Origin of the sequence: Microbacterium jepli, assembly GCF_047237905.1 — a bacterium.
Taxonomy (GTDB): domain Bacteria; phylum Actinomycetota; class Actinomycetes; order Actinomycetales; family Microbacteriaceae; genus Microbacterium.
The window spans coordinates 1,705,590-1,816,274 of the sequence record NZ_JBDFLW010000005.1; the positions used below are offsets into that span (position 1 = coordinate 1,705,590).

Annotated in this window: 114 protein-coding genes, 3 tRNA genes and 1 pseudogene (2 of these 118 running past the window's edge); 79 read left to right on the top strand and 39 right to left on the bottom strand. The window is 71.4% G+C overall.

Annotated features, from left to right (window positions below):
- Positions 1–20, top strand: partial view of a PTS fructose transporter subunit IIABC gene (locus ABC304_RS12290; RefSeq protein WP_412931020.1) — the 3' end only. Its footprint begins 2,083 nt before the window's first position; 20 of the gene's 2,103 nt are visible here — the last part of the coding sequence; its start codon lies beyond the left edge, outside the window; the stop codon is at positions 18–20.
- A 27-nt stretch (positions 21–47) separates the two neighbouring features.
- A complete protein-coding gene (locus ABC304_RS12295) occupies positions 48–317 on the top strand; it encodes an HPr family phosphocarrier protein (RefSeq protein WP_412931021.1) in 270 nt (89 codons plus the stop codon).
- Positions 318–381: 64 nt separating this feature from the next.
- On the opposite strand, the gene ABC304_RS12300 is transcribed toward ABC304_RS12295, so the two are convergent.
- Positions 382–1,020 (bottom strand): MBL fold metallo-hydrolase, encoded by a 639-nt coding sequence (locus tag ABC304_RS12300; protein ID WP_412931023.1) that lies wholly within the window; start codon positions 1,018–1,020, stop codon positions 382–384.
- A 109-nt stretch (positions 1,021–1,129) separates the two neighbouring features.
- On the opposite strand from ABC304_RS12300, the gene ABC304_RS12305 reads away from it, so the two are divergent.
- The 4 genes from ABC304_RS12305 to ABC304_RS12320 all read left to right on the top strand — a co-directional run bounded on the left by ABC304_RS12305 (position 1,130) and on the right by ABC304_RS12320 (position 4,442).
- Positions 1,130–1,205 (top strand) — tRNA-Glu (locus ABC304_RS12305).
- A 77-nt stretch (positions 1,206–1,282) separates the two neighbouring features.
- The gene (locus ABC304_RS12310; RefSeq protein WP_412931025.1) at positions 1,283–2,023 is read left to right on the top strand and encodes a sulfurtransferase; all 741 of its coding nucleotides are present in this window, start codon (positions 1,283–1,285) and stop codon (positions 2,021–2,023) included.
- An 87-nt stretch (positions 2,024–2,110) separates the two neighbouring features.
- On the top strand, positions 2,111–2,704 hold the full coding sequence (locus ABC304_RS12315; protein ID WP_412931026.1) for a PadR family transcriptional regulator: 594 nt from the start codon (positions 2,111–2,113) through the stop codon (positions 2,702–2,704).
- Positions 2,705–2,741: 37 nt separating this feature from the next.
- Positions 2,742–4,442 (top strand): ABC1 kinase family protein, encoded by a 1,701-nt coding sequence (locus tag ABC304_RS12320; RefSeq protein WP_412931027.1) that lies wholly within the window; start codon positions 2,742–2,744, stop codon positions 4,440–4,442.
- Here ABC304_RS12320 and ABC304_RS12325 read toward each other — a convergent pair.
- From ABC304_RS12325 to ABC304_RS12335, 3 genes are read right to left on the bottom strand one after another with little or no spacing between them, the layout of a single operon-like run.
- The gene (locus ABC304_RS12325; RefSeq protein WP_412931028.1) at positions 4,426–5,046 is read right to left on the bottom strand and encodes a DUF2238 domain-containing protein; all 621 of its coding nucleotides are present in this window, start codon (positions 5,044–5,046) and stop codon (positions 4,426–4,428) included. The two genes, ABC304_RS12320 and ABC304_RS12325, sit on opposite strands and share 17 nt — an antisense overlap.
- Positions 5,043–5,870: an endonuclease/exonuclease/phosphatase family protein gene (locus ABC304_RS12330; RefSeq protein WP_412931030.1), complete on the bottom strand. Its 828-nt coding sequence runs from the start codon at positions 5,868–5,870 to the stop codon at positions 5,043–5,045. Before ABC304_RS12330 ends, ABC304_RS12325 begins: the two co-directional genes overlap by 4 nt.
- Positions 5,867–6,646: a glycosyltransferase family 2 protein gene (locus ABC304_RS12335; protein WP_412931032.1), complete on the bottom strand. Its 780-nt coding sequence runs from the start codon at positions 6,644–6,646 to the stop codon at positions 5,867–5,869. The genes ABC304_RS12330 and ABC304_RS12335 overlap by 4 nt, the downstream gene beginning before the upstream one ends.
- Before the next feature lie 126 nt (positions 6,647–6,772).
- On the opposite strand from ABC304_RS12335, the gene ABC304_RS12340 reads away from it, so the two are divergent.
- From ABC304_RS12340 to ABC304_RS12355, 4 genes are all read left to right on the top strand, one after another.
- Positions 6,773–7,492, top strand: coding sequence for an NUDIX hydrolase (locus ABC304_RS12340; RefSeq protein ID WP_412931034.1), 720 nt, complete (start codon positions 6,773–6,775; stop codon positions 7,490–7,492).
- A 362-nt stretch (positions 7,493–7,854) separates the two neighbouring features.
- Entirely contained in the window at positions 7,855–9,690 is a 1,836-nt protein-coding gene (locus tag ABC304_RS12345) for a hypothetical protein (protein ID WP_412931035.1), read from the top strand.
- A 28-nt stretch (positions 9,691–9,718) separates the two neighbouring features.
- Entirely contained in the window at positions 9,719–10,549 is an 831-nt protein-coding gene (locus ABC304_RS12350) for a DUF4397 domain-containing protein (protein ID WP_412931037.1), read from the top strand.
- Complete coding sequence (locus tag ABC304_RS12355) at positions 10,549–11,196, top strand: class F sortase (protein WP_412931039.1); 648 nt, start codon at positions 10,549–10,551, stop codon at positions 11,194–11,196. Before ABC304_RS12350 ends, ABC304_RS12355 begins: the two co-directional genes overlap by 1 nt.
- On the opposite strand, the gene ABC304_RS12360 is transcribed toward ABC304_RS12355, so the two are convergent.
- The 3 genes from ABC304_RS12360 to ABC304_RS12370 are packed head-to-tail and all read right to left on the bottom strand — an operon-like array spanning position 11,182 to position 12,965.
- Positions 11,182–12,402 carry a DUF4349 domain-containing protein gene (locus tag ABC304_RS12360; protein ID WP_412931040.1) on the bottom strand — a complete coding sequence of 407 codons (1,221 nt, stop codon included), beginning with the start codon at positions 12,400–12,402 and terminating at the stop codon, positions 11,182–11,184. The two genes, ABC304_RS12355 and ABC304_RS12360, sit on opposite strands and share 15 nt — an antisense overlap.
- On the bottom strand, positions 12,399–12,611 hold the full coding sequence (locus ABC304_RS12365) for an RNA polymerase sigma factor (protein ID WP_412931042.1): 213 nt from the start codon (positions 12,609–12,611) through the stop codon (positions 12,399–12,401). The genes ABC304_RS12360 and ABC304_RS12365 overlap by 4 nt, the downstream gene beginning before the upstream one ends.
- A gap of 3 nt (positions 12,612–12,614) precedes the next feature.
- Complete coding sequence (locus ABC304_RS12370; protein ID WP_412931043.1) at positions 12,615–12,965, bottom strand: RNA polymerase sigma factor; 351 nt, start codon at positions 12,963–12,965, stop codon at positions 12,615–12,617.
- 272 nt (positions 12,966–13,237) lie between these two features.
- Between ABC304_RS12370 and ABC304_RS12375 the strand changes: the two genes are divergently transcribed.
- The 7 genes from ABC304_RS12375 to ABC304_RS12405 all read left to right on the top strand — a co-directional run bounded on the left by ABC304_RS12375 (position 13,238) and on the right by ABC304_RS12405 (position 20,852).
- Entirely contained in the window at positions 13,238–14,281 is a 1,044-nt protein-coding gene (locus ABC304_RS12375) for a TerC family protein (protein WP_412931045.1), read from the top strand.
- 172 nt (positions 14,282–14,453) lie between these two features.
- On the top strand, positions 14,454–15,914 hold the full coding sequence (gene leuC, locus ABC304_RS12380; RefSeq protein ID WP_412931047.1) for a 3-isopropylmalate dehydratase large subunit: 1,461 nt from the start codon (positions 14,454–14,456) through the stop codon (positions 15,912–15,914).
- Positions 15,915–15,916: 2 nt separating this feature from the next.
- Positions 15,917–16,513 carry a 3-isopropylmalate dehydratase small subunit gene (gene leuD / locus ABC304_RS12385; RefSeq protein ID WP_412931049.1) on the top strand — a complete coding sequence of 199 codons (597 nt, stop codon included), beginning with the start codon at positions 15,917–15,919 and terminating at the stop codon, positions 16,511–16,513.
- Positions 16,514–16,584: 71 nt separating this feature from the next.
- The gene (gene murA, locus ABC304_RS12390; protein ID WP_412931051.1) at positions 16,585–17,955 is read left to right on the top strand and encodes a UDP-N-acetylglucosamine 1-carboxyvinyltransferase; all 1,371 of its coding nucleotides are present in this window, start codon (positions 16,585–16,587) and stop codon (positions 17,953–17,955) included.
- 3 nt (positions 17,956–17,958) lie between these two features.
- The gene (locus tag ABC304_RS12395) at positions 17,959–18,723 is read left to right on the top strand and encodes a lysophospholipid acyltransferase family protein (RefSeq protein ID WP_412931053.1); all 765 of its coding nucleotides are present in this window, start codon (positions 17,959–17,961) and stop codon (positions 18,721–18,723) included.
- Complete coding sequence (locus ABC304_RS12400; protein ID WP_412931055.1) at positions 18,713–19,852, top strand: NAD(P)H-dependent glycerol-3-phosphate dehydrogenase; 1,140 nt, start codon at positions 18,713–18,715, stop codon at positions 19,850–19,852. The genes ABC304_RS12395 and ABC304_RS12400 overlap by 11 nt, the downstream gene beginning before the upstream one ends.
- Positions 19,752–20,852 (top strand): D-alanine--D-alanine ligase family protein, encoded by a 1,101-nt coding sequence (locus ABC304_RS12405; RefSeq protein WP_412931057.1) that lies wholly within the window; start codon positions 19,752–19,754, stop codon positions 20,850–20,852. Before ABC304_RS12400 ends, ABC304_RS12405 begins: the two co-directional genes overlap by 101 nt.
- Before the next feature lie 4 nt (positions 20,853–20,856).
- Here ABC304_RS12405 and ABC304_RS12410 read toward each other — a convergent pair whose 3' ends face one another.
- Positions 20,857–21,414 carry a DUF3515 family protein gene (locus tag ABC304_RS12410; protein WP_412931059.1) on the bottom strand — a complete coding sequence of 186 codons (558 nt, stop codon included), beginning with the start codon at positions 21,412–21,414 and terminating at the stop codon, positions 20,857–20,859.
- Positions 21,415–21,486: 72 nt separating this feature from the next.
- On the opposite strand from ABC304_RS12410, the gene thiL reads away from it, so the two are divergent.
- On the top strand, positions 21,487–22,485 hold the full coding sequence (gene thiL / locus ABC304_RS12415; RefSeq protein WP_412931060.1) for a thiamine-phosphate kinase: 999 nt from the start codon (positions 21,487–21,489) through the stop codon (positions 22,483–22,485).
- A 13-nt stretch (positions 22,486–22,498) separates the two neighbouring features.
- On the opposite strand, the gene rsmD is transcribed toward thiL, so the two are convergent.
- On the bottom strand, positions 22,499–23,062 hold the full coding sequence (gene rsmD / locus ABC304_RS12420) for a 16S rRNA (guanine(966)-N(2))-methyltransferase RsmD (protein ID WP_412931062.1): 564 nt from the start codon (positions 23,060–23,062) through the stop codon (positions 22,499–22,501).
- Positions 23,063–23,161: 99 nt separating this feature from the next.
- On the opposite strand from rsmD, the gene ABC304_RS12425 reads away from it, so the two are divergent.
- The 7 genes from ABC304_RS12425 to mutM all read left to right on the top strand — a co-directional run bounded on the left by ABC304_RS12425 (position 23,162) and on the right by mutM (position 29,006).
- Positions 23,162–23,767, top strand: coding sequence for a hypothetical protein (locus tag ABC304_RS12425; protein WP_412931064.1), 606 nt, complete (start codon positions 23,162–23,164; stop codon positions 23,765–23,767).
- Positions 23,768–23,842: 75 nt separating this feature from the next.
- Positions 23,843–26,017 (top strand): ATP-dependent DNA helicase RecG, encoded by a 2,175-nt coding sequence (locus ABC304_RS12430; RefSeq protein ID WP_412931066.1) that lies wholly within the window; start codon positions 23,843–23,845, stop codon positions 26,015–26,017.
- A 25-nt stretch (positions 26,018–26,042) separates the two neighbouring features.
- A complete protein-coding gene (coaD, locus tag ABC304_RS12435) occupies positions 26,043–26,540 on the top strand; it encodes a pantetheine-phosphate adenylyltransferase (RefSeq protein WP_412931068.1) in 498 nt (165 codons plus the stop codon).
- 102 nt (positions 26,541–26,642) lie between these two features.
- Positions 26,643–27,158 carry a YceD family protein gene (locus ABC304_RS12440; RefSeq protein WP_412932935.1) on the top strand — a complete coding sequence of 172 codons (516 nt, stop codon included), beginning with the start codon at positions 26,643–26,645 and terminating at the stop codon, positions 27,156–27,158.
- Between the two features lie 2 nt (positions 27,159–27,160).
- Positions 27,161–27,370 (top strand): 50S ribosomal protein L32, encoded by a 210-nt coding sequence (gene rpmF / locus ABC304_RS12445; protein WP_127095660.1) that lies wholly within the window; start codon positions 27,161–27,163, stop codon positions 27,368–27,370.
- 19 nt (positions 27,371–27,389) lie between these two features.
- On the top strand, positions 27,390–28,082 hold the full coding sequence (gene rnc, locus ABC304_RS12450) for a ribonuclease III (RefSeq protein ID WP_412931070.1): 693 nt from the start codon (positions 27,390–27,392) through the stop codon (positions 28,080–28,082).
- A gap of 6 nt (positions 28,083–28,088) precedes the next feature.
- Positions 28,089–29,006, top strand: coding sequence for a bifunctional DNA-formamidopyrimidine glycosylase/DNA-(apurinic or apyrimidinic site) lyase (gene mutM / locus ABC304_RS12455; protein WP_412931072.1), 918 nt, complete (start codon positions 28,089–28,091; stop codon positions 29,004–29,006).
- A 21-nt stretch (positions 29,007–29,027) separates the two neighbouring features.
- Here mutM and ABC304_RS12460 read toward each other — a convergent pair whose 3' ends face one another.
- The 3 genes from ABC304_RS12460 to ABC304_RS12470 all read right to left on the bottom strand — a co-directional run bounded on the left by ABC304_RS12460 (position 29,028) and on the right by ABC304_RS12470 (position 31,629).
- Positions 29,028–30,119 (bottom strand): GNAT family N-acetyltransferase, encoded by a 1,092-nt coding sequence (locus tag ABC304_RS12460; protein WP_412931073.1) that lies wholly within the window; start codon positions 30,117–30,119, stop codon positions 29,028–29,030.
- On the bottom strand, positions 30,116–31,213 hold the full coding sequence (locus ABC304_RS12465) for a GNAT family N-acetyltransferase (protein ID WP_412931075.1): 1,098 nt from the start codon (positions 31,211–31,213) through the stop codon (positions 30,116–30,118). The genes ABC304_RS12460 and ABC304_RS12465 overlap by 4 nt, the downstream gene beginning before the upstream one ends.
- Positions 31,214–31,353: 140 nt before the next feature.
- Entirely contained in the window at positions 31,354–31,629 is a 276-nt protein-coding gene (locus ABC304_RS12470; protein ID WP_412931077.1) for a hypothetical protein, read from the bottom strand.
- Positions 31,630–32,195: 566 nt separating this feature from the next.
- Here ABC304_RS12470 and smc point away from each other — a divergent pair.
- The 4 genes from smc to ABC304_RS12490 all read left to right on the top strand — a co-directional run bounded on the left by smc (position 32,196) and on the right by ABC304_RS12490 (position 37,609).
- Positions 32,196–35,669: a chromosome segregation protein SMC gene (gene smc, locus ABC304_RS12475; RefSeq protein ID WP_412931078.1), complete on the top strand. Its 3,474-nt coding sequence runs from the start codon at positions 32,196–32,198 to the stop codon at positions 35,667–35,669.
- A 42-nt stretch (positions 35,670–35,711) separates the two neighbouring features.
- A complete protein-coding gene (ftsY, locus tag ABC304_RS12480) occupies positions 35,712–36,584 on the top strand; it encodes a signal recognition particle-docking protein FtsY (protein WP_412931080.1) in 873 nt (290 codons plus the stop codon).
- A 67-nt stretch (positions 36,585–36,651) separates the two neighbouring features.
- Positions 36,652–37,152, top strand: coding sequence for a DUF2004 domain-containing protein (locus ABC304_RS12485; protein WP_412931082.1), 501 nt, complete (start codon positions 36,652–36,654; stop codon positions 37,150–37,152).
- Between the two features lie 13 nt (positions 37,153–37,165).
- Positions 37,166–37,609 (top strand): MSMEG_6728 family protein, encoded by a 444-nt coding sequence (locus ABC304_RS12490; RefSeq protein ID WP_412931083.1) that lies wholly within the window; start codon positions 37,166–37,168, stop codon positions 37,607–37,609.
- A gap of 53 nt (positions 37,610–37,662) precedes the next feature.
- Here ABC304_RS12490 and lipA read toward each other — a convergent pair whose 3' ends face one another.
- Positions 37,663–38,661 (bottom strand): lipoyl synthase, encoded by a 999-nt coding sequence (gene lipA / locus ABC304_RS12495; RefSeq protein ID WP_412931085.1) that lies wholly within the window; start codon positions 38,659–38,661, stop codon positions 37,663–37,665.
- Complete coding sequence (gene lipB, locus ABC304_RS12500; RefSeq protein WP_412932937.1) at positions 38,658–39,296, bottom strand: lipoyl(octanoyl) transferase LipB; 639 nt, start codon at positions 39,294–39,296, stop codon at positions 38,658–38,660. The genes lipA and lipB overlap by 4 nt, the downstream gene beginning before the upstream one ends.
- Positions 39,297–39,377: 81 nt before the next feature.
- On the opposite strand from lipB, the gene ABC304_RS12505 reads away from it, so the two are divergent.
- Positions 39,378–39,962 carry a TetR/AcrR family transcriptional regulator gene (locus tag ABC304_RS12505; protein ID WP_412931086.1) on the top strand — a complete coding sequence of 195 codons (585 nt, stop codon included), beginning with the start codon at positions 39,378–39,380 and terminating at the stop codon, positions 39,960–39,962.
- 47 nt (positions 39,963–40,009) lie between these two features.
- Positions 40,010–41,569 carry a signal recognition particle protein gene (ffh, locus tag ABC304_RS12510; protein WP_412931087.1) on the top strand — a complete coding sequence of 520 codons (1,560 nt, stop codon included), beginning with the start codon at positions 40,010–40,012 and terminating at the stop codon, positions 41,567–41,569.
- A gap of 9 nt (positions 41,570–41,578) precedes the next feature.
- Here ffh and ABC304_RS12515 read toward each other — a convergent pair whose 3' ends face one another.
- Positions 41,579–42,364: an SGNH/GDSL hydrolase family protein gene (locus tag ABC304_RS12515; protein ID WP_412931089.1), complete on the bottom strand. Its 786-nt coding sequence runs from the start codon at positions 42,362–42,364 to the stop codon at positions 41,579–41,581.
- Positions 42,365–42,455: 91 nt separating this feature from the next.
- A complete protein-coding gene (locus tag ABC304_RS12520) occupies positions 42,456–43,619 on the bottom strand; it encodes a glutamate--cysteine ligase (RefSeq protein ID WP_412931091.1) in 1,164 nt (387 codons plus the stop codon).
- 219 nt (positions 43,620–43,838) lie between these two features.
- On the opposite strand from ABC304_RS12520, the gene rpsP reads away from it, so the two are divergent.
- From rpsP to trmD, 4 genes are read left to right on the top strand one after another with little or no spacing between them, the layout of a single operon-like run.
- Positions 43,839–44,249 carry a 30S ribosomal protein S16 gene (rpsP, locus tag ABC304_RS12525; protein WP_412931093.1) on the top strand — a complete coding sequence of 137 codons (411 nt, stop codon included), beginning with the start codon at positions 43,839–43,841 and terminating at the stop codon, positions 44,247–44,249.
- A gap of 4 nt (positions 44,250–44,253) precedes the next feature.
- The gene (locus tag ABC304_RS12530; RefSeq protein WP_127095645.1) at positions 44,254–44,484 is read left to right on the top strand and encodes an RNA-binding protein; all 231 of its coding nucleotides are present in this window, start codon (positions 44,254–44,256) and stop codon (positions 44,482–44,484) included.
- Positions 44,477–45,178, top strand: a complete 702-nt coding sequence (gene rimM / locus ABC304_RS12535) for a ribosome maturation factor RimM (protein WP_412931095.1) — start codon at positions 44,477–44,479, stop codon at positions 45,176–45,178. The genes ABC304_RS12530 and rimM overlap by 8 nt, the downstream gene beginning before the upstream one ends.
- A 1-nt stretch (position 45,179) precedes the next feature.
- A complete protein-coding gene (gene trmD / locus ABC304_RS12540; protein ID WP_412931096.1) occupies positions 45,180–45,902 on the top strand; it encodes a tRNA (guanosine(37)-N1)-methyltransferase TrmD in 723 nt (240 codons plus the stop codon).
- Positions 45,903–45,932: 30 nt separating this feature from the next.
- Here trmD and map read toward each other — a convergent pair whose 3' ends face one another.
- Positions 45,933–46,715: a type I methionyl aminopeptidase gene (gene map, locus ABC304_RS12545; protein WP_412931098.1), complete on the bottom strand. Its 783-nt coding sequence runs from the start codon at positions 46,713–46,715 to the stop codon at positions 45,933–45,935.
- A 125-nt stretch (positions 46,716–46,840) separates the two neighbouring features.
- Here map and ABC304_RS12550 point away from each other — a divergent pair, with 125 nt between their 5' ends.
- The 10 genes from ABC304_RS12550 (at position 46,841) to ABC304_RS12595 (ending at position 54,911) form a co-directional block, all read left to right on the top strand.
- Positions 46,841–47,374, top strand: coding sequence for an MFS transporter permease (locus ABC304_RS12550; protein ID WP_412931100.1), 534 nt, complete (start codon positions 46,841–46,843; stop codon positions 47,372–47,374).
- Between the two features lie 177 nt (positions 47,375–47,551).
- Complete coding sequence (gene rplS / locus ABC304_RS12555; RefSeq protein ID WP_412931102.1) at positions 47,552–47,899, top strand: 50S ribosomal protein L19; 348 nt, start codon at positions 47,552–47,554, stop codon at positions 47,897–47,899.
- Between the two features lie 205 nt (positions 47,900–48,104).
- Complete coding sequence (gene lepB / locus ABC304_RS12560; RefSeq protein ID WP_412931104.1) at positions 48,105–48,878, top strand: signal peptidase I; 774 nt, start codon at positions 48,105–48,107, stop codon at positions 48,876–48,878.
- On the top strand, positions 48,875–49,534 hold the full coding sequence (locus ABC304_RS12565) for a ribonuclease HII (RefSeq protein ID WP_412931105.1): 660 nt from the start codon (positions 48,875–48,877) through the stop codon (positions 49,532–49,534). The genes lepB and ABC304_RS12565 overlap by 4 nt, the downstream gene beginning before the upstream one ends.
- 42 nt (positions 49,535–49,576) lie before the next feature.
- Positions 49,577–49,900, top strand: a complete 324-nt coding sequence (locus ABC304_RS12570) for a DUF2469 family protein (RefSeq protein WP_412931107.1) — start codon at positions 49,577–49,579, stop codon at positions 49,898–49,900.
- Between the two features lie 89 nt (positions 49,901–49,989).
- Entirely contained in the window at positions 49,990–50,352 is a 363-nt protein-coding gene (locus ABC304_RS12575; RefSeq protein ID WP_412931109.1) for a YraN family protein, read from the top strand.
- Positions 50,349–51,875 carry a YifB family Mg chelatase-like AAA ATPase gene (locus ABC304_RS12580; RefSeq protein ID WP_412931111.1) on the top strand — a complete coding sequence of 509 codons (1,527 nt, stop codon included), beginning with the start codon at positions 50,349–50,351 and terminating at the stop codon, positions 51,873–51,875. The genes ABC304_RS12575 and ABC304_RS12580 overlap by 4 nt, the downstream gene beginning before the upstream one ends.
- Entirely contained in the window at positions 51,872–53,152 is a 1,281-nt protein-coding gene (gene dprA, locus ABC304_RS12585; protein WP_412931113.1) for a DNA-processing protein DprA, read from the top strand. The genes ABC304_RS12580 and dprA overlap by 4 nt, the downstream gene beginning before the upstream one ends.
- A 16-nt stretch (positions 53,153–53,168) precedes the next feature.
- A complete protein-coding gene (locus ABC304_RS12590) occupies positions 53,169–54,152 on the top strand; it encodes a tyrosine-type recombinase/integrase (protein ID WP_412931114.1) in 984 nt (327 codons plus the stop codon).
- Positions 54,153–54,335: 183 nt separating this feature from the next.
- Positions 54,336–54,911 (top strand): DUF3060 domain-containing protein, encoded by a 576-nt coding sequence (locus ABC304_RS12595; protein ID WP_412931116.1) that lies wholly within the window; start codon positions 54,336–54,338, stop codon positions 54,909–54,911.
- A gap of 106 nt (positions 54,912–55,017) precedes the next feature.
- On the opposite strand, the gene ABC304_RS12600 is transcribed toward ABC304_RS12595, so the two are convergent.
- Positions 55,018–55,494, bottom strand: a complete 477-nt coding sequence (locus ABC304_RS12600; RefSeq protein WP_412931118.1) for a murein hydrolase activator EnvC family protein — start codon at positions 55,492–55,494, stop codon at positions 55,018–55,020.
- Between the two features lie 476 nt (positions 55,495–55,970).
- On the opposite strand from ABC304_RS12600, the gene rpsB reads away from it, so the two are divergent.
- The 9 genes from rpsB to ABC304_RS12645 all read left to right on the top strand — a co-directional run bounded on the left by rpsB (position 55,971) and on the right by ABC304_RS12645 (position 62,876).
- Entirely contained in the window at positions 55,971–56,933 is a 963-nt protein-coding gene (rpsB, locus tag ABC304_RS12605; protein WP_412931120.1) for a 30S ribosomal protein S2, read from the top strand.
- 157 nt (positions 56,934–57,090) lie between these two features.
- Positions 57,091–57,918, top strand: coding sequence for a translation elongation factor Ts (gene tsf / locus ABC304_RS12610; RefSeq protein ID WP_412931122.1), 828 nt, complete (start codon positions 57,091–57,093; stop codon positions 57,916–57,918).
- 110 nt (positions 57,919–58,028) lie between these two features.
- Positions 58,029–58,748, top strand: a complete 720-nt coding sequence (gene pyrH, locus ABC304_RS12615) for a UMP kinase (protein WP_127095628.1) — start codon at positions 58,029–58,031, stop codon at positions 58,746–58,748.
- A 51-nt stretch (positions 58,749–58,799) separates the two neighbouring features.
- Entirely contained in the window at positions 58,800–59,354 is a 555-nt protein-coding gene (gene frr, locus ABC304_RS12620; protein ID WP_127095627.1) for a ribosome recycling factor, read from the top strand.
- A 9-nt stretch (positions 59,355–59,363) separates the two neighbouring features.
- Positions 59,364–60,428 (top strand): phosphatidate cytidylyltransferase, encoded by a 1,065-nt coding sequence (locus ABC304_RS12625; protein WP_412931124.1) that lies wholly within the window; start codon positions 59,364–59,366, stop codon positions 60,426–60,428.
- Positions 60,425–61,018, top strand: coding sequence for a DivIVA domain-containing protein (locus ABC304_RS12630; RefSeq protein WP_412931125.1), 594 nt, complete (start codon positions 60,425–60,427; stop codon positions 61,016–61,018). Before ABC304_RS12625 ends, ABC304_RS12630 begins: the two co-directional genes overlap by 4 nt.
- A 41-nt stretch (positions 61,019–61,059) precedes the next feature.
- A complete protein-coding gene (locus ABC304_RS12635) occupies positions 61,060–61,860 on the top strand; it encodes an aggregation-promoting factor C-terminal-like domain-containing protein (RefSeq protein ID WP_412931127.1) in 801 nt (266 codons plus the stop codon).
- Between the two features lie 10 nt (positions 61,861–61,870).
- Positions 61,871–62,155: a hypothetical protein gene (locus tag ABC304_RS12640; protein WP_412931129.1), complete on the top strand. Its 285-nt coding sequence runs from the start codon at positions 61,871–61,873 to the stop codon at positions 62,153–62,155.
- 1 nt (position 62,156) lies between these two features.
- Positions 62,157–62,876 (top strand): alpha/beta hydrolase, encoded by a 720-nt coding sequence (locus ABC304_RS12645; protein WP_412931130.1) that lies wholly within the window; start codon positions 62,157–62,159, stop codon positions 62,874–62,876.
- A 76-nt stretch (positions 62,877–62,952) separates the two neighbouring features.
- Here ABC304_RS12645 and ABC304_RS12650 read toward each other — a convergent pair whose 3' ends face one another.
- Complete coding sequence (locus tag ABC304_RS12650) at positions 62,953–64,020, bottom strand: AI-2E family transporter (protein ID WP_412931132.1); 1,068 nt, start codon at positions 64,018–64,020, stop codon at positions 62,953–62,955.
- Positions 64,021–64,195: 175 nt separating this feature from the next.
- Here ABC304_RS12650 and ABC304_RS12655 point away from each other — a divergent pair, with 175 nt between their 5' ends.
- The gene (locus tag ABC304_RS12655; RefSeq protein ID WP_412931134.1) at positions 64,196–66,022 is read left to right on the top strand and encodes a DUF8094 domain-containing protein; all 1,827 of its coding nucleotides are present in this window, start codon (positions 64,196–64,198) and stop codon (positions 66,020–66,022) included.
- Positions 66,019–66,972, top strand: a complete 954-nt coding sequence (locus ABC304_RS12660; RefSeq protein WP_412931136.1) for a tetratricopeptide repeat protein — start codon at positions 66,019–66,021, stop codon at positions 66,970–66,972. The genes ABC304_RS12655 and ABC304_RS12660 overlap by 4 nt, the downstream gene beginning before the upstream one ends.
- Positions 66,973–67,044: 72 nt before the next feature.
- On the opposite strand, the gene glgB is transcribed toward ABC304_RS12660, so the two are convergent.
- From glgB to glgX, 3 genes are all read right to left on the bottom strand, one after another.
- Positions 67,045–69,228 (bottom strand): 1,4-alpha-glucan branching protein GlgB, encoded by a 2,184-nt coding sequence (gene glgB, locus ABC304_RS12665; protein WP_412931138.1) that lies wholly within the window; start codon positions 69,226–69,228, stop codon positions 67,045–67,047.
- Positions 69,225–71,309, bottom strand: a complete 2,085-nt coding sequence (locus ABC304_RS12670; RefSeq protein WP_412931140.1) for a maltotransferase domain-containing protein — start codon at positions 71,307–71,309, stop codon at positions 69,225–69,227. The genes glgB and ABC304_RS12670 overlap by 4 nt, the downstream gene beginning before the upstream one ends.
- 73 nt (positions 71,310–71,382) lie before the next feature.
- Positions 71,383–73,482, bottom strand: coding sequence for a glycogen debranching protein GlgX (gene glgX, locus ABC304_RS12675; protein WP_412931141.1), 2,100 nt, complete (start codon positions 73,480–73,482; stop codon positions 71,383–71,385).
- Between the two features lie 59 nt (positions 73,483–73,541).
- Between glgX and ABC304_RS12680 the strand changes: the two genes are divergently transcribed.
- The 4 genes from ABC304_RS12680 to ABC304_RS12695 all read left to right on the top strand — a co-directional run bounded on the left by ABC304_RS12680 (position 73,542) and on the right by ABC304_RS12695 (position 78,624).
- Positions 73,542–74,753 (top strand): cysteine desulfurase family protein, encoded by a 1,212-nt coding sequence (locus ABC304_RS12680; protein WP_412931142.1) that lies wholly within the window; start codon positions 73,542–73,544, stop codon positions 74,751–74,753.
- A gap of 9 nt (positions 74,754–74,762) precedes the next feature.
- On the top strand, positions 74,763–75,866 hold the full coding sequence (gene mnmA, locus ABC304_RS12685) for a tRNA 2-thiouridine(34) synthase MnmA (RefSeq protein ID WP_412931144.1): 1,104 nt from the start codon (positions 74,763–74,765) through the stop codon (positions 75,864–75,866).
- 61 nt (positions 75,867–75,927) lie between these two features.
- The gene (gene ligA / locus ABC304_RS12690) at positions 75,928–78,321 is read left to right on the top strand and encodes an NAD-dependent DNA ligase LigA (protein ID WP_412931146.1); all 2,394 of its coding nucleotides are present in this window, start codon (positions 75,928–75,930) and stop codon (positions 78,319–78,321) included.
- 6 nt (positions 78,322–78,327) lie between these two features.
- The gene (locus tag ABC304_RS12695) at positions 78,328–78,624 is read left to right on the top strand and encodes a YciI family protein (protein WP_412931148.1); all 297 of its coding nucleotides are present in this window, start codon (positions 78,328–78,330) and stop codon (positions 78,622–78,624) included.
- A 77-nt stretch (positions 78,625–78,701) separates the two neighbouring features.
- Here the strand turns inward: ABC304_RS12695 and ABC304_RS12700 are convergent, their stop codons facing one another.
- The gene (locus ABC304_RS12700) at positions 78,702–80,402 is read right to left on the bottom strand and encodes a long-chain-fatty-acid--CoA ligase (RefSeq protein WP_412931149.1); all 1,701 of its coding nucleotides are present in this window, start codon (positions 80,400–80,402) and stop codon (positions 78,702–78,704) included.
- A gap of 67 nt (positions 80,403–80,469) precedes the next feature.
- Between ABC304_RS12700 and gatC the strand changes: the two genes are divergently transcribed.
- The 6 genes from gatC to ABC304_RS12730 are packed head-to-tail and all read left to right on the top strand — an operon-like array spanning position 80,470 to position 86,037.
- Entirely contained in the window at positions 80,470–80,769 is a 300-nt protein-coding gene (gene gatC, locus ABC304_RS12705; RefSeq protein WP_412931151.1) for an Asp-tRNA(Asn)/Glu-tRNA(Gln) amidotransferase subunit GatC, read from the top strand.
- Positions 80,766–82,292 (top strand): Asp-tRNA(Asn)/Glu-tRNA(Gln) amidotransferase subunit GatA, encoded by a 1,527-nt coding sequence (gene gatA, locus ABC304_RS12710; protein WP_412931153.1) that lies wholly within the window; start codon positions 80,766–80,768, stop codon positions 82,290–82,292. The genes gatC and gatA overlap by 4 nt, the downstream gene beginning before the upstream one ends.
- On the top strand, positions 82,292–83,791 hold the full coding sequence (gene gatB / locus ABC304_RS12715) for an Asp-tRNA(Asn)/Glu-tRNA(Gln) amidotransferase subunit GatB (RefSeq protein WP_412931155.1): 1,500 nt from the start codon (positions 82,292–82,294) through the stop codon (positions 83,789–83,791). The genes gatA and gatB overlap by 1 nt, the downstream gene beginning before the upstream one ends.
- 44 nt (positions 83,792–83,835) lie before the next feature.
- The gene (locus ABC304_RS12720) at positions 83,836–85,095 is read left to right on the top strand and encodes a DNA polymerase IV (RefSeq protein WP_412931156.1); all 1,260 of its coding nucleotides are present in this window, start codon (positions 83,836–83,838) and stop codon (positions 85,093–85,095) included.
- Between the two features lie 53 nt (positions 85,096–85,148).
- On the top strand, positions 85,149–85,469 hold the full coding sequence (locus ABC304_RS12725; protein ID WP_127095606.1) for a hypothetical protein: 321 nt from the start codon (positions 85,149–85,151) through the stop codon (positions 85,467–85,469).
- A complete protein-coding gene (locus tag ABC304_RS12730) occupies positions 85,444–86,037 on the top strand; it encodes a nucleoside/nucleotide kinase family protein (RefSeq protein WP_412931158.1) in 594 nt (197 codons plus the stop codon). Before ABC304_RS12725 ends, ABC304_RS12730 begins: the two co-directional genes overlap by 26 nt.
- Positions 86,038–86,056: 19 nt before the next feature.
- Here ABC304_RS12730 and ABC304_RS12735 read toward each other — a convergent pair whose 3' ends face one another.
- From ABC304_RS12735 to orn, 5 genes are all read right to left on the bottom strand, one after another.
- Positions 86,057–86,563, bottom strand: a complete 507-nt coding sequence (locus ABC304_RS12735) for a DUF2017 family protein (RefSeq protein ID WP_412931160.1) — start codon at positions 86,561–86,563, stop codon at positions 86,057–86,059.
- On the bottom strand, positions 86,560–86,865 hold the full coding sequence (gene clpS / locus ABC304_RS12740; protein ID WP_412931162.1) for an ATP-dependent Clp protease adapter ClpS: 306 nt from the start codon (positions 86,863–86,865) through the stop codon (positions 86,560–86,562). Before clpS ends, ABC304_RS12735 begins: the two co-directional genes overlap by 4 nt.
- Complete coding sequence (locus ABC304_RS12745; protein ID WP_412931163.1) at positions 86,856–87,203, bottom strand: metallopeptidase family protein; 348 nt, start codon at positions 87,201–87,203, stop codon at positions 86,856–86,858. The genes clpS and ABC304_RS12745 overlap by 10 nt, the downstream gene beginning before the upstream one ends.
- A 112-nt stretch (positions 87,204–87,315) precedes the next feature.
- Positions 87,316–87,391 (bottom strand) — tRNA-His (locus tag ABC304_RS12750).
- Between the two features lie 39 nt (positions 87,392–87,430).
- Positions 87,431–88,057: an oligoribonuclease gene (orn, locus tag ABC304_RS12755; protein WP_127095602.1), complete on the bottom strand. Its 627-nt coding sequence runs from the start codon at positions 88,055–88,057 to the stop codon at positions 87,431–87,433.
- A gap of 97 nt (positions 88,058–88,154) precedes the next feature.
- Between orn and ABC304_RS12760 the strand changes: the two genes are divergently transcribed.
- Together ABC304_RS12760 and ABC304_RS12765 are read left to right on the top strand one after the other, a co-directional pair.
- Positions 88,155–88,227, top strand: a tRNA-Arg gene (locus ABC304_RS12760).
- Positions 88,228–88,305: 78 nt separating this feature from the next.
- Entirely contained in the window at positions 88,306–88,518 is a 213-nt protein-coding gene (locus ABC304_RS12765; protein WP_127095601.1) for a methyltransferase, read from the top strand.
- Between the two features lie 15 nt (positions 88,519–88,533).
- Here ABC304_RS12765 and yczE read toward each other — a convergent pair whose 3' ends face one another.
- Entirely contained in the window at positions 88,534–89,142 is a 609-nt protein-coding gene (yczE, locus tag ABC304_RS12770) for a membrane protein YczE (RefSeq protein WP_412931166.1), read from the bottom strand.
- 61 nt (positions 89,143–89,203) lie between these two features.
- Between yczE and yczR the strand changes: the two genes are divergently transcribed.
- Complete coding sequence (gene yczR, locus ABC304_RS12775) at positions 89,204–90,628, top strand: MocR-like transcription factor YczR (protein ID WP_412931168.1); 1,425 nt, start codon at positions 89,204–89,206, stop codon at positions 90,626–90,628.
- Positions 90,629–90,861: 233 nt separating this feature from the next.
- Here yczR and ABC304_RS12780 read toward each other — a convergent pair whose 3' ends face one another.
- A complete protein-coding gene (locus ABC304_RS12780) occupies positions 90,862–91,176 on the bottom strand; it encodes a hypothetical protein (protein WP_412931169.1) in 315 nt (104 codons plus the stop codon).
- Between the two features lie 264 nt (positions 91,177–91,440).
- Here ABC304_RS12780 and ssb point away from each other — a divergent pair, with 264 nt between their 5' ends.
- From ssb to ABC304_RS12800, 4 genes are all read left to right on the top strand, one after another.
- On the top strand, positions 91,441–91,950 hold the full coding sequence (gene ssb, locus ABC304_RS12785) for a single-stranded DNA-binding protein (RefSeq protein ID WP_412931170.1): 510 nt from the start codon (positions 91,441–91,443) through the stop codon (positions 91,948–91,950).
- Positions 91,951–92,021: 71 nt separating this feature from the next.
- Positions 92,022–92,597 carry a DUF6993 domain-containing protein gene (locus ABC304_RS12790; RefSeq protein WP_412931172.1) on the top strand — a complete coding sequence of 192 codons (576 nt, stop codon included), beginning with the start codon at positions 92,022–92,024 and terminating at the stop codon, positions 92,595–92,597.
- A 102-nt stretch (positions 92,598–92,699) separates the two neighbouring features.
- A complete protein-coding gene (gene ettA, locus ABC304_RS12795) occupies positions 92,700–94,382 on the top strand; it encodes an energy-dependent translational throttle protein EttA (protein WP_412931174.1) in 1,683 nt (560 codons plus the stop codon).
- Positions 94,375–94,890 (top strand): acyl-CoA thioesterase, encoded by a 516-nt coding sequence (locus tag ABC304_RS12800; protein ID WP_412931176.1) that lies wholly within the window; start codon positions 94,375–94,377, stop codon positions 94,888–94,890. Before ettA ends, ABC304_RS12800 begins: the two co-directional genes overlap by 8 nt.
- A 7-nt stretch (positions 94,891–94,897) precedes the next feature.
- Here the strand turns inward: ABC304_RS12800 and ABC304_RS12805 are convergent, their stop codons facing one another.
- Entirely contained in the window at positions 94,898–95,791 is an 894-nt protein-coding gene (locus tag ABC304_RS12805) for an acyl-CoA thioesterase (protein WP_412931178.1), read from the bottom strand.
- Between the two features lie 57 nt (positions 95,792–95,848).
- Here ABC304_RS12805 and ABC304_RS12810 point away from each other — a divergent pair, with 57 nt between their 5' ends.
- Positions 95,849–96,529: a DUF8185 domain-containing protein gene (locus ABC304_RS12810; RefSeq protein ID WP_412931180.1), complete on the top strand. Its 681-nt coding sequence runs from the start codon at positions 95,849–95,851 to the stop codon at positions 96,527–96,529.
- Between the two features lie 52 nt (positions 96,530–96,581).
- On the opposite strand, the pseudogene ABC304_RS12815 reads toward ABC304_RS12810, so the two are convergent.
- The 8 genes and pseudogenes from ABC304_RS12815 to pepN all read right to left on the bottom strand — a co-directional run bounded on the left by ABC304_RS12815 (position 96,582) and on the right by pepN (position 106,285).
- Positions 96,582–98,255, bottom strand: a pseudogene (locus ABC304_RS12815) (FAD-binding dehydrogenase).
- 42 nt (positions 98,256–98,297) lie between these two features.
- Entirely contained in the window at positions 98,298–98,756 is a 459-nt protein-coding gene (locus tag ABC304_RS12820; protein ID WP_412932939.1) for a globin, read from the bottom strand.
- 29 nt (positions 98,757–98,785) lie between these two features.
- The gene (locus ABC304_RS12825; RefSeq protein WP_412931182.1) at positions 98,786–99,847 is read right to left on the bottom strand and encodes a mechanosensitive ion channel family protein; all 1,062 of its coding nucleotides are present in this window, start codon (positions 99,845–99,847) and stop codon (positions 98,786–98,788) included.
- A gap of 45 nt (positions 99,848–99,892) precedes the next feature.
- On the bottom strand, positions 99,893–100,573 hold the full coding sequence (locus ABC304_RS12830) for a response regulator (RefSeq protein ID WP_412931184.1): 681 nt from the start codon (positions 100,571–100,573) through the stop codon (positions 99,893–99,895).
- Positions 100,570–101,853 carry a sensor histidine kinase gene (locus tag ABC304_RS12835; protein WP_412931185.1) on the bottom strand — a complete coding sequence of 428 codons (1,284 nt, stop codon included), beginning with the start codon at positions 101,851–101,853 and terminating at the stop codon, positions 100,570–100,572. Before ABC304_RS12835 ends, ABC304_RS12830 begins: the two co-directional genes overlap by 4 nt.
- A 10-nt stretch (positions 101,854–101,863) precedes the next feature.
- Positions 101,864–102,691, bottom strand: coding sequence for an ABC transporter permease (locus ABC304_RS12840; protein WP_412931186.1), 828 nt, complete (start codon positions 102,689–102,691; stop codon positions 101,864–101,866).
- Positions 102,688–103,599, bottom strand: a complete 912-nt coding sequence (locus ABC304_RS12845) for an ABC transporter ATP-binding protein (RefSeq protein ID WP_412931187.1) — start codon at positions 103,597–103,599, stop codon at positions 102,688–102,690. The genes ABC304_RS12840 and ABC304_RS12845 overlap by 4 nt, the downstream gene beginning before the upstream one ends.
- A 142-nt stretch (positions 103,600–103,741) precedes the next feature.
- Entirely contained in the window at positions 103,742–106,285 is a 2,544-nt protein-coding gene (gene pepN / locus ABC304_RS12850; RefSeq protein ID WP_412931188.1) for an aminopeptidase N, read from the bottom strand.
- A 149-nt stretch (positions 106,286–106,434) separates the two neighbouring features.
- Between pepN and ABC304_RS12855 the strand changes: the two genes are divergently transcribed.
- The 5 genes in view from ABC304_RS12855 to ABC304_RS12875 are tightly spaced (at most 50 nt apart) and all read left to right on the top strand, a layout consistent with a single transcriptional unit that may run on beyond the window.
- Positions 106,435–107,664, top strand: a complete 1,230-nt coding sequence (locus ABC304_RS12855; RefSeq protein ID WP_412931189.1) for a ferrochelatase — start codon at positions 106,435–106,437, stop codon at positions 107,662–107,664.
- Positions 107,665–107,714: 50 nt separating this feature from the next.
- Positions 107,715–108,263, top strand: coding sequence for a ribose-5-phosphate isomerase (locus tag ABC304_RS12860; protein ID WP_412931191.1), 549 nt, complete (start codon positions 107,715–107,717; stop codon positions 108,261–108,263).
- Positions 108,263–109,261 carry an Fpg/Nei family DNA glycosylase gene (locus ABC304_RS12865; RefSeq protein WP_412931192.1) on the top strand — a complete coding sequence of 333 codons (999 nt, stop codon included), beginning with the start codon at positions 108,263–108,265 and terminating at the stop codon, positions 109,259–109,261. The genes ABC304_RS12860 and ABC304_RS12865 overlap by 1 nt, the downstream gene beginning before the upstream one ends.
- Positions 109,262–109,277: 16 nt before the next feature.
- A complete protein-coding gene (locus ABC304_RS12870; RefSeq protein ID WP_412931194.1) occupies positions 109,278–109,913 on the top strand; it encodes an FMN-binding negative transcriptional regulator in 636 nt (211 codons plus the stop codon).
- On the top strand, positions 109,910–110,685 hold the 5' portion of the coding sequence (locus ABC304_RS12875; protein WP_412931195.1) for an amidohydrolase. It continues 733 nt past the right edge of the window; 776 of the gene's 1,509 nt are visible here — the first part of the coding sequence; it begins with the start codon at positions 109,910–109,912; the stop codon falls past the right edge of the window. The genes ABC304_RS12870 and ABC304_RS12875 overlap by 4 nt, the downstream gene beginning before the upstream one ends.

Consider the following 110,685-nt stretch of genomic DNA (forward strand, 5'->3'; position numbering starts at 1 on the left):
CGCAGCCCGCGATGGCCTGACACACCGTACCGATCGAGGAGAACGACATGGCAGAACGCCAGGCCACCATCGCCAGCAGCTCGGGGCTGCACGCCCGCCCCGCGAAGCTCTTCGTGCAGGCGGTGCAGGAGAAGAAGATCCCCGTGACGATCGCCGTCGAGGGCGGTCCCGACCTCAACGCCGGCAGCATCCTGTCGCTGATGGGTCTGGGCGCCGCGCACGGCACGGTCGTCACCCTGAAGGCGGACGGCGAGGGTGCCGACCAGGCTCTCGACGAGCTCGTCACCCTCCTGGAGACCGACCTCGACGCCGAGTAGGACACCCGGAACAGACAACAGGATGCCGCGACCCGAGGTCGCGGCATCCTGTTCCCGTTCGTGCTCAGATGTCGTCGGAGTCGCCCGGCTCCAGCGCGAGGAACGTGCCGCCGTTCTGCTCCGTCGCCCACGACAGGCGCGCGCGGTGCATGTCGCGACCGGCCACCGACAGGGTCATGTCGTGCGTCCCGAAGGCGCGCTTCGGCTTCACGGCCAGCACGAAGTCCATCGCCTCGCCGATCTTCAGCCACGGGGCGCCCAGGGGAGCGGCCAGCAGCGTCACGTCGACGCCCTTGGGCACGCTGTAGGAGTCGCCCGGGTAGTAGAACGCGTCGTTGACGAGCACGCCCACGTTGTCGATGACGGGCATCGAGGAGTGGATGATCTCGTGCGCGCCGCCGAAGAAGCGCAGAGTGAACGGCTCGACGGTGACCGTGTCGCCGGGCTTGACGACGGTGATGTCGTAGCCGGCCGCCGCGGCCGCGACACCCGGGGGTCCGTAGATGGGCGTGCCGGGCGCGGCCTTCAGGATGCGATCCAGCTGGTCGGGGGTCCAGTGGTCGGGGTGCTCGTGCGTGAGCACGATCGCGACGAGGCCGCCGAGGTCGTCCAGCGGGCTGGTGAAGACGCCCGGATCGATGAGGAGGGTCTTGCCGGCTTCATCTGCACGCAGGGTGGCGTGCTCGTATTTGGTGACTCGCATGAGGGGAGTCAACCCTCGGGCGGCTCGAGGAGCAAGGCCTCGGCCCCACGACCGCCCGATTTGGCCGTGGCGTCGCGGGCATGGCATAATCGAACGGTTGTCGCGATACGGCCCCATCGTATAGCGGCCTAGTACGCCGCCCTCTCACGGCGGTAACGCGGGTTCGAATCCCGCTGGGGTCACCAGCGAAAACCCCCGGTCATGCCGGGGGTTTTCTGGTATCCGGACGCGGACGGCTGCGCCCTCTCCGTAGGCTGGAGGCGTGGCATCCGTCCTGAACGTCTCGGCGTACCTCTTCACGGCGATCGACGACCCGGCGTCGCTCCGCGAGCGACTTCAGCGCGATGCGGATGCCGCGGGCGTGAAGGGAACGATCATCGTCGCGGGGGAGGGCGTGAACGTCTTCCTCGCCGGCGCGGAGGGCGCCGTGCGCGGGCTGCTTGCCCTGATGACCGCCGACCCCCGCCTGGCGGGCCTCCGCGCGAAGGAGAGCTGGTCGCAGGAGCAGCCGTTCGGGCGGATGCGGGTGCGGGTCAAGCGCGAGATCATCCGCATGGACCGCCCCGAGGTGTCGCCCGCGTCCCGCCGCGCCCCGGCGGTCGATCCGGAGACGCTGCGCACCTGGCTCGATCGCGGCACGGACGACGCCGGCCGCGACGTCGTCATGCTCGACACGCGCAACGCCTTCGAGGTCGACTACGGCGCATTCCGCGGTGCGCTGGACTGGCGCATCGAGAGGTTCACCCAGTTCCCGGATGCCGCGGCCGCCGGTCTCGCGGACCTCGCCGGCAAGACGGTGGTGAGCTACTGCACGGGCGGGATCCGGTGCGAGAAGGCCGCCCTGCACCTGCGCGACCTGGGCGTCGAGGCCTACCAGCTCGACGGCGGCATCCTCGGCTGGTTCGAGAAGGTCGGCGGCGCGCACTGGGACGGGGACTGCTTCGTCTTCGACGGTCGTGAAGCCGTGTCGCCCGATCTGTCGCCACGACCCCGTCAGGACTGACGAGTCCCGGATTCCCCGCCCTGTCACAGCCTGGACGATATATCGTTAGGTATCGCTGACCACCAGGCCGGCACAGAAGGAGATGACATGAGCAACTCATTCCTCGGCGACGGATTCCCCGGACGCGGCGGCAACGCAGGGTCCCCGGGCTGGCCGATGAACAACATCCTCGAGGCGGTCGAGCAGCTGCGCGGCCAGTTCGAGCAGAAGGTCGGCGGTGGTGCCGGCGGCGGCAGCACACGCGTCAATCGCGGCGACGTGCGCACCTCGGTGCTCGCCCTCCTCGCCGAGAAGCCGATGCACGGCTACCAGATCATCCGTGAGATCGAGGAGCGCAGCGGCGGTTCGTGGAAGCCCAGCCCCGGCTCGGTGTACCCGACCCTCCAGCTCCTCACCGACGAGGGCCTCGTCAGCGCGACCGAGTCCGACGGCCGCAAGACGTACTCGCTGACCGACGAGGGACGCGCCGTGGCGGGTGCGGAGAGCGACCGCTCCGCCCCGTGGACGCAGACCGGCGGACGCGACGGCGGACGCACCGGGGGACTCCCCAAGGCGGGCATCGACCTCGCGCAGGCCGTGGCCCAGGTGAGCCGCTCGGGCAACCCCGAGCAGGTCAAGAAGGCCGTCGACGTGCTGGATGAGGCCCGTCGTAAGATCTTCTCGATCCTCGCCCAGGATTGACCGCGACCCCGCCGGTCGCCGGCGATCTGGAGAACCGATGACCGACGGCGAGATGCGCGCGCGCTACCGCAGGATCCTGCGCTTCGCGGCGCGCTACCTCGTCGAGGCGTGGTGGTTCGAGCTCACGCTTCCCCGATTCGGTCTGGCCCGACTGTCGGCGCGCAACCGCACCGCGCGGCTGCAGCGGATCGCCCGCAACTTCCACGGGCTCGCCGTCGAACTCGGCGGACTGATGATCAAGGTGGGGCAGTACATGTCCTCGCGGCTGGATGTGCTGCCCCCCGAGATCACCAAGGAACTCGAGGGGCTGCAGGACGAGGTGCCCGCGGTGGAGTTCTCCGCCATCCGCGCACTGGCGTCGCGCGAGCTCGGCGTGCCGCTCGAGGTGGCTTTCTCCTCCGTCGACGAGGTGCCCCTCGCCGCGGCATCCCTGGGTCAGGCGCATCGCGCCCGTCTCTCCGATGCCGATGCCGCGCAATCCGGTCTCCGCGACGTCGTGCTGAAGGTGCAGCGGCCCGGGATCGATCAGATCGTCGAGGTCGACCTGCGCGCGTTGAGGAAGGTGGCGGGCTGGCTGAGCCGCGTGCGGCTCGTGTCGGACCGCGTCGACATGTTCTCGCTGGTCGAGGAGTTCGCCGTCACGAGCCTCGAGGAGATCGACTACCTGCAGGAGGCGGCCAACTCCGAGCGCTTCGCGGCGATGTTCGGCGACGACGGCCGGGTCGCCGTGCCGGAGGTCGTGTGGGAGCGCACGACGCGCCGCGTCCTCACCCTCCAGGACGTCACTGCGATCAAGATCAGCGACACCGACGGGCTGCGCGCGGCGGGCATCGACCCCGCGGTCGTGGCCCAGGAGTTCGCCGCCGTGATGTTCGACCAGCTCTTCGCGGACGGCTTCTTCCACGCCGACCCGCACCCGGGCAACGTCTTCATCACGCCGATCGCCGTCGACGAGCGGACGGAGACGGATGCCGCGGCTCGCTCCTGGCGGTTCACCTTCATCGACTTCGGGATGATGGGCGAAGTGCCGGAGGGTCTCCGGCGCGGTCTCCGACGCCTGCTCATCGCCGCGGCATCCCGTGACGGCAAGGGCCTCGTCGACGGCATCCGCGACGTCGGCGTGCTGCTTCCCAACGCCGACACGGCCGAGCTGGAGCGCGCGATGACGCAGCTGTTCGCCCGGTTCGGCGGGATGGGGTTCGCGGAGCTGCAGGAGGTCGATCCCCGCGAGTTCCGCGCGTTCGCGATCGAATTCGGCGACATCGTGCGATCGCTGCCGTTCCAGCTCCCGGAGAACTTCCTGCTGATCATCCGCGCCATGTCGCTGACGTCGGGCATGTCGAGCACGCTGGATCCGAAGTTCAACATCTGGGATGCCGTCGAGCCGTATGCGAACCGCCTCATCCGCGAGGAGAGCGGCAACGTCGTGCAGGCCTTCGCGAAGGAGGCTCTGTCGACGCTCCAGGTGGCCGCCCGGCTGCCGAAACGGGTAGACGCCTTCATGGTCCGCGTGGAGGACGGCCGCATCGCCGTGCAGACGCCGGGGCTCGACCGCCGGGTGGCAGCTCTGGACCGGCTCGGTCGCCGCATCCTTTCGGGCGTGATCTTCGCGGCGCTCCTCATCAGCGGCGCGGTGCTGCGACCCGACGACGTCGTCTTCGGCTCGGTGCTGATGGGCGTCTCCGCGCTGCCCCTGCTCCACGTGCTGTTCGGCGGAATCCTCAGCGGTCGCCGCTGAGTGCCTTCCGCGGTGAGTCGGCATCGCCGGCGCGCCGCCGTTCGAGGCGGACGCGCGCGACGATCAAGCCGGCGATGGTGGCACCCAGCCCGCCGACGACCATGTCTCCGATCGTGTCGTCGTACGTGACGTAGATCTGATCGCTGATCCAGGTGAACCCGGCCCACTCGACCATCTCCCACACCGCGCTGAGCGCGAGACCGATGACCGGTACCAGGACGCGGGCCGACTGCGGGCGCCGTGAGGGGTCCGTCGAGCGCGGAAGCACGCCCCACCAGCCGAAGAGGACGAACACCATCGCGGCGATGACCCCGGTAGCCACGAAATGGACGGCGATGTCCCACCACCAGATCGAGGTGTAGAGGTCGAGGACGTTGCTCCAGGCCGCGATGAGCACGCACACGCTGTAGACGATGTCGAAGGCGGGCCGCGCGCCGACGAAACGCGGGATCAGCAGGGCCGGAAGCGCGAAGGCCAGGACCCCGGCATCCGTCCAGGTGAATCCGATCGCGGCCACGATGACGCTCACGAGTCCGAGCAGCCGCAGGGCGTCGGCGCTCCACTCCGCGGGACCGTGCGGCCGACGTAGGAATTCGTCGATCATGCGGGCTCCTCCGTCAGTCTCACGACGGCCTGGACGGGGAGGTGATCGGACGGCCAGAGGCCTCCGATCGAGGCCGCGTTCACGCCGACGCGCTCGACGTCGACGTCGCGGGTGATGGCGATCCAGTCGATGCGGCGTCCCCGCGCACGCGGCGGGCGATACCCGCCGAAGGTGTCCCAGGGCGGGGTGACACGCTCGTGCGCCGCCCCCCAGGCGTCGCGCAGCACACCCTCCGCATAGAGCTCTGCGGCGACCTCGGACGCGGGCAGGCTGTTCATGTCGCCGAGCACGACGACCGCCCCGGCGGTCTCGGCTGCCAGGAGTCGCAGTCGCTCGGCCGACCGCATGCGGGAGCGCGCCGAGAACGGGTCGAGGTGGGTGTTCAGCACGCGGAGGCCGCGACCCGTCGCGCGATCTCGCAGCCGGACGTCGACGACCGTCCTCGGCATGAGGTTGCCCCACGACATCGATCCCGGCTGGTCGGGCGTGTCCGACAGGGCCGACTGCGTCCACGACAGGAGCTCGAGGCGACCGGTGTCGAAGAAGACGGGGCAGCCTTCGCCGCGGCCGTCCCGGCCTCGCCCCCGGCCGACGCGGCGGTAGCCGTCGCCGAGCGCGTCGCCGAGCGCTGACGCCTGGTCGGGGAGCGCCTCCTGCACGCCGATGACGGCGGGGCGCTCGTGCCGCAGCAGCCGCCCGAGGAGCGGCGCACGCCGAGCCCAGTCGTCCACGCGCCGGGTGGGCGCCATGCGCCGCCGGACGTTGAGCGTCATGAGGTGCAGCGCGGGTGCGGGAACGGCTCCGACGAGAGGGCCTCCGGTCATCGTCGCGGCCGCCTCGCGGGGGCCGGTCGGGCGAGACGCACGGCTCTCCGCGCCCAGCGGATCGGGGGGAAGTCGGCGGGCCAGTGACGGACCACCGTGCGGAACCCGCGGTCGATCCGCCGGGCGAAGCCCCGCGGCTGGGTGAACGGCCGCATCGAGATCCCCATCGGGGAGTCCCGCAGATACCCGATCGGGTACCGCTCGCCGATGTGGAAGGCGAGGTCGAGGTCGTCGTGGAGTCCGGGATCGGAACGGTGCACCTGCGAGCGGATGCTGCGCCACGCGCTCCGGCGAAGCGCGAGGTTCGAGCCGAAGAGCGGTCGGTGGCCGAGCGCGGGAGCCGTCGATGCCGCATAGGACGTGAGGTACACCGCCGCCAGCGGACGCCGCAGGCGTCGCGGGCCGTCGGTGAAGCGGGCGCCGCCGGTGACGGCGCCGACATCGGGACGTTCGGCGAAGGCCCGCTCGACCGACTCGACCCACGTACGCGCCGGGGTGCAGTCGGCGTCCAGTCTCAGGATCAGGTCGCCGGTCGCGGCGTCGTAGCCGGTCGCGCTGGCCGCCGGGATGCCGGGCGCGCCGCAGGGCACCACTCTCGCCCCCGCATCGCGTGCCGTCTGCGCCGAGCAATCGGTCGAGCCGTTGTCGACGACGACGATCTCGTCGGGGACGCGCGACTGCAGGGCCAGCGCACGCAGGCAGCGGCGGAGGTCGTCGGCGTCGTCCTTGACGGGGATCACCACCGACACGGTCGATCGGGGGACGTCGTCGGACACGTCGCTCCTTGATGCTCGGGTCCGGCCACCGTAGCCGCGGGCGCGGGAGGGACCCGGGCCCGTTGACACCGCACGACGGGATCGATACACGCGGGCCGTGTCGCCGGAACGGCGTAGCCTGACCGGGTGACCGACCTCTCCTCCGCCTCGACCGCACGGGCGCAGCTGAGCGAACTGGCCGCCGTGGCGGCATCCGATGACCCCGGTCCGCGACTGGGCGTCTTCGAGGCGCTCCCCGAGCCCCCGAATGCCCGCCCCGCCGCCGTTCTGATCCTCTTCGGAGTGCTCGACGGGCTTCCCGCCGACCACGACGCGCAGGCGAGCGCCGTGTCCAGCGACCTCGACGTGCTGCTGCTCGCCCGGGCGGACACGTTGCGCGCGCATCCCGGACAGGTCGCGTTCCCGGGCGGCCGCGTCGACCCGGAGGACGACGACGCCGTCGCCGCGGCACTGCGCGAGGCCGTCGAGGAGACCGGGCTGGATCCCTCCGGCGTCGAGGTCCTCGGCCCGCTGGCCGCGCTGCCCCTCGAGTTCTCCCGGCACCTCGTCACTCCCGTGCTGGCGTGGTGGCGGCATCCGTCTCCCGTCCGCGTCGTCGACACAGCCGAGTCCGCCGACGTCTTCCGCGTGCCCGTCGCCGACCTCCTCGACCCCGCGCATCGCGGCGTGACCGTACTGCGGCGCGGGGGGGAGGTGTTCCGCGGCCCGGGCTTCATGGTGCGGACGCCCTCGGGCGAGCACATCGTGTGGGGCTTCACAGGGCTGATCCTCGACGCCCTGTTCGACCGTCTCGGCTGGACGGAGCCCTGGGACCGGGACCGCGTCCTGCCCCTCCCGCTGCCGTGACACCGACCGGCTGAGCGGAGACCCTGTCGGTATTCCTCCGCGGGGAGTAGCTTTCCGGCATGCACGTCGACAGGGGGACGCAGGAACCGGGCGGTGCGGACGAAGTCGACGCCGCGCGCGATGCTCTGCACGCGCGCGGCGCGACGGGAATGGCCGGTTCCGAGCACATTTCCGACCCCAAAGAGGTCGCTTCGGGTATAGCCTCGAGTCGCCAAGGGGAGGCACTGGGGGAGGGCGGCGCGAGGAAGCGCTGACCGTCGATCCCGTCGCACCCCCCATCCGATTGGGAGAGAGCGACGAACAACGCGTATGACCCGCGTCCCGACCCCCCGACGCAGGAACCGACACCGCAGAGTGCATTCATGACTCCGCGGCCGGATTCTGGCGCGTCCCGGCCGGCCACCACGCCGCCCGGCGCGCGGCCGTCGAAGAAGCCCGTCCGCCCCACGCCTCGCCCGGCGACGGGCGGCGGTAAGCGCCCCGTGGGCGGCGTGGACCGGACGTCGGCGACGGATGCTGCGGGTGCCGGTGCCGGCGGTCGTCCCGGCATCAGCGGCGTTGAAGCCTTCCCCGGGGACGCTGCGGGCAGCGCGAAGAAGGCCGGCGGCGCGCAGAACCAGGGCGGGTCGAAGAAGCCGTCCGGCAGGAAGAAGCCGGCGGTGGGCAAGAGGCCTCCGGTGGGCCAGAAGCCTGCGGTGGGCAGGAAGCCCCCGGTGGGGAAGAAGCCGCCGATGGGCCAGAAGCCACCGGCGGCTCCGCAGCAGTCGGGAAGCGCGCCGACCTCCGCCATCGGATCGCCGAAGCCGAAGCCCGAGCCGCAGGCTCCCGTCACGCAGAACGACGAGGAGTCGACACATCCCGCGTCCGTCACGAAGCCGGCTACGGCGGAGAAGCCGGCCGCGAAGAAGAAGCCCTTGTCCGCGGGCAAGCCCGCCGCGGCGAAGAGGCCGAACCCGGCGAAGAAGCCCGCTCCGGCGGGCGAGCCGGCTGCGGAGAAGAGCACGAACGCGCAGCGGCCCCCGACGACCGCCGCATCGGCGTCCACGGACTGGAGACAGCCCGCCGCGCTCGGACGAGCGCGCGTCAGCACACCCCCACCGCGACCGACCGGCGGACTCCCCGCCCCGCGCACTACTCCGCCCATCACCAAGCCCGCCTACGTCGCGACGTCGAAGACAGCCCGGGCGGCCGTCGCCGCCCCTCCGCTCGCCGCACCGTTCCCCGCCCAGAAGGCTCCGGAGCCGTCGACGACGCAGCGCGTCGGCGCCTGGGTGCGCGAACGCGCCCTCCTGGTGAGCCTCGCGCCCCTCGCTGTCCTCGTGGTCCTGCTGGCCGGCGGCCTCGTGCTCTCCCTCTCCACCGCCCGTCCGGTCGACCCCGCCGTCGCTCCTCCGGCAGCGGAGGCCCCCGCTGCCCAGGAGCCGGCCGCCCCGCAGCCTGCTGCGGAGGCGCCGGCCGCGGAAGCGCCCGCGGGCGCCGCGCTGCCCGACGCCACGATGGCGTCCGTCACGACCTGGGTGCGCGACAACCTCGGCACCTCCGCCACCGTGCTGGTCGACGGCGATGTCGCCGAACAGCTCTTCCTCGCCGGCGTCGCCTCCGCGCGGATCGTCGACGCCTCCAGTCCGGCCGCCGCCGACGCGGACTGGCGCTCGATCGGGTACCTCGTCGACACCGCATCCCTGCGCGCTCAGCTCACACCCGGCGTCGGTGCGGGGCAGGCTCTGGACGCGTCCGTTCCCGTCGCCGCCTTCGACGGCGCCGAGATCCGCGCCGTCGCGCCGCAGGGCAGCATCCTGGCCGCCTCCGACCAGCAGCACGCCGCCGACGTGCGCCTGCGCGTCGGTCAGGAGCTCCTCGCGAACCCCGGGGTCCGGATGTCCGACGCCGAACGGGCGGTCGTGGCATCCGGTCGCGTCGATGACCGCATCGTGGTCATCCTCGCGACGATGGGCTCGGCCGCCGACGTGCAGGTCAGCGGCTTCCCGCTGGTCGACGGCGAGACCGACGGGGTGATCCGCACGGTGGCCGTGAGGAGCCTCGGCGGCGTCAGCCTCGTCGCCGACGGGCAGCCGACAGCCGACGCACGCGCCCTCGTCGACGGCTTCCTCGGCACGTACACACCGTCCCTCGTCGCCGCCGACGGCGAAGACCTCATCCTCCGCTACCCCGTTTCGATCGGCACCACGATCGAATGACCGCCCACCACACAGGAAGAAGAAGCACATGAGCACCACCCGAATCGTGCGTGCCGGCATCGTCGCCGCTCTCACCGCTCTCGCTGTCACCGTCTCCATCGCCGCCCCCGCGTCTGCAGCCTCGCCCTCCACGGCAGCGGCTCCGTCCGCGGTCGCGCAGCCCGGCTGGCTCCGGCTCGGCCACTTCTCGCCCGACACGAAGCAGGTCGACGTGCGCGTCGCCTCGATCAGCGGTGGCGACCCCGTCCTCGAGCTGAACTCGGTCGGCTACGGCGACGTGTCCGACTACCGTGTGCTGCCCGCGGGCACGTACACCGTCAGCATGATCTCGGCGGGGTCGGGCGACTGGAGCAAGGTGGCCATCTCCGCGACCGTGTCCGTCGCCTCGGCCGACGCCACGACCGTCGCCGCCTACGGGCCGAACTCGGCGCTGCAGGTGCGGGCGTTCGAGGACGACCTCACCACGCCGACCCCGGGCAACGCGCGCATCCGCGTCGTGCAGGCCTCCACGCTGTCTCCGAGCGTCGACGTCAAGACCTCCACTGGCCTCGCCGTGGCGACCGGAGCGAAGTCGGGCACTGCGACGACGTACGCCGAGGTGCCGGCCGGTCCCTGGACCCTCGACCTCACCGCCGCCGGAGGCAAGACGGACCGCGTCGACGTCAACGTCGCCGACGGCAGCGTCACCTCGCTGTTCGTGCTCGACAACGCCCAGGGCGGCCTGACGATCATCCCGATCCTCGACAGCGCCGACGTCGGACTGACCCCGGTCGGCGGCGTGCAGACCGGGGGCGGCTTCCTCGCCTCCGCGCAGGCACGCAGCGTCGGCGGGGCCGGACTGCACGCGCTGCTGTCCTGATGTCGTCGACGACCGCAGGACGACCGCGCCTCGCCGCGGCCGTCCTGGCGGCCGCGATCGCGCTCACGACGGCGGGCTGCGCCTCGACCGCCGGGAGCCTGCCGGCGCCCGTCGCGACGCCGACGCCGACGGCGTCGGCGAATCCGCTCGCCGCGGGAGGGCTCCAGGATCCGAGGGAACGGGATGCCGCGGCATCCGCCCCCGCGGAGGTTCCGGTGCGCGTCATGATCCCCGCCCTCGGAGTGGACTCGGCGCTCGAGGATCTCGGCCTCGACGCGGACGGACGGCTGGCCGCGCCCGTCGACTACGACCTGGCCGGCTGGTACGCCGGGGGAGTGCGGCCCGGAGACATCGGTCCCGCCATCATCGCCGGGCACGTCGATTCGCCGACCGCACCGGCCGTCTTCGCCCGCATCGGAGAACTCGCCCCGGGAGACGAGGTGATCACGGTGGCCGCCGACGGATCGCAGCACCGCTTCACCGTGACGGGCACGACGCAGTCGGCGAAGTCGGAGTTTCCGACGGACGCCGTCTACAGCAACGTGCCGACCCCCGAGCTGCGGCTGATCACCTGCGCGGGAGCCTTCGACACGTCCATCGGCCACTACACCGACAACCTCGTCGTCTTCGCGTCACTCGCCGACTGAGCGCGGCGCGTCCTCCCCGGCGGGCGGGCCGGCCGCCGGCAGACGGTCTGCGCGGACGGCGCCGTTCGCGCGGCGCCGCCGGACCAGCCTCACGATGCCCCACACGACGAGTGCGACGACGGCGATCACGAGGACCCACGGGATCAGGAAGCCCAGCGCGATCACCAGCCCGTTCAGCGCGGCGATCAAGCCGTTCCAGCCGGCCGCGAGACCGTCGCCGAACCCCGCAGGATCAGCGGTCACCGCGACGGTGCGCGGCACGACCGACACCGACAGCGAGGACATGTCCACCTGCGCGTCGAGGTACTGGAGTTGCTGCTGCAGCGACTCCAGGGTGGCCTGACGCTCCGAGAGCGCCGACTCGGCGGCGATGAGGTCGCCGACGCTTCCCGCCTCGGCCATCAGAGCGGTGAGACGGTCGACGGAGGCCTGCGCCGCGTCGATGCGGGCCTGGAGGTCGATCGACTGATCGGTGACGTCCTGCCGGCTCGTGGAGGACTCGGTCACCTCGCCCACGTCCGCGAGCCGGTCCATCACGCCGGCGAGCTGGTCGGACGGCACCCGCACGGTGACCCAGCCGCCGTCGACCGGCGCCGGTGCGGAGGTGGTGTCGCCGATGCCGCCCTCGATGGGGACGGGCACGCCGGATCGGCCCACGGTGGACGACTCGACGAAGCCGCCCGCGGCCACGGCCGCGTCGCTCACCTGGCGCAGCGCGGCCCGCACGTCGTCGACCACGACGGTGGCCGAGCCCGACGCGATGATCTCGCGCGCGGCATCAGCCGCGGCGCCGGCGGCGGACTGCACGGACGACCCGGCGGCGGATTCGGCTCCGGATCCCCTCGCGGTGTCCGGCGCGGCGGCCTCCGGGGCGACGGCGTCCGACGCGATGCTCCCGGCTGACCCGGCTCGGCCGGAATCCGTCCCGGCGGACCCGGATGCCGGGGCCACCGCGCTCTCCTCGCGCACCGGCGTCACGATGCCGCCCACGGCGGGGGCGATCAGGGCGGCGACGACCACCACGGCGGCTGCGGCGCCGGCGCCCCACCAGACGCGTCCGCGACGCGCCCGACGGTTCTGCGACGTCGCGCGCTCGGCGGCGATGTCGGCGAAGAGCGCCTCCTCCATCGCGTCGACGCGCTCGTCACCCAGGTGGGGGAGCTGCGGGAGCGAGCCGGAAGCGGACGGCGGGATGGAAGTGGTCATGACGTGCTCTCCGATTCGGTCATCGCCGTCCGCACGCGCGTGCGGATGCGGGAGAGACGGTTGCGCACGACGCCGTGGCCGACGCCCAGCTCATCGGCGGCGACCTGGTAGGCGTACCCCTCGGCGGCGCACAGACGGAAGATCTCCCGATCCAGGTCGCCGAGGCCTTCGACCTCGCGCAGGATGGCCGCGGTCGTCTGCGCGTCCACGACCTAGTGCGCCACGTCCACCGTCGCCGGCAGCGCCTCCTCCACCAGGGCGGTGGTGTGGGCGCGGTCGCGGCGGCGGCGGCGCACGCGATTGGCGGCCTGGAACCGGCAGATGGTGGCCAGCCACGGGAGCAGCGAGTCGCCGGCGAGCTCGAGGCCCCCGAGTTTCCGCCACGCCACGAGGAAGGTCTCCTGCGTCACGTCCTCCGCATCGGCGGGATCGCCGAGCAGGGCGTGCGCCGTCCAGTACACCGGGCGGACGTACGCGCGGTAGAGGGAGCGGAACGCGCGCTCGCTGCCGCCCGCGGCCAGGGCCACGAGCGCGCGGTCGTCGCGCGGATGCTGCTCGGTCATGTCGTCCGTCCGATCGGGGTGGTCACCGGGCGGTGACCACTGTCTCGCATTCGTCTCTCACCACACCAGTGTCCGCATCGGCCCGATCGTCTCAGATCCCGCGCGGCTGTATCCTGGACCGGCGAGAGGGAGTATCCCGTCATCGCGCGCCCGTCATCACGGAGGCCGCAGACGGCCGCCCGGGCCGCGACGCCGCATCCGGTTCGGACAGATGCCGCGGGGAGAGACTTTCGGGCATCCGTCATCCCCTCCTCGAAAGGCCGTGAGCCGCTGTGGAACTTCCCGCCTGGTTCGAGATCGGCTCGCTCGTCGTCCTCGTGCTCATTCTGGCCGCCGACCTGCTGCTGATCCTGAAGCGCCCCCACATCCCCTCCACGAAGGAGTCGACCCTCTGGGTCATCTTCTACGTCACCCTGGCGCTGGCGTTCGCGGGGATCATGTGGGCGTTCGTCGGCGGTGAGTACGCCGGCCAGTTCGTCGCCGGCTGGCTGACCGAGTACAGCCTCTCGATCGACAACCTCTTCGTCTTCGTGCTGATCATGAGCCAGTTCGCGGTGCCGCGCCGGTATCAGCAGGAGGTGCTGATGGTCGGCATCATCATCGCGCTCGTGCTGCGCGGCGCGTTCATCCTGGTCGGCGCGACCGTCATCGAGAACTTCAGCCCGATCTTCTACGTGTTCGGCGCGTTCCTGGTGTGGACGGCGTTCCGCCAGGCCTTCCCCGGCGACGACCACTCCGACGACGTGCAGCGGGAGAGCTTCATCGTGCGCAGCCTGCGCCGGATGGTCGACATCAGCGACCACTACGACGGCAAGAAGCTGCGCACGGTCGTCGACGGCAAGAAGATCTTCACGCCGATGATCATCGTCTTCGCCGCCATCGGCGTGACCGACCTGCTGTTCGCGATCGACTCGATCCCCGCGATCTTCGGCATCACAGAGAGCCCGTTCATCGTGTTCACGGCGAACCTGTTCGCCCTCATGGGACTCCGCCAGCTGTACTTCCTGCTCGGCGACCTGCTCGACCGCCTGCGCTACCTCCACTACGGCATCGCGTTCATCCTGGCCTTCATCGGCGTGAAGCTCGTGCTGCACGCCATGCACGTCAACGAGCTGCCGTTCATCAACGGGGGCGAGCCGATCGAGTGGGCGCCCGAGATCTCCACCTGGGTCTCCCTCGGCGTCATCGTGGCCTCGATGGCGGTGGCCACCGTCGCGAGCCTGGTGGCCTCGTCCCGCGACGTGCGCACGGCCGGGACACCGGATGCCGCGGCATCCGTCGTCGCGGAGGAAAAGGGCACCCCGCCCACCGCGTGACGCGATCCCGCGGCGCGGGGCGACCCGGGCGTGGCGTAACACGGTGGTAATGTGACCGGGTGCACATCGCCCGACTTCTTCTTAGCGGCCGCGACGAGTCCTAGTTTCCAGGCCTCCCTCGTCGCGGAGTTCTTTCGCGGGCTTGATCCCCTCTGAGGAGAGCACCAGAACAATGAGCACACCCACCCCCGAGGCATCCGTCATCTCGGATCGCCCCCGCACGCTGGCGGAGAAGGTCTGGGACGACCACCTGGTCGTCAAGGGCGAGGACGGCCAGCCCGACCTCATCTACATCGACCTGCACCTGGTCCACGAGGTCACGAGCCCGCAGGCCTTCGACGGCCTCCGCTCGGAGGGCCGGCCGCTGCGCCGCCTCGACCTCACGATCGCGACGGAGGATCACAACACCCCGACGCTCGAGATCGACAAGCCGATCGCCGACCTCACCAGCCGCACGCAGATCGAGACGCTGCGACGCAACGCCGCGGAGTTCGGCGTGCGTCTGCACTCTCTCGGCGACAAGGAGCAGGGCATCGTGCACGTCGTCGGCCCCCAGCTGGGGCTGACGATGCCGGGCATCACCGTGGTGTGCGGCGATTCCCACACCTCCACCCACGGGGCCTTCGGCGCCATGGCGTTCGGCATCGGAACCAGCGAGGTCGAGCACGTCATGGCCACCCAGACGCTGCCGCTCACGCCGTTCAAGACGATGGCGATCACCGTCGAGGGCGAGCTGCGCGAGGGCGTCACCGCGAAGGACATCATCCTGGCCGTCATCGCGAAGATCGGCACGGGCGGCGGACAGGGCTACGTGCTCGAGTACCGCGGCAGCGCCATCCGCTCCCTCTCGATGGAGGGCCGCATGACGATCTGCAACATGTCGATCGAGGCCGGCGCCCGCGCCGGCATGGTCGCGCCCGATGAGACGACGTTCGCCTATGTGAAGGGTCGTCCACACGCGCCGACCGGGCAGGACTGGGACGACGCCGTCGCCTACTGGCGCACCCTTCCGAGCGACGAGGGCGCCGTGTACGACGCCGAGGTGTTCCTGGACGCCGCGGAGCTCGAGCCGTTCGTCACCTGGGGCACCAACCCCGGCCAGGGCGTCTCACTGTCGGACGTCGTTCCCACGCCCGCCGACATCGCCGACCCCAACGAGCGGACCGCGGCCGAGCGGGCGCTCGAGTACATGGACCTCGTGCCCGGCACGCCGCTGAAGGACGTCGCGGTCGACGCCGTGTTCATGGGCTCCTGCACGAACAGCCGCATCGAGGACCTCCGAGCCTTCGCGTCGATCATCCAGGGCCGCACCAAGGCGCCGGGCGTGCGCGTCATGGTCGTGCCCGGCTCCGCGCGGGTGCGCCTGGAGGCCGAGGCCGAGGGGATCGACAAGATCGTCACCGACTTCGGCGCCGAGTGGCGCTTCGCCGGCTGCTCGATGTGCCTGGGCATGAACCCCGACCAGCTCGCCCCGGGGGAGCGCTGCGCCTCCACGAGCAACCGCAACTTCGAGGGCCGCCAGGGCAAGGGCGGTCGCACGCACCTCGTCTCGCCCCTCGTCGCCGCGGCGACGGCCATCCGCGGCACGCTGTCGAGTCCGAGCGACCTGGCGCGCGAGAAGGTCGAGGCCTGAGCATGGAGAAGTTCCTGACGCACACCGGCGTCGTCGCCCCGCTGAAGCGGTCGAACGTCGACACCGACCAGATCATCCCCGCCGTCTACCTCAAGCGCGTCACCAAGACGGGCTTCGAGGACGCCCTGTTCGCCAACTGGCGGCAGGACCCCGGGTTCGTACTCAATCAGCCGGCCTTCGCCGGGGCGTCCGTGCTCGTCGCCGGTCCCGACTTCGGCACCGGCTCCAGCCGCGAGCACGCCGTCTGGGCGCTCCGCGACTACGGCTTCGCCGTCGTGCTGAGCCCGAAGTTCGCCGACATCTTCCGCGGCAACTCCGGCAAGCAGGGCCTGCTGGCCGGCGTCATCTCCGAGGACGACGTGCACCGGATCTGGGAGGCGGTGGATGCCGCGCCCGGCGTGCAGATGACCGTCGATCTCCAGCAGCGCGTCGCCGCACTGGGCGACCTCCAGGTGCCCTTCGACATCGACGATTACACTAGGTGGCGGCTTCTCGAAGGGCTCGACGACATCGGGCTCACCCTGCGCAACGAGGACAGGATCGCGCAGTTCGAAGCGCGCCGGGAGGCGTGGCGGCCTCGGACGCTGCCCGTTCCCTGACCCGGGGTCCGCTCCACAAGAGCGCTCACCCCCTCCGCTCCGCCCTCGACCACACAGATGAGGTTCCCCCTATGAAGACACTGCTCAACGACGCCGACTCCGCAGGACGGCCCGAGGCGGCGCTGTCGGGGGAGACCATCCGCATCCGCGGCGGTCGGCCGCTGCGCGGACGGGTGGAGGTCAAGGGCGCCAAGAACCTCGTCACCAAGGCGATGGTGGCCGCGCTCCTCGGCGACACCCCGAGCACGCTGCGCGACGTACCCGACATCAGCGACGTCAAGGTCGTGCGCTCGCTCCTCGAGGTGCACGGCGTGCGCGTCGAGACGGGCGCCGAGGAGGGCACGCTCCACTTCGACCCGAGTGGAGCGGTCGCCGCGCACTTCGAGGAGATCGACGCGCACGCGGGCGCATCCCGGATCCCGATCCTGTTCTGCGGACCGCTGCTGCACCTCCTCGGCGAGGCGCTCATCCCTGATCTCGGCGGCTGCCGCATCGGCGACCGTCCGATCAACTTCCACATGGACGCGCTCCGCGCGTTCGGCGCCATCGTCGACAAGAGCTACGAGGGCATCCGCATCACCGCTCCCGACGGTCTGCACGGCGCGAACATCGAGCTGCCGTACCCGAGCGTCGGGGCGACCGAGCAGGTGCTGCTGACGGCCGTCCGCGCGAAGGGCACCACGGAGCTGCGCAACGCGGCCATCGAGCCCGAGATCATGGACCTGATCGCCGTGCTGCAGAAGATGGGCGCGATCATCTCCTACGAGCCGAACCGCGTGCTCCTCATCGAGGGCGTCGATTCGCTCCGCGGCTACGACCACCGCGCGATCTTCGATCGCAACGAGGCGGCGTCCTGGGCGTGTGCCGCCCTGGCCACCGACGGCGACATCTTCGTCGGCGGAGCGCGCCAGCAGGAGATGCTGACCTTCCTCAACGTCTTCCGCAAGGCCGGCGGCTGGTTCGACGTGCGCGAGGACGGCATCCAGTTCCGCCGCGGCGACCGTCTGACGCCCGTCGTCGTCGAGACGGACGTGCACCCCGGGTTCATGACCGACTGGCAGCAGCCGCTCATCGTGGCGCTGACGCAGGCCCAGGGCACCTCCGTGGTGCACGAGACGGTCTACGAGAACCGCCTCGGCTTCACCGAGGCGCTGGTCCAGATGGGTGCTGACATCGTCGTGCACCCGCAGGGCATCGACAGCCCCGATCGACGGGTGCCGCGTCGCGCCCTCGAGCAGGCCGCCGTCGTCACCGGCCCCACGCCGCTGCACGGCGCCGAGGTCGTCGTCCCCGACCTCCGCGGCGGCTACAGCTACGTCATCGCCGCCCTCGCCGCACAGGGCGAGTCGGTCGTGTCGAACATGGGCATCATCCGGCGCGGGTACGAGAAGTTCTTCGCCAAGCTCGACGCGCTCGGCGCCGACTTCGACGTCATCGGCTGAGCCATGGCCCGGACCGAACAGCGCGACGCCCGCGAGCCCCGTCCCTTCGTCTTCCGATTCCTGGCCGCCATCGTGGTGCCGCTGGTGTCGGTGCTGGCGAAGATCCGCGTCCGTCCCGGCGACGAGATGCCGCGCACCGGCGCCTACGTGCTGGCCCCGAACCACTACACCGAGATCGATCCGCTGATCGTGGCCGTCGCGGTGTGGCGCCTGGGCCGTCCGCCCCGCTTCCTCGCCAAGGAGAGCCTCTTCCGCGCTCCCGTGCTCGGCTGGGCGCTGAAGGCCACCGGCATGGTGCCCGTCGCACGGTCCAGCTCGAGCGCATCGGCCAAGCAGACCCTCGAGGCCTCCGAGTCGCTCGTGCGCCACGGCCGCGGCGTGATCGTCTACCCCGAGGGCACGCTCACCCGCGACCCCGACATGTGGCCCATGCGCGGGAAGACCGGTGCGGTCCGCCTCGCGCTCGAGGCCGGCATCCCGCTCATCCCGATGGCCCACTGGGGAGCCCAGGCCGTCATGGCCCGGTACGGCAAGAAGGTGAGCCTCTGGCCGCCTCGCAAGCCCGTGACCGTCGCCGTCGGCGCGCCCGTCGACCTGTCCGACCTGCAGGGACGGCACATGTCTCCTGCCGTGCTCAACGAGGCGACGACGCGCCTGATGAACGCCATCACCGGTCTCCTGGAGGAGCTGCGCGACGAGAAGGCCCCGGCGGAGCGCTGGAACCCGTCCGCGCACGGACAGAGGGAGACGGGACGCCTTGAGCCGTAGAGCCGAACCCGCCGCGCGCCCCCGCGTCGCCGTCATCGGTGCAGGCAGCTGGGGTACGACCTTCGGCAAGATCCTGGCCGACGGCGGCGCCCACGTCACGATGTGGGCGCGCCGCCCGGAGCTGGCGACCGAGATCAACGAGGCCAAGCGAAACAGCGGCTACCTGCCCGGCATCAACCTGCCGCGCACGATGACGGCCACCGCGCACCTCTCGGAGGCCCTCGACGGTGCCGAGCAGGTGTACCTGTCCATCCCCAGCCAGGCGCTGCGCGAGAACCTCAAGGCGGTGCGCGCGCTCGTCGAGGGCACGGACGCCCCGCTGGTCTCCCTCATGAAGGGCGTGGAGAAGCGCACCGGACTGCGCATGAGCCAGGTCATCGAGCAGGAGCTGGCGTGCGATCCGGCACGCATCGCCGTGGCCTCCGGACCGAACCTCGCGCTCGAGATCGCCCGCGAGCAGCCCACCGCCGCGGTCATCTCGTCGATCAGTCAGGACACGGCCGACGCGGTCGCGCGCCGTGCACGCAACGACTACTTCCGCACGTTCGTCAACACGGACGTCATCGGCACCGAGTTCGGCGGCGTGCTCAAGAATCTCATCGCCGTGGCGATCGGCATCGTCGACGGCGTCGGCTACGGCGAGAACACGAAGGCCTCGATCATCACCCGCGGACTCGTGGAGATGACCGACTTCGCCGTCGCGCAGGGCGCGCACCCCGAGACGCTTCAGGGTCTGGCCGGGCTCGGCGACCTCATCGCCACGTGCCAGTCGCCCCTCAGCCGCAACAACACCGCGGGGCGGCTGCTGGGCCAGGGGTACTCCTTCCAGGACGTGGTCAAGCAGATGAACCAGACAGCCGAGGGCCTGGCGTCGGTGGCGCCGGTGCTCCAGCTCGCCCGCGAGGCCGGCGTCGAGATGCCCATCGTCGAGCAGGTGAAGAGGGTCCTGGACGGGACCATGAAGCCGCGCGACATCGCGCCGCACCTCACGACGGACGACGACACCCCGAAGGGGGAGAGGACGCAGAATGGACAAGCCGGTGGTGGTGGTGCTCTTTGGAGGTCGCTCCAGCGAACACTCGATCAGTTCCGCCACGGCGGGGGGCGTCCTTCGCGCGATCAACCGTGACCGCTTCCGGGTGATCCCGGTCGGCATCACCCCGTCAGGTGCGTTCGTCCTCGAGGACGACGCGCCCGAGAAGTTCGCGCTGGATCCGGAACGGATGCCGCGGGTCGAGGACAACGGCACCCGCATCATCTGGCCCGAGGCCGCAGGCTCGTCCACGCTGCGGGTCCGCCGCGCGGACGGCCGGGAGGAGGATCTCGGACACGTCGACGTCGTGCTGCCGATCCTGCACGGACCGCACGGCGAGGACGGCACGATCCAGGGGTTCCTCGACACCGTGGAGCTGCCGTACGCCGGCGGCGGGGTGCTGGATTCCGCGCTCTGCATGGACAAGCACTTCATGAAGATCGCGCTGCAGGCCGCGGGCGTGCCCGTGGCGCCCTGGATCACGCTGCGCGCCGCCGACTGGTCGGGCGACCGGTCCGCCGCCGCTGCGCGCATCGCCGAGCGCGCCGCGGGCCTGGAGCTGCCGTGGTTCGTCAAGCCCGCCCGCGCGGGCTCCAGCGTCGGCGTCTCGAAGGTCGACACCGTCGACGAGCTCGCGGAGGCGCTCGACATCGCCTTCGCCGAGGACGACAAGGTGCTCGTCGAGCAGGGGCTGCACGGCCGCGAGATCGAGGTCGGGGTGCTCGAAGGGCGCGGCGGCGAGCCGGCACGATCGTCGCTCCCCGGCGAGATCGTGCTCACCGGGCGCTCCTTCTACGACTTCGAGGGCAAGTACCTCGGCGGCGACGGCGTGGAGGTCGTCTGCCCGGCCGCGATGTCGGACGACGACGCGGCCGCCTGCCGGGAGATGGCGCTCCGCGCCTTCGACGCGGTGGACGGGCAGGGGCTCGCCCGTGTCGACTTCTTCCTCACCGACGCCGGCCCCGTCGTCAACGAGCTCAACACGATGCCCGGCTTCACACCCGTCTCGATGTTCCCCAAGTGCTGGATCGCCACCGGCATGACCTACGCCGAGCTGATCTCCGAACTCATCGACACCGCGCTCGAGCGCGGCTGAGCGGTCACGACGCGGGAGTCGGCGCGGGAGTCGGCGCGTCCGTCGGCGCAGGCGTCGTCTCCGGGTCGGGCACAAGTGTCGCGTCCTCCCGGTCGACGCACTGCCCGTCGACCGGGAGCTGGGAGATGATCGGCGACAGCGCGTCGAGCACCTCGCGGCTCGAGACGCCCTGCAGGCGGTCGTTGTTCTGCGTGTCGAGGAAGAGCTCGATCGCGGGCGTGCGACCGAAGGTGGTCACCCGGTAGGTGGGCGCCTGCGACTCGTCGACGATCCAGTCCACGCCGCTGACGGTGTCGCATCGCAGCGTGGTCGGTCCCGGGGGCGTCACGCCGCAGGTGAACAGCACGGTTGCGGGGTCGCCCCATGCGGCGGTGCTCTGCGCATCCGTCCAGCGGCGCTCCTGCCCGGAGAGCGTGTCGGGGAGGCGCACCATCACCTCTGCGCAGCCCGTGTCGTTGGCGCTCGGCGCCGCCGCCATCGAGACCGTCGACGCGCACCCGGACACGGATGCCGCGGCCACCACGAGCAGCAGGGCGGCCAGCGGACGGGCGAGTCGGAGCATCCCTCCAGGCTACCCGGCGGGCCGCGCGCCCTTCTGAGAACGACCCGGTGCCGCGCGCGTTAGGGTCGTCGGATGACCTCCGCCGCCGACGCCGATCCGACCGTCGGCGCGCTCAGCGAGGCGGAGGTGCTGGCCGCGGTGCTGGCGCAGCTTGGACCGTCCGAGGCCGAGCTCGGTCCCGGTGACGACGCCGCGGTGATCGCGATGCCCGACGGACGGGTCGTCGCCACCGTCGACACGCTCGTGCACGGTCCCGACTTCCGGCTGGCGTGGTCGAGCGCTCTCGACCTGGGGTGGAAGTCCGCGGCCGTGAACCTCGCCGACATCGCGGCGATGGGCGCCCGGCCGGTGGCGCTCCTCGTCGCCCTGGCGATGCCCGACTCGACGCGTCTCTCCTTCGCCGCCGACCTCGCCCGCGGACTCCGCGACGCGTGCGAGACGCTCGCACCCGGGTGCCGGGTGGAGGGAGGAGACCTCACCGCCTCCGACACGCTGACGATCGCGGTGACCGCGCTCGGGTCCCTCGACGGACGCGCCCCGGTGACGCGCGCGGGCGCGCGGCCGGGCGACGTGGTCGCGATCGCCGGCGACCTGGGCCGCGCGGCGCGGGGCCTCGACGTGCTCTTCGAGCGGTTCCGGGATGCCGCGGGCACCCCCGTCGCCGTCGACCCCTCGCTGCTCGACGATGACGAGCGCGCGGCGGTCCGCGCGCAGCTCCGGCCCGCGCCGCCCATCGGGCTCGGCGTCGCCGCCTCGACCGCCGGAGCGACGGCCATGATGGACGTGTCGGACGGACTCCTGCTCGACGCACGGCGGCTGGCTGCAGCATCCGGTGTCACGCTCGCCCTCCGCGCCGGCGCTTTGGGCGACGATCCCGACCTCGCGCTGCGAGGTGGAGAGGATCACGCGCTGCTCGCCGTGTTCCCGGCGGCGGCGGCGCTGCCCGCGGGTTTCCGCGTCCTCGGCGACGTCGTCGCCGAGGCCGCCGATCCGGTGCTCGTCGACGGCGCCGCACCGTTCGGCCGCGGCGGCTGGGATCCCTACCGCGATTGGGACGCCGCGCGGGGCTGAGCAGCATCCCGCGTCAGGGGCCGCCCCACCACATCGTGGTGTCGCCGTACGAGCGGTCGCGGTCCGCGCGCAGACCCGCCGACTCCCAGTCGGGCCGCGCGGAGCGGCGTCCGCGCTCGACCACCACCACGGCGTCGGGGGAGAGCAGGGGGGCGAGAGTCGCGAGGACCTCGTCGAGGGCGGCATCGGTCACGTCGTAGGGCGGGTCGAGGAACACCAGATCGTACGGTCCGCGCGCGGTGCGCAGGAAGGCCGACACCGCCGCGCGGTGGACGGAGACCGACGCGGATGCCGCGGCTCCCGCCGCCGTGACCTTGCGCGCATTGCGGCGGGCGACGGCCGCCGCGGCGGCGTCGCGCTCGACCAGGTCGGCCGACGCCGCGCCGCGGCTGACGGCCTCGAGGCCCAGGGCGCCGGAACCGGCGTAGAGATCGAGCACCCGCGCGCCGTCGATGGCCTCGGCCGACTCGAGCGCCCCGAAGAGCGACTCGCGCACCCGATCGCTCGTCGGGCGGGTGCCGCTGCCGGGGACCTCCAGCGCGATCCCGCCGGCGCGGCCCGAGATGATGCGCGTCACACCCCCACGATATCGGCGCGATCCCTATGCTCAGCCTCAGGGCTCGTGGCCGCGGCATCCGCTCGCGCGCGTCAGAGCCGCCGTTCGAGGGAGACCGACGTGCACCGCACCATGAATCTCGCCGCCGTGGCCGTCGCCGCCGTCGCGCTCACCCTGGGCCTCGCCGGATGCGCGGGCGACCCCGCGGCCGCCCCGACGACGGCGGCTTCGACGATCGCGCCGACGAAGACCGCCTCGCCCACACCGTCGGCCACCCCGACGGCGTCGCCCACGCCGACGCCCACCGTCGCGCCGGCGAACATCCCGACCAGCTGCGACGCGCTGGGCACCGGACCGGAGCGCCAGGAGGCGGTCGGCGACCTCCGCCTCCAGGGCGACGGCGTCGGCTTCGTGCGCCCGGCGCCGGAGGGGGCGACCCTCGCCCTCGGATGCGACTGGATCGTCGGCGATGCGACGGGCATCCTCGTGCTGCTCAGCACGGCGCCCGCGGACGCCGTGACGACCGCGGTGGGCACGCTCTCGGGGCTCGGCTACCAGTGCCAGTTCTCCGACGACTTCGGCGCGCAGTTCTGCAGCAAGCCCGGCACGGCACCCGACACCGAGGAGATGATCGTCGCCCGCGACGACGTCTGGCTCTACATGTCGACCTCCAACCGCAACGGTCGCGGCTACCTCTCGAACATCTCCACCCAGCTCTGGGGATGAGTCCGCGCTGAGGGTCGGCCTGCGTCCGGCGGCGGGCGGTCGGGCGGGTCGGACGCCCGATCTATGCTCGTGTGCATGCCGGACTTCGCCCTCGAATCGCGCCTCGACGGCGCGGTCGGCGGCAAGACGGCCGCAGCGCTCGAGCGGGCCTTCGGCATGCACACCGTCGGCGACCTCCTCGCGCACTACCCGCGGCGCTACGCCCGCCGCGGCGAGCTGACCGCGATCACGTCGCTCCCGGTCGGCGAGCCGGTGACGATCGTCGCCGAGGTGCGGCGCTCCTCCGAGCGGCGCATGCAGAATCGCAAGGGCTCGCTGCTGGAGGTCGTCATCAGCGACGGGCAGGGCGAGCTGTCGCTGACGTTCTTCAACCAGGCCTGGCGCATCAAGGATCTCCGCCCCGGCCGCCGCGGCATCTTCTCGGGGAAGGTGGGGGAGTACCGCAGCTCCCTGCAGCTGACCAATCCCGACTACGAGCTGTTCGACGACGAGGCCACCGCGCAGGTGACGGCCGAGGCCAACGCGAACCTTCCCATCCCGATCTACCCCGCGACCGGCACCGTGGCCAGCTGGCAGATCGCCAAGATCGTGCAGCTGGTGCTCGACGGCCTCGGACCCGTTCCCGACCCGCTGCCCGACGAGTTCCGCCGGCATCGCGGCCTGCTGCCGGCGCGCACGGCCATCGAGAAGATCCACCGCCCCGCCTTCGAGGACGAGATCGAGCCCGCCCGGGCGACGCTGCGCATGCACGAGGCGTTCGTGCTGCAGGCCGCGCTGCTGCAGCAGCGGCAGTTCGTGCGGGCGATGTCCGCGACCCGGCGCGCGGCGGCCGACGGCGGTCTCTTGGCGCGCTTCGACGCGTCGCTGCCGTTCTCCCGCACGCCCGACCAGGTGTCGGTCGGCGACCGCATAGCCCGCGACCTCGTCGGCGACTGGCCGATGAACCGACTCGTGCAGGGCGAGGTCGGCTCCGGCAAGACACTCGTCGCCCTCCGCGCGATGCTGCAGGTGGCCGAGAGCGGCGGTCAGTCGGCGCTGATCGCCCCCACCGAGGTGCTCGCGGCGCAACATGTCCGCTCCATCGCGCGGATGCTGGGGCCCCAGCTGGCGCCGCTGCTCATGCCCACGCTGCTCACCGGCCAGCAGCCGGCCGCGGAGCGCCGGAAGGCGGCCCTGCGCGCCGCGTCGGGGCAGGCGCTGATCGTCGTGGGCACCCACGCCCTCCTCAGCGAGTCGACGACGTTCGCCGACCTCGGACTCGTCGTCGTGGACGAGCAGCACCGCTTCGGCGTCGAGCAGCGCGAGGTGCTCCGCGCGAAGGGCATGGCTCCGCACGCGCTCGTGCTGACGGCCACGCCGATCCCGCGCACCGTCGCCATGACCGTCTTCGGAGACCTGGACGTCTCGACCATCCGCACGCTGCCGGCCGGACGCGCCGGCATCCAGAGCTTCGTCGCGCCCCTCGCCGAGAAGCCGGCGTGGTTCGCGCGCGTCTGGGACCGCATCGCGGAGGAGGTGGGCAAGGGCCACCAGGCGTTCGTCGTGTGCCCGGCCATCGATTCCGACTCGGCCGCGAAGGACGGCGCCGACGAGCCCGCGGCGCCGGAGGACGAGGAGGACGGCGAGCCGACCCGCATGCGCTGGGGCGTCGTGCAGGCGGCGGACGTGCTGTCGCGGCATCCCGCGTTCTCGTCGATCCGCGTGGAGGTCCTGCACGGCAAGATGCCCTCGGATCAGAAGGACGCCGTCATGCAGGCCTTCGCCCGCGGCGACATCGACGTGCTCGTGGCCACGACCGTGGTCGAGGTCGGCGTCGACGTGCCGAACGCCTCGACCATGGCCATCCTCGAGGCCGACCGCTTCGGCGTCTCGCAGCTCCACCAGCTCCGCGGGCGCGTCGGGCGAGGCGGCGTTCCCGGCCTGTGCCTGCTCGTGACCGAAGCGCCGCTCGGCACTCCGGCACGCGAGCGCGTGGAGGCCGTCGCCGCGACGACCGACGGTTTCGAGCTCGCCGAGGTGGACCTCACCCTCCGGGGCGAGGGCGACGTGCTCGGCGACCGCCAGTCCGGCGTCCGGTCGTCGCTGCGGCTGCTGCGCGTGGTGGCCGACGCCGACATCATCGCCGAGGCCCGCGCGGAGGCGGAGCAGGTGCTCGACGAAGATCCCGCCCTGGTGCGGCACCGCGAGCTGGCGGCGGCGATCGAGCGGCGCGTGGGGTCGCAGGAACGCGCCGCCCTCGCGAAGAACTGACGGACGGCCTGGGTAGGCTGAGCGCATGAACAGCCGGATCGCCGTCGTCCCGGGGTCCTTCGACCCGCCGACGCTCGGACACCTCGACGTGATCCGCCGGGCGGCGGCGCTGTACGACCGTTTGCACGTGCTCGTGGTGCACAACCCGGGCAAGGAGGCGATGCTCCCCATCGCCCAGCGTCTGGCGCTGCTGGAGCAGTCGATCGCCGAGGGCGACGTCGAGGGCGACGTGGTCGTCGCCTCCTGGTCGATGGGTCTTCTGGTCGACTACGCGACCGACGTCGACGCCGGCGTGCTGGTGAAGGGCATCCGGTCGCAGGTCGACGTCGCGTACGAGACGCCCATGGCGATCGTCAACCGTCACCTCGCCCACGTCGAGACGGTGTTCCTCCTGCCCGATCCGGCGCACGCCATGGTGTCGAGCTCGCTCGTGCGCCAGGTGGCGGGTCTGGGCGGCGACGTCTCGCCGTTCGTCCCGCCCGCGGTGGCCCGCTTCCTCGACCCCGAGCGCGCCGCCCGCTGATCCCGGTTCTCCGGGCGGACGGTACGATTGTCTGTCGTGAGCAGGTATCGACCAGGACCATTCGCGTTGCACGTGCGCGACATCGTGCGCGCCCCGGGGGAGATGCGCGAGTTCGCGTTCTCGGTGCCCGCGCCCGAGAAATGGGGCGAGGGACTCGTGTCCGTGAACCAGGGCGAGCCCGTCGACATCGACGTCCGCGTCGAGTCCGTGCACGAGGGCATGCTGGTCTCGGGCACCATCGACAGCGAGTACGCAGGCATCTGCGGACGATGCCTCACCGACATCGTCCAGCCTGTCGAAGTCGAGTTCCAGGAGCTTTTCACGTATCCTGGAGACGAGACAGCTGATTTCGAAGTTCAAGACGACCACGTGGATCTTGAAAATCTGGTCAGAGATGCGATAGTCCTGTCGCTTCCGTTTCAGCCGGTGTGTCAGCCGGATTGCCCCGGCCTCGATCCGGCCACGGGCGAGCGTCTGGCCACCAGCCCCGTCTCAGAGCAGAGCGGCACCCCGGATCCCCGGTGGGCCGCGCTCCAGGACTACACCCGAGACCACGACGACGACTCCCCGCGCTCCGCGCCCGGGGACACCGCCGTCCGGAACACAGAAGAGAGCTGATCATGGCAGGTAACCCCCCGAAGCGGAAAGTCTCGCGCTCGAACACCCGTTCGCGCCGCGCGCAGTGGAAGGCGGAGCCCACCCCCCTGGTGAAGACCGTCGAGAACGGCAAGGTCGTCTACAGCCGTCCCCACCAGGCCAAGGTCGTCACCGACTCGCAGGGCACCGAACTCTTCCTTGAGTACAAGGGCCGCAAGGTCGCCGACGTCTGATCCGCTTGCGCGGCAGACTGTGACCGACGTCACCACCGAGCGCTCGGCGCTCACCGACAAGCTCGGGGTCGTCATCGACCCCGAGCTTCTGTCGCTCGCCCTCACGCACCGGTCATGGGCCTACGAGCACGGCCAGGTGCCGCACAACGAGCGGCTCGAGTTCCTCGGCGACTCCATCCTCGGGCAGGCCGTGACGGTGCGCCTCTTCACCGCGCACCCCGAGCTCGACGAGGGCTCGCTGGCCAAGCGCCGCGCCAGTGTCGTCTCGACGGTGGCGCTGGCCGAAGTCGCCCGCGGGATCGGCCTCGGCCAGCACGTGCTGCTCGGCAGGGGTGAGGACCAGACCGGCGGTCGCGCCAAGGACTCGATCCTGGCCGACACCATGGAGGCCGTCATCGGCGCCACGTATCTGTCGGCAGGACCCGACGCGGCCACCGCCCTCGTGCTGCGCCTCGTCGAGCCGCTGCTGGCCGACCCCGAGCGGCACGGCGCCGCGATGGACCCGAAGACCAGCCTGCAGGAGCTCGCGGCTCGCGCCGGCGTGGCGCCGCCAACCTACGCCATCGAGTCGTCCGGGCCCGATCACGATCGTCGTTTCGCGGCGACCGTGAAGGTCGGCGAGGTCTCGGCCATGGGCGTGGGGTCCAGCAAGAAGCAGGCCGAGATGGCCGCCGCGCTGCTCGCCTGGCGCACCATGAGCGACGCGGTCTGAGCGTCGGTGCCCGAACTCCCCGAGGTCGAGGTCGTCCGCGCCGGGCTGGAGCCCGCCGTCACGGGTGCGACCATCCTGGCCGTGAGCGTCGCCGATGAGCGCGCGCTGACGAGACACGCCGCTGGGGCGCTCGACTTCGAGAGCGCCCTCACCGGCAGGCGCCTGGCGGGCGCCGCACGACGGGGGAAGTTCCTGTGGATGCCGCTGGCCGAGGCCGACGCGCAGACGGCTCTGGTGGCGCACCTCGGGATGAGCGGACAGCTGCTGCTGCGGCCGTCCGGTGCTGCTCCCGAGCGCCACGAACGGATCCGTCTCGACATCGAGCATCCCGTGCACGGCGATCTCGCGGTCGTCTTCGCCGACCAGCGCACCTTCGGCTCTCTCGCCCTCGACGAGCTGACCGTCACACCGGACGGCGCCCCGGGCGGCCGCGGCACCGATGTCGCCGCGGTGCCGAGACAGGTCGCCCACATCGCCCGCGACCCGCTCGACCCCGCGTTCCGCGACACGGTGTTCCGCTCGGCGCTCCGCGGGAAGGGCTCGGCGATCAAACGCGTGCTCCTGGATCAGACGACCGTGAGCGGCATCGGCAACATCTACGCCGACGAGGCGCTGTGGGCGTCCCGGATCCATCCCGAGACGCCTGCGCGCGACCTCGCGCCGCGCGCGGTCACGAGGCTCCTGGCGGAGGTCCGCGCCGTTCTCGAGCGCGCGCTGGCCGAGGGGGGTACCAGCTTCGACGCGCAGTACGTCAACGTGAACGGTCAGGCGGGCTACTTCGCCCACTCGCTGAACGCCTACGGACGCACCGGACAGCCGTGCCCGCGCTGCGGCCGGCCGATCACCCGTGTGTCCTTCATGAACCGCTCGAGCCACTACTGCCCGAGATGCCAGCGGATGCCGCGGGTGCCGGCCGCCGCGTGACGGCCGGCCCGCGGCATCCTGTCAGTCCAGCGTCTTCTGCCACGCTCCGGCGACCGAGACGCCGACGAAGCCGATGGCCTCGTTGATGTCGAGCATCGGCCGGTTCTCCTCCGCGTTGAACGTCGACACGAAGGGCGATCGGGGCGCGACCTCCCGCCAGCGCAGGAGGTTCGCGCACTTGACGACCGTGCCGAGGCGGTGACCGCGGTGCTCCCGCAGCACGAGCGTTCCCCACTGGCTCGTCGCCGAGTCGGCCGGTCCGGCGAGGGCCAGCTCGTTGTAGGCGACGATCGTCCCGGACGGCTCGTGCAGCACGGCGGACACCGACACGGTGGTGCCGGCCGCCTGGAGCCGGGCGTCACGGCGACGCACGCGCGCGGCATCCCAGACCTCCTCATCCCAGACGAGGTCGCCCGCCGGCACGTCGGTCGACATCCGCGAGATCGGGTAGGCGATCTTCTCGACCCACTCGTCAGGCGTCGGCAACGTCCACGCGAGCGGACGATAGTCCGGTCCTGCTGCGACGAGGGCCTCGGCGAGCATCGCCTCGACGAGGGGGAGCGGCTCCCGCAGGTCGAGGACGCTGTTGCGCTCCACCTGTTCGAGGGCGTAGCCGTGCGCGACCATCAGCCGGGTCTGCCGGTCGTCGGCGGGCACCGATCCCCACCCCGTCGCCGGCACCAGCTTCTCACCGGGCGTGTCCGCCCGGTGGAGCGTGTAGGTCTGCACGACGGGGATCCCGTGACGGCGCGCCTCGTCCTCCGCGGCCGCCAGCAGCATCTCCTCGACGCCCTCGCCCCAGCGGTCGGGCGCGACCAGGAGGTCGAACTCGAGGCTGCGGGGAGCGTCGCCGTTCTGGTGCACCGTGGTCACGACGCCGAGCACCTCGTCTCCGGCCTCGACGGCGTAGCCGACCTGCGTGCGGTCGATCTGCTCCTGCCACGAGGGGAGGAGCTCCTGCGCGGTGTGGTCGAGGTGATCGTGTCCGGCGTCTTTCCGGCACACGGCCGTGCCGATCTCGGCGATCGCGCGGAACAGGCGGGCCTCGTCGCCGTCCAGCGTCCGCGGAACGGGGATCCTCGTGAGCGCGGGTGCGGCGACCGGGCCGGTCATGCGAGCACCTTCTTCCAGGCGCCCTCATAGGTGAGGGGCACGAAGCCGATGGCCTCGTTGATGTCGAGCATGGGACGGTTCTCCTCTGCGTTGTAGGTGATGACGCGCGGCGAGGCCGGAGCCACGTCGCGCCAGGCTCGGAGGTTCTCGGTCTTCACGAGCATGCCGAGCCGGTGTCCGCGGTGCTCGGACAGCACGAGGGTGTCCTCCTGCTGCGTGGCGGCGGTGCGGTCCTTGCCGATGACCAGCTCGTTGAACGCGCACAGCTCGCCGGTGGCGATGTGCTGGGCAGCGGTGACCTGCAGCGTGCGCCCGGCCTGGGTGTACTTGGCGTCATGGGCTGCGACGCGAGCCGCGTCCCAGACCTCGTCGTCGAACTCGATGCCCGCCGACGGCGCATCGGTGACCATGCGCGACTTCATCCAGCCGTAGCCCGCGACGAACTCGTCCGGCGTCGGGGCGGTCCAGCGCACGATGCGATAGCCGTCGGCCGCGGCGCGCGCGTCGGCGGCCAGGGCGTCCACGCGCTCGAACGAGCCGGTGAGGTCGAAGACGCTGCAGCGCTCGATCTGCTCGAGGGTGTGTCCGTGACGCAGGAAGAAGCGGGCTCCGTGGTCCTCGGGGATGCTGCCGAACCCCGTGGGCGGCTCCAGCCTCCGGCCGGGTGCATCCGGATGCTCCGCCCATGCCTGCAGCACGGTGCGTCCGAAGGCGCGGGCCGTCTGCTCCACGAGCTCATGGCCGGCGCTGCCGATGCCACGACCCCATGACGCGCGCAGCAGCTCGATCAGCCAGAAGGCCACCTTCGAGCCCTCCTCGAGCGGGATGTCGCAGCCGACACGCCCGATGGGCCGGCCCTCGTCGAGCACCAGCCACAGGTGGCGCCGCTGATACTCGTCGGGCTGGTACATCGGCAGCAGCTCGTCGGGCGGCAGCGCGTTGTCGTCGTGGCCGGAGATCTCCCGGTAGACGGCGTTGCGCACGGCCACGTGATCGGCGAAGTCGCGGGCGGCGGCGCTGCCGTCCATCGTCTCGGGGATGGTGAGGAGCCGGAACTCCACTCCGCGCGGTGCGGTCGGCGCGGTGTTCGACATGACGGTGTCCTTCGTTCGGGGGTGTGGCGAGGTGAGGTGAGATGCGGTGCTGTGCCGTGCTGTTCAGCGGCGGCGCCAGGGGAGGTGCGGTGTGCGGGTCCGGGCATGACCGGACCCGCACACCGGGTTGTCGTGCGCGATCAGCGCCACGAGCGGGTCTCGAGCAGAAGTCGCGCGTGAGCGGCCTCCCGTTCGTACTGCTCGCGGATCTGCCGGTGCGCGCGTGCCGCGGCGCGCTCCCGCGCCTCGGCCCGCTGGTCTGCCCGGCGCGACGAGCGCAGGAGCAGCCAGAGGCCGAGCCGCAGCGAGAGACGGTCGAGGACCGACCCGCGCTCGGCCGCGGCGATGGCCGGACGCACGTCCTGCACGTCGGACAGCGCCTGTTGCGGCGGGTGGTGATGAAGGGTGTTCTGCATGGTGATGCTCTTTCGCGGGATGGGTGTGCCCGGAGTGGGCGGAGACAGGCGGAGGATGCCGCGTCCCGGGCGTCGAGACGACCGGGAACCCGGCGGCGGGGAGGGCCGGCAGGACACGCCGCAGAAGGCGCTCCAGGACGGGCCGCAGCGCGGAGCAGGCCGGACCGACACGACCGGGCACGGCCGGCGCGTCGTCTGCGGAGGACGGAGTCCTCCTGCGGAAGGCCTAGGAGGCGGTGGGCGTGAACACGCGGAAGGAGGCGGTCACCGAGCCGGCGGGAACTCCGAAGGGAGCGCGGCTGACGTGCGCAGCGTGCGGCGCGAATTCTTCGCGGGCTGGCGTGCTGATGTTCATCATCATGATGGTGACCTCCTTTCGACTTCCGATGCGAGAAGCGACGCTAGCGCGAACGACGACGGCGCGTCAAGCCAACTCACAGAATCGGTCGTCGCCCGGGCGTGTTCCTCCCGCTGCCGGCGAACGCGTCACGGCTCGGCTTCCCGGTCCTCGAGCGCCTCTCCGGTAGCGTGAGGGCGATGATCCGACTCGGCGGAAGGCGTGCCGCATGCACCTGAAGAGCGTGACGCTCAAAGGGTTCAAGTCGTTCGCCCACCCGACCACATTCGCCTTCGAGCCCGGTGTGACCGCGATCGTCGGTCCCAACGGGTCGGGCAAGTCGAACGTCGTCGACGCGCTGGCGTGGGTCATGGGCGAGCAGGGCGCGAAGACCCTCCGCGGCGGCAAGATGGAGGACGTCATCTTCGCCGGAACGGCGACGCGCGGCCCGCTCGGTCGTGCCGAGGTGCAGCTGACGATCGACAACGCCGACGGCGCACTCCCGATCGAGTACGCCGAGGTGACGATCAGCCGCACGCTGTTCCGGAACGGCGCGAGCGAGTACGCGATCAACGGCGACACCTGCCGTCTGCTCGACGTGCAGGAGCTGCTGAGCGACTCGGGCCTCGGCCGCGAGATGCACGTCATCGTCGGTCAGGGACGCCTGGACAGCGTGCTGCAGGCGTCCCCGGAAGACCGGCGCGGCTTCATCGAGGAGGCGGCCGGGATCCTCAAGCACCGCCGCCGCAAGGAGAAGACCCTGCGGAAGCTCGACGCGATGGAGGCGAACCTCACCCGCCTCAGCGACCTCGCGGGCGAGCTCCGCCGGCAGCTCAAGCCGCTCGGCCGGCAGGCCGACATCGCCCGCGAGGCCGCCGGGATCGCCGCCGAGGTGCGCGATGCGAAGGCGCGCCTGTACGCGGACGAGCTGACGCGCCTCAAGGCGGAACTCGAGGACCACACCCGCAGCGAGCAGGAGCGGCACGCCGAGCGCATCGTGCTGCAGGACCGCGGCGCCAACCTCGCGGCCCGCATCGCCGCCCTCGAGGCGGACCAGCGGTCGGAGGACGTCGACGCCGCCCGCGGCACCACCTTCGCGCTCGAGCGGGTGCAGGAGCGACTGCGGGGCCTCTACAGCCTCGCCGGACAGCGCCTCTCACTGCTGGGCGAGGACGACGACGCCACGGTGCAGCATCCCACTGTCTCCCAGGCCATGATCGACGAGGCCCGGGCGGAGATCGATGAGATCGGCCTCGCCCGCGAGGGCGCGCAGGATGCCGCGGCGGCGGCCGCGCGGGACGTGCTGCGTGCGCGGGCCGAGCTCGACGCGCTCGACACCGACATCGCGGCGCAGAGCGCGCTCGTCTCGGAGCACGACATGACACTCACGGCGCTCCGGGGCACCGCGGAGGCCGCCGCATCCGCCCTCGGCGCCGTGCGCGCCGCGGTCGAACGACAGCAGCGCGCCCTCGACGCGGCGACGCTGCGGCGCAGCCAGGCGGAGGAGGAGCTGGCCGCCTCGGATCCCGAGCTCGTGCCGGAGGAGTCGGCTGCCGAGCACGCCGCGGCCTACGAGCGGGCGCAGCGGGATGCCGCGGAGTCGGAGTCGCAGGTCTCGACGCTGCGCGAGCGCCTGCACGCCGCGGAGCGCGAGGCGGAGGCCCTCACCGCGCAGACGAAGGCGCTCGGCCGCGCTCTCGACGTCAAGAACGGGGCGACCGAGCTCCTCACCCGCGGCGTCGCGGGCCTGCGGGGCATCGTCGGCGACGACGTGCAGGTGCGCTCCGGCTACGAGGCGGCCATCGCCGCGGCGCTCGGTCCGCTCGCGGACGGCGTGCTCGCCGACGATGCCGAGTCGGCCCTGCACGCGGCGATCGGGATCCGCGGCGGAGACCTGGGCGTGGTCGATCTCGTCATCGCGGACGCCGCGCGCTCCGGCCCCCTCCTGCCGCCGGTCGACGGCGTCGTACACGCGACCGACGTCGTCACCGCGCCCGACGGCGTGATGACGGTGCTCGCGCGCGTCGTCATCGCCGATGACCTGGACGGTGCGGCGGCGGCCCTCCGGGCCTTCGCCGAGGCGGAGGATCCGCTGCCCGTCACGGTGGTGACACGCGGGGGCGAAGTGGTCACGCCCAGCACGGTGCGTGCGGGGTCGGGTTCGGCCCGCTCGCGCCTCGAGCTCGTCGCCGAACGGGATGCCGCGGCCGACCGCCTCGGCGAGATCACGGTCATCGCGGACTCGCTCCGCGAGGCGTTGCAGGATGCCGTGGCGGCGCAGACGACTGCGCGGCACCGGACGACCTCGTCGCTGGAGGCGCTGCGCGCCCACGACGCCGCCCTGGCCGCCCACGCCGAGCGGGTCAACCGCGCCTCCGTCCGGCACGAGGCCGCCGTCGCGGAGTGCGACCGGCTCGCCGCCGGACTGGCCCAGGCCGAGGCCGCCGTCGCCGATGCCGAGTCGGCGGCGGACGTCGCGAGCAACCGGCTGCGGGACGCGGAGGAGGCGCCGCGGCCGATCCTCGACGCATCGGCCCGCGACGGGCTGCTCGAGGCGCTCGAGCTGACGCGCGACCGCGAGATGCGCGCGCGCCTGGACGTCGAGACCCTGCGCGAGCGGGTGCGGGCGACGGAGGCGCGGGTGGTGGGTCTGCAGCACCAGCGGGAGCGCGAGCGTGCCGCGGCCGAGGAGGCCGCCCGCCGGGCGGTGATCCGGCGCATGCAGCGCGAGGTGGCGGCCGACGTCGCGGCCCAGCTTCCGCCCCTCCTCGACTCCGTCGACCGCTCGGTGTCGCAGGCGCGGGTCGAGCTCGCCGCCGCCGAGACCGCGCGCACGGCCCTGACCGCAGAGCTCAGCGAGCTCCGCGGCCAGGAGTCGGCCGTGCGCGATCGCCTCGCCCGTCTCACGGAGTCGGTGCACGGGCTCGAGCTGCAGATGCACGAGAAGCGGCTCCACGTCACGAGCCTGCGCGAGCGCGTGGCTTCGGAGCTGTCGCTCGCCGAGGATATTCTCCTCTCGGAATACGGCCCGGCCGACGACTTCGATCGGGCGGCGGAGCGCCGCCGTCTGCAGGAGGCGGAGCGCAAGCTCGGTCAGCTCGGCCGCGTGAATCCGCTCGCGCTGGAGGAGTTCGCCGCCCTCGAGCAGCGCCACCGCTTCCTCACCGAGCAGCTCGCCGACCTCACCCAGACCCGTCGCGATCTGCTCACGATCATCGAGGACCTCGACGAGAGGATGCAGACGATCTTCCTGGCCGCGTTCGAGGACACCCGGACGGCGTTCGGCGAGGTGTTCCCGATCCTCTTCCCCGGCGGCACGGGCAGCATTTCGCTGACCAAGCCCGACGAGCCCCTCGTCACCGGCATCGAGGTGATGGCGCGCCCCGTGGGCAAGAAGATCGAGCGGCTGTCGCTCCTGTCGGGCGGCGAGCGGTCGCTCGCCGCGGTGGCGTTCCTGACGGCGATCTTCAAGGCGCGGCCCAGCCCGTTCTACATCCTCGACGAGGTCGAGGCCGCCCTCGACGACGCGAACCTCGGCCGTCTCCTGGGCGTCTTCGAGCAGCTGCGGGAGTCCAGCCAGCTCATCGTCATCACGCACCAGAAGCGCACGATGGAGATCGCCGACGCGCTCTACGGCGTCTCCATGCGCCAGGACGGCGTCTCGGCCGTCGTCGGCCAGCGCACGGCCGCCCGCGTCGGCTGAGCGTGCCCGGCTCGGCCACGTCGCGCGCCGTAGGCTGGGGGCATGGCAGAGAGCTCCTGGTCGCTCGGTCGCGCTTTGCGGTCGGTCTTCGTCAAGCCCACGATCGATGAGACGACCTGGGACGATCTGGAGACCGCGCTGCTCACGGCCGACTTCGGTCCCGACATCACCGAGCGCCTCGTCGAGGAGCTGCATGAGAAGGTCGACCGGTTCCGCACGACCGATCCGCGCGACCTGCAGCGCATGCTCAAGGAGACGCTCGAAGAGCACTTCGCGAAGTTCGACACCACGCTCCGCCTGACCGAGCGACCGGCGGTCGTGCTCGTGGTGGGCGTGAACGGCGTCGGCAAGACCACGACCATCGGCAAGTTCGCCAAGTTCCTGCAGCGCTACGGCCGGTCGGTCGTGGTGGGCGCCGCCGACACCTTCCGCGCCGCCGCCGTCGACCAGCTCGCCACGTGGGCCGAACGCGGGGGGGCCGACATCGTCCGGCCCCAGCAGGAGGGCCAGGATCCGGCATCCGTCGCCTTCCAGACCATCGACCACGCCAAGCGCACCGGCACCGAGATCGTGCTCATCGACACGGCCGGCCGTCTGCACACCAAGGGCGGCCTGATGGACGAGCTCGGCAAGATCCGGCGGGTGGTCGAGAAGCAGTCGCCGATCAGCGAGGTGCTCCTGGTGCTGGATGCCACCACCGGGCAGAACGGCGTGATGCAGGCGCAGGCGTTCCTGGAGCACGCGGGCGTCACCGGCCTCGTGCTCACCAAGCTCGACGGGTCGGCCAAGGGCGGCTTCGTGCTGGCCGTGCAGGAGCGCACCGGGATCCCTGTGAAGCTGCTCGGACAGGGCGAGGGGATCGGCGATCTCACGGGCTTCACCCCGCACGTCTTCGCCGCCTCGCTGGTGGATTGACCCCGACCCGTCCCGACACGCAGGCGCGGCTCTACCGCCCGCGCCGCCACGCTGGTTTCATGGAGGTATGGCCATCGAGCACGACTTCTTCGGACTCCTCGAGTCCGGACCCGACGGATCGATCTTCTGGTCCGAGAACGTGGAGTTCGGCGACCAGTCCGTCACGGTCGACCTCACCGCGCCCGATCAGGACGACGTCTCGCAGGCCGCGCTCGACGTCGCCGCGGCCATGGTGTCGTCGCTCGAGGCGATCGACCTCGCCGCGCGCAATGCCATGGTGGCCGAGCTCGACGACCGCACCAGCGAGGTCACCGAGTACCTGCTGCAGCAGCAGGAGTCGCTCGGAGCCGAGCTCGAAGGCCTCCTGTCCGACGTGTCGGGCGACGTGCACATGGACATCATCCGGTCGCTGCAGCTGATGAGCATGACGATCCTGGCCGACGAGCACGGGGGGGCCGATCCGTTCGCCGTCCTCGAGTACGCGCTCGACCCGGACGCGACCGACGACGTGCTGCTGGTGAACCTCTCCAGCGACGCCGAAGTGCTCTCCGTCACCAGCGCGGACTGACGCGCCGGACGCGATGCAGACCTTCCTGCCGTATCCGTCCTTCGCCCGGTCGGCGGCCGTGCTGGACGCGCCCCGTCTGGGCAAGCAGCGCGTCGAGACCTTCCAGCTGCTGCGCGCCCAGACCATCCCCGACTACGGCTGGCGCCACCATCCTGCCGCGACGATGTGGGCCGGGCGCCTGCCGGCGCTCGTGGCCTACGGCCTCGCCGTGACCGACGCGTGGATCGCCGCCGGGCACGCCGACACGGTGCGTCCGAAGCTGCTGGCGTTCGCGCCGGAGGTCGACGGGGTGCCCCAGGACGAGATCGAGATGCCCGACTGGCTCGGCGACCCGGCGTTCCACCTGTCGCACCGGTCGAACCTGCTGCGCAAGGATCCCGCGTTCTACGGCCCGCTCTTCGGCGACGTGCCCGACGACCTGCCCTACGTCTGGCCCACGGTCGAGCCGCGAGGCTGACCTGTCACGAGCCGCGAGGCTGACCTGTCACGAGCCGCGTGGCGCCGCTCGGCTCAGACGGCCTGAGCGAATCCCGCCTCGCTGTCGAGGGCGGCGGCCAGGTGCGCGAGGTCGTCGGGGATGTCGCGGCCCTTCGACCGCATCGACTGGGCCCACAGCCGGCCGGCGCGGTACGACGAGCGCACGAGCGGGCCGGCGAGCACACCCAGGAAGCCGATGCGCTCCGCCTCCTCTTTGAACTCGACGAACTCCGCGGGCTTCACCCAGCGTGCGACGGGCAGGTGGCGCGGCGTCGGGCGCAGGTACTGCGTGATCGTGATGATGTCCGTACCGGCGTCGTGCAGGTCGCGGAGCGCGGCGACGACCTCCTCGGGCTCTTCGCCCATGCCCAGGATCAGGTTCGACTTGGTGATCAGCCCGGCGTCGCGGGCCTGCGTCAGCACGCCGAGGGAGCGGTTGTAGCGGAAGGCCGGACGGATGCGCTTGAAGATGCGTGGCACTGTCTCGACGTTGTGCGCGAACACCTCCGGACGCGCGTCGAACACCTCGCCCAGCAGCGCGGGGTTGCCCGAGAAGTCGGTGGCGAGGATCTCCACCCCGGTCCCCGGGTTGTCCTGGTGGATGCGCCGGACCGTCTCGGCGTGCAGCCAGGCGCCCTCGTCGGGGAGGTCGTCGCGGGCGACTCCGGTGATCGTCGCGTAGCGCAGACGCATCTTCGCGACGCTCTCGGCCACGCGCCGGGGCTCGTCGGTGTCGTAGTCGGCGGGCTTGCCGGTGTCGATCTGGCAGAAGTCGCAGCGTCGCGTACACTGGGCGCCGCCGATGAGGAACGTCGCCTCGCGGTCCTCCCAGCACTCGAAGATGTTCGGGCAGCCGGCCTGCTGGCACACCGTGTGCAGGCCCTCGTCCTTCACGAGCGCGTGGAGCTCGGTGTACTCGGGACCGAGCTTCGCACGCGTCTTGATCCACTCCGGCTTGCGCTCGATCGGGGTCTGCGCGTTGCGCACCTCGAGCCGCAGCATCCGTCGCCCGTCGGGAGCCGCGACGCTCATGCGGCCACTCCCGCGTACTCGGCCCGGAAGGCGTCGACGATCGCGTCGTACACGGTGCGCGGCGAGACGTCGCGCCCGACCACCTCGCTGACGGTCGTCACGCCGGCGTCGGTGATGCCGCACGGGATGATGCCGCGGAAGCCGGCGAGCGTGTTGTCGCAGTTGACCGCGAAGCCGTGCATGGTGACGTCGCGCTCGACGCGTACCCCGATCGCCGCGACCTTGTCGACCGACAGCGGTCGCTGCACCCAGACGCCGCTGCGGCCCTCGACCTGGTGTCCGTCCACGCCGTGCTTCCGCAGAGCCTCGATGAGGAGCCGTTCCATGCGGCGCACGTGCGCGACCACGTCGACCGGCTGCGGCAGGCGCACGATCGGATAGCCGACGAGCTGACCAGGTCCGTGCCACGTGATCTTGCCGCCGCGGTCGACGTCGACCACCGGCGTGCCGTCGGCGGGCCGCTCGGGCGGCTCCGTCCGCCGGCCGGCGGTGTAGACCGGGTCGTGCTCGAGGAGGATCAGGGTGTCGGGGCGCTCCCCGCGGACAACCTCGCCGTGGATACGCCGCTGCAGCGCCCACCCCTCGTCATAGGGCACCGTGGCGGGCGCGAGACCCGCGTCGACAACGTCCAGCATGAGCGACTCCGCTTCTTTCTGCATTCCGTCCAACAATACGCCCGGATGTCACGCCCCGGCGACTCTGCCAGGGTGGACGTCGTGGCGGATGCACCGATCGGACGACCGCGCGCCTCCTCGCGCGAGGTGCTCGCGGAGGCGGCGAGCGAGCTGTTCCTGGAACGCGGCTACGACGCCACCTCGGTCGCCGACATCACCTCGCGGGCGGGCGTGAGCCGGTCGAGCTTCTTCAACTACTTCTCGTCGAAGGGCGACGTGCTCTGGTCGGGGCTCGACGAGCGCATCGCGCGCCTCGCCGCGCAGCTGGGTCAGGACGAGAGTGCGGATGCCGCAGCATCCGTCCGCTCCCTGGTGCTCGCCGTGGGCGACGACCTCGCGCCCGACGTCCTCGCCCTCGCGATCGCGCAGGCCGACGCGATGGACATCGTCGACGAGCTGCGGCGGGAGGCGGCGCTTCGCCGTGCCCGCATCGCGACGCCCGTCGCGGAGCGGCTGCGCCGGGGCGGTGCCGATCCGCTCCGCAGCGAGGTGCTCGGTGCGGCCTACGGCGGAGCGGTGCTCGCGGCCGTCGAGCGATGGGCGCTCGACGGGCCGGGGCGCGCCCCCCTCACGGGCGTCCTGGCCCGGGCGGTCGACCACGTCGCGGCGCTCCCCGCAGCGGGCTGACGGCACACGCGGTCGGTCACGCGCCGCTCCCGTAAACTCGAGGGATCATGGCGACTTTCGGCACCCTCTCCGACCGGCTCACCGAGACCTTCCGCAACCTCCGCACCAAGGGCAAGCTGACGCCCGCGGACGTCGACGGAACCGTCCGCGAGATCCGGCGCGCCCTCCTCGACGCGGACGTCGCGCTCGTGGTGGTGAAGGAGTTCACGGCGAAGGTGCGCGAGCGCGCCCTCGGCGACGAGGTCAACCGCGCGCTGAACCCCGCGCAGCAGGTCGTGCAGATCGTCAATGAGGAGCTCATCGCGATCCTCGGCGGCCAGCAGCGCCGCCTGCAGTTCGCCAAGAACCCGCCGACGGTCATCATGCTCGCGGGCCTGCAGGGCTCGGGGAAGACGACCCTCGCCGGCAAGCTCGCGAAGATGCTCGAGAAGGACGGACACACGCCGCTCCTCGTCGCCGCCGACCTTCAGCGCCCGAACGCGGTCAACCAGCTGCAGGTCGTCGCCGGTCAGGCCGGCGCCGCGGTCTACGCGCCGCAGCCGGGGAACGGCGTCGGCAACCCCGTGCAGGTGGCGCGCGACGGCGTCGAGGTGGCGCGTCGTCAGCAGCACGACGTCGTCATCATCGACACCGCCGGACGCCTCGGCGTCGACGCCGACCTCATGAAGCAGGCCGCCGACATCCGCCGGGCGGTCGATCCCGACGAGGTGCTCTTCGTCATCGACGCGATGATCGGCCAGGACGCCGTCAACACGGCCAAGGCCTTCCAGGACGGCGTGGACTTCACCGGCGTCGTGCTCAGCAAGCTCGACGGCGACGCCCGCGGCGGCGCCGCGCTCTCGGTGGCGTCGGTCACCGGGCGCCCGATCGTCTTCGCCTCGACCGGCGAGGGTCTCGACGACCTCGAGGCCTTCCATCCCGACCGCATGGCGTCGCGCATCCTCGACCTCGGCGACATCCTCACCCTCATCGAGCAGGCGCAGGGCGCCTTCGACGAGGCCGAGGCGCTGAAGATGGCGGAGAAGCTCGCGACGGAGAGCTTCACGCTGGAGGACTTCCTCGAGCAGATGCAGCAGCTCAAGAAGATGGGCTCGATGAAGAAGATGCTCGGCATGCTGCCGGGCATGGGCCAGATGAAGCAGCAGCTCGACGACTTCGACGAGAAGGAGATCGACCGCACCGAGGCGATCATCCGCTCGATGACCCCGGGGGAGCGGCGCAACCCGAAGGTGCTCAACGGGTCGCGGCGCCTGCGCATCGCGCGCGGCTCCGGCATGACCGTCACCGACGTCAACGCGCTCGTCAACCGCTTCGAACAGGCCGCCAAGATGATGAAGACCGTCGCTCGCGGCGGGGTGCCCAACATCCCCGGCATGGGCCCCGTGCCCGGCGCCGGACGTCCGGGCGCCTCCGCCAAGCGCGGACGCTCGCAGAAGAGCGTGAGCGGCTCCCGATCGGGCAACCCGGCCAAGCGCGCCGCGGAGAACGCGGGCATCACGGCCGCCGCACCGGCGGCGCCCACCGGATCGGGCTTCGGACTCGGCGGCTCCAAGCAGCCGACCGAGGCCGACCTCGCGGAGCTGCAGAAGCTGCTCGGCAAGGGCTGAGCCCCGCACTCAGAGCGTGATGTCGGATTCCGCCAGCGCGGACAGCACCGTGGTGCGCAGCTCGCGCTGACCGGCGACATTCGGGTGCTCTTCGTCCCACTGGAGCAGGTCTGCTCGATCGTGCAGCGGCTGCCCGATGTCGACGAACCGGCCGCCCACGGCCTCCACGGCCGCCTGCAGGGCGTCGGAGCTCCAGGCGATCGCGTCGGGCGCGTCCCACGACGGGTTCCACAGCGTGCTCAGCCCGACGATGCGCGCGTCGGGTGCCGCGTCGTGGAGCGCGGTGACGGCGTCCATCGTCGCGGCGTCCAGATCGTCGGCGTCCTCGTCGGCGTCGTTGTCGGAGGACTGCACGATGATGAGGGACGGATGCTGCGCCGCCGCCTCTCCGATCAGCCCGGCGAAATCGGTGTCGCAGTCGCCCACGGCCACGAAGCCGGCGCCGCTGCAGCTGATGTTGACCACATCGCGTCCCGTGGTATCAGCCATCAGAGCGGGCCAGGCCTCGTCGGGGTCGAGGCCGTACCCAGCCATGATCGAGTCGCCGATGGTCACGATGACGCCGCCGCCGACGGTGTCGTCGGCCGTGCCCGCGGCGTACGCCGCTCCCTCGCCCTCGGCTCCGTCCGGCCCGCTGAGCGCGGACGACGTCGGAGACGTCGACGGGGTGGCGACGGTCGCGGGCCCGTGCTCGGTCTGCTCCGCCGCACAGCCGGCCGTCGTGAGCACCAGGGCGGCCGTCGACAGGGCGACGAGACGGCGCACGACCAGGGGAGAGAATCTCAGCGCACGCACGGGGTCACGCTACGCCCGCGCGCTGTGAGGTGCCCGGGCGAGGGACATGGAAGCGCCCCTGCCGACCGTCGATCGGGCACGCGCTTCGTTCTCAGTGTCCCAGCGAGGCGAGGTGCTCGCGGAGCGTGGGGCCCGCGCGGAACTCGCGGATCAGGTGGTGCACGACCTCGCGCAGGTCGCCGTCCGCCGCGTCGGCGATGAGCGTCTGGCGTGTCGAGCTCGCACCCTGGCTGAGGATCGTCTCGAGCCCGCCGAACTCGCGCGCGCACTTGAGGTCGACGGCGATGTCGGCGACCTCCTCCATCGTCTCGCGGAGATGGGAGACCACGTCGCGCTGCGTGCCGTCGGCGTCGACGATGACCCGCGCGTCCAGCCCGTACCGGGCGGCGCGCCACTTGTTCTCCCGGACGAACCACGGCTGGATGCTCGGGAGGGTGCGGCCCTCGTCGAGCTGGCGGGAGAAGTGCTCGACGAGCACCTGCACGAGGGATGCCACGGCGGCGAGCTCCGGGAGGGTCGACATGCCGTCGCAGGCGCGGACCTCGATGGTGCCCCAGCGCGGCGCGGGACGGATGTCCCACCGCACCTCGGTAGCGTCGGCGATGACCCCCGTCGCCACCATGTCGTCGAGATACGCCTCGAACTCGGCCCAGTTCTGGAGTGGCCAGGGGAGACCGGCGGTCGGCAGCTGCTGGAAGACCAGGGCGCGGTTGGAGGCGTAGCCGGTGCGCTCTCCGGCCCAGAAGGGGCTCGACGCCGAGAGCGCCTGCAGGTGCGGGAGATAGATCGCCAGGGCGTTGATGATCGGGAAGACCTTCTTCACATCGTCCACGCCGACGTGCACGTGGATGCCCCAGATCATCATGTTGCGCCCCCACCACTGGGTGCGTTCGATGAGCGTGTGGTAGCGCGTCTTGTCGGTGATCCGCTGGTCGAACCACTGCGCGAACGGGTGGCTGCCGGCGCAGAGGAGTTCGATGCCGAGGGGATCGCTCACCGAGCGCACAGCGGCGATGGCGTCGGCCACGTCGTCCACTGCCGCAGCGACGGTGTCGCCGATGCCGCTGGTGACCTCGACGGTGTTCGTGAGCAGCTCGCCCGTCACCGTGTACCGCTCGAGCGCGCTGGCGTCCTCGATGCCCGAGAGCACCTCGGGAGCGCGGGGCACGAGGTCGCCCGTCTCGCCGTCGGCCAGCATGATCTCCCACTCCAGCCCGACGGAGGATCGGGACGAGGGGGCGAAGGGCTCGGTCATGGGGCCCAGTGTGGCACGGGGTGCCCACGGGGGCGCGGACGGCGCGGCACGGCGGCCGGGCTGTCCGCGGAACCCCGATCGGTCTGGCAGAATAGAGGGTCGGACGTGATGCTCGACCCTCTATCCAGCATCGCGACCACCCTTTCAGAGCTTCCGCCGGGTGTGCACCCCACTCTCCAGGCGTCCGGTTCGATCCACTTCACACAATTCAGGAGAATCGTGGCTGTCAAGATCCGCCTCAAGCGCATGGGCAAGATCCGTGCGCCGTACTACCGCATCGTCGTCGCCGACTCGCGCACCAAGCGCGATGGTCGTGTCATCGAGGAGATCGGCAAGTACCACCCCACCGAGGAGCCCTCGTTCATCGAGGTCGACTCCGACCGCGCGCAGTACTGGCTCTCCGTCGGCGCCCAGCCGACCGAGCAGGTCGCCGCACTGCTGAAGCTCACGGGCGACTGGGGCAAGTTCAAGGGTGACAAGGACGCCGTCTCGACGGTCCGCGTCAAGGAGCCCAAGGCCCCCTTCGAGGTCGACGCGTCCAAGAAGTCCGTCGTCAAGCCCAAGGCGGAGAAGCCGGCCGCGCCGGTCGAGTCCGCCGAGCCGGCCGCCGACGCGACCGACTCCGAGTAGACCGTTGCTGGCCGCCGCGCTCGAGCACGTCGTCAAGGGGATCGTGGATCACCCGGACGACGTCACCATCCGCTCCTCGACGTCGCCCCGCGGCGACGTCCTCGAGGTGCGCGTGCACCCCGATGACCGGGGTCGCGTGATCGGGCGCGGCGGACGCACGGCCAAGGCCCTGCGCACCGTCGTCACTGCACTGGCCGACGGACGCCGCGTGCGCGTCGACGTCGCCGATGACTGACGTGGCCAAGCCCTCCCGCACCCAGCTCCGCGTGGGTCGCCTCGTGAAGGCCCACGGCCTCAAGGGCGCCCTCAAGATCGAGCTCTACACCGACGAGCCCGACCGTCGCTTCGCCCCCGGGGCGACGTTCACCCTCCAGGTGCCCGAGTCCTCTCCCTGGCACGGTCGGCCGCTCACGGTCCGCGAGTTCCGGTGGATGAACAGCCACCCCGTCGCGTTCTTCGAAGGCGTCGACGACCGCTCCGCCGCGGAAGAGCTCGTCAAGGCGATCCTCTGGATCGACGAGGACTCCGAGGCGTCCGTCCCCGAGGACGACGCCTGGTACGACCACCAGCTCGTGGGCCTCGACGTCGTCCGCGACGGGCAGGTCGTCGGCACCGTCGCGCGGGTGGACCACTTCCCCGCGCAGGATCTGCTGGCCGTCCGCGTGGGCGACGAGGAGATCCTCGTGCCGTTCGTGAAAGCCATCGTGCCCGAGGTCGACATCGAGGGCGGACGCGTCGTCGTCACGCCTCCCGCCGGCCTCTTCGAGGCACTCGAGGGCGACGAGAAGGATGCTCCGGCCACCTCCTCCGACGCCGGTGACGCCTCTGACGCGGGTGACGCCGACGAGGACTCCTCGGACGAAGAGCCGGGCGCGCACGACGCGTCTTCGACGGACGACAGCGACGACGCGGACACCGCCGGGCGCTGACGTGCGCACTTCGGCTCGCTCCGCTCGCTCAGCACACCGCATCGACGTCGTCTCGATCTTCCCGGGCTTCTTCGACGTCCTCGAGGTCTCGCTGCTCGGCCGCGCCCGCGTCGCGGGTCTGCTCGACGTGCGCGTCCACGACCTGCGGGACTGGACGACGGACCGCCACCGCACGGTGGACGACACGCCCTACGGCGGCGGTGCCGGAATGGTCATGAAGGCCGAGCCGTGGGCGCAGGCCATAGACGCGATCGCCGGGGACGCAGCATCCGAGCCCGTCATCATCTTCCCCTCACCCGCGGGTGAGCGCTTCACCCAGGCGACGGCGCGCGAGCTCTCGGAGGAGCCGCACCTCGTCTTCGCGTGCGGGCGGTACGAGGGGATCGACGAGCGCGTCTACACGCACGCCGCGAGCCGCGGACGCGTGCGGGCGATCAGCCTCGGCGACTACGTGCTGAACGGCGGCGAGGTGGCCGCGATGGCCATGATCGAAGCGGTCGGGCGCCTGATCCCCGGCGTGGTGGGCAACCCCGAGTCCCTTGTCGAGGAGTCGCACGAGGACGGCCTCCTGGAGTACCCCTCGTACACGAAGCCGGCCGTGTGGCGCGGGCTGGAGGTGCCCCCGGTGCTGCTCAGCGGGAATCACGGCGCCATCGCCGCCTGGCGGCGCGAGCAGCAGGTGGAGCGCACGCGCGAGCGGCGGCCCGACCTCCTGCCGGACTGACGCCCGACGGCGGAGCGGCCGTCCCGGAGGTCAGTCGACGCCGAGGAAGGAGCGGTCCGTGAGGATGACGGGGCCACCGGCGGTGATGGCGACCGTGTGCTCGGAGTGCGAGCCGCGCGATCCGTCCGCGCTGCGGAGCGTCCAGCCGTCGGGGTCGGTGATGAGCTCGTCCGTGTGGGCGAGGAACCAGGGCTCCAGCGCCAGCACGAGGCCGTCGCGCAGCGGGTACCCGCGGCCCGGCTTGCCGTCGTTCGGCACGTGCGGGTCGCCGTGCATGGTGCGTCCCACGCCGTGACCGCCGAAGTCGGTGTTGACCGAGTACCCGTCGGCGTGCGCCACCGCGGCCACCGCGGCGGAGATGTCGCCGATGCGATTGCCGACGACGGCGGCCTGGATCGCGGCATCCAGCGCCCGCTCGCTCGTGTCGATCAGGGCCAGATCCTCGTCGCGCGGCGTGCCGACGATGAACGAGACCGCGGAGTCGGCGACCCAGCCGTCCACGGCGACTGCGAAGTCGAGCGTGACCAGGTCGCCGTCGCGCAGGTCGTAGTCGTGGGGGAGACCGTGCAGCACCGCGTCGTTGATCGACGTGCAGATCACCTTGCCGAACGGGCTGGCGCCGAAGGACGGGTGGTAGTCGATGTAGCAGGACTCCGCTCCCGCTCGACGGATGAGATCGTGCGCGCGACGATCGATGCTCAGCAGATTGGTGCCCACCTTCGTCTCGTCGCGGAGCGTCGCCAGGGTCTCGGCGACGAAGCGTCCGGCGGGCTTCATCGCCTCGATCTCGGCAGGGGTGCGCAGCTCGATCATCCTCGTCCTCTCGTTCCCCTCCATTGTGTCTGATCGGTCCGCGGCGGGATCACGGCGAGCCCCTGCCGTCTGTGAAGATCCCCGGCAACCGCTCCGCCGCACGGACCGCTGATTAGCATGAGGGCATGTGGCTCCGACGCGCCTTCTACAGCTGGCTCCTTCCCGCAGCCGTCGTGCTGCCCCTCTGGCTGCTGATCGGCTGGGGCGTCTTCAACGCCGGCGGGTGGGCGTTCGCCTGGGTTCTCTTCGTCGCCATCCCGTCGGTCTTCCTCGGACAGCTGGCGCTCGGACTCCTCGTCCGGGCGCGCGGAACAGTTCGCGCGGAGCGCGCGGTGTCGTGGTGGGACGTGCTGGGCTTCGGCGTCTGGCACGCGCTGACCGTGTCCCTCGGCTTCTTCTCCGCGTCGTGGTGGCTGCCTGCCATGATCCTGACCGTCCTGGTCGGTCTGGGCCTCTTCTGGCTGCAGCTCTGGCAGCTCTGGCGCGAGACCCGCGGCGCGACGGTCGCCTACCTTCGGACGGCGGAGGGCCTGGCCTACCTCCCGCCGCAAGACGAAGACCGGGTGCGCGACCGGGCGCGCCAGCAGACCGAGGTCATCGTCCTCAGCGAGGGCGGCGGCCCGCAGACCGGCTACCCGCATCCCGGCAACGGCCGCTGAGCACCGCGGGCGGTTTGGCCGCCACCGTCATCCGTGACAGAATGGGCGTTCGTGCCCGAAAGGTTCTGCCTCAGGGGAACCCCGCCATCGTCTCGGACGTGGTCGGTCTCAGGTGCACGACATCCTTTTCCTTAGAATCCCGCGGTCGACCTGTGGCGGCCGCAGAGAGAAACGATCATGCAGATCCTCGACGCCGTCGACGCAGCCTCCCTGCGCTCCGACATCCCCGCCTTCGCCCCCGGCGACAACGTGAAGGTGCACGTCAACATCACGGAGGGCAACCGCTCCCGTGTCCAGGTCTTCCAGGGCATCGTCATCGGCCGCTCCGGCGACGGCGTGCGTGAGACCTTCACGGTCCGCAAGATCAGCTTCCAGGTGGGCGTCGAGCGCACCTTCCCGGTGCACTCCCCGGTGATCGACCACATCGAGGTCGTCACCCGCGGTGACGTGCGTCGCGCGAAGCTCTACTACCTCCGCAACCTGCGCGGCAAGAAGGCCAAGATCAAGGAGAAGCGCGACCGCTGAGTCGAGCTCTCCACCGACGGCCCCGGAACCTCGTTCCGGGGCCGTCGGCGTTCCCGGCCGCGCCGCCCGCCCTGCGGACGGGTCATCTCGCGCATCCGACGCGGACCGCCCCGGATTCGCCGCGTGCACGCGCGTCGGCGGCACCCGGATGTGCGACGCTTATCCCTGCGCATCTCGTCTCCTGGTGCGCCTCGCAAAGGACCCCATGACGACCGAGCACACGGCATCCGCGTCTCCGAGCCCTGCCCGGCCGGACGCCGCCGACGCCCCCGCACGCCGACGCGGCTGGCTGTACTTCCTGCGCGACGTGCTGGTGATCGTGCTGATCGCGATCCTCGTGTCGTTCCTCGTCAAGACGTTCCTCGTGCGGTCGTTCTACATCCCCTCGGGGTCGATGGAGAACACCCTGCAGGTCAAGGACCGCATCCTCGTCGACGAGATCACCCCGCGGTTCGGCGAGTACGGCCGAGGCGACATCGTCGTCTTCCGCGATCCGGGCGGATGGCTCCCTCCCTCGACGTCTCCCGCGCGTCCGCCGCTGGTCGAGGCCGGCGACTGGCTTCTGTCGCTCGTCGGACTGTCCGCGCCCGACAGCGACGACCACCTGATCAAACGCGTCATCGGCCTGCCGGGCGACCACGTGGTGTGCTGCAACGGCATCGGACAGCTGACGGTCAACGGGGTTCCCGTGGACGAGACGTCGTACACGAAGCTCGCCCCGACCGACCCCGCATCCGCCATCCCCTTCGACGTCACGGTCCCCGAGGGATCACTGTGGGTGCTGGGCGACAACCGCAACCAGTCCAAGGACTCCCGCTACAACACCGACCAGCCGGGCCGCGGCTTCGTCCCGATCGACAACGTCGTGGGGCGCGCCTTCGTGATCACGTGGCCGTTCGACCGCTTCGGCATGCTCGACTTCCACCACGAGGTGTTCGCGGGCGTGCCGGCTCCCGCTGCCGGGGGCGCATCGAAGTGACAGTGGTCGAGCCTCGCCTCACCCTCGAGCGGCGGCTGCTGCGCGAGCATCCGCTGGTGATCGCGTGCGACGAGGTCGGTCGGGGGGCCCTCGCCGGACCCGTCGCGGTCGGCGCCGCCGTGGTGGACGCGCGCGATGCGCGCCGGCGCGTGCCGGCGGGACTGCGCGACTCGAAGCTCGTGCCCGAGCACAGGCGTGCGGATGTCGCGTCCCGCGCCGCGTCGTGGGTGTCGGCCAGCGCGGTGGGCTGGGCCTCGTCCACCGAGATCGACGAGGTGGGCATCATGCGCGCGCTCGGCAACGCCGCGATCCGCGCCCTGGCGGAGCTTCGAGGCGCGGGTGTGCGCGCCGAGGACTGCATCGTGATCCTCGACGGCAACTACGACTACATCTCGGCGGCGGGCGGCTCCGGCCTCAACGTGCGCCCGGTGATCAAAGCCGACCGCGACTGCGCGAGCGCGGCCGCGGCATCCGTCATCGCCAAGGTGGCCCGCGACGAGCTGATGGGCGACCTCCACCACGGCCAGCCGCACTACCAGTGGGCGCGGAACAAGGGGTACGCCAGCCCGGAGCATCGCGACGCGATCCGCTCGCGCGGCATCAGCGTGCATCACCGCTCGTCGTGGTCGATCGCGGACGCGCCGACGCTCTTCTGACGTCGTCCGGGCCTCGGCGGCCACGCCTAGGATGGACTCACCATGGATGACGAGGTCTTCGAAGACTACGACCGCGAGCTCGAGCTCGCGCTGTACCGCGAGTACCGCGACGTCGTGTCGCAGTTCCAGTACGTGATCGAAACCGAGCGCCGGTTCTACCTCGCGAACGAGGTCAACGTCGTGCGTCGCGACACGGAGCACGACTTCTACTTCGAGATCTCGATGACCGATGTCTGGGTCTGGGACATCTACCGTGCCGACCGGTTCGTGAAGTCCGTCCGGGTGCTCACCTTCAAGGACGTCAACGTCGAAGAGCTCACGCGCCGCGACTTCCACCTTCCGGAAGAGCTGTCGCTCGACTCCTGACTCCTCCCCACAGGGTGAGGGGAGTGCTCATGCCTCCGATCGGGTTCAGCCCGGACTTCTGAGCCTCTCCGCCGCGCGAGCATCGCGTCATGGCGAAGAAGGACGAACTGGGGCGTGCGGGCGAGCACCGCGCCGAAGAGCACCTGCGAGCCCTCGGGTGGGAGGTGCTCGACCGCAACTGGCGCACCGGCGAGGGTGAGCTCGACCTCGTGGCCGCGACGGCCTCCACGCTGGTCGTCGTCGAGGTGAAGACGCGCACGGGCGAGGGCTTCGGCCACCCGTTCGAGGCGATCGACGCGCGCAAGCGTCGCCGGCTGTGGCGGCTCGCGGTCGCCTGGGTCGCCGCGCATCCCGGCGCTGTCCAAGGGCGGCGCCTGCGCGTCGACGCGGTCGCGATCACCGGCGCAGATCCGCGCACCGCGCGGCTCGAGCACCTCGAGGACGTGGCATGACCGTCGCCCGCACCTGGGCCGTCGCGCTCGCGGGTCTGGAGGGCGCACTGGTGGAGGTCGAGGCCGACCTCACGAATCAGATGCCCGACTTCCGCATCATCGGCCTGCCCGACAAGGCCCTCGGCGAGGCCGTGCAGCGTGTCCACAACGCGTGCGCCAACAGCGACCTCCCGCTACCGCGCCGGCGCCTCACCGTGAATCTGTCGCCCGCGAGCCTGCCCAAGCAGGGGTCGGGCTTCGATGTCGCGGTGGCCATCGCGTGCCTCGCCACCGAGATGCCGATGGATGCCGCTTCCGTAGCCGCCACGGTGCACCTCGGAGAGCTCGGGCTCGACGGCCGGCTCCGGCCGATCCCGGGCGTGCTGCCGTCGGTGCTCGCCGCCGCACGCGCGGGGATCGGCCGTGTCGTGGTGCCGCACGCCAATCTCGAGGAGGCGCGGCTGGTGCAGGGGGTCGAGGTGCTCGGGGCGGTCAGTCTCGGAGACGTGGCGCGCTGGCACGGCGCCGACATCGCGCCGCGGGAGTGCGAGCCCGTCGCCCAGCCCGCGACGACGACGTTGCGGGCGCCCGATCGCGAACTCGCTGAGGTGATCGGTCAGCGCGACGCCGTCGACGCCCTCGTCGTCGCGGCCGCCGGCGGTCACCACATCCTCATGAGCGGACCGCCCGGCGCGGGCAAGACGATGCTCGCGGAGCGGCTCCCGGGCATCCTTCCGCCGCTGGATGATGCGGCGGCCCTGGCGTCGGCGTCGATCCGATCGCTGGCGGGGGAGCGGATCGCCGATCTGGAACGCACGCCGCCGTTCGAGGCTCCGCACCACAGCGCAAGCGTCGCGGCCCTCGTGGGCGGGGGCAGCCGCATGATCCGGCCCGGCGCGATCGCCCGCGCGAGCGACGGCGTGCTCTTCCTCGACGAGGCCGGCGAATTCGCGTCCTCCGCGCTCGATGCCCTGCGGCAGCCTCTGGAGAGCGGCGCCATCACCATCAGCAGGGCAGGTGCAACGGCCTCCTTCCCCGCACGGTTCCAGCTCGTCGTGGCGACCAATCCGTGCCCGTGCGGCAACTACGGCGTACCCAGCGGCGCGTGCGTCTGCCCGCCCATCGCCATCCGCCGGTACCTGGGTCGTCTGTCAGGTCCGCTGATCGACCGGATCGACATCGAGCTCTCCATGCGTCGGGTGTCCGTCGCGCACGCCGAGGCCGCTGGACCTGGGACCACCACGGCGGAGGCGAGGATCCGGGTGGGTGAGGCGCGCGACCGCGCCGCGCGGCGCCTCCGCGGAACCCCGTGGCGGCTCAACGCCCAGGTGTCGGGCGCGTGGCTGCGCCAGGGTCCGCTCGCGCCGCCGCCTGTCGTGCGGCGGCCGCTCGACGCGGCGCTGCACCGCGGCTCGCTGACGCTGCGCGGCTACGACCGGGTTCTGCGTGTGGCATGGTCCCTCGCCGATCTCGCGCGGCACGACCGCCTCGATGCTCAGCACATCGGACGCGCGCTCTATCTGAAGAGGGGGATCACCGCATGAGCGCACCCGACCTGGATCCGCGCTCCGCGCGCGAAGCGCTGCGCGGCATCGTCGGCGAAGTGGAGGCCATGTCCGACGACGAGGTGACCGACCGGTATGCGCGACTGGTGTGGAGCACGTTGGTAGAGCCCGGGGACAGCGTCGCGCACCGGTTCGTGGCCGCCCTCGGTCCGGCGGCGGCGCTGCGGGAGCTGCACGCCGGCATGAAGGCCGGGGTCTTCGCGCGCGCGGGAATCGACGCGTCGGACGGTGACCGAGGGGCGCGTCGCTGGCTGCCGAGGCGGAAGGATGACGCCACGCGCACCGCGCTCGATGCGGCCCGCCGCGCCGGGTGCATCGCGCTGTGTCCCGGCGATGAGCACTGGCCGGCCCGTGTGGACGATCTCGGAGCGCACGCGCCGCTGGCGCTGTGGGTGCGCGGTGATCCCGCGCTTCTCTCCGCGCCGGTTCCGGCGCTCGCCCTGGTGGGAGCGCGCGCGGCGACCGGATACGGCGAGGCCGTCGCGGTGGAGTTCGCCGCCAGCCTGGCGGCCACCGGCGTCAGCATCGTGTCGGGGGCGGCCTACGGCATCGACGGAGCCGCCCATCGTGCCGCGCTGGCGGCGGGCGGAACGACGTTCGCGCTTCTCGCGGGCGGCGTCGATCGGCCCTATCCCGTCGGCCATTCCGAGCTCATCAGCCGCATCGTGTCGGCCGGTGTCGTCGTGAGCGAGGCGCCGTGCGGCACCGCGCCGACCAAATGGCGGTTCCTGCAGCGCAACCGGCTCATCGCCGCGCTGAGCGACGCCACCGTCGTGGTCGAAGCGGGCTGGCGCAGCGGCTCTCTCAACACCGCTGCCCACGCCGCATCCCTCGGGCGCCCGCTGGGCGCGGTGCCCGGGCCCATCACGAGCGCGGCGTCGACCGGGTGCCATCGGCTCCTGCGGGAGTTCGACGCCCGATGCATCACCTCCGCCGACGACGCGCGCGAGCTGCTCGCGCTGCACGGCGACGCGCTGTGGCCTGCGTCCGGCGGCCCACTCGGAACGCACAGTCCGCACACCGATGACCGCTCGCGCGACGATGATCGCTCGCGCACCGATGACCGCTCGCGGGTGCTCGACGCCCTCAGCACCCGCACGTGGCGGACCGGCGCCGATGTGGCGCGGCACGCGGGGATGGCCGAGCAGGACGTCGAGGGCGTGCTCGGCCTGCTCCTGCTCGACGGCGCCGTGAAGAGCAGCCCATCGGGGTGGCGGATGCTCCCGCGCGCGGCATCCCCGGGCATCGGGCGGTGACGGGCATGCTGGGACCATGCGCATCGACGAGGCCATCGCGGCATGGACCGCGCACCTCGCCGACGTGCGCCGTCTCTCGCCCGCCACCGTGCGCGCCTATGGCAGCGACCTCGTCGATCTGGCCGCGACCGTCGCACCCGCCGTGACAGACGTCGCCGACATCGACCTCGAGCATCTGCGGGAGTGGGCGTGGCGTGCCACCCAGTCGGGTGCGGCGCGCGCGACCGTCGCCCGTCGCACCGCCGCGGCCCGCGCGTTCTTCGCCTGGGCGCTCGAGAACGGTCTCGTCGAGACGGATCCGAGTCTGCGCCTCATCGCGCCCAAGCGCGCGCGGACGCTGCCCGCCGTCGCCTCCGCCGCCTCGATGCGAGAGGTGTTGGACGCCGCGGCCGCCCGCGCCGCTGACGGCGACCCGCTGGCGCTGCGCGACCACGCCGTCCTCGAGCTGCTCTACGGGGCGGCCGTGCGCGTGTCGGAGCTGTGCGGGCTGGACGACGGGGACGTCGACCTCGGGCGCCGCACCGCGCGCGTACGGGGCAAGGGGTCGAAGGATCGCGTCGTGCCGTTCGGCGGACCGGCGGCCACGGCACTTGATGCCTATCTGCGGGTGGGGCGGCCCGCACTGCTGGCGGGCATGGCTGATACGAAGAGGCGCGGCGCCGGAGGGGCCGCCGACGGCACGGCGCGACGGCCGCAGTCCGACGACGCGGGCCGGACGCCCGGACCCGCGCTCTTCCTCGGGGCGCGCGGCGGGCGACTCTCGACCCGCACCGTCTACGACCTCGTGTCGCGCGTCGTCGGGGGAGCGGTGGGGTCCTCGGCCACCGGTCCGCACGCCCTGCGGCACTCTGCCGCAACGCACCTTCTCGACGGCGGCGCCGATCTTCGCTCGGTGCAGGAGATGCTCGGCCACGCGAGCCTCGGCACGACCCAGATCTACACGCATGTGTCGAGCGAGCGGCTCGTCTCGACGTACAAGCTCGCGCACCCGCGCGCCTGACGCAGCGCGCGCCTGACGCAGGGCGCACCTGACAGAGGGCGCACCTGACCCAGGCGCTCCCGACGCAGGGCGCTTCTGAACGAGCGCGACCCGCCTGTGCGCGGCCTATGGGCGGCGCACCGCGCTCCATCCCGACGCTCGCGCATGAGATGTTCCGGCTGCCCCGGCGCCTAACCTGGACTCATGCCCACACGCTCCTCTCGTCACTCCCTCGCCGCGCTCGTGACCGCGGGTGCGCTGATCGCCGTCCTGTCGGGGTGCGTCCCGATGGGACCGTCCTCGAACGGCGGCGGCTCCGCCCCGCGGCCCGGGACGAGCGCCTCGACGGGGGATGCGACGTCCGGCTCCTCGAGCGCGCCGGGGTCCACCGGTCCCGTCGACTGCGGCGGCGCGGCCGTCACGATCGCGGACGACGACCGGGACCACACGGTCACGGGCGACTGTCCGTACATCGTGCTCGCCGGCGCGGACATCGAGCTCACGGCGCAGGATGCGCAGATCGGCACGCTCGAGATCGCGGGGGACCGGGCTGAGGTCGACGCGGGCGACGTCGACACGCTCACCGTCGCAGGCCAGGAGAACGAGGTCGACGCCGGCGCGATCGACTCCATCGTGCTCAACGGCGACCGCAACGAGGTCGAGGTGCGGGCCCGGGCCGGATCCGTCGCCGTCAACGGCAACGACAACTCCGTGACGGCCGCCGAGCTCGGAACCGTCCTCGACCAGGGTCAGCGCAACACCGTCCGCACCGACGACTGACGCGCCGCGCGACTGCCAACCGCCGCGGGCCCGAGCGAGGCGACCGCCGAACCGGCCAAGCATCGCCGAACCGCAATGCGCCCGCACAGGCCCTGGCGGAGGTCGGTCAGCAGCATGGCAGCAGCACCGCCCGCGGGATCTCGCCCAGGAGCAGCAGTGGGTTGATGTACTGCCCGTCCAGCCGCACTCCGAGGTGCACCGTGCCCGCGGTCGCGTGTCCGCCGGCGGCCAGGGTCGCGACCCGGTCACCGCGTGCCACGACCGCGCCGGGCACGAGCTCCGACGCGACCGGCTCGAGCGTCGTCACGAGCCCGCCGCCGTGATCGATCGTGAGGATGCCGCGCCCCGCCACGGATCCGGAGAATGCCACCACTCCGTCAGCCGGTGCCTTGAGCGCCTCCCCGCCCGACAGATCGAGGTCGATGCCGCGGTGTCCCGGTCCGTACTCGTGCGCGGGCGCCACGAACGGACGCACGAGCCGGAAGGGCTCAGCCGGCCACACCCACCCGAGCGCCGCGAGGTCGAGCGCGTCCTCGGCCGACGTCGTCGCCAGACCCGAAACCGCGGCCCGCGTCTCGGCCACCGCATCCCGAAAGCCCGGATCGGCGGCAGCCGGCCCACCGACACTCAGCACCGACAGCACCACGGCGATCGCGCAGAGAATCCTCGAAGAACGCCGCCACACACCTCGAGCCGGTCTCTGTGCCGGACGGGGGTGCGGGGGCGATCGCAGCATCTGTCCACTGTCGCGTGCTGTTGCACTGCAGACCGCCAGTGCGAGTCCGGTCGGAGGAACGGCACGCCCTCGTCGCCGTGGGGAGGACGCACGACCCGGCTGATACACTGAGGATTGCACCCCGGATATCGGGGTGACTTCGCGTGCCCTCAGCGCCGCGATCCCGGTCTTCGGATCAGGGTCTGGCGCGGCATCCCCACCCATCGGTCTCCCGCGGTCCTCCGCGGGTGCGGGCGTGGAGCCGGGCACCAGGATCGCCGGTCGAATGCACCGGCGGAGACAACCGCAGACGGCGCATCAGCGCCGAGAACAGGAGAACGGCCATGGCCGTCGTCACCATTCGCCAGCTGCTCGACAGCGGCGTTCACTTCGGACACCAGACCCGCCGGTGGAACCCGAAGGTGAAGCGCTTCATCCTCACCGAGCGCTCCGGCATCCACATCATCGACCTCCAGCAGTCGCTGTCGTACATCGACAAGGCGTACGAGTTCGTCAAGGAGACGGTCGCCCACGGCGGAACCGTCCTCTTCGTCGGCACGAAGAAGCAGGCCCAGGAGGTCATCGCCGAGCAGGCGACCCGCGTCGGCCAGCCCTACGTCAACCAGCGCTGGCTCGGTGGTCTTCTGACCAACTTCAGCACCGTCTCCAAGCGCCTCGCGCGCATGAAAGAGCTCGAGGAGCTCAACTTCGAGGACCCCGCCGCGAGCGGGTTCACCAAGAAGGAGCTGCTGATCAAGAAGCGCGAGCTCGACAAGCTGCACAAGTCGCTCGGCGGAATCCGCAACCTGACCAAGACGCCCTCGGCGATCTGGGTCATCGACGCCAAGCGCGAGCACCTCGCGATCAACGAGTCGCGCAAGCTCGGCATCCCCGTGATCGGCATCCTCGACACGAACGCCGACCCGGACGAGTTCCAGTACCCGATCCCCGGCAACGACGACGCGATCCGCTCGGTGGGCCTGCTCACCCGCATCATCGCCGACGCCGCCGCCGAGGGCCTGATCCAGCGCCACCAGCCCACCGACGAGTCCGAGGCCGCCGAGCCCCTGGCCGACTGGGAGCGCGAGCTCCTCGAGCAGGGCTCCGCGGGCACCGAGAAGGTCGCCGACGAGAACATCGCCGCGACGGACGCCGCTGACGCGGTCGACGTCGAGGCCGAGACCATCGCCGCCACCGAGTCCGACGCCGACGCCGCGGGCGCCGCTGCGCACGACTCGGCTCTCGCCGCCGAGGCGGGCGAGCCGGCCGCCGAGGTCGCCGACGCCGAGGCCGCTGACGCCAAGTAACAACCCCCGGCGGGTGTCGAGCGGCTGATCGCCGCCCGACACCCGCCTCGGATCCGCTCGGCGAGGTCGGTCGCGCATCGTCGCGACGACCTCGCCGTCGCATCCTCCCCCCACGCACACGACGCATCGATCCAGCAGAAACAGGAGCAGCCACACCATGGCCAACTTCACCATCGCCGATATCAAGGCGCTGCGCGAGCAGCTCGGCACCGGAATGGTCGACACCAAGAAGGCTCTCGAAGAGGCCGACGGCGACGTCGAGAAGGCCGTCGAGATCCTCCGCCTGAAGGGCGCGAAGGGCAACGCGAAGCGCGCCGACCGCTCCACCAGCGAGGGCCTCGTCGCCGCTCGCGAGGGCGACGGCAAGGTCACGCTCATCGAGCTGGCCTGCGAGACCGACTTCGTCGCGAAGAACGACCGCTTCATCGCCCTCGCCGACAAGGTGGCCGACGCGGCCGCGGCCGTCTCGGCCGACTCCGTCGAGGCCGCCCTCGCGGCGCCCGCCGGTGACGTCACCGTCGAGCAGCTCATCTCCGACGAGGCGGCCATCATCGGCGAGAAGGTGGAGCTCCGTCGCGTGCGCACCCTCACCGGTGAGCACTTCGAGGTGTACCTGCACAAGACCAGCAAGGACCTGCCCCCGCAGGTCGGCGTGGTCCTGGCGTACTCGGGTGACGACAAGGAGACCGCTCGCAGCCTCGCTCAGCACATCTCCTTCGCCAACCCGTCCTACCTGACGCGCAGCGAGGTGCCCGAGTCCGACGTCGAGAAGGAGCGCGAGATCGTCACCGAGATCTCCCGCAACGAGGGCAAGCCCGAGGCAGCCCTGCCGAAGATCGTCGAGGGTCGCGTCAACGCCTTCTTCAAGCAGGTCTCCCTGCTCGACCAGGACTACGCGAAGGACAACAAGCAGTCCGTGGCGCAGGTCGCCAAGGACGCCGGTCTCACCCTGACCGGATTCGCCCGGTTCAAGGTCGGCGCGTAAGACGCCGCTCAGGCCCGCATCGGCGACGGTGCGGGCCTTTTCCGTGCGCGGGGGCGGATGCCGCACCCCGACGCCGCTAGTTTGGAAGCGCGACGAGAGGACCCCCTGACGTGATCGATGAGATGACCGGACGCCGCCGCGTTCTGCTGAAGCTGTCCGGAGAGGCGTTCGGCGGGGGGCAGCTCGGGGTCAACCCCGACGTCGTCAGCCAGATGGCGCGTGAGATCGCCGCGGCGGTCGATCGCGTGGAGATCGCCGTCGTCGTCGGCGGCGGCAACTTCTTCCGCGGTGCCGAGCTCAGCCAGCGCGGAATGGACCGCGGCCGCGCCGACTACATGGGCATGCTGGGGACCGTCATGAACGCCCTGGCCCTGCAGGACTTCCTGGAGCAGGCCGGAGCCGCGACGCGCGTGCAGTCGGCCATCTCGATGACGCAGGTCGCCGAGCCGTACATCCCGCGGCGCGCGGAGCGTCACATGGAGAAGGGCCGCGTCGTCATCTTCGGCGCCGGCGCGGGGCTGCCCTACTTCTCCACCGACACCGTCGCGGCGCAGCGCGCCCTCGAGATCGACGCGCAGGAGGTCCTCGTCGCGAAGAACGGCGTCGACGGCGTCTACACCGCGGACCCGAAGAAGGATGCCGCGGCGACGAAGATCGATCGCATCACCTACCTCGACGCGCTGCAGCGCGGACTGAAGGTCGTCGATTCGACGGCGTTCAGCCTGTGCATGGACAACAAGATGGACATGCGGGTGTTCGGCATGGAGCCCGCCGGCAACGTGACGCGCGCCCTCCTGGGCGAATCCATCGGCACGCTCGTCACGGCGTGACGAGGCCCCGCGGCTAGACTGGGCACTCAGGTTTCAACCGAAGGAGTCACCGTGATCGCCGACGTCTTGGCCGATGCCGGAGCGCGCATGGACCGCGCCGTGGAGGCAGCGAAGGAGGACTTTGCGACCGTCCGCACGGGCCGTGCGAACCCGCAGCTGTTCCAGAAGGTCCTGGTCGGCTACTACGGCTCGCCCACCCCGCTCGCCCAGCTCGCCTCGGTGAGCAACCCCGAGGCCCGCACCGTGCTGGTGACCCCGTACGACAAGTCCGTGCTCAAGGACATCGAGCAGGCGATCCGCGACATTCCCAACCTCGGCGCCAATCCGACTAACGACGGCAACCTCATCCGCGTCACGATGCCGGAGCTCACCGAGGAACGTCGCAAGGAGTACGTCAAGCTCGCGCGCAGCAAGGGCGAGGATGCCAAGGTGCACGTGCGCGGCATCCGTCGCAAGTCCAAGGACGACCTCGACGAGCTGAAGAGCGAATTCGGCGAGGACGAGCTCGCACGTGCCGAGAAGGAACTCGATGCGCTCACGCGCGCCCACGTCGACGCGATCGACGAGGCGCTCAAGCGCAAAGAGGCCGAGCTGCTCGAGGTCTGAGGACTCCACATGACGGACGCGCCCGGTGCAGAGCCGACCGCCGATACAGCGGACGATCCGGCGCTGACGCCTTCCCGACGGGATGCCGCGACCGCGCGTCGCGCGCAGCCCGAAGGGTCCGTGCGGGCCGACGGCGGCGACTTCTCGGCGCAGGTGCGCGCCGCGCGCACCGAGTTCGAGTCACAGGTGGCGCACGCCCGGGCGGAGTTCGACCAGGCCAACGAGCGGCTGAAGGAGCGGACCGGACGCGATCTCATCGTCGCGATCGCCATCGCCCTCGCCATCGGCGCGGTGCTCGTGGCATCCCTCATCTTCTTCAAGTGGGGCTTCGTCCTGTTCGCCCTGGGTGCCAGCACCCTCGGCATCTTCGAGCTCGCGCGCGCCCTGCAGACGACCGGACGCCGCCTCGATCTCGTCCCGCAGCTGGTGGCGGGCACGCTGCTCGTCGCGGCCGGGCTGTTCCTCGCCTCCTGGCTGCACTGGATCTCCCTGTTCCTGGCGGTCGCGTTCGTCATCGTCTGGCGCCTGATCGCGCAGATGGTCGCGAACGACGGACGCACCTACGCCGGCGTGCTAGGCGACGTGCTCATCGCGGGCTTCGTGCAGCTCTACGTGCCGTTCCTTGCGAGCCTGTGCGTGCTCCTGCTGCGTCAGGAGGGCGGCGAATGGTGGGTGCTCGCGTTCATCATCGTGGTCGTCGCCTCCGACACCGGCGCCTACTCTGCGGGACTCGCCTTCGGCAAGCACCCGATGGCGCCCAAGATCAGCCCCAAGAAGACCTGGGAGGGCTTCGCGGGAGCGGCGGCCGCGGCTCTCATCGCGGGCGTGCTGGTGGCGCTGTTCATGCTCGGTCTGCCCTGGTGGTGCGGCCTGATCTTCGGCGCGCTCATCCTGGTCACGGCGACCGCGGGCGATCTCGGCGAGTCGATGGTCAAACGCGACCTCGGCATCAAGGACATGAGCTCGTGGCTGCCCGGCCACGGGGGAGTGCTCGACCGCCTCGACTCCATCCTGCCCTCCGTCGCCGCGGCCCTCGCCCTGTTCTACCTGCTCTCCCCTCTGGCGGCCTCATGACCCCCGACGACGCGTCCACCCTCGAGACCAGCGCGGGCCCGGCCCCCGCTCCGTTCCCGACGACGACGGGACGCACGAAGGGGTACGACAAGGCCGCCGTCGACGCCTTCCTGGAGGCCGCGCGCACCTCGTTCGAGGCCGATCCCGCCGACGCCGAACTGAACGCCGGGGACGTGCGCCGCGTGGCCTTCCCGCTCGTGCGCCACGGTTACACGATCGCCGCGGTGGATGCCGCGCTCTCGCGCATCGAGGACGCCTTCGCCGGGCGGGAACGCACCCGCGCGGTCAGCTCGCGCGGCGCACGGGCCTGGGTGGGACGCACGAGGGAGACCGGCCAGGTCATCCTCGACCGTCTGACGCGGCCCCCGCGGCACCGCTTCGAACGGGTCGGCATCCTCCACTACGGGTACCGCGTCGACGAGGTCGACCTGATCGCCGACAAGCTGGCGCGCTACCTCGAGTCGGGCGAGCCGGTGACCGTCGAACAGGTGCGCTCGATCGCGTTCCGGATGCAGCGCGGCGGCTATCGCGAGGTGCAGGTCGACGCGGTGCTCGACGCCGTCGTCGAGGTCATGCTCGCCGTCGTCTGACCTGGCACCGGTCCGGGGGTCCGGGTAGACTCGGCGGCACTGTGACTCCCGGCGACGACCTGACTCCTGCGGCCACCCGCCGGGCTCGTCGCGAGAGGGACATCGCCCACCGCCCTTCCCGCGGGAGGAGTGCGATCGCACCCCGCGACGAGCAGGGACCGGCACGGCCGGCATCCTCCACGTCGCCCCGCTGGTCGCGTCGGCGCGGGGTCGTGGCCGTCTTCGCCGCGCTCGCCGCCGTGGGCTTCGTGGCCGCCTACGTGGGCCCGATGGGAGTGACGCTCACCCGCGCCAGCGCCGAGGCGCAGCCCCTTCCCGTGACCCTGTACGCGAGCGCGCGCGACGACAGCCAGTCCTATGCGGCCGGCTACGCCGCCGGGCGCGAGGCCGCGGCCGCGGCGGACGCCGCTGCGGCGAGTCTCGGCCGCGACAGCTACGAGGTGTACGTCACGCCGAAGCCGACCCCCACGCCCGAGCCGGTGCCCGAACCCGAGGAGACCAGCTCGTCGCGCGAGTCGTCGTCCAGCGAGCCGGTCGCCGCGTCCCGCCCGTTCTACACCGGCGGAGGATCGTCGTCGGAGTGGATGTCGGCGGCGGGCATCGCCGAGAGCGACTGGGGCTACGTCGACTACATCGTCAGTCGTGAGAGCGGCTGGAACCCGAACGCCACGAACAGCTCCTCCGGAGCGTGCGGGCTCGTGCAGGCGCTGCCGTGCAGCAAGGTGCCGGGCAACGGCTACGACCCCGTCGACAACCTGCGGTGGGGCAACGGCTATGCGGTCGGGCGATACGGAAGCTGGGCCTCGGCCTACGCCTTCTGGACGTCCAACCACTGGTGGTGACGAGTCACACATGCCCCGCTCCCACCGCCGGCGCTCCGAGCAGCCGGATGACGACTCGTTCGCCCGCCTGCTGTCCGGCTGGAAGCGCACCGAGGTGCGCCGCGGTCAGGAGTGGACGATCCAGCCCGTGTCCGAGATGCAGGCGGTGAAGTCGTACACCTGTCCCGGTTGCGGCCGGATCATCGAGGCGGGCGTCGCACACCTCGTGGCCTGGCGCGCCGACGGGGTCCTCGGCGACGGCGCCGACCTCGCGGCGCGCAGACATTGGCACACCCACTGCTGGAGGATCAGCTGACATGGAGATTCGCGGACCGCTGCTGCTTCCCGCCCGCCGGGAGGAGATCGAGCTCGAGACGCTGGACGGGCTGACGCTCGTCGGTGAGCTCGCCATGCCGCTGGACCGCGACCCGGTGGCGACGCTGGTGACCCTGCATCCGCTGCCGACGGCAGGCGGCTTCATGGACTCGCACATCATCCGGAAGGCCGCCGCGCGGCTGCCGGCCCTCGCCGATCTCGCCGTGCTGCGTTTCAACACACGCGGCACCACCTCGCCGCGCGGCATTAGCGAGGGCGCCTTCGACGGCGGCCGGAGCGAGGCCTTCGACGTCGCAGCGGCGATGGACCTGGTGTCCGAACGCGGGCTGCCGCACCCGTGGCTGGTCGGCTGGTCGTTCGGCACGGAGCTCGCGCTGAAGTACGGCCGCGACCACCCCGTCGAGGGTCTCGTGCTCCTCTCGCCGCCCCTGCACCGCGCCACCGACGAGGAGGTCGCCGCCTGGGCCGGCGACCACCGCCGTGTGATCGCCCTCATCCCGGAGTTCGACGATTACCTGCGACCGGATGCCGCGGCCGAGCGCTTCGCGTCGATCCCCGACGCCGTTCTCATCCCGGTCGAGGGCGGCCGGCACCTCTGGGTGGGGGAGTCGCAGACCCGTCGCGTGCTCACCGAGATCGTCGGCGCCGTCAATCCGGCCGCCCTTCCGCTGCCGCTGGAGTGGGACGGACCCCTCGGCTGAGGCCGCCCGGAGCTCGTCTCCGGGCGCGGCTCCGAGCCTCGCCACCGCGCCGACACGACGTCAGCGCGGGAGCGCGTCAACGCTCGTTCTGCCGCGGGATGATGACCTGGCGGTAGATGATCAGCACGCTGGCGGCGACCGGGATCGCGATGAGCGCGCCGAGCAGGCCGAGCAGCGAACCGCCGGCCAGGGCTGCGATGACCACGACCGCACCCGGCACCGAGACGGCCCGGTTCATGACCTTCGGCGACAGCACGTAAGCCTCGAGCTGCATGTAGATCAGGTAGTAGATCGCGGCGATCCACCAGGCGTTCGGCGACCCGAGCCCCGGGATGAGGCAGCTCAGCACGATGATCGTGGAGCCCGTCAGCGTGCCGACGAGCGGGATCAGCGAGAAGAAGAACGCGATGACGGCGAGCACGGCGGGGAAGGGCGCGCCGATGATGCTCAGGAAGATCGCGCTCAGGATGCCGTTGATGACGCCCATGGTGACCTGGCCCATGACGTAGTAGCCGACGGAGTCGGTGATCTGCTCGGCGAGGTCGATGAAGCGGGGGCGCTTGGAGGCCGGTACGAGCTGGTACACGGCGGTCTTGAGCGACGGCGTCGACGCCGTGAAGTAGATCGTGAGGATGAGCACGATGAAGGCGCCGCCGAGTCCGGCGAACAGCGCGATGCCCGCGTTGATGACACCGCCGGTGATGACGCCCCAGTTGTCGACCAGCCAGGTCTGGGCGTTGCCGATGGCGTCGTTGAGGAAGCCGGGCGGAAGACCGGGGAAGCGCTCGGACAGCCAGCGGTTGACGTCGGTGAGGAACTGGTCGAGCGTGCGGCTGGAGAGGAACTCGGTGATGGTGTTCACCAGCTGGCTCACCTGGCCGACGATGATCGGCACGACCATGAGCACGATGCCCGCGAAGAGCGCCAGCACGAGCACGATGGTGATGAGCACCGCGAGCCAGCGGCGCAGCCCGCGCCGCTCGAGGAACGACACGACGGGCTCGAGTCCGAGGGACAGGAACAGCGCCGTGCCGACGTACAGGAGGATCGTCGACAGCGTGGAGACGCTGCTGATGAACAGCAGGCCGAGGCCCACCCCGAGCGTCGCGACGAAGGCGACGCGGAAGGGGTTCTGGAATTTCACGGGGGTCTCCTGCCCGGGGGACGGCGGCGAGGCGGTCCTGTCAGGATAGTGACTGGTCCGAGCGCGACACGGCATTGGGCTGCTCCCTGGGGACTTTCAGGTCGTCTTCGCTAGTCTGAAATGTCGATGAGACGGTCCGAGCGGGGTGCCCGCGGACCTCGGGAAGGTGTCTTTCGTGCGATTCGTGTGGGCCGTTCTGGCCTTCGTCCTGGCCGCCGCGATGATCGGCGCAGGCATCGCGCAGCGGACGGTCTTCCAAGGACCCAAGACGCAGACGGAGTCCGTGTCCCTGTCGCAGGACACCCCGTATGTGCTCGTGGACGGTTCGGTCCTCAACAGCCTGCCGGGCGCTCAGACCCTCCGCGCGGAGGGCAGCGGGACGATCTTCGCCGCGTACGGGCGCACCGCCGACGTGAAGGCCTGGCTGTCGGATACCGATTACGTGCAGGTCGGTGTGGGGGAGAACGGCGCGCTGACCACCTCCGAGGTGCAGCCGACGGCGACACCGGCTCCGACGAGCGGAGCGACGGACACCACGACCGACGCCGGGACGACGGATGCCGCGGCCGCCGCGACCCGCGATCCCATCGGCTCCGATCTCTGGCTCGATGAGTTCCAGCAGGACGACCAGCTGGTGGCTCCGCTGCAGCTTCCGTCCGACATGAGCGTGCTCATCGCCGGGGACGGCACGAGTCCGGCGCCGGCCGACATCTCGGTGTCGTGGCCGATCGGCAACGCGACGCCGTGGGCGGGACCGCTCATCGTCGGTGGCGCGCTCCTGATGGCCGTGGGCGTCTTCCTCTACATCCTCGGCATCCGGCACGTCCGGCGCTCGAAGGGTCCGCGACGCAAGGGCCTGCCGCTCCCGGTGACGGAGCCCATCGACCTCGCGACCGCCGAGGCCGACAAGGGCGTCATCAGCAGCGGCTCCTCGCGACGGTCCCTCGGCCGCGGTCGTCGCACCCTGCTCGTCCCGGTCGTCGCCGTCTCGGCGCTCCTGGCGACCGGCTGCTCGGCCGACGCCTGGCCCACCGTCGGCGGCACGGCCAGCCCGACCCCGTCGGCATCGGTGATCGTGCCCGAGGGACAGCAGTCCCCGGCGGTCACCGAGGCACAGGCGGAGCGGATCCTCGCCCGCGTCGCCGACACCGTGGCCGAGGCCGATGCCGCGAGCGATCAGGCTCTCGCCGCGACACGGCTGGACGGCGCCATGCTCGCCGAGCGCACCACGAACTACGCGCTGCGGTCGTCGATCGCCGATTACGCCGCGCTGCCCGCCGTGCAGGCCAAGCCGCTGCGCATCGTCCTGCCGGTCGCCTACGACGCCTGGCCGCGCACCGTCATGACCGTCGTGGACGACCAGGCCGACAAGGTCTCCAGCGTCATGATGCTCACGCAGGCCGACCCGTGGTCCGCCTTCAAGCTCACCTACATGGCCAACCTGGAGGCATCCACCGAGCTGCCCGAGCTCGCGGCCCCCTATGTCGGCGCGCCGCAGGTTCCGCCGGGATCCGACTTCCTGACCCTCGCGCCCGACAAGGTGGCCGCGGCCTACGCCGACATCCTCAACAACGGCGACGCGAGCACCTACCTCAGCCTGTTCGACGCCGACAGCGACAGCTTCCGCACGGGAGTCGCCGCGGACCGCCAGAAGCGTCTCGACGAGTTCAATCAGACCGCGGCCGACACGGGCAGCCTGACGTTCGAATCGTCCGCGGGAAGCCAGCCCCCGCTGGCGCTGGCTACGCTGGAGAGCGGTGCGATCGTGGCGGTCAACCTCAATGAGACCGACACCGTCAAGCCGACCAACGCCGACGCGGTGATCAAGCTGACGAACAACCCGACCGTGAAGGCGCTCGTCGGGGCGGAGCAGTCCGCGACCGGCTTCACCACGACCTACAGCGACCAGCTCTTCTTCTACGTGCCCGGCCAGGGATCGACGGAGAAGATCCGTCTGCTGGGCGCCTCGTCCCACATCCTCGACGCGAAAGTGATCCCGTGACCGATCCCGCCCCCGGAGCCGTCCTGCGCGGAGCCGTCGACCTCTCCTCGCTGCGCAACCGCCCGGCCGCTCCCGCGGCGGCCCCCGGCGCGGTATCTCCCGCGGCGTCGGGCGGCCCGACCGTCCCGCTCGTGATGGACGTCACCGACGAGACGTTCCCGCAGGTGCTGGAGCTGTCGCGCACCGTCCCGATCGTGGTCGACCTGTGGGCGGAGTGGTGCGGCCCCTGCAAGCAGCTCAGCCCGATCCTGGAGCGGGTCGTCACCGAGCTCGCCGGGCGGGTCGTGCTCGCGAAGGTGGACGTCGACGCGAACCCCCAGCTGTCGCAAGCCTTCCGGGCGCAGTCGATCCCGATGGTGGTCGCCCTCGTCGCCGGGCAGCCGGTTCCGCTGTTCACCGGAGCCGTGCCGGAGGCCCAGGTGCGCGAGGTGCTCGGTCAGCTCCTGCAGCTCGCGGCCCAGAACGGCGTGACCGGCACGGTCACGCCCGCCGACGCGGCCGAGCCCGCCGCCGCGGGCGCGCCCGAGGAGCCGCCGCTGCCGCCCCTGCACGCCGAGGCGTTCGACGCCATCGAGGCCGGGGACTACCCCCGCGCCGTCGCCGCCTACGAGAAGGCGCTGGCGGAGAACCCGCGCGACGCCGATGCCCGCGCCGGTCTCGGACAGGTGCGTTTGCTGGCCCGGGTGCAGGGTCTCGACCTGCAGGAGGTGCGGGATGCCGCGGCCTCCCGCCCGACCGACGTCGAGGCCCAGTTCGCCGCCTCCGACCTGGACCTGGCGGGCGGCCACGTCGAAGACGCCTTCGGACGGCTCCTGGACCTGTTCTCGATCCTCCCGCCGGAGGACCGCGCCCCGGTGCGGGAGCGCCTGTTGGAGCTGTTCGCCCTCGTCGGCGACGCGGACCCGCGCGTCGTCGCCGCGCGCCGGGCGCTCACCACACTGCTGTTCTGATCATCGCCCGGGTGCGGCCCGGGAACGCCGAAGGCGGGTGAGCTTCAGGCTCACCCGCCTTCGGCGTCTCACTCAGCGCCGTGTCGCGGAGGGGAGGTGCGGATCGCCACCGGCGCGGTGCTCGAGCCACAGCACGCCCAGCGGAGGCAGCACCATCGAGGCGCGGCCGCCCTCGCCCGCGTGGACGATGCCGAGGTTGCCGACGCCCGAGCCGCCGAACTCCTGCGCGTCGGAGTTGAGGATCTCCTGCCACGCGCCCTCCTCCGGGAGGTCGAGCTGGTAGCCGTGGATCGGCGTGCCGGAGAAGTTGCAGACGACCGCGACGGTGCCGCCGTGCCAGTCGCGACGGGCGAACGCGATGACGTTCGGGTTCCACGACGGCGCACCGAGCCGCGAGAACGCGGCGCCGTCGCTGTCGCGCGACCACAGCGCGGACGAGCCGCGGTACGTGCGGTTCAGCATGGCCACGAAGGACTGCAGCTGCGCGTGCGCGGGCTGGTCCAGCATCCACCAGTCCAGCCCACGGCCCTCGGACCACTCGGACATCTGCCCGAACTCCTGGCCCATGAACAGCAGCTGCTTGCCCGGGTGTCCCCACATGTACGCGAGGTAGGCGCGCATGTTCGCCAGCTTCTGCCAGTGGTCGCCGGGCATGCGCCCGAAGAGGCTGCCCTTGCCGTGCACGACCTCGTCGTGGCTGATCGGGAGGATGAAGTTCTCGCTGAAGGCGTACACGAAGGAGAACGACAGCTCGCCGTCGTGGTGCGAGCGGTACATGGGGTCGCGTGCGATGTAGTGCAGCGAGTCGTTCATCCAGCCCATGTTCCACTTGAAGCCGAAGCCGAGACCGGCGTGGCTCGTAGGCTGCGTCACGCCGGGGAAGCTCGTGGACTCCTCGGCGATGATCGCGATGCCGGGATAGCGCTTGTAGGAGGTGCCGTTCACCTCCTGCAGGAAGCGGATCGCCTCGAGGTTCTCGCGACCGCCGTGGACGTTCGGCTCCCACTGGCCCTCCTCGCGCGAGTAGTCGAGGTAGAGCATGGACGCGACCGCGTCGACCCGCAGGCCGTCGACGTGGAACTCCTCGAACCAGTACAGCGCGTTCGCGACGAGGAAGTTGCGCACCTCGTTGCGGCCGTAGTCGAAGATGAGCGTGCCCCAGTCCTTGTGCTCGCCGCGACGGGGATCCGGGTGCTCGTAGAGCGCCTCGCCGTCGAAGCGGGCCAGCGCGAAGGCGTCCTTGGGGAAGTGGCCCGGCACCCAGTCCATGATCACGCCGATACCCGCCTGGTGCAGGCGGTCGATGAGGTAGCGCAGGTCGTCGGGGCTGCCGAAGCGGCTCGTCGGGGCGTAGTAGCCCGAGACCTGATAGCCCCACGAGCCACCGAAGGGGTGCTCGGCGAGCGGCAGGAACTCGACGTGCGTGAACCCCTGCTCCGTGACGTACTCGATGATCTGGTCGGCACCGTCGCGGTAGCCCAGGCCGGGACGCCACGAGCCGAAGTGCAGCTCGTAGATGGACATCGGGCGCGAGACCGGCGTGGTGCGAGCGCGCTCGGTCATCCAGTCGCCGTCCGCCCAGCGGTAGTCGGATGTGGTGACGACGGAGCCGGTCGCCGGCGACACCTCGGCCAGGCGCGCCATGGGGTCGGCCTTCTGGATCCAGTCGCCGCGGCGGGTCAGGATCTCGTACTTGTACGTCGAGCCCGCTCCGACGCCCGGGGCGAAGATCTCCCAGACTCCGGTGCCGCCCATCGAGCGCATCGCGTGGGACTGTCCGTCCCAGCCGTTGAAGTCGCCGATCACGCGCACCGCGCGGGCATTGGGCGCCCAGACGGTGAAAGCGGTCCCGGGGACGCCGTCGTCGGTGCGCACGTGAGCGCCCAGCACGCGCCAGAGCTCCTCGTGACGTCCCTCGCTGATGAGGTGGAGGTCGAGCTCGCCGATCGTGGGAGCGTGGCGATACGGGTCGTCGGCAGTCCAGTCCGGTCCGCCGTCGTAGCTGGCGGTGATCTCGTAGGCACCGGGGCTGCCCGCGCGCGTCCCCTCCCAGATGCCCGAGCGCACGTGGTCCAGCGGCACCTGCGTGCCGTCGGCGAACGTCGCGGTGACGGCGGACGCCATGGGGCGGCGCGTGCGCACCGTCCAGGTCTGCGCGCCGGTGTCATCGGCGCCGGCATGGAGGCCGAGGACGCCGTGCGGGTCGTGGTGGGCGCCTGCGGCGATCGTGTCGAGGAGTATGTCGTCGAGGCTCATCGGGATTCCTTCACGTGCAGGATGTGGACGGGTTCGGTGAATGCGTCGAGCCGCACGAAGTCGTGGTCGGACCACGTCCACTGCGCACCGGTGAGCAGGTCCTCGACCTCGAACGGCTCGCCGGGGGTCACGCCCCAGACGCGGGTGTCGAGGTGGACCATCGTCTCGCGGGCCGAATGAGGGTCGACGTTGACGGCGACGATGATCGTGTCGGCCCGTCCGTCGGGGGAGAGGGCGGCGTCGAGGTGCTTGACGTACACGAGGATCGCGTCGTCGTCGCTCCAGTGGACCGAGAGGTTGCGCAGCTGACGCAGCGCGGGGTGCGCCCGCCGGATCTCGTTCAGGCGGCGCAGGAACGGGGCGAGGGAGTCACCGCGCTCTTCTGCGCCCTCCCAGTCGCGGAGCTTGTACTGGAACTTCTCGTTGTCGATGTTCTCCTCGGCGCCCGGTCGGGCCACGTTCTCGAAGAGCTCGAAGCCGGCGTAGACGCCGTATGTCGGGGCAGCCGTCGCGGCGATCGCCGCACGGATGCGGTACGCCGGACGGCCGCCGTACTGCAGGTACTCCGTGAGGATGTCGGGCGTGTTGACGAAGAGGTTGGGACGCAGGAAGTCCGCGGTGTCCTGCGAGACCTGCGTGAGGAACTCCTCGAGCTCCTCCTTGGTGTTGCGCCAGGTGAAGTAGGTGTAGCTCTGCTGGAAGCCCGCCATCGCGAGGCCCTGCATCGGAGCCGGACGCGTGAACGCCTCCGCGAGGAAGACGACGTCGGGGTTCTCCTGCGTGACCGTGGCGATCAGCCATTCCCAGAACTGCAGGGGCTTGGTGTGCGGATTGTCGACGCGGAAGATCTGCACGCCCTGCGCGATCCAGTGCCGGACGATCCTCAGCACCTCCGCCTTGATGCCCTCGGGGTCGTTGTCGAAGTTGACCGGGTAGATGTCCTGGTACTTCTTCGGCGGGTTCTCGGCGTAGGCGATGGTGCCGTCGGGCAGTGTCGTGAACCACTCGGGGTGCTCCGTGACCCAGGGGTGATCGGGGGCGGCCTGCAGTGCGAGGTCCAGCGCGATCTCGAGGCCGGCGGTGCGCGCGGCGCTGACGAAGGCGCGGAAGTCCTCGAGCGTGCCGAGGTCGGGGTGCACGGTGTCGTGTCCGCCCTCGGTGCTGCCGATGGCCCACGGCGAGCCCGGATCGCCGGGGCCGGCGTTCAGCGTGTTGTTGGGCCCCTTGCGGTTGAGGCGGCCGATCGGGTGGATGGGCGGCAGGTAGAGCACGTCGAAGCCCATGTCGGCGACGCCGGCGAGACGCGCGGTGGCCGAGCGGAAGGTGCCGCTCTCGATCGTGCCGTCGGCCTTCTGCTTCGCGCCCTCCGAGCGGGGGAAGAACTCGTACCAGGCGCCGACGCCGGCGCGCTCGCGCTCGACGAGCAGCTCCTGTCGCGGGCCGAGCGTGACGAGCGACGTGACCGGGCGATCCGCGAAGAAGGCGGCGATCGCGGGGTCGCGCACGATGTCCAGCGCGGTGGCGTCGCCGACCGCAGGGTCGCGCAGAGCGGCCGCCGCGCCCTTGAGCGTGCGCCGCTCGGCGACGGAGCGGTCCTTCTCGGCCCGCGCGCCGTCGAACAGGCGGGCGCCGATCTCGCGCATCAGGGGCGCGTCGACGCCGGCGGCGATCTTCAGCTCGGCCGCGTGCTCCCAGGTGGCGAACTCGTCGGCGAACGCCTCGAAGCGGAAGCTCCAGACGCCCTGCACGAGCGGCGACACGATGGTGGCCCACCGGTCGAAGCCGTCGTTCAGAGGGGAGAGGCGGTGCAGCGATTCGGTGCCGTCGGGCGCGAACAGACGCACGTGGACGCCGATGAGGTCATGACCCTCGCGGAAGGCCGTGACGCGGAACGGCACGACTTCTCCCACGTAGGCGGTCGGCCGGAACGCGCCTCCGGGCACGGAGGGGAACGGCAGCGCCAGGGGGATGCGCCCCGTGCGCGTCCGGGCGTCGGTTTGGAACGCCTCGGCTGGTCGGAGCGGGATCGTGGAGCCGCTGCGGGTGAGGATCGGGGATGCGGTGCGCTTCGGTGTGGCCACGATCCGAACCTACCGCCCGGATCACGTCGCGCGAAGGAGCGGGACCGGTGCTGGCCTGTCCCGCGCGGGCGTGCTAGGAGGCGTCGCCCACGGCGCGGAACAGATGCATCGAGGTGGGGTCGACCTCGATGACGTCGCCGGGCTCGTAGACCGCCCGATCCGCGCGCGGCTCCTCCTCCGCGCTGCTCCAGAGCGACTCGTAGTGCTCGACGCCGTCGACCTGCGGCAGGACGACGCGGGTGGGGCGCTCGTCGCCGTGGACGATCAGCAGGATGCGGTTGAAGTCCTCCACGTGCGGCGTCGAGGTCGCGACGTACTGGAGCGTGCGGTGCGCGGCGCTGGTCCAGTCGGCGATGCCCATCGTCTCACCGTCCACGCCGTACCAGTCCATGACGGACGCCCCGGGCACCTGCACCTCCTCGTGCGCGAAGCGCATCGGCCGGAGGGCCGGGTTCTCCCGGCGCGCGGCGGTGAGGGTCCGCACGTGCGCGGCCAGGTGCTCCTGCCAGGGCTCGGTCTCCCAGGAGAGCCACGTGAGCGGCGAGTCGTGGCAGTAGGCGTTGTTGTTGCCGTCCTGCGTGCGGGCGAACTCGTCGCCGGCGGTGAGCATCGGCACGCCCGCCGACAGCAGGAGGGTGCCCAGCAGGTTCCGCATCGCCTTGCGTCGCGTCGCGAGGACGGTCTCGTCGTCGGTCGGTCCTTCGACGCCGTGGTTGAACGAGCGGTTCGTCCCGGCCCCGTCGCGATCGTGCTCGCCGTTGGCGAGGTTGTGCTTGACGTCGTAGCTGACGAGGTCGTGCAGGGTGAAGCCGTCGTGGGCGGTGACGAAATTGACGCTCGCGAGGGGACCGCGTTCGGCGCTGAAGGTGTTGGCGGAGCCGGCGAGTCGGGCGGCGAAGCCGCCGATGCCCACGGGCGCGACATCCGCCCGGCGGGCGTAGTCGACGTCGCTCAGCCAGAAGTTGCGGACCCGGTCGCGGTAGCGGTCGTTCCATTCGCTCCAGCCGTCGCCGAAGTTGCCGGTCTGCCAGCCGCCCATGCCGACGTCCCACGGCTCGGCGATCATCTTGACCCCTGCCAGGGCGGGGTCGTCGATGATGGCGCGCAGGAGCGGGTGCTCGGGCGTGAACGTGTGGTGCGCGTCCCGGCCGAGCGTCGCAGCGAGGTCGAAGCGGAAGCCGTCCACTTGGCAGTCGTTCGCCCAGTAGCGGAGCGAATCGAGCACGAAGCGGGCCGCGGCATCCGTCGACGTGTTCACCGAGTTGCCGCAGCCGGTCACGTCGATGTAGGCGCCGTCGTGCTGCTGCCGGTAGTACGACCGGTTGTCGATCCCGCGGAAGCTCGTGCGCGGCTCGCCGATGTCGGCCTCGGCCGTGTGGTTGTAGACGACGTCGAGGAGGACCTCGAGGCCCGCCTCGTGCAGGAGCCGCACCATCCCCTTGAACTCCCGCAGCACGGCCTCTGCTCCCTCGCGCCGGTTGGCTTTCGTGGCGTACGGGGCGTGGGGCGAGAAGAAGTTGACGGTGTTGTAGCCCCAGTAGTTCGAGAGACCCAGGTTGAGGAGGCGGGGTTCCGTGGTGAAGGCGTGCACCGGCAGCAGCTGCACGCTCGTGATGCCCAGCGTCTGGAGGTGCTCGATCATCGCGGGGTGCGCCAGGCCCGCGTACGTGCCGTGCAGGGCGGGGGGAACGAGCGGATGCCGCTTCGTCAGGCCCTTGAGATGACCCTCGTAGATCACCGTGCGATCCATCGGCACGGCCGGCTTCGCGACGCCGCCCCAGTCGAAGCCGCCCTCGACCACCACCGACCGCCAGTCGTTGACGCCGCCCCGCAGCAGGCCGCGCGAGTAGGGCTCCAGGAGGAGAGAGCCGGGATTGAACATGTTGCCCGGTCCGTGCGGCCCGTCGACCCGGATCGCATACCGGGCGCCGGGGCGCAGGAGCGACGTCGTGACCTCCCAGACGCCACCACCGACGTGGACGAGCGGGAGGGTCTCGATCGCCCAGTCCAGATCGGTGTCGTCGAAGATGACGAGACGGATGCCGTCGGCGTGGCCGGACCACACGCGGAGAGTGCCGACTCCGTCGTGCAGGGTGACGCCCAGACCGTCCCACCGCGGGTCGAGCAGAGCGGGCGGCGGGGCGATGGCGAGATCGTGCTCCGTCAGGACCATGCGACCTACAGTAGTCAGGGCGGCCGCACCGGCCGACCGGGGAGAACGGGGGGCTGCGGATGCACGCCTACCTCGACCACGCCGCCACCACTCCGCTGCGGCCCGAAGCCCGTGACGCCTGGCTGGCCGCAGCCGACGTGGTGGGCAACGCGTCGTCGATCCACGGCGGCGGACAGGCGGCCCGACGGCTGTTGGAGGAATCGCGCGAGCGCGTCGCCGCGGTGCTGGGCTGCGAAAGCGTCGAGGTGGTCTTCACCTCCGGCGGCACCGAGGCCGTGAACCTCGGTCTCAAGGGCCTGTGGTGGTCGCGCCCGGAGGACGCCGACACGATCGTCCTGCCCGACGCCGAGCATCACGCGACGAACGACGCCGTCGAGTGGCTGCGCCGACACGAGGGCGCGTCCGTCCGTCCGGTCGCCGTCGACACGCGAGCCGGCATCCCCGTCGCCCGGTTCGCGGAAGCCGTCGCCGACCCCCGCACCGCGCTGGCCACGGCGCTGGTGGCGAGCAACGAGGCCGGGACGCTCAACGACGCCGCGGGCCTGTCCGCCGCGGCGGCCGAGTGCGGCATCCCGCTGCACCTCGACGCGATCGCCGCGTTCGGTCACGTGCCCGTCGACGTCGCCCGGTGGCGGGGCCACGCCCCGGCGGGCGCGGGGCTGGTGGCGCTCAGCGTGTCGGCGCACAAGGTCGGCGGGCCGGTCGGCGTCGGCGCCCTCGTCGTGTCGCGGACGGCGGCGCTCACCGCCCTGCTGCACGGCGGAGGGCAGCAGCGCGGGCTCCGCTCCGGCACGCAGGATGTCGCCGGCGCGACGGCGTTCGCCGTGGCGGCCGAGCTCGCCGATGCCGAGCGCGAGGCGGAGGCCGCGCGGCTCGGCGACCTCCGCGATCGGCTGGTGCGCGGCATCCGGCACCTCGTTCCGACGGCCGAGCTGCTCGGCGATCCGCAGAACCGCCTGCCGGGCAACGCCCAGCTGCTGTTCCCGGGGTGCAGCGGTGAGACCCTGCTGTTCCTCCTCGACCAGGCCGGCGTCGCGGTCTCGACGGGGTCGGCCTGCCAGGCCGGAGTGCCCGAGCCGTCGCACGTCGTGCGGGCCATGGGGCGCACGGAGGCCGAAGCACGCTCCGTGCTGCGACTGACGCTGGGCCGCACGTCGACCGAGGCCGACGTGGAGGCGCTGCTGGCGGCGCTGCCCGACGTCCACGCTCGCGCGCTCGCCGCGGCATCGCCCCGGCGGCGCTCCGAGTCGGCGGTCAGCACCGCCTCGTAGACTGGCCGCATGCGTGTTCTTGCGGCCATGAGCGGGGGAGTGGACTCCGCCGTCGCCGCCGCCCGCGCGGTCGAGGCCGGTCACGACGTCGTCGGCGTGCACCTCGCGCTCTCGCGCGCGGGCGGCACGCTGCGCACCGGCAGCCGCGGCTGCTGCACCATCGAGGACGCGATGGACGCGCGGCGCGCGGCCGACCTGCTGGGCATCCCGTTCTACGTCTGGGACTTCTCCGAGCGGTTCCGCGACGACGTGATCGAGGACTTCGTCGCCGAGTACCGGGCGGGACGCACGCCGAACCCGTGCATGCGCTGCAATGAGCGCATCAAATTCGCCGCCCTCCTCGAGCGGGCGCTCGAACTGGGCTTCGACGCGGTCTGCACCGGTCACTACGCGCTGCTGGTCGACGGGCCCGACGGTCGCGAGCTGCATCGTGCATCCGACGCCGCGAAGGACCAGTCCTACGTTCTCGGCGTGCTGACGGCTGAGCAGCTCGCGCACACCTACTTCCCGCTCGGCACCACGCCCTCCAAGGCGCTGGTCCGCGCGGAGGCGGCGGAGCGCGGCCTCACCGTCGCGCAGAAGCCGGACAGCCACGACATCTGCTTCATCCCCGACGGCGACACGCGCGGCTGGCTCGCGGAGAAGGTCGGCACCGCGACCGGCGACATCGTCGACCGCGCCGGAGCGAAGGTGGGCACCCACGAGGGCGCCCACGCGTTCACGGTCGGTCAGCGTCGCGGCCTCTCGCTGGGCGTGCCCGCCCCCGACGGCAAGCCCCGCTTCGTGCTGGAGATCCGTCCCGTCGACAACACGGTCGTGGTGGGGCCGCGCGATGCGCTGGCCGTGGCTGAGATCTCGGGGTCGACCTACTCCTGGGCCGGGGCCGCGCCGGCGGCATCGGCATTCGCGTGCGCCGTGCAGATCCGCGCGCACGCCGACCCGGTGCCCGCCCACGCGGTGTGGGATCAGGACGCCGCGACCGTCGTCGTCACGCCGGTCGAACCGCTCGACGGCATCGCCACCGGCCAGACCGCGGTGCTCTACGACGGCACGCGCGTCATCGGGCAGTTCACGATCGACCGCACCGTCTCGGCGGTATCCGTCGACGCCTGACCGGTCAGCGCTCGGCTCGAGGACTCGCGAGAGCGTCGGAGGCCGTCCATAGACTGGGGCGGTGACCGACGCGGAGCTTCCCACCGGACTGTCGCGCGAGGATGCCCGCGCCGAAGTGCAGTCGCTCATCGACAAGATCACGGGCGCGCGCGACGCGTACTACGGCCGTGACGCCGAGCTCGTCGACGACGCGACCTATGACGGATGGATGCATCGGCTCGAGGCTCTCGAGCGGGCGTTCCCCGAGCTGCAGGGTCAGGACTCGCCGACGCAGACGGTCGGCGCCGCGCAGGCGTCGATGTTCGCGCCGATCACCCACGCCGAGCGGATGCTGAGCCTGGACAACGTCTTCTCGCCCGAGGAGCTGGCCGAGTGGTGCGCCAAGGCGCAGGCGTCATCGGGCCGCACCGTGCGCTGGCTCACCGAGCTGAAGATCGACGGTCTCGCGCTCAACCTCCGGTACGAGAACGGGGTGCTCACCTCGGCGGCGACCCGCGGCGACGGGCGGGTCGGTGAAGACGTCACGGCCAACGCCGTGCGCGTCGCGGGCATCCCCGAACGCCTGTCGGGCAACGGTCACCCGCCGCTGGTCGAGGTCCGCGGCGAGGTGTTCATCCCCGTCGCCGCCTTCGAGCGGCTCAACGCCCTGCAGGCGGCGCTGCGCGACCGGGTCGTCGACGAGGCCCGCGCCCGCGGGCGGGCCTTCGACGAGGCGAAGTCCACGTTGAGCGCGGAGCGGCGGTTCCCGTCCTTCGCGAACCCCCGCAACGCCGCCAGCGGCGGCCTGCGACAGCAGCTGGAGAAGAAGGACGGTCTCGAGCTGGAGGCGGGCCAGGCGCGCCTCGACTCGCTGAGGATGTACGTCCACGGCATCGGCGCGTGGGAGAAGCCGCCGGTCTTCTCGCAGAGCGAGGTCTACGCGCTGCTCGCCGGGTGGGGCCTCCCGACGAGCCCGCACTTCCGCACGGCGGACGACATCGAGGGCGTTCTCGCCTTCGTCGGCCACTACGGCGAGCACCGGCACGAGGTCGAGCACGAGATCGACGGCGTCGTGGTGAAGGTCGACGAGCTCGCCCTGCACGACGAGCTCGGGTCCACGAGCCGCGCCCCGCGGTGGGCGATCGCCTACAAGTACCCGCCCGAGCAGGTCAACACGAAGCTGCTCGACATCGTCGTCTCGGTCGGCCGCACCGGACGAGCGACGCCGTTCGCCGTGATGGCGCCGGCGCGCGTCGCGGGCTCGGTCGTGCGCCAGGCCACCCTGCACAACCAGGACATCGTGAAGGCGAAGGGCGTGCTCATCGGCGACACCGTCGTGCTGCGAAAGGCCGGCGACGTGATCCCCGAGGTGCTCGGACCGGTGGTCGAGCTGCGCGACGGCACCGAGCGCGCATTCGTGATGCCGACGCACTGCCCCGAGTGCGGCTTCGAGCTCGCGCCGGCGAAGGAGGGCGACATCGACCTGCGCTGCCCGAACACGCGGTCGTGCCCGGCGCAGGTACGCGGACGGGTCGAGCACATCGGGTCCCGCGGAGCGCTCGACATCGAGGCCCTGGGCGAGGTCACCGCGGCGGCCCTGACGCAGCCGTCCGTCCCCGAGGAGCCGCCACTCGAGACCGAGGCCGGACTCTTCGACCTCACCCTCGAACAGCTGATCCCGATCGAGGTCGTCGTCCGAGACGCCGAGACGGGCGAACCCCGGGTCGATGACGCGACCGGCCTGCCCGTCCGTCGCGCTCCGTTCCGGCGCAACCCGTCAGCCGCGGAGAAGAAGGCCGGCGTGACGGGCCCGCAGCCCTCGGTGCAGGCCACGCGCCTGATCGAGGAGCTCGAGAAGGCCAAGACGAAAGACCTGTGGCGCTACCTCGTCGCGATGAACGTGCGCCACGTCGGTCCGGTCGCCGCCCGGGCGCTGGCGCAGTGGTTCGGCTCGGTCGAGGCGATCCGCGCCGCCTCCCGAGACGAGCTGGCCGCGGTGGAGGGAGTGGGAGGCATCATCGCCGACGCCCTCGTGGACTGGTTCGAGGTCGACTGGCACCGCGACATCATCGACCGCTGGAGCGCCGCGGGGGTGCGGCTCAGCACGCCGGGGCATCCCGGGCCCGGCGGTGCGGTGGTGCAGGGCGGGGTGCTGGAGGGCATCACCGTGGTGGCGACCGGCTCCCTGGACGGCTATTCCCGCGAGGGGGCGCAGGAGGCGATCCTGGCCGCCGGCGGGAAGGCGGCCTCGAGCGTGTCGAAGAAGACGGACTTCGTCGCGGCCGGGCCGGGCGCGGGCTCCAAGCTCGGCAAGGCCGAGGCGCTCGGCGTGCGCATCATCGACGCGGCCCAGTTCCGTCTGCTGGTCACCGAAGGTCCGGGAGCGCTGGCGCTGCCCGAGGAGACGACCGGCGAGGGGACGACCGAATCGGCGCCACTCGATGACGTGCCGCCGGGCACGACCGAGGCGGACTGATCCGACATGTCGCGGTGGATCTATCGGCTCGTCCCGACTCGCCCCGGGATGCTCGCGGCTCCTACTCCCGAGGAGGAGATGGCGATGGCCGAGCACGCGGACTACCTGGACGCGCTCACTGCGGCCGGGATCCTGCTCCTCGCCGGCCGATCCGAGCACGGCGGAGCACCGGGCATCACGATCTTCGAGGCGCCGGACGAGGCCAGCGCCCGCGCGGTCTCTCAGACCGATCCGGCCGTCTCGGCGGGTGTCATGTCGGCAGAGCTGTATCCCTACGCGGTCGACGTCCCTGGGGGCGACTGAGGCGCGCCCGGAGGGGCCGGCCGCGGCGCGGGTCGTCCGCGCCGCTCCTCAGGAGCGGCCAGCCGCCGCGCCGCTGCTCAGGAGCGGTCGGCCTCCGCGAGCATCTTCTCGCGCACCTGACGGCGCAGCACCTTCCCGATGAGCGACGTCGGCAGCTCGTCCACCACGACCACGCGACGCGGGACCTTGTAGGGCGTGAGGATGCCGCGGGCGAACGCCCGCACCTCCTCCACGTCGACCGGGCCGTCGCCGTCCACGACGATCGCGGCGATGACGTCTTCGCCGGAGTGCGGACTCGGCACCCCGACGACGGCGACGTCGCGCACGCGCGGATGCTGGCGGAGGGCGTTCTCCACCTCGGTGGGCGCGACGTTGAAGCCGCCGGTGATGATGAGCTCCTTGATGCGGTCCACGATGCGGACGAACCCGTCCTCGTCTATCTGGACGATGTCGCCGGTGCGGAACCAGCCGTCCACGAAGACGGCCGCGGTCTCCTCCGGCCGGCCGTAGTAGCCGCCGAAGACCTGCGGGCCGCGCACGAGCAGCTCGCCGCGACCGCCCGGCTCGACATCGCGGGTCGGCTCGTCTGGATCGACGACCCGGCACTCCGTCCCCGGCAGCGGGAGGCCCACCGTCCCGGGCACGCGGTTGTCGGCGACGGGGTTGGCCATCAGCACGGGCGAGCACTCGCTGAGGCCGTACCCCTCGACGAGGAACCCGCCGGTCGCCTCCTCGAAGGGGACCACCAGCTCGTGCGGCAGGGCCATCGCACCCGAGATCGCGACCTCCGTGCCGGCCAGTGAGACGCCCTTCTCCCGCGCAGCCTTCAGCAGACGGTCGGCGATGGGCGGCACGAGCGGCAGGAACGTCGCGGGATGCTTCTTCGTGACGGCCAGCACCAGGTCGGGGTCGAAGCGCGGGAAGAGCACGAGACGTGCACCCATCGACATCGCGAAGGTCAGGCACAGCGTCAGGCCGTAGGCGTGGAACATCGGCAGGACCGCGTAGACGACGCAGCCCTCGCCGCGAACGATCGACGGCACCCAGGCGCGGGCCTGCGCGGCATTGGACACCAGGTTCCGGTGAGTCAGCGCGGCCCCCTTGGGGGTTCCGGTCGTGCCGCTCGTGTACTGGATGATCGCGAGATCATCGGTCGCCGGACGCGGGTGCGCGGGGGAGATCGGCGCGGCGCGCAGCAGCTGCTCCCACGGCACCGTCCCCGTCACGCGGGCGTGCAGCGCTGCACGCGACGCGCGCGCCTTCGCGATCGGCAGTCTCAGAGCCGCGCGCGTCGCGAGCGGCATGGCCCGCGTCACGTCGACGGAGATCAGCGTGCGCACGGCGAGGTCGGCCGGGAACTCCTGGATCGTGGCGACGACCTTGCTCCACGCGATGACCGTCGTGGCCCCATGGTCTTCGAACTGCTTCCGCAGCTCGCGGGGCGTGTACAGCGGGTTGTGCTCGACCACGACCGCCCCGAGTCGCAGCACCGCGTAGAACGCGACGATGTGCTGCGGGCAGTTCGGCAGCACGATGGCCACCGGATCTCCGGCGCCGACGCCCTGCGCCGCGAGTCCGGCGGCCGCTCGGTCGATCTGCTCCGACAGCTCGCGGTAGGTCGTCTCGCGTCCGAAGAACTGCAGGGCCGCAGCATCCGGGTAGTCCCTCGCCGATGCCTCGACGATGTCCACCAGCGATCCCGACACCGGCTCGAGGTCGTCCGGCACCCCCGGAGCGTAGCTGCGGATCCACGGCCGAGGCGGGTCGTATACGGTCACTCGCTCAGCCTAGGACGCGTCGACCGCCGACCGGGGGAGCCCGGAGAGTCCCCCGTAGAATGGGGGAGTGTCTGAAATCACCCCCGATCTCGTGCGCCATCTCGGTGTGCTCGCCAGGATCCAGCTGAGCGACGAGGAGGTCGAGCGCCTCACCGGAGAGCTCGACGCCATCGTCGGCAACATCGCGAAGGTGTCGGAGGTGGCCACCCCGGAGGTGCCCGCCACCAGCCACCCCGTCCCGCTGGAGAACGTCTTCCGCCCCGATGAGGTCGGCGAGACGCTGACCCAGGCCGAGGCGCTGAGCAACGCGCCCGATCAGGCGGACGGACGATTCCGCGTCACCGCGATCCTGGGGGAGGAGCAGTGAGCGACCTCACCCGCCTGACCGCGGCCGATCTGGCCTCCGCCCTCGCCGCCGGTGACATCTCCAGCGCGGAGGCGACCCGGGCGCATCTCGACCGCATCGCCGCCGTCGACGGCGATGTCCACGCGTTCCTGCACGTCAACGCGCACGCGATGGATGCCGCGACCGACATCGATCGCCGGCGTGCCGCCGGCGATCAGCTCGGCCCGCTGGCCGGCGTTCCCCTCGCCATCAAGGACGTCCTCGTGACGACCGACATGCCCTCCACGAGCGGCTCCCGCATCCTCGAGGGCTACATGTCGCCGTTCGACGCCACCGTCGTGGCGCGCTCGCGCGCGGCCGGGCTCGTGCCCCTGGGGAAGACCAACATGGACGAGTTCGCCATGGGCTCCTCCACCGAGCACTCCGCGTACGGGCCGACCCGCAACCCCTGGGACCTCGACCGCATCCCCGGCGGCTCCGGCGGTGGATCGGCGGCCGCTGTCGCGGCCTTCGAGGCGCCCCTCGCGCTCGGCTCCGACACCGGCGGCTCGATCCGCCAGCCGGCGCACGTCACCGGCACGGTGGGCGTCAAGCCCACCTACGGCGGGGTGAGCCGCTACGGCGCCATCGCGCTGGCCTCGTCGCTCGACCAGGTCGGCCCCGTCACGCGCACGGTGCTCGACGCGGGCCTGCTCCACGACGTCATCGGCGGACACGACCACCGCGACTCGACCTCGCTCACCGACGCCTGGCCCTCGTTCGCCGAGGCCGCGCGTGACGGCGCCCGCGGCGACGTGCTGAAGGGACTGCGCGTCGGCGTCATCTCGGAGCTCGACGACAGCGGCTTCCAGCCGGGCGTGTCCACGTCGTTCCGCGCCGCGCTGGCGATGCTCGAGGCGCAGGGCGCCGAGATCGTCGAGATCTCCGCGCCGCACTTCGAGTACGGCGTCGCCGCGTACTACCTGATCCTGCCCGCCGAGGCCTCCAGCAACCTCGCCAAGTTCGACTCGGTGCGCTTCGGCATGCGCTCGGCCTCGGGCGGCACCGTCGAAGACGTGATGGCCGCCACCCGCGATGCAGGCTTCGGCGACGAGGTGAAGCGCCGCATCATCCTCGGCACGTACGCCCTGTCCGCCGGCTACTACGACGCCTACTACGGCTCGGCGCAGAAGGTGCGCACCCTCATCCAGCGTGACTTCGACGCGGCCTTCGAGAAGGTCGACGTGATTGCGACCCCGTCCGCTCCGACGACCGCCTTCCGTCTCGGCGAGCAGCTGGGCGACCCGCTGCAGATGTACCTCAACGACGTGACGACCATCCCGGCCAACCTCGCCGGGGTCCCCGGCATCTCGATCCCGTCGGGTCTCGCCGACGAGGACGGCCTGCCCGTCGGCATCCAGTTCCTCGCCCCCGTCCGTGAGGACGCACGGCTCTACCGGGTGGGCGCCGCGCTGGAGACGCTGCTGGTCGACTCGTGGGGCGCGCCCCTCCTCGACCGCGCCCCCGCGCTGGCGGCGTCCGGATCGAACGAAGGGAACCGCTGATGGCCAAGGAGAAGATCCTCTCGTTCGAAGAGGCCCTCGAACGGTACGAGCCCGTGCTGGGCTTCGAGGTGCATGTCGAGCTGAACACCAAGACCAAGATGTTCTCGTCCGCGCCGAACTCCTTCGGCCGCGAGCCGAACACCGACCTCGCGCCCGTCGACCTCGGTCTGCCCGGTTCGCTACCCGTCGTCAACGAGCGGGCGGTGCGCTACTCGATCTCGCTCGGCCTGGCCCTCGGGTGCTCGATCGCCCCGTCGAGCCGGTTCGCGCGGAAGAACTACTTCTATCCCGACCTCGGCAAGAACTATCAGATCTCGCAGTACGACGAGCCCATCGCCTTCGAAGGCTCCGTCGATGTCGAGCTCTCCGACGGCACCATCGTGACCGTGCCGATCGAGCGGGCGCACATGGAGGAGGATGCCGGCAAGCTGACCCACGTGGGAGGCGCGACGGGCCGCATCCAGGGCGCCGAATACTCGCTCGTCGACTACAACCGCGCTGGGGTTCCGCTCGTCGAGATCGTCACCAAGCCGATCTACGGCGCCGAGCACCGCGCTCCCGAGATCGCGAAGGCCTACGTCCAGACCATCCGCGACATCGTGCTCGCGCTCGGCATCTCCGACGCGAAGATGGAGCGCGGCAACCTGCGCTGCGACGCGAACGTCTCTCTGCGTCCCCGCGGCCAGGAGAAGCTGGGAACGCGCACGGAGACGAAGAACGTCAACTCCATGCGCTCGGTCGAGCGCGCCGTGCGCTACGAGATCCAGCGCCAGGCCGCCATCCTGGCCGCCGGCGGCTCCATCACGCAGGAGACGCGCCACTGGCACGAGGACACCGGTACGACGTCGCCCGGTCGGCCGAAGTCCGACGCCGACGACTACCGCTACTTCCCTGAGCCCGACCTGCTGCCCGTCGTGCCCGCGCCGGAGCTCATCGAGCAGCTGCGGGACGAGCTGCCGGAGCCTCCGGCCGTGCGCCGCCGCAGGCTCAAGGACAGCTGGGGCTTCACCGACCTCGAGTTCCAGGACGTCGCCAACGGCGGGCTGCTCGCCGAGGTCGAAGCCACGGTCGCCCTGGGCACATCTCCCGCCGCCGCCCGCAAGTGGTGGACGGGTGAGCTCACCCGACTTGCGAACGCGCAGGAACGCGAAGCCTCCGACCTGGTCTCGCCGCAGGACGTCGCGGACCTGCAGTCTCTCGTGGACGCCGGGACGCTGACGGACAAGCTCGCCCGCCAGGTGCTCGAGGGCATCGCCGCGGGGGAGGGCTCCGCGCAGGAGGTCATCGACGCCCGCGGTCTCGCCGTCGTCTCCGACGACGGCGCGCTGATCGCGGCGATCGACGAGGCCCTCGCCGCGCAGCCCGACGTGTTGGCCAAGATCCGCGACGGCAAGGTGCAGGCAGCGGGCGCGGTCATCGGCGCGGTCATGAAGGCGATGCGTGGTCAGGCCGACGCAGCCCGGGTGCGCGAGCTGGTTCTGGAGCGCGCAGCGCAGTAGCACCTCACCGGCCGGATGTCGGAGGTGCGCGAGAGGATGGACTCATGGGGCGCGGCGACGGCATGGGACGCATCGTCTCGCCCGACGACGCCGATGACACCGGCACCGGCATCCTGCACGTCGACATGGATGCGTTCTACGCGTCGGTGGCGGTGCTCGACGATCCGACGCTGAAGGGCAAGCCGATCATCATCGGGGCTCCGGAGGGGCGCTCGGTCGTCTCGAGCGCCTCCTACGAGGCCCGGCGCTTCGGCGTGCGCTCCGCGATGCCCGTATCGCAGGCGCTGCGCCTGTGCCCGCAGGCGATAGTGGTCTCGCCGCGGTTCGAGCGCTACACGACCGTGTCGGCGCAGGTCATGGAGATCTTCCGGTCGTTCACCCCCCTCGTGGAGCCGCTGTCGATCGACGAGGCCTTCCTCGACGTGCGCGGCGCCCGGCGGCTGTGGGGCACCCCGGGCGCGATCGCGCGACAGGTGCGGAGCCGCGTGCTGACCGAGACCGGGCTGGTGTGCAGTATCGGCGTCGCCGCAACCAAGCACGTCGCCAAAATGGCCTCCACCATCAGCAAGCCCGACGGACTGCTCATCGTCGCGGCGGCCGACACGCTCGACTTCCTCGGGCCCCGTCCGGTCCGGGCGATGTGGGGCGTGGGACCGAAGGCCGCCGAGTCGCTGGAGGCGCGCGGCATCCGCACGATCGCCGACATCAGAGAAGCCCCGCGCGAGGTGCTCGAGCGGGCTCTCGGCCGTGCCGGCGGCGAACGGGTGTGGCACCTGTCGCGCGGGCTCGACGCGCGCGAGGTGACGACGACGCACGTCGAGAAGAGCGTGGGTCACGAGGAGACGTTCCACGAGGACATCGCCGACCCGGCGGTGCTGCGCGCCGAGCTGCGGCGACTGTCCGACCGTGTGGGCGCCCGTCTCCGCCGTCACGGGTGGGAGGCGGCGACGGTGTCGATCAAGATCCGGTACGCGGACTTCACCACCATCACCCGTTCGCAGACCCTCGAGGCCGCCTCGGCCGTCAGCCAGCGCATCGGAGACGTCGCGCACGAGCTCTTCGACGCCGTCGACCACCGGCAGCCCGTCCGGCTCATCGGCGTGCGCGCCGAGAAGCTGCAGCCCGCCGGCGGTGACGCGATGGCCCTCTGGGATGACGATGAGGAGTGGAAGAAGCTCGACGGCGCGATGGATGACGCGACGGCCCGCTTCGGCACGAGTGCAGTGACGCGGGCGGCTCTCCTGGGTCGCGGTCGCGCGATCACCGCCGTCCCCATGAACCCCGCACCGCGAACTTTCGAGTGACGGGTCTGCCCGCGACCCTGGGCATCCCCGGCCACGGGCACTAGCGTGGAACCATGCCCAACATCGCACTCGAACTCGGCAAGCAGTCCGCCTCCCTCGGCGTCCAGAGCGCCTACGGCCAGCAGGAGGACGTCGACGGCATCCGGATCATCCCGGTGGCGCTGACGTGGTCCGGCTTCGGCGGCGGCTCCGACGAGCAGGGCAACGGCGGTGGCGGCGGCGGCGGTTACGCCCTCCCGCTCGGCGCGTACATCCGTCGTGGCGACGACCTCCGGTTCGAGCCGAACATCGTGTCGGTCCTGGCTGTCGGCATCCCCTTCGTCTGGGTGGCCGGTCGCGCGCTCAGCCGTGTCATCCGCGCCCTCAAGAAGTAGCTCCGACCCGGTCGCCGCCGCACGCGCCGTCGCCGTCGCCCGCATCCTGGATGCGGTCGTCGCGGTGGAGGCGTCCAATCCCGTCGTCCTGATCGACGGCCGCAGCGGCGCGGGCAAGAGCACCATCGCGCAGGACCTCGTCGCCCGGTGGCCCATCCGCGGACGGGTGCAGCTCGTCGCGCTCGACTCGATCTACCCGGGCTGGGACGGTCTGGCGGACGGCGTCGAGACGGCGCGCCGCCAGATCCTTGTCCCGCATGCGCGAGGGCTCATCGGCGTGTGGCAGCGATGGGATTGGACGGCGGAGGAGCCCGCCGAGGCGCATGCCGTCGATCCGTCCCTTCCGCTCATCATGGAGGGCTCCGGCATCCTCACGCCCGTGACCGCGCGCCTCAGTGACGTGCGCGTGTGGCTCGACTCGCCGACCGCGTCGCGGCGACGGCGGGCACTCGACCGGGACGGCGACACCTACCGTCCGCACTGGGAGCGGTGGGCCGAGCAGGAGGAGCGGCATCTGTCGCGCGACGAGCCGGCGCAGCATGCGACGCTCGTGCTCTCCATCCCCTGAGGCGTCGGCCCGCCGGGCCTCAGTACTCGGTCGCGGCCCGGACCAGACCGTCGAGGCGGAAGCCGAGCCAGTCGTAGATGCCGAAGCGCGGATCGTCGTCGGAATGATCGTCGTCATCCGCGATGCCGAGTCGCGACGCCAGCACGAGCCGCACCGCGGCGAGGGTGCGCAGCCACGACCTCACGCCATCGGGATCGAGCGGGATGGTGATGACGTCGGTCACGGTCGCCATCGACAGGTCGGCATCCTCGTCGGTGATCTCGGGGCCGAGCGACGACAGCACCGCATGCGCGTCCGCCGCACGCCGCGACAGCAGGTCGTCCTCGGTCAGCGAGCGGAACTCCCGCGCCGCCTCCTCGTCGTCGGCGTAGGCGGGCGGCACCAGGCGGGCCACCGCAGGGTCGTCCGTACGCGCCCCCTCGACGTCGTCCTCGAGCAGCTCGACGAACTGGCCGACGAGGCCGGCGAGATGCGTCGCCTCGATGCGCGTCATCTCCAGCACCACCAGGCGCGATCCCTCGGTCATCCGCTTCTCCTCACGGTGGCCCACAGGCCGTAGTCGTGCATCGCCTGCGCGTGCAGCTCCATCTGCTCCCGCGCCCCCTGGGCCACGATCGCCTTTCCGTCGTGGTGTACCGCGAGCATCAGCCGTGTCGCCTCCTCGAGGGAGTAGCCGAAGTACTCGCGGAAGACGTGCACGACGTAGTTCATGAGGTTGACGGGGTCGTTCCAGACGACCGTCTCCCACGGGGGCGAGGGCGCCCGGACGACGGCGTCCTCGATGTCGAGATCGGGCGCGGGGAGGACGGCGGCGGACATCAGGCCCATCCGAGTTCGTGGAGACGCTCGTCGTCGATGCCGTAGAAATGGGCGATCTCGTGCACGAGCGTCGTGTGGATCTCGTCGCGCAGCTCGTCCTCGTCGTCGCACACGGCGAGGTGCGGCTCGCGGTAGACGATCACGCGGTCGGGCAGCTCGCCCACGCCGTATCTGTCGCGCTCGGTGAGCGCCCAGCCGTCGTAGAGACCGAGCAGGTCGAGGCTGCCGTCCTCGGGCCGGTCCTCCACGACGAAGACGACGTTGTCGAGGCCGTCGATCATGTCGTCGGGGAGTGCGTCGAGCTCGGCGATCACGAGGGACTCGAAGGATGCTGCATCCATCTCCATCAGCGTCGCCTCCCTGATCGCGAGGCGGGCTGACTGACGATGGGGCCCGCGGATTCACGTCGACACGGACGGAGGCACCGGACCGAATTCGCGGCGACTTCCGCGCTCTGACTGGGGTGAGTAACGGGGCTCGAACCCGCGACATCGGCCACCACAAGGCCGCGCTCTACCAACTGAGCTATACCCACCATCGCCGATCCGCTCGCGCGGTCAACCCCTCGATTGTATTACACGTCCGCCGCGTACGACGACACGACGGAGGCTGCGACGGTGCGCGCGGAGTCACTGGTGGGGCCGGGCTGCGGCACGAACACCGCCTCGCGGTAGTACGCCATCTCGCGGATCGACTCGCGGATGTCGGCGAGTGCGCGGTGGCCTCCGTCCTTCGCGGGTGCGTGGATGTAGGCGCGCGGGTACCAGCGGCGAGACAGCTCCTTGACGCTCGACACGTCGATGTTGCGATAGTGCAGCCACCGGTCGATGCGCGGCATGTACTTGGCCAGGAACATCCGGTCGGTGCCGATGGTGTTGCCTGCCAGCGGCGCCTTGCCCTCGAGCGGCGCGAACCGCTGGATGTACTCGAGGGCGAGGAACTCGGCCTCGGCGACGCTGACGCCGTTCGGGATCTCCTCGAGGAGCCCGGAAGTGCGGTGCATCTCGGTGACGAAGTCGCCCATGTTCGCCAGAGCCGAGGCATCGGGCTTGACGACGATCTGGAAGCCGGGGTCGAGAGGACGCAGCTCGAAGTCGGTGACGATCACCGCGATCTCGACGATCTCGTCGACGGCCAGGTCGAGCCCGGTCATCTCGCAGTCGATCCACACGAGCCGGTCGTTTTCAGAAGCCCCCACCATGTCGTCAGTCTATCGACGGGGGAGGACAGCGGCCCCGCGGGCCGGGACGACCGCGGCATGGGCGGCCGTGCACTCACGCGGTAGCCTTGATGTGTCCGCCTTCGTAGCTCAATGGATAGAGCATCGGCCTTCTAATCCGACGGTTGCTGGTTCGAGTCCAGCCGGGGGCACCCCGGGACCTCCCGTCGAGGGGGTTGGCGAACTCCGCGCCGGAGCGTAGCGTTCGCTTCATCGGAAGGAGTGCGACCATGAGCACGACCGAAACCCCTCAGGCCCTGTGGGTGGCCTACGGCACCGGCGGTGTCGTCGGCTCGATCCGCAAAGACGGCGACGGTTACACGGTGACGATGGCCGGTGCCGACGAGGTGACCGGCACCTACCCGTCGATGGACATCGCCAAGAGCGCGCTCCGTTCGCACATGAAGCCGAACAGCGATTGGCCCGAGTTCCGCCAGCACTGAACCCCGGCCGGATGGTCAGACCGCGCTGACGACCTGTCGGCGCGCCGTGGGGCGGCGTGCGTCGAGCAGCGGCAGCGCCAGGTGCACGAGCGGGCCGATGGCCACGGCGAACAGCACCGTGCCGATGCCGACGGTGCCGCCCAGCAGCCAGCCGAGCAGAAGCACGGTGGCCTCGACGGTGAGGCGGCAGAGCCACACCGGCCAGCCGAGCCGGGCATGCATGCCGGTCATCAGTCCGTCACGAGGCCCGGGTCCGAAGTGCGCGCCGATGTAGAGACCGGATGCCGCGGCCACGAGCAGGATGCCCGCCACCAGCACCAGCAGCTGGGCGACGAGGCCCTCGACGGGCGGGATCAGGGTCAGAACGATCTGCATGGTGGTGCCCACCAGGAGGATGTTCGCGATCGTACCGAGGCCGGGCTTCTGGCGGAGCGGTATCCACACCAGCAGCACGAGGAAACCGATGATGTTCGTGATCCAGCCGATGCCCACGCCCGTGTGGATCGAGACACCCTGAGCGAACACTGTCCACGGATCCACGCCGAGGCCCGCCTCGACGGTCAGGGCGCAGCCCGTGCCGTAGAGGAGGAGTCCGATGAGGAGCTGGAGGACGCGGCGGGTCATGGGTACATCCAATCGCACGATTGGCTGTAGTACGCCAGTCCAATTCGGCTACCCTGGACCGGTGGACTCCCGTATCTCAGCCCGGATGCTCGCACTCTCCCTGGGCGGATGGCGCACGCGGGAGCCCGCCTACGAGGCTCTGGCCGACGGCATCCGCCTGCTGTGCCTCGACAACCGGCTCGCACCCCGCACGGCGCTGCCCGCCGAGCGCGAGCTCGCCGCGATGCTCGAAGTCAGCCGCACCACCGTGGCGGCGGCCTACCGCAGCCTGCGCGACACCGGCCACATCGAGAGCACGCGCGGCTCCGGGAGCGTGACGCTTCCGCTCGGGCGCCGGGAGCCCGGCCGGGTGGATGCCGACGCCGGCACCATCGACCTCCAGCAGGCCAGCCCGCCCGCGTGGCCCGGTCTGGCCGGGGTGATCGCCGGGGTGGCGGGTTCCGCCGCGTCGCTCGTCTCGCGGGTGGGGTACGACGTGGTCGGCCGGCCGGAGCTGCGGGCGGCCATCGCGGCCGAGTACGATCGGCGGGGCATCCCGACGTCGGCCGACCAGGTCCTCATCACGACCGGGGCGCAGGCCGCCATCCATCTCCTGGCCGGCGTGCTGCTGAGCCGCGGCGACCGCGTCCTGGTGGAGACGCCGACCTACCCCCATGCCGCGGATGCGCTGCGGCAGGCCGGCGCCCGCCTCGTCGGCGTGCCGGTCACCACCGCCGACGGCTGGGATCTCGATCGTGCGGAGCAGGCGTTCTCCCGCGCCCTCCCCGTGATGGCCTACCTCATGCCCGACTTCCAGAACCCGACGGGCCGCTCCATGAGCGGCGAGGAGCGCGTGGCCTTCGTGGCCGGCGCAGAGCGCGTCGGCTGCACGCTCGTGGTCGACGAGACCACCGCCGAGCTCGACATCGACCGGCCGGACGACCCCGCGGCGCTGGTGTCGGACGACCCGTCGACGGTGGTGCGCATCGGATCCGTCGGGAAGACGGTGTGGGGAGGACTCCGGGTCGGCTGGATCCGCGCTGACGGCGCCCTCATCCGCCGTCTCGCCGCAGCCCGCTCCACCCACGACCTCGGCACGCCGGAATTCGAGCAGTCCATCGTGACCGAGCTCTTCCCCCGGATGCCCGAGATCGTCGCGCAGCGCTCGCACGTGCTCCGTCAGGGCCGTGACGCCCTCGTCGCCGCCTTGGGGCGGGAGCTGCCCGAGTGGTCGGTGCCCCAGGTCCACGGCGGGGTGTCGCTCTGGGTGGGACTGGACGAGCCGCTCAGCTCGGCTGTCGTGATGGAGGCGCGTTCTCGCGGCCTGCTCCTGTCGGCGGGCCCCCGTTTCTCCGTGGACGGCGGACACGACCGACACCTGAGGATCCCGTTCACCGCTGCGCCGGAGGACCTGGAGCGCAGCGCCGAGATCCTGGCCGCGTCGTGGGAACGCGTCCGGCGAGCCGCACCCGTCGCGACCGCGCCGCGCCTCGAGGCCGTCGTCTGAGTCGAGTCGTCGCGGGCACCGCGTCGCCGCAGTGAGCATGCCGCCGAGGTGAGGGCGGCACCGATGCACTTCGCCGAAAATTTCGCCCAGGAGTCTCGCCGGCGTGGCGTCTAGCAGTCTCGCCGTCGCGTCCAGCGAGGCTTCTCGCCGTCGCGTCTCATCGAGGCGTCTCCCCCTGGCGTCAAGGTCGCGAATGGACAGGCGGCGCCGGTGCCTGCTGATCGCCGCGCGCCCTAGCGTGACAGTCGCAGGGTGTCGAGCGCCTGCTCGCACGACCAGAAGTCACCGAGATCGCGGAACGCCCGCGACAGCGGCTGGTATCGCAGCGCGCCGTAGCGCAATGTCGCCCCCTGACCCGTTGCGCGGATGTGTCCGACGACCCGGCCGTCTCGTCCGATGATCCTCCAGAGGCCGGGGGCCGCCCTGACGGCGGTGAGGAGCGCGCGTCGCGCCGCTGTGGCGACGACCTCTGCCACGTCGAGTGTCGGAGAGGAGCGCTCGTACGGCGCGGCGAGGGTACGGTCCGGGGTTGTCGATGATGTGCGCATGATGTCTTCCTCTCGTCTGCTGGATAGAACATAGATTCGACCTCCGACATTCCCATTTCGCCGGCGAAACGCCGACCCGATCGGGTGATTCATGCCTACGCCGTTCCTCCACAGGGCCGCCGCAACGACAGTGGTGAACCGATGACCAAGCGCGGCCACAATCGCGGCGCGCCCACACGCACCCTGGAGATGCGCCGGCGTCCGGTGGGCACCCGGATGCCGGCGCATCTCGGAGAGGGTCTCCGAGCGGAGAGAGGAAACACCATGAGCGACGTCATCACGGTCACCGGCAACATCGCGACCGAGCCCGACCTCAAGCAGACATCGGCCGGGGCCGTCACCAGCTTCCGTCTGGCCTGCACCCAGCGGCGCTTCGACCGCAGCACGAACGCCTGGGTGGACGGAGCCACCAACTGGTACACGGTCTCGATGTTCCGAGGCCTCGCCGACCACGCGTACAAGTCGCTGCAGAAGGGACACCGCGTCCTTCTGACCGGGCGCCTGCGCCTCCGGGAATGGGACAACGGCACGAAGAAGGGACTCACCGCGGAGATCGAGGCGGATGCGATCGGACACGATCTGCGCTGGGGAACCACGGCGTACGAGAAGAGCCGCACCTCCGGAGAGGGTGGTGCGGCCGACGCCGCACGCACCGACGACTGGGCCGTTCCCGGCGGTGACGGCCCCGATGGACTGTCGGAGAACGCGCCGGAGCACTGGACGGACGCCGATGAGCGCTCGGCGGCGCAGGAGCCACTGCCCACGCCGTTCTGAGTCGGCGGGCGAGGATCCGGTCACGGGGCGCCTGACGGGAGCCGCCGGCGCGTCCGCCGTAGACTCGGCCCGTGCTTCGTCGAACCCGTGTTCCCGATCCGCGTCGGGGCACCGAAGTCCCGCCGATGCGGGTGAAGGCGCGGGTGCGTCGCTCGACGTCACCTCTGCTCATCGGGACGGTCGTCGCCGTTATCGTGACCGGGTGCACAGCCGGCCCCTCCGACCCGTCGCCGACCGCGTCGGCACCGAGCGGTGCAGGCGGATCGCCGTCTCCGACGGCGGCGGCGCCGGCGACGACCGACCCGACAGCGCCCCCGGGACTTGTCCCGACCGGGTCCGCCGTCGACAACCTTCCGCTGTTCACCTCGGTCGTCGGCGCCGTCTGGGCGGACGGCGCGCCCGTGACGGGGCGCACCTACATCGATGCCCTCACCGCAGCGGGCTTCGATAAGGCCGCGATGCAGGTGACCCAGGACTCCACCACGATCGGCAACCCGGCCGAGGCGATCCAGTTCGCGGTGCGCTGGGGCGACGAGTGCCTGACCGGTCAGGTCGGGCCGACCACGCCGAACCCCGTCACCGCTGTGCTGCCGGGACTGCCGTCAGGTGGATGCCTCCTCGGGGAGACGCGCGCCATCGACTGGTGACCGCCGCGCGGGGCGGCACCGCCGAGGGAGCGCCGGCACCGCGTTCCGCGCCTGCAGGCGCCGGAAGGCGAGCGGGGCGCCGCCGCGTAGACTGGAGCGGATATGGCTGAGTACATCTATCAGATGGTCCGCGCGCGCAAAGCCGTGGGCGACAAAGTGATCCTCGACGACGTGACGATGTCGTTCCTCCCCGGAGCGAAGATCGGCGTGGTCGGTCCGAACGGTGCCGGAAAGTCGACGATCCTCAAGATCATGGCCGGGCTCGACCAGCCCAGCAACGGCGACGCGAAGCTGAGCGCGGGCTACTCCGTGGGCATCCTCATGCAGGAGCCCGAGCTCGACGAGGACCAGACCGTCCTGGAGAACGTGCAGCAGGGCGTCGGGCCCATCATGCGCAAGCTGAACCGCTTCAACGAGATCTCCGGACTGATGGCGGATCCCGACGCGGATTTCGACACGCTCCTGGCGGAGATGGGGACCCTGCAGGAGGAGATCGACGCGGCGGACGCGTGGGACCTCGACTCGCAGCTCGAGCAGGCGATGGACGCTCTGCGGACCCCGCCGCCGGACGCCATCGTCTCCCACCTCTCCGGTGGTGAGAAGCGTCGCGTCGCGCTCTGCAAGCTGCTGCTGCAGAAGCCCGACCTCCTGCTGCTCGACGAGCCCACAAACCACCTCGACGCCGAGAGCGTGCAGTGGCTCGAGCAGCACCTCGCGAAGTACGCCGGCGCCGTGCTGGCCGTGACGCACGACCGGTACTTCCTCGACCACGTGGCCGAGTGGATCTGTGAGGTCGACCGCGGCCGCCTCTACCCGTACGAGGGCAACTACTCGACGTACCTCGAGAAGAAGCAGGAGCGTCTGCAGGTCCAGGGCAAGAAGGACGCCAAGCTGGCCAAGCGCCTCGCGTCCGAGCTCGAGTGGGTCCGCAGCAACGCGAAGGGCCGTCAGACCAAGTCCAAGTCGCGTCTCGCTCGCTACGAGGAAATGGCAGCGGAGGCCGAGCGCACGAGGAAGCTCGACTTCGAGGAGATCCAGATCCCGCCGGGGCCGCGCCTCGGACAGCAGGTGCTCGAGACGAAGAAGCTCCGCAAGGGATTCGGCGAGCGGGTCCTCATCGAGGACCTCTCGTTCTCGCTGCCGCGCAACGGCATCGTCGGCATCATCGGCCCCAACGGCGTCGGCAAGACGACGCTCTTCAAGACGATCGTCGGACTCGAGCCCGCCGACGGGGGAGAGGTCAAGATCGGCGAGACCGTCGACATCTCCTACGTCGACCAGAGCCGCGGCGGGATCGACCCGAACAAGAACCTGTGGGAGGTCGTCTCGGACGGCCTGGACTGGATCCAGGTCGGCAAGGTCGAGATCCCGTCCCGCGCCTACGTCTCCCAGTTCGGCTTCAAGGGGCCCGACCAGCAGAAGAAGGCCGGCGTCCTGTCGGGTGGTGAGCGCAACCGTCTGAACCTCGCGCTCACGCTCAAGCAAGGAGGAAACCTCCTGCTGCTCGACGAGCCCACGAACGACCTGGACGTCGAGACGCTCGGCAGCCTCGAGAACGCGCTCCTCGAGTTCCCGGGCTGCGCCGTGGTCATCACGCACGACCGGTGGTTCCTCGACCGCATCGCCACGCACATCCTCGCCTACGAGGGCACCGAGGAGGACCCCGCGAACTGGTACTGGTTCGAGGGCAACTTCGAGGCGTACGAGCAGAACAAGATCGAGCGCCTCGGCGCCGACGCGGCCAACCCGCACCGCTCGACCTACCGCAAGCTCACGCGTGACTGACGAGCCGGCTCCGACGGGGGAGGAGCGGCGCGTCCACGTGCCGATCCACCTCCGCTGGGGCGACCTCGACGCGTTCAATCACGTCAACAACACCTCGATGCTCAAGCTGCTCGAGGAGGCGCGCGTACGCGCCTTCTGGCTTCCGGGCGAGGGGGAGGATGCTCCGCCGACCGCCGTGCTCGACTCCGGCATGCACAGCGGCATCCTGACGCTCATCGCCCGCCAGGAGATCGAGTACCTCGCGCCGGTGCCGTACCAGCGGCATCCGCTCGACGTGCAGCTCTGGTTCGGCGCCCTCGGCGGCTCCAGCGTCGAGGTCTGCTACGAGGTGCGCGGCCCGGTGCAGACGACCGCGCCGGGCGAGGAGCAGATCGTGTACGCGCGCTCGACGGCGGTGCTGGTGAAGGTCGATGCCGCCACGGGCAGGCCGACCCGCATCACCGCCGAGGAGCGGGCCGCGTGGGAGCCGTTCGTCGGCGCACCGATCGTCTACGGCCACCGGCGCTGAGCGCGGGTCAGGCCGAGCCTGCCGGCACCCGCACCGTGATCTCCTGGGCGACGCTCGCCAGGAGCACGCCGTCGCGGCTGAAGATCCGACCGGTGGACAGCCCGCGGCCACCCCGTGCGCTCGGAGACTCCTGCACGTACAGCATCCACTCGTCCACCCGGCCCGCGCGATGCCACCACATGGCGTGGTCGAGGCTCGCGACCTTGAGTCCGGGCGTCGCCCAGGCCACGCCGTGCGCGCGCAGCACCGGCTCCTGGATCGTGAGGTCGCTGAGGTAGGCGAGCGCCGCGCGGTGGATCGCCGGGTCGTCGGGCAGCAGGCCCCTCACGCGCAGCCACACCGCCTGGGCCGGCACCCGCTCGCCCTCGACGCTCACGTACACCGGCGAGGTGACGTGGCGGACGTCGACGGGGCTGTTGCGCATGAGACGCCACGCCGACGACGGCGCGTCGCGCAGCACGTCGGTCGAATCGCGGACACCGTCGGGGCCGGGGATGCCCTCGGGCATGGCGCCCTGATGCTCGAGCCCCGGATCCTCGTCCTGGAAGGACGCGATCATCGAGAAGATCGGCACGCCGTCCTGAAAGGCCTGCGTGCGGCGGGTCGAGAACGACCGCCCGTCGTGGATCCGGTCGACGGAGAAGGTGAGCCCGCGGGTCGCATCACCGGGGCGGAGGAAGTACCCGTGCATGGAATGCGGCGCACGGCCCTCGGGCAGCGTGCGCGACGCCGCCACGATCGACTGCGCCAGCACCTGGCCGCCGTAGATGCGGCCCGTGGGCATCGGCTGGCTCTCGCCCGTGAAGATGTCCTCGGTGGTGCGTGCCTGCGAGCCGGACAGGTCGAGCACTCCGAGCAGGGGTGCGAGGGAGTCGGCGGCCTCGGCGGTGGCGTGGTCCATCGAGCTCACAGCGTCTCCCGTTCCGGCGGCCGATGCCGCGCTTGGTAGTTTAGGCGGATGGCCGAACGCATCCTGTTCCCCGATGCCGACGCCGTCGTCGACGCCCTCACCTTCGCCGGACGCACGGCACGACTGGGCGACGGCGCCGTGCGGCTGCAGGCCCGTGGCGGCACTCTGGCGATGTCGTCGGCGCCGCTCGCACCCAAGACCCTCATGGATCCGACGCCCACGATCCTCGCCCTGCGAGCTCTGCCCGTCGACCCGGAACTCGAATGCGATCTCGTGGTCGAGGCATCCGCTCTGCTCCGCGATCCGCAGGATGACCGGGCGGTGCTGCTGCCCGAGACGGCCCTCTCGGCGATGTGGGCCGGCATCTCCGCGCCCCGCACCGGCTGGACCGCAGCGACCGAGATCGAGGCGTCGGAACTGGCCGCCCGCGCGCAGTGGGGGATCGCCGCGGTCGCCGAGGCGATGCCCGCCGACGCCGGCGAGGATATCGTGCACACGGTGCGCGCGGCCGTGTGGGGCGAGTCGGATGCCGCGATCGCCGACCTTCCGCGCGGTGCCGCCTTCGCCGCCTTCGCCCTCGGGTTCATCGTCGGGCAGGAGTCGGCTCGCGTGCTGACCTCCGGGGCCTGGACGCGGCTGTCACTCACGCGCGGCCACATCATCGTGCGCCGTCCGGTGCGCGCCGGTCTCACGCAGGTGCGTACCACCGGGCGTCCGCCGGCCGCCTGACCGCCGCGCCGATCAGGGGTCCTCCCGCGCCCGCCATCGCCGAACCCCCGCCTCAGACGGCCGCCGCCGCCGCTCGGCCCGCGACGCGACCGGAGAACAGGCAGCCGCCCAGGAACGTGCCCTCCAGCGCACGGTAGCCGTGCACCCCTCCGCCGCCGAAGCCGCTCGCCTCGCCGGCGGCGTACAGCCCAGGCACCGGCGCGCCGTCGGCGCCGAGAGCCCGCCCCTGCAGGTCGGTCTCGATGCCGCCCAGCGACTTCCGCGTCACCACGTGCAGCTTCACGGCGATCAGCGGCCCCGCGGACGGATCGAGAAGGCGGTGCGGTGCCGCCGTGCGGATCAGACGGTCACCGTGGAAGGCGCGCGCCGAGCGCAGCATCGCGATCTGGGCGTCCTTCGTGAACGGGTTGCCGATCTCGCGGTCGCGCGCGACCACCTCTGCGCGCACGCGCTCTGCATCGAGCGCCTCTCCGCCCGGCAGCGCGCGCATGCCCTCGATGAGGCCGTCGAGGTCGGAGCGGACGACGAAGTCCTCTCCGCGATCGAGGAACGCCTGCACGGGTCCGGCGGCGCCGCGGCCCAGACGCGAGCGCAGGAGCAGGCGCACGTCCTTGCCGGTCAGGTCGGGGTTCTGCTCGCTGCCGGAGAGCGTGAACTCCTTCTCGACGATCCTCTGCGAGAGCACGAACTACGAGTGATCGTGTCCGCTCGCCCGCAGGTGCGCGAGCGTGCCGAGGGTGTCGAACCCGGGGAACAGGGGAACGGGCAGGCGGCGGCCCGTGGCGTCCAGCCACAGCGAGGACGGTCCGGGAAGGATCCGGATGCCGTGGGCGGGCCAGATCGGATCGGTGTTGCGGATGCCCTCGACGTACTGCCACATGCGGTCGCCGTTGATGAGACGCGCGCCGGTGCGCGCGGTGACGGGCTGCATCGAGCCGTCGACGTAGGCCGGGACCCCCGCGAGCATGGTGGCGGGCGGGGCGCCGAGGCGGGCGGGCCACTGCGACCGGACCATCTCGTGATTGCCGCCGATGCCGCCCGAGGCGACGACCGTGGCGCCCGCCGTGATCTCGAAGCCGCCCACGACCTCACGGCTGCTCTCGACACCGCGGGCGGCGACCGTGGGCGCCAGGACGTCGCCGGAGGCTCCGGTCACCGCGCCGTCGGACACCGTGAGGGCGGTCACGCGATGGCGGGGGAGGATGCGGACACGCCCCTCCGCCTCCCCGCGCTCGACCTCCGCGAGGAACGGCGCCACGATGCCCGGACCGGTGCCCCACACGATGTGGAACCGCGGAACGCTGTTGCCCGGACCCGTCGCGGTGTAGCCGCCGCGCTCCGCCCAGCCCACCACGGGGAAGAACCGCACGCCGCGCTCGCGCATCCAGGAGCGCTTCTCGCCGGCGGCGAACGCCAGGTAGGCCTCCGACCACAGCCGCGGCCAGTGATCCTCGGGTCGGTCGAAGGTCGCGGTGCCCTGCCAGTCCTGTCGCGCGAGGTCGAGGGAATCGCGCACGCCCATTCGGCGCTGCTCGGGCGAATCGATCAGGAAAAGACCGCCGAACGACCACCACGCCTGCCCGCCGAGGTTGCCGCGCGACTCCTGGTCGATGATGACGACCTGTCTGCCGGCGGCGGCGGCCTCCGCGGCCGCGACGAGGCCCGCGAGCCCCCAGCCGATGACGAGGACGTCGGCGTGGATGCCGGGTGTCGGGGTGATGCTCATGACGACTCCTTCGTCGCGCAGGGGCTCAGCGGGCCGCTCGAGTCAGGGGACGTCCGGCGCGCGGCGGATGGTGAGGGGGAGGGACGCCGCTGCCGCCGCGTCGTCGCGACCGCCCGACTGCGGACCGATGCCCCGGGACTCGAAGGTGTTGACCATCGCGTGCGCGGCGCGCTCGAGGTAGTCCCAGAGCGTCGCCTCCAGCAGCGGCGGGAGGGCGAGGTCGTCGACCCCGGCCCGCATGTGGAGCAGCCAGCGGTCCCGAGCCTCCGGGTCGACGTGGAAGGGCATGTGGCGCATCCGCAGGCGTGGGTGGCCGCGCTGCTGGCTGTACGTCGTCGGTCCGCCCCAGTACTGCTCGAGGAACCCGGTGAGTCGCTCCTTGGCTGGGCCGAGGTCCTCCTCGGGGTACATCGGACGCAGCACGTCATCGGTGGCGACACCGGCGTAGAAGACGTCGACGAGCCGGACGAACGCGGCGCGCCCGCCCATCTGCTCGTACATGCTGGCCGGATCGATCGCGGCTTCGTCGGTCACGGGGTCTCGTCCTCCGGTGCCGGAGCGGGATGCGCCGCGCCCCGGTTCTTCTTCTTCGGCTTCCACACGGCGCCGGCGGCTGCCTGAGGGGCGATCTGGGTCGGCTTGGTCTTGGGTGGGTTGGCGCCGCGCACGCGGCTCGCGCCCTCGAGGCCGGTGAGCATGATCGAGTTCAGCTGCGGGAGGGTGAGTCCGAGGCCGTCGATGGCGTTCTTGAGCCGCATGCGCAGCTCGCGGGCGACATCGTCCTTGGCGCCGGCCCGCGTCTTCATCACGAGGCGGATGACGAGGGCGTCGCCGGACACCGACTCCAGCCCCCAGACCTCGGGCGCCTCCAGGATGCGGGTGCGCCACTTGGAGTCCTTCGCGAGGCCGCGGGCGGCCTCGAGCATGGCCCCCTCCACCTCGGGGATGTCCGCGTCGGCGGGCACCGCGAGGTCGATGATGACGCGGGACCAGCCGAGCGACATGTTGCCGATGCGGAGGATCTCGCCGTTGCGCACGAACCAGAGCGTGCCGTTGACGTCGCGCACGTGCGTCACGCGGACGCTCACGTACTCCACGATCCCGGTCGCGAGGCCCAGATCGACGACGTCGCCGATGCCGATCTGGTCCTCGGCCACGATGAAGATGCCGTTGAGGATGTCCTTCACGATGTTCTGCGCACCGAAGCCGAGGCCCGCGCCCACGGCCGCGGTCAGGAGGGTGAGAGAGCCGAGCGCGGTCGGCGCGAGGATGTTGACGATCATCAGCGCCGCGATGACGACGATCGACACGTTGACGATGTTGCGCAGGATCGACCCGAGCGTGCGCGTGCGCTGGACCAGTCGCACGGCGGCGAGGGGGGAGCGGTCGAGCGCCATCGTGTCGTCGACGTTCGCCTTGTCCTTGGCGCCCGAGACGATCCGCGTGACGATGCGGGCGATCATGCGCTGGAAGATCCAGGCCACGATCATCGCGCCGACGATGATGCCGGCGACCGCGAGCAGGTTCCAGCCGACCGACGCGAAGAACCGGCCCACCTGGGCCCACCACTCGGGGTTCGTGAAATCAGGCATCGCCCAGATCCTACCGAGGCCCCCTCTGTCGATCCTGGGCGAAGCTCAGGACGCCGAGGAGTCCGGAGGGGGCCCCGCGGGGGCGATCCCGGCCTGATGGGCGAGAATCACGGCGTGGACGCGGTCGCGCGCGCCCACCTTCGCCATCACGCGTCCGACGTGCGTCTTGACGGTCGACTCGCTCAGGAAGAGCTTCGCGGCGATCTCCGCATTGGTCAGTCCGCCGGCGATCGCGGTGAAGACCTCGTTCTCGCGTTCGGTGAGCGCGTCGAAGGTCTTCGGCGCCGCCTGCCCGGGGAGTGCCCCCACGAGGTCGATGAGCCGCCGCGTGATGCGGGGGGCGAGGGCGGCATCCCCGGCGTGCACCGCACGGACGGCACCGACGAGCTCCGAGCGCTGGGCGTCCTTGAGCAGGAACCCGCTGGCACCCGCGCGCAGGGCCGCGAAGGCGTCGTCGTCGAGGTCGAACGTCGTGAGGATCAGGATGCGCGCCTCCGGCCACGCGCGGACGATCCGCTCCGTCGCCCCGATGCCGTCGAGCCGCGGCATCCGGACGTCCATGAGGATCACGTCGGGGCGGAGCTCCGCCGCCAGCGCGAGCGCCTCGGTGCCGTCGGCCGCCTCGCCCACCACCTGCATGTCGGGTTCGGCCTCCAGCACGAGCCGGAACCCCAGACGGATGAGGTGCTGGTCATCGACGATGAGCACCCCGATCGGCTCGGTCATGTCCCTGCCCTCCGGTCGTCGCGCGGGATCGGCAGTCGCGCGCCGACCTCCCATCCTCCTCCGGCCGCAGGGCCGGCCGTCAGCGAGCCGCCGACGAGTTCGACCCGCTCGCGCAGGCCGCGGAGCCCGAATCCGCCCGAGTCGGGCGACGCCGCGGCGCGCCCGCCGTCGTCGCGGACGCGCGCGAGGATCTCGTCGTCGGTGCGGCGGACCGTGACGCGCACGGTGCGGGCGTCGGGAGCGTGACGCATCGCGTTGGTGACGGCCTCCTGCACGATGCGCCCCAGCGCGAAGCGGACGGAGCGGGGCACGTCGGCCAGGCTGCCGGTGAACTCGGACACGACCGGGAAGCCCGCCTGCTGAGCCGCCGCGACCACGGCCGCGGGGTCGACGGGCTCGAGCGGATCCCGCGGTGCGACCGACGCCGATGCCGACGCATCGGACGTGTCGCGCAGCACCCCGAGCATGGCGCGCATCTCCTCCAGAGCCCCGCGCGCCGTCTCCGCGGCGCTCAGACTGGCCTGCCGGCTGCGATCGAGGTCGGCGGCGGCCGCGGCGCCCTCGGACAGCGCGACGATCACCGTCAGCGAGTGCGAGACGATGTCGTGCATCTCGCGGGCGATGCGGGTGCGCTCGGCGGCGGCCGCGAGTCGCGCCTGCTGATCGCGCTCGACCGCGAGCTGCCGGGAGCGGTCGATGAGCGCCTCGAGGTAGCGTCGGCGGTTGCCGACGTTGACGCCCAGCAGGCTGCCGAGCAGCAGCGCGAGGATCGCGGACACGAAGGACGACAGGTGGTAGCCGAGCTGTGCGGGCTCGGCCACGGCGAAGCCGACCGCCGAGAGCGCCAGCGCCGCCCCCACCACGCCGAAGGCGATCCAGCACGCCCGCACCGAGGCGTAGACGGCGACCGCGTAGATCGCGAAGGCCGGCAGCGGCTGGACCGCGGGTCCGAGGCTGGGCGGCAGGAGCAGGAGCGGAGCCGTGGCCACGACGAGGGCCGGGAGGGGATGCCGGCGACGGAACAGCAGTGCGACGCCGCCGGCGACGATCATCGCCAGGGCGATCCACGCCTGCTCAGGCGTCGCCGGATCCGGCGCGCCCGCGCGGAGAGCGGCGGAGGGAAGGGAGAAGAAGACCGCGATCAGGGCGATCATCCCGTCGGCCAGCCGGGGATGCCGCGACCAGAAGCGGCGGAACACCCCGGGCGGCCGCGGCAGCAGCAGATCGTCGTCGACGCCCGGAGGGGCGTCGACGACGCTCGTGCGGGCCTGGCGCGGCATCCGGCCGACTCTACGCGTCGCGCGTGCGCAGCACCGTCCAGCCGAGACCGAGCGGCACGACGGCCCAGGCGATCATGGCCAGGAACGCCGGCAGCCTGTCGGTGTCGCCGGTCGAGGCGAGCGTGCCACCGGCGTTGGACGGGAGGTACTGGGCCGCGTCGACGAGCCACTGCCAGCTCTCGCCCGCGATGCCGAAGAGGCTGAACACGATGGGCAGGACGAACAGCACGCCCACGGTGGCTGCGATCGCACCGGCGCCGTTGCGCACGATGAAGCCGAAGCCGAGACCGATGAGGGCGTAGACCACCATCGCGAACACGCCGAAGGCGAGCGGGACGACGGACTGCGACGGGTCCGACCAGTCGATGCCGGTCGTCACCAGGGGGGTGGTGACCAGGATCGCGATCGCGTAGATGACGACGGTCGTCGCGGCCAGCACGAGCGACACCACGATGGCCTTCGCGGCGAGCACCGCACCGCGACGGGGCTGCGCCGTGAGAGTCGAACGGATCATGCCGGTCGAGTACTCGCCCGTGATGGCGATCGCCCCGAGGATGCCCGCCACGAGCATCGTGAACTGCGTGGGCAGCAGGATCACGTTCACGGCCGCCAGCGCCGGACCGCCGCCGGGACCGGCGCCCAGGTCTCTCGACACGGCGGCGATCAGCGCCGACAGTCCGATGGAGAGGACCGCCGCGACGGCGAGCGACCACCAGGTGGAGCGGAGGCTCACGAGCTTGATCCACTCGGAGCTCAGGAGGCGGGCGAAGGTGAGGCGGGACGGTGAGGTCGCGGTGGAACGGGTGCGGAGCGTCGGCTCCGAGCTGACAGCGGTCATGCGATCTCCTTGGTCTTGTACTCGACGGCATCGCCGGTCAGGGCGAGGTAGGCGTCCTCCAGCGAACCCGAACGCGGGCTCAGCTCGTGCAGGGGGATGCCGAGTGAGGCGGCGAGGTCTCCGACGGCGGCGGCCGTGGCGCCCGTGATGGAGGCGGCGCCCGGCTCGACGGCGGTGACCGTGATGTCGGGCCCGGCGAGGGCGCCGGTGAGCTCGGCGAGACGCGGCGAGCGGACCACGAGGGTGGTCGTCGTCCAGGCGCGCACGAGGTCGGCCAGCGGCGCGTCGGCGAGCACCCGTCCGCGGCCGAGGACGATGACGTGGTCGGCGGTCTGGGCCATCTCGCTCATGAGGTGGCTGGACAGCAGCACCGTCCGGCCCTCTGCGGCGAGATGGCGGACGAACTGGCGCACCCAGCGCACCCCTTCCGGGTCGAGTCCGTTGACCGGCTCGTCGAGGATCAGCGTGTGCGGGTCGCCGAGGAGCGCGGCCGCGATCCCGAGCCGCTGCCCCATGCCCAAGGAGAACTTGCCGGCACGCTTGCCCGCGACCGACCCGATGCCGGTGAGCTCGATCACCTCGTCGACACGGCTGCGGCCGAGGCCGTGCGTGGCGGCCATGGCGCGCAGGTGATCGCGCGCAGTGCGCCCCGTGTGCACGGCTTTGGCATCCAGCAGCACGCCCACCTCGGTGAGGGGCGAGCGCAGCGTCGCGTAGCGTGCGCCGCCCACCGTGACCGAACCGGATGTCGGGCGGTCGAGCCCCACGATCATCCGCATCGTGGTGGACTTGCCCGCGCCGTTGGGTCCGAGGAAGCCCGTGACCTTCCCGGGGCGGACCGTGAACGACACGTCGTCGACGGCCGTCTTGTCGCCGAAGCGCTTCGTGAGTTGTTCTGCAACGATCATGTCTACACCGTAGGGACAGCCGCCCGTGCGCCGCGTCCCCCCGGCGGGGGATTCTCCGAGGACGGCGGGTGGTACCACGGTGCCGGAGACGACGGATGCCTCGTCCCGCAGGACGAGGCATCCGCACCGCTGTGCGCGGCGACTACTGCGCGTCGCGCTCCTGCACGGCCAGGGCGCGCTCGACTCCGGCCAGGTTCTCCTGGACGAGACGGCGGAGCGCAGGCGCGGCGTCGGCGTTCGCAGCCAGCCAGCCGCGGGTCGCGTCACGCAGCGACCGGTCGGCCAGAGCCGCCGGGTACAGCCCCACGATGAGGTACTGCGCGATCTGGTAGCTCCGCGACTCCCACACCGGCAGCAGCATGTCGAAGTAGGGTCCCACGAAGTTGGCGAGCACGTCGCGGCCGGCCGGGTGGGTGAACCCCATCGCGGTCGAGCGCACGATCGTGTTCGGCAGGTCGTCGCTGCCGATGAGGGAGTCCCACGCGATCCGCTTGGACGCGGCATCCGGCAGCGCGGCCTTCGCCTGCGCGGCGAACTCTCCGCCCTTCGCTGTGTTGTCAGCCGCGAGGGCGTCGTCGATCTGCTGCGCCGACACCGCCCCGCCGGCGGCGAGCGAGGCGAGCAGCTGCCACGACAGGTCGGTGTCGATCTGCAGGCCCGGCAGGGTCAGCTCACCGTCGCGCAGACGGCGGACGGTCTCCCAGTGCGCCGGCGTCGCCGCCGCACTCGCGAACGCGGTCACGAACTGCAACTGGCTGTCGCTCTCGGCCTCGGCGGCCTGAGCGAGCTCCCAGAGCGCATCGGCGACGCGGGCACGTGTGGCATCGCGCTTCTCGGGGGAGACGTAGGAGTTGGCGGCGAGCACGAGCTGTCCGAGCGTGGTGCGCACCGTGGTCGACTCCGTCTCGGCGCCGATGTTGCGCAGCACGAGCTCGATGTAGTCGCTGGCCGAGGCCTCGGCATCCCGCGTCTGGTCCCACGCCGCGCCCCACACGAGCGAGCGGGCGAGGGGGTCGCTGATCGCGCCCAGGTGATCGATCGCGGTCCGCAGCGAGCGGTCGTCGAGCCGGATCTTGGCGTAGGCGAGGTCGTCGTCGTTCAGCAGCACCAGGTCGGGCCGCGGCACGCCCTTGAGCTCGGGGACGTCGGTGCGGTCGCCGTCCACGTCGAGCTCGAGGTGGTGCACGCGCACCAGCGCGCCGTCACGGAGGCTGTAGAAGCCGACGCCGAGGCGGTGCGGGCGGATCGTCGGGTAGTCCGCCGGCGCGGTCTGCACGATCGCGAAACGCGAGACGGTGCCGTCGCCGGACTCCTCGATCAGGGGCGTGAGGGTGTTCACACCCGCTGTCTCGAGCCACTTCTTCGACCAGCCCGACAGCTCGCGGCCGCTCGTGACCTCGAGCTCGGAGAGCAGGTCGGACAGCTCCGTGTTCGACCACTCGTTCTTCTTGAAGTACGCCGCGACGCCCGCGAAGAACTGCTCGATGCCGACCCACGCGGCCAGCTGCTTGAGCACCGAACCGCCCTTGGCGTAGGTGATGCCGTCGAAGTTGACCTGCACGTCCTCCAGGTCGTTGATCGTCGCGACGACCGGGTGCGTCGAGGGCAGCTGGTCCTGACGGTAGGCCCACGTCTTCTCCATGGCGTTGAACGTGGTCCACGCCTCGGTCCACTCCGTCGCCTCGGCGGTCGCGATGGTCGACGCCCACTCCGCGAACGACTCGTTCAGCCACAGCCCGTCCCACCACTTCATGGTGACGAGGTCGCCGAACCACATGTGGGCGAGCTCGTGGAGGATCGTGACGACGCGCCGCTCCTTGACCGCGTCGGTCACCTTGGAGCGGAACACGTAGGTCTCGGTGAACGTGACCGCGCCCGCGTTCTCCATGGCCCCGGCGTTGAACTCCGGCACGAAGAGCTGGTCGTACTTGGCGAACGGGTAGGGGTAGTCGAACTTCTCCTCGTAGTACGCGAAGCCCTCGCGCGTCTTGTCGAAGATGTAGTCGGCGTCGAGGTGCTCCCACAGGCTCTTGCGTCCGTAGACGCCGAGGGGAATCACACGGCCCGAGGCGCTGGTCAGCTCGGAGAACGTCGACTCGTACGGACCGGCGATGAGCGCCGTGATGTAGGAGGAGATGCGCGGGGTGGGCTCGAAGGTCCACGTCGCCGTCTCGCCGTCGACGGCCGGCTCGGGGGTGGGGGAGTTGGAGATGACCTTCCAGCGCGCCGGGGCGGTGACGCGGAACGCGAAGGTGGCCTTGAGGTCGGGCTGCTCGAACACCGTGAACATGCGGCGCGAGTCGGGCACCTCGAACTGCGAGTAGAGGTACACCTCGTCGTCGACCGGGTCCACGAAGCGGTGCAAGCCCTCGCCGGTGTTGGTGTAGAAGCAGTCCGCGTCGACGACGAGCTCGTTGTCGGCGTCGAGACCGTCGAGCGCGATGCGCGAGTCGGCGTACACCTCGGCGGGATCGAGCGACCGGCCGTTGAGGGAGATCGAGCGGATGTCGCGGGCGATCAGGTCGATGAAGGTGGCGGCGCCGGGGGTCGCGGTGAAGCGCACGACCGTGCGGGAGCCGAAGACCTCGGCGCCCTTCGTGAGGTCGAGCTCGACCTCGTATGCGCGGGTGTCGACGGTGTCGCGACGCTCCTGCGCCTCGGTGCGGGTGAGGTTCTCTCCAGGCACGAAATTGCTCCCAGGGGTGAGGGTTCGGATGCCGCGGACAAGCGCTGCTGGCGCCGGCGACAACCGTCCCAGCCTATGTCAGGCGCGTCGGAGCGGCCATCCGGCCGCCGGACGCGCCCCGCGTCGCGCACGGGTGTGACAATCGTGAGGTGAGTTCACTCGAGCAGCAGCTGCCCGCCTCCTCGTCCGACCAGACGCCTCAGGTCCTCTTCGCCTCGCCGGCCGCCTCCTCCGGCGCTCCGCACGTCGAGGTGCCCGTCGCGTACGACGGCATCCTGCTCGCCGGCTTCGGCGGTCCCGAGGGCCAGGACGACGTCATCCCGTTCCTCCGCAACGTCACCCGCGGGCGCGGCATCCCCGACGAGCGCCTCGAAGAAGTGGCCCACCACTACCGCCACTTCGGCGGGGTGAGCCCCATCAATGCGCAGAACCGCGAGCTGAAGGCGGCCCTGGAGGCCGAGATCGCCCGCCGCGGGCTCGACCTGCCGGTCTACTGGGGCAACCGCAACTGGGCGCCCTACCTCGAGGAGGCCGTCGCCGAGGCGAACGGCGCGGGTCACACCACGCTGCTGGCGATCGCTACGAGCGCCTACAGCTCCTTCTCCAGCTGCCGTCAGTACCGGGAGGACTTCGCCCGCGTGCTGACCGAGACGGGACTCGGCGGCACGGTCACGATCGACAAGGTGCGCCAGTTCTTCGACCACCCCGGCTTCGTCGCGGCCTTCGTCGCGGGCGTCCGGGACGCGATCGCGGCCTTCCTGGCGGACGGCGTCGACCCGTCCGCCGTGCGCGTGCTGTTCTCCACCCACAGCATCCCCACGGCCGACGCCGAGCGCTCCGGCCCCCGCGAGGGCGACCCTGACCGTCCGGAGCTCGGAGAGGGCGGGGCCTACGCGACGCAGCACCGCGCCGTCGCGTCGTACGTGATGGACGAGGTGGCCCGCGTCGTGCCCGGCGCCGACCGCGTCGCCTGGGACCTCGTCTACCAGTCGCGCTCGGGCCCGCCGACGCAGCCCTGGCTCGAGCCCGACGTCGTCGACGTCATCGAGACCCTGTCCGACGCGGGTGTGCAGGCCCTCGCGATCGTGCCGCTCGGCTTCGTGAGCGACCACATGGAGGTGCTCTGGGACCTCGACACCGAGGCCATGGAGGCGGCGGAGGCCGCCGGCATCCGCGCCGTCCGCACCCCCACGCCGGGTGTCGACCCCGCCTACGTGTCGGGGCTCGTCGACCTCGTCGAGGAGCGCCTGAACGGCATTCCCGCGGCGGAGCGTCCGCACGTGACCTCGCTCGGCCCGTGGTTCGACGTGTGCCGCCCCGGCTGCTGCGAGAACATCCGCGCGGGCTTCAAGCCCGCAGCCTCCGGCATCCTGCCCTGAGCCTCATCACCCCCACGGCGGCGGCTCCGCCGCTCCCTAGGATTGGCCCCATGCGCATCCACATCGCCACCGATCACGCCGGACTCGAGTTCTCCACGCAGCTGCAGCACCACCTCGCCGAGGCCGGTCACGACGTGATCGACCACGGTCCGCTGGACTACGAACCGCTCGACGACTACCCGGCGTTCTGCATCCGCGCGGCGCAGGCCGTGGTGCGCGATCAGGAGGCCGGCGTGGAGGCCCTCGGCGTCGTCTTCGGCGGATCAGGCAACGGCGAGCAGATCTCCGCGAACAAGGTGCGGGGCGTGCGTGCGGCGCTCGTCTGGAACATCGCGACGGCCGAGCTCGCCCGCGAGCACAACGACGCCAACATCATCGCGATCGGTGCACGTCAGCACACCTTCGAGGAGGCGGCGAGCTTCATCGACCGCTTCATCGACACGCCCTTCTCCGGCGAGGAGCGGCACGTGCGGAGGATCGGGCAGATCGCCGCCTTCGAGGCCGACGGCTCGCTCCAGCCCGACCCGCGCGCGGCGGCGGGCGGCGGTGTCGTGGCCGGCGGCGAGGACGTCGACGCCATGGATCCCGAGGCGGGCTGATGCCGGAGGGACACTCCGTCCATCGCATCGCCCGGCAGTTCGACCGCAACATCGTCGGCCGGCGGGTCGCGGCATCCAGTCCCCAGGGGAGGTTCGCCGAGGGCGCGTCGATGATCGACGGCCGCACCGCGACGTCGGTCAAGGCTGTGGCGAAGCAGATGTTCTTGGAGTTCGACGACGACCTGTGGCTGCGCGTGCACCTCGGCATGTACGGGGCGTGGGACTTCGCGGGCGAGATCGTGGTCGACCCGACCATCGCCTCCTCGAACGGGCGCATGGGGCAGACGAACCAGCGCGGCACCGTCGTCGAGGACGCGGTCATGGATGCCGCGGGGGAGAACTCGCTCGACTCGATCGGCGCGCCGCGCCGCACCCGGACGCGCGTGCGCATGTCGGAGCAGACGTCGGGTCTCGATGACGAGGGGCAGCCCTGGCCGCCGCCGGTGGTCGGGCAGGTGCGCCTGCGCCTGCTGACCGAGATCACCTGCGCCGACCTCCGCGGACCGACCGCCTGCGTCATCCAGACCCCCGACGAGGTGGCCGCCACCATCGCGAAGCTCGGTCCTGATCCGCTCGTCGACGATGTGGCCGAGGGCGAGGAGCGCGTTGTCTCGGTCATCCGCCGCAAGCCCACCCCCATCGGCCTGCTCCTGATGGACCAGAGCGTGATCAGCGGCATCGGCAACGTCTACCGCGCCGAGCTGCTGTTCCGCGCACGCCTGAACCCGCACACACCGGGCCGCGACGTCCCGGAGGAGACGGTGCGCGAGATCTGGCGCGACTGGGTGAAGCTCCTCGCCATCGGCGTCGAGACCGGCCAGATGATGACGATGGACGGACTGGATGCCGCGGCCCGCCGCCGCGCGATGGCCCGGCGTGCCGACCGGCACTGGGTCTATCACCGCGCCGGGCTGCCCTGCCGCGTGTGCGGCACGGAGATCGTGATGGAGGAGGCCGCGGGGCGCAAGCTCTACTGGTGTCCGTCCTGCCAGGCCTGACTTCTAGGCTGGGAGGATGCGTCAGAACCCCTCCTTCGCGATGACGGATGTCGCGGAGCTCCGCCGGCTCGTCGGCCTCCACCCCTGGGCCACCCTCGTCAGCAGCACCGAGGACGGACTCGTCGCCTCGCACTACGCCGTGCTGCTGGACGACGACCGTGACGACCTTACGATCGTCGGTCATGTCGGAAAGCCCGACGACCTCATCCACGGCCTGGGCTCCCGCGAGCTGCTGGTCGTCATCCAGGGGCCGCACGGCTACATCTCCCCGTCCTGGTACGGCGACGCCGCGTCCGTCCCGACCTGGAACTTCGTCTCGGTGCACCTGAGCGGCGTGCCGGAGCTGCTGAGCACCGAGGAGAACCTCGCCGTGCTCGACCGGCTCGTCGCCCACTTCGAGTCCCGCAAGGCCGACCCCCGTCTGATGTGGGAGGCGCCGAACGACGCCGCCTTCATCGAGCGGCTCGAGCGCGGCACCGTGGGCTTCCGTCTCACGCCGACCCGCGTGGTGGCCAAGCGCAAGCTGAGCCAGAACAAGACGTCCGAGGTGGTCGAGAGCGTGATCGCCGAGCTGTCCGGCGACGGGCCCTACGCGAGCGCCGAGCTCGCCGCCGAGATGCGGCGCGCGGCCGACGCCCGGACGCGCCCGTGAGCGCGGGTGTCGGTGCGACCGTCGGGACCATCCGACGCGCGCGTATCGCGGGGGCCGGCCGCGACCTGCTCCCCGACGACACGATCGCCTACGACGTCTTCCTGTCGGACGGCGTCATCGCGGACATCGCACCGGCCGGCGCGCTGCCGCCGCGCGGCGAGGTGCTCGATGCGGACGGCACCTGGCTCATCCCGGGCCTCTGGGATCACCACGTGCACGCGCTGCCGTGGGCGCTCGTCTCCCAGCGGGCGGACCTGGGCGCCGCGGCATCCGCCGCCCACGCAGCCCGCCTCATCGCCGACTCGCCCGTCCTCGCCGACGGCCGTCACGTGGGCGTCGGGCTCCGCGATGCGCTCTGGTCCGATGAGCCCGACCTGGCGCTCCTCGACGCCGCGACCGGAGAGGTGCCCTCTTACCTCTACAACGCCGACCTGCACAGCATGTGGCTCAACTCGGCGGCCCTGCGCCGCGAGGGCATCACCGACGCCCCCGACGGCATGCTGCGCGAGACGCCGGCCTTCGAGGTCGGCCGCCGCCTCAACGCGGTCGACGACGCCGTGGCCGACGCGCTGATCGCACGGATGGCCCAGGATGCCGCAGCCCGCGGCGTCGTCGGTCTCGTCGACCTCGACATGGCGTGGAACGGGGGCGCCTGGGCGCGACGGGTGGACGGCGGTTTCGATGCGCTCCGCGTGTCGTTCGGCATCTACCCGGAGCACCTCGAGCGCGCGCTGGCCGAGGGGATGCGCACCGGGGACCGAGTGGCCGACGG

What these genes read in the sequence shown, in the direction of transcription:
- ABC304_RS12645 (WP_412931130.1), top strand. Translation starts at nt 62,157, where the DNA reads ATGGAGATTCGCGGACCGCTGCTGCTTCCCGCCCGCCGGGAGGAGATC.
- ABC304_RS12640 (WP_412931129.1), top strand. Translation starts at nt 61,871, where the DNA reads ATGCCCCGCTCCCACCGCCGGCGCTCCGAGCAGCCGGATGACGACTCG.
- ABC304_RS12765 (WP_127095601.1), top strand. Translation starts at nt 88,306, where the DNA reads ATGAGCACGACCGAAACCCCTCAGGCCCTGTGGGTGGCCTACGGCACC.
- ABC304_RS12355 (WP_412931039.1), top strand. Translation starts at nt 10,549, where the DNA reads ATGTCGTCGACGACCGCAGGACGACCGCGCCTCGCCGCGGCCGTCCTG.
- coaD (WP_412931068.1), top strand. Translation starts at nt 26,043, where the DNA reads ATGAACAGCCGGATCGCCGTCGTCCCGGGGTCCTTCGACCCGCCGACG.
- lipB (WP_412932937.1), bottom strand. Translation starts at nt 39,296, where the DNA reads ATGCTGGACGTTGTCGACGCGGGTCTCGCGCCCGCCACGGTGCCCTAT.
- ABC304_RS12485 (WP_412931082.1), top strand. Translation starts at nt 36,652, where the DNA reads ATGGCCATCGAGCACGACTTCTTCGGACTCCTCGAGTCCGGACCCGAC.
- ABC304_RS12320 (WP_412931027.1), top strand. Translation starts at nt 2,742, where the DNA reads ATGACCGACGGCGAGATGCGCGCGCGCTACCGCAGGATCCTGCGCTTC.
- rpmF (WP_127095660.1), top strand. Translation starts at nt 27,161, where the DNA reads ATGGCAGGTAACCCCCCGAAGCGGAAAGTCTCGCGCTCGAACACCCGT.
- map (WP_412931098.1), bottom strand. Translation starts at nt 46,715, where the DNA reads ATGATCGAGCTGCGCACCCCTGCCGAGATCGAGGCGATGAAGCCCGCC.
- ettA (WP_412931174.1), top strand. Translation starts at nt 92,700, where the DNA reads ATGGCTGAGTACATCTATCAGATGGTCCGCGCGCGCAAAGCCGTGGGC.
- ABC304_RS12430 (WP_412931066.1), top strand. Translation starts at nt 23,843, where the DNA reads ATGCCGGACTTCGCCCTCGAATCGCGCCTCGACGGCGCGGTCGGCGGC.
- ABC304_RS12590 (WP_412931114.1), top strand. Translation starts at nt 53,169, where the DNA reads ATGCGCATCGACGAGGCCATCGCGGCATGGACCGCGCACCTCGCCGAC.
- ABC304_RS12860 (WP_412931191.1), top strand. Translation starts at nt 107,715, where the DNA reads ATGCGCATCCACATCGCCACCGATCACGCCGGACTCGAGTTCTCCACG.
- ftsY (WP_412931080.1), top strand. Translation starts at nt 35,712, where the DNA reads ATGGCAGAGAGCTCCTGGTCGCTCGGTCGCGCTTTGCGGTCGGTCTTC.
- ABC304_RS12805 (WP_412931178.1), bottom strand. Translation starts at nt 95,791, where the DNA reads ATGGACCACGCCACCGCCGAGGCCGCCGACTCCCTCGCACCCCTGCTC.
- ABC304_RS12315 (WP_412931026.1), top strand. Translation starts at nt 2,111, where the DNA reads ATGAGCAACTCATTCCTCGGCGACGGATTCCCCGGACGCGGCGGCAAC.
- ABC304_RS12360 (WP_412931040.1), bottom strand. Translation starts at nt 12,402, where the DNA reads ATGACCACTTCCATCCCGCCGTCCGCTTCCGGCTCGCTCCCGCAGCTC.
- ABC304_RS12405 (WP_412931057.1), top strand. Translation starts at nt 19,752, where the DNA reads ATGGACAAGCCGGTGGTGGTGGTGCTCTTTGGAGGTCGCTCCAGCGAA.
- ABC304_RS12520 (WP_412931091.1), bottom strand. Translation starts at nt 43,619, where the DNA reads ATGACCGAGCCCTTCGCCCCCTCGTCCCGATCCTCCGTCGGGCTGGAG.
- thiL (WP_412931060.1), top strand. Translation starts at nt 21,487, where the DNA reads ATGACCTCCGCCGCCGACGCCGATCCGACCGTCGGCGCGCTCAGCGAG.
- ABC304_RS12395 (WP_412931053.1), top strand. Translation starts at nt 17,959, where the DNA reads ATGGCCCGGACCGAACAGCGCGACGCCCGCGAGCCCCGTCCCTTCGTC.
- ABC304_RS12830 (WP_412931184.1), bottom strand. Translation starts at nt 100,573, where the DNA reads ATGACCGAGCCGATCGGGGTGCTCATCGTCGATGACCAGCACCTCATC.
- glgX (WP_412931141.1), bottom strand. Translation starts at nt 73,482, where the DNA reads ATGGTCCTGACGGAGCACGATCTCGCCATCGCCCCGCCGCCCGCTCTG.
- orn (WP_127095602.1), bottom strand. Translation starts at nt 88,057, where the DNA reads ATGGTGGGGGCTTCTGAAAACGACCGGCTCGTGTGGATCGACTGCGAG.
- ABC304_RS12470 (WP_412931077.1), bottom strand. Translation starts at nt 31,629, where the DNA reads ATGCAGAACACCCTTCATCACCACCCGCCGCAACAGGCGCTGTCCGAC.
- ABC304_RS12595 (WP_412931116.1), top strand. Translation starts at nt 54,336, where the DNA reads ATGCCCACACGCTCCTCTCGTCACTCCCTCGCCGCGCTCGTGACCGCG.
- ABC304_RS12625 (WP_412931124.1), top strand. Translation starts at nt 59,364, where the DNA reads ATGACGGACGCGCCCGGTGCAGAGCCGACCGCCGATACAGCGGACGAT.
- ABC304_RS12810 (WP_412931180.1), top strand. Translation starts at nt 95,849, where the DNA reads ATGGCCGAACGCATCCTGTTCCCCGATGCCGACGCCGTCGTCGACGCC.
- mnmA (WP_412931144.1), top strand. Translation starts at nt 74,763, where the DNA reads ATGCGTGTTCTTGCGGCCATGAGCGGGGGAGTGGACTCCGCCGTCGCC.
- ABC304_RS12330 (WP_412931030.1), bottom strand. Translation starts at nt 5,870, where the DNA reads ATGACCGGAGGCCCTCTCGTCGGAGCCGTTCCCGCACCCGCGCTGCAC.
- ABC304_RS12680 (WP_412931142.1), top strand. Translation starts at nt 73,542, where the DNA reads ATGCACGCCTACCTCGACCACGCCGCCACCACTCCGCTGCGGCCCGAA.
- tsf (WP_412931122.1), top strand. Translation starts at nt 57,091, where the DNA reads ATGGCCAACTTCACCATCGCCGATATCAAGGCGCTGCGCGAGCAGCTC.
- ABC304_RS12630 (WP_412931125.1), top strand. Translation starts at nt 60,425, where the DNA reads ATGACCCCCGACGACGCGTCCACCCTCGAGACCAGCGCGGGCCCGGCC.
- ABC304_RS12735 (WP_412931160.1), bottom strand. Translation starts at nt 86,563, where the DNA reads ATGACCGAGGGATCGCGCCTGGTGGTGCTGGAGATGACGCGCATCGAG.
- ABC304_RS12865 (WP_412931192.1), top strand. Translation starts at nt 108,263, where the DNA reads ATGCCGGAGGGACACTCCGTCCATCGCATCGCCCGGCAGTTCGACCGC.
- ABC304_RS12780 (WP_412931169.1), bottom strand. Translation starts at nt 91,176, where the DNA reads ATGCGCACATCATCGACAACCCCGGACCGTACCCTCGCCGCGCCGTAC.
- ABC304_RS12440 (WP_412932935.1), top strand. Translation starts at nt 26,643, where the DNA reads ATGCGCGAGTTCGCGTTCTCGGTGCCCGCGCCCGAGAAATGGGGCGAG.
- ABC304_RS12295 (WP_412931021.1), top strand. Translation starts at nt 48, where the DNA reads ATGGCAGAACGCCAGGCCACCATCGCCAGCAGCTCGGGGCTGCACGCC.
- rpsB (WP_412931120.1), top strand. Translation starts at nt 55,971, where the DNA reads ATGGCCGTCGTCACCATTCGCCAGCTGCTCGACAGCGGCGTTCACTTC.
- ABC304_RS12325 (WP_412931028.1), bottom strand. Translation starts at nt 5,046, where the DNA reads ATGATCGACGAATTCCTACGTCGGCCGCACGGTCCCGCGGAGTGGAGC.
- ABC304_RS12350 (WP_412931037.1), top strand. Translation starts at nt 9,719, where the DNA reads ATGAGCACCACCCGAATCGTGCGTGCCGGCATCGTCGCCGCTCTCACC.
- ABC304_RS12840 (WP_412931186.1), bottom strand. Translation starts at nt 102,691, where the DNA reads ATGACCGCTGTCAGCTCGGAGCCGACGCTCCGCACCCGTTCCACCGCG.
- murA (WP_412931051.1), top strand. Translation starts at nt 16,585, where the DNA reads ATGAAGACACTGCTCAACGACGCCGACTCCGCAGGACGGCCCGAGGCG.
- ABC304_RS12580 (WP_412931111.1), top strand. Translation starts at nt 50,349, where the DNA reads ATGACCGTCGCCCGCACCTGGGCCGTCGCGCTCGCGGGTCTGGAGGGC.
- clpS (WP_412931162.1), bottom strand. Translation starts at nt 86,865, where the DNA reads ATGGGCCTGATGTCCGCCGCCGTCCTCCCCGCGCCCGATCTCGACATC.
- ABC304_RS12550 (WP_412931100.1), top strand. Translation starts at nt 46,841, where the DNA reads ATGTGGCTCCGACGCGCCTTCTACAGCTGGCTCCTTCCCGCAGCCGTC.
- smc (WP_412931078.1), top strand. Translation starts at nt 32,196, where the DNA reads ATGCACCTGAAGAGCGTGACGCTCAAAGGGTTCAAGTCGTTCGCCCAC.
- ABC304_RS12490 (WP_412931083.1), top strand. Translation starts at nt 37,166, where the DNA reads ATGCAGACCTTCCTGCCGTATCCGTCCTTCGCCCGGTCGGCGGCCGTG.
- ABC304_RS12460 (WP_412931073.1), bottom strand. Translation starts at nt 30,119, where the DNA reads ATGACCGGCCCGGTCGCCGCACCCGCGCTCACGAGGATCCCCGTTCCG.
- lepB (WP_412931104.1), top strand. Translation starts at nt 48,105, where the DNA reads ATGACGACCGAGCACACGGCATCCGCGTCTCCGAGCCCTGCCCGGCCG.
- ABC304_RS12870 (WP_412931194.1), top strand. Translation starts at nt 109,278, where the DNA reads ATGCGTCAGAACCCCTCCTTCGCGATGACGGATGTCGCGGAGCTCCGC.
- rplS (WP_412931102.1), top strand. Translation starts at nt 47,552, where the DNA reads ATGCAGATCCTCGACGCCGTCGACGCAGCCTCCCTGCGCTCCGACATC.
- ABC304_RS12725 (WP_127095606.1), top strand. Translation starts at nt 85,149, where the DNA reads ATGCCCAACATCGCACTCGAACTCGGCAAGCAGTCCGCCTCCCTCGGC.
- ABC304_RS12845 (WP_412931187.1), bottom strand. Translation starts at nt 103,599, where the DNA reads ATGATCGTTGCAGAACAACTCACGAAGCGCTTCGGCGACAAGACGGCC.
- ABC304_RS12345 (WP_412931035.1), top strand. Translation starts at nt 7,855, where the DNA reads ATGACTCCGCGGCCGGATTCTGGCGCGTCCCGGCCGGCCACCACGCCG.
- ABC304_RS12370 (WP_412931043.1), bottom strand. Translation starts at nt 12,965, where the DNA reads ATGACCGAGCAGCATCCGCGCGACGACCGCGCGCTCGTGGCCCTGGCC.
- ABC304_RS12695 (WP_412931148.1), top strand. Translation starts at nt 78,328, where the DNA reads ATGTCGCGGTGGATCTATCGGCTCGTCCCGACTCGCCCCGGGATGCTC.
- leuC (WP_412931047.1), top strand. Translation starts at nt 14,454, where the DNA reads ATGAGCACACCCACCCCCGAGGCATCCGTCATCTCGGATCGCCCCCGC.
- ffh (WP_412931087.1), top strand. Translation starts at nt 40,010, where the DNA reads ATGGCGACTTTCGGCACCCTCTCCGACCGGCTCACCGAGACCTTCCGC.
- leuD (WP_412931049.1), top strand. Translation starts at nt 15,917, where the DNA reads ATGGAGAAGTTCCTGACGCACACCGGCGTCGTCGCCCCGCTGAAGCGG.
- ABC304_RS12745 (WP_412931163.1), bottom strand. Translation starts at nt 87,203, where the DNA reads ATGGAGATGGATGCAGCATCCTTCGAGTCCCTCGTGATCGCCGAGCTC.
- glgB (WP_412931138.1), bottom strand. Translation starts at nt 69,228, where the DNA reads ATGAGCCTCGACGACATACTCCTCGACACGATCGCCGCAGGCGCCCAC.
- ABC304_RS12575 (WP_412931109.1), top strand. Translation starts at nt 49,990, where the DNA reads ATGGCGAAGAAGGACGAACTGGGGCGTGCGGGCGAGCACCGCGCCGAA.
- gatB (WP_412931155.1), top strand. Translation starts at nt 82,292, where the DNA reads ATGGCCAAGGAGAAGATCCTCTCGTTCGAAGAGGCCCTCGAACGGTAC.
- dprA (WP_412931113.1), top strand. Translation starts at nt 51,872, where the DNA reads ATGAGCGCACCCGACCTGGATCCGCGCTCCGCGCGCGAAGCGCTGCGC.
- ssb (WP_412931170.1), top strand. Translation starts at nt 91,441, where the DNA reads ATGAGCGACGTCATCACGGTCACCGGCAACATCGCGACCGAGCCCGAC.
- lipA (WP_412931085.1), bottom strand. Translation starts at nt 38,661, where the DNA reads ATGAGCGTCGCGGCTCCCGACGGGCGACGGATGCTGCGGCTCGAGGTG.
- rimM (WP_412931095.1), top strand. Translation starts at nt 44,477, where the DNA reads ATGACTGACGTGGCCAAGCCCTCCCGCACCCAGCTCCGCGTGGGTCGC.
- ABC304_RS12465 (WP_412931075.1), bottom strand. Translation starts at nt 31,213, where the DNA reads ATGTCGAACACCGCGCCGACCGCACCGCGCGGAGTGGAGTTCCGGCTC.
- ABC304_RS12720 (WP_412931156.1), top strand. Translation starts at nt 83,836, where the DNA reads ATGGGGCGCGGCGACGGCATGGGACGCATCGTCTCGCCCGACGACGCC.
- ABC304_RS12410 (WP_412931059.1), bottom strand. Translation starts at nt 21,414, where the DNA reads ATGCTCCGACTCGCCCGTCCGCTGGCCGCCCTGCTGCTCGTGGTGGCC.
- ABC304_RS12825 (WP_412931182.1), bottom strand. Translation starts at nt 99,847, where the DNA reads ATGCCTGATTTCACGAACCCCGAGTGGTGGGCCCAGGTGGGCCGGTTC.
- ABC304_RS12300 (WP_412931023.1), bottom strand. Translation starts at nt 1,020, where the DNA reads ATGCGAGTCACCAAATACGAGCACGCCACCCTGCGTGCAGATGAAGCC.
- ABC304_RS12820 (WP_412932939.1), bottom strand. Translation starts at nt 98,756, where the DNA reads ATGTACGAGCAGATGGGCGGGCGCGCCGCGTTCGTCCGGCTCGTCGAC.
- ABC304_RS12835 (WP_412931185.1), bottom strand. Translation starts at nt 101,853, where the DNA reads ATGCCGCGCCAGGCCCGCACGAGCGTCGTCGACGCCCCTCCGGGCGTC.
- ABC304_RS12570 (WP_412931107.1), top strand. Translation starts at nt 49,577, where the DNA reads ATGGATGACGAGGTCTTCGAAGACTACGACCGCGAGCTCGAGCTCGCG.
- yczE (WP_412931166.1), bottom strand. Translation starts at nt 89,142, where the DNA reads ATGACCCGCCGCGTCCTCCAGCTCCTCATCGGACTCCTCCTCTACGGC.